Genomic DNA, 114,919 nt, shown 5'->3' on the forward strand with positions numbered 1-114,919 from the left:
CGTCGACCGTGGCCTTGACCGAATTGCGGATGTAGCTGACTTCCTTGCGCGGCAGCGTGCGACCGGTGTTCTGGTCGATGCTGTCCTCGACCACGCCTTCCAGCGAGGTGCGTTGGGCGTAGGGGAAGTTGTCCAGCGTGGTATAGGCGTCGACGATCCACAGGATGCGCCCGTTCACCACCGCCGGATACATATCGCCGTCGGTGGTCAGCCACGGTGCCACCTGCTGCACGCGGCTGCGCGGATCGCGGTTGTAGATGATCTTCGAATCCGAGCCGATGGCGCCGGAGAACAGGATGTTGCGTTCGGCGTACTTGGCGGCGAAGGCGAGCCGGTTGAACCAGTTGCCGATCGGCACACCGCCCTTGCCGGTGTAGGTGTACTGATCGGTGCCGGTGTCGTATTCGCGCGGCGGCTGGTTGTTCCCGCCCACGATCGCGTAGTCGGCATCGGATTTCGAGATCATCTCGCCGTAGTAGATGCGCGGCTGATCGACCGGGATGGCCTGCTTGTCCTTGGGCGTGAACAGATCGCTCACCGTCGACTTGTCGCCGACGTTGAAGACCGGATATCCGTACCCGCCGCTGGAGCTGCTGGTGCCGGCGCCGGTGGCGGCCTGCTGAGTTTCCTTGGGCGGGGCCACGTTCACCCGGTTCGCCGGGGACGCGACGAAGCCGTCACCGTGGGTGTAGACGGTGTGCTTGTTGATCCAGTCGGTCTGGTTACCGGACAGGTTCTGCGGCACCAGTTCGCGAGCCGCGACGATGTAGTCCTGTTTCTCGCCGTTGATGGTGTAGCGGTCGATGTCCAGCGGGTCCGGGAAGCCGTAGAAGTTCTGCAGCTGCTGACGCTGGATGAAGGTCTGGGTCAGCAGATTCGGATCCAGCAGCCGGATGTTGCCGATGGTCTGCTGATCGGCCGGAATCGATCCCGGATCCTTGGTCTGCGAACCCTTGTAGTCGACGTAGGAGACCTTGTCGTCGGTGAGCCCGTAGGCCTGCCGGGTCGCCGTGATGTTGCGTTCGATATAGGTCGCTTCCTTGGTGGCGGCGTTCGGGCGCACCTCGAACTGCTCGACCACCAGCGGCCACACCGCGCCGACCAGGATCGACGACAGCAACAGCAGGGCGGCCGCCATCGCGGGCACGCGCAGATCGCGCAGCACCACACCGGCGAAGAACGCGACGGCGCAGATGATCGCGATCGACATCAGGATCAGCTTGGCCGGCAGCACCGCGTTGATATCGGTGTAGGAACCACCGGTGAAGGTGGGCTCCTTGCGGGTGCTCGACAGCAGCGAGTACCGGTCGAACCAGTAGGCGACCGCCTTCAGCACCACGAACGTGCCCGCGATCAGCGCGAGCTGGATGCGGGCCGGGCGGGTCAGCGTGCCCTCACGACCGGACAGCCGCAGCCCGCCGAAGATGTAGTGCGTGACGAGATTCGCGAAGAACGCGATCACCACCGCCACGAACAGCCAGTTCAGCAGCAGCTTGTAGAACGGCAGATCGAAGGCGTAGAAACCGACGTCGATGTGGAACTGCGGATCCTTGATCCCGAACGAGCCGCCGTGCAGGAACAGCTGCACCGTGACCCAGCTCGACTGCGCGACCAGCCCCGACAGCAGGCCGACCAGCACCGGGATGCCGATGCCGAACAGCCGCAACCGGCCCATCACGGTGGTGCGATAGCGCGCGATCGGATCGCTGGGACCGGACACCGGGACGAAGACCGGGCGCGTTCGATAGGCGGCCAGCAGCGCCAGCCAGACCAGGGCCCCGACCGCGACCGCGACGATGAGGAACAACAGGAGCCGGGTGACGAGCACCGTGGTGAACACCTGGCGGAAGCCGACCTCGCCGAACCACAACCAGTTGGTGTACGCGTCGGTCAACCGCGGGCCGACCAGCAGTAACGCCGCAATCACGAGCGCGGTGATCAGCAATATCCGGCTGCGTCGAGACAGCGAAGGTAAGCCTGTCGGGGGGCGCATGCCCACGATGCCACTCTCCCAGATCCGGCGGCGTACCGAAGCGATTGTCGGCCGATACACCGCAGTCCGATGATGCGTATGGTCCCTGCGGACCGTCTCTCGCGCCCCACTCTACGTAAAACGGGTCGGCTTGGATCGCGATGGCTCCGGTATGCCGTGGCGGGGACGCGGGCGCTCGCGCTGGACGTACAGTGTCGGCCGTGACTGTGGACAATCCCTCCTCCGCCCTGTACCGCTGCATCCGGGACGTGGCCGAGTTCGCCGACACCGAGGGCTGGGATCAGCCACCGCAGTTGTTCGCGCTGGTGCCGACCGCCGACCTGGTGGCCGCCGAGCCGACGCTCGAGGATCAGCTCGACGACGGGGCCGCCTTGACTCCCATTGCCCAGGAACCGCTTCCCGACGATCTGAGCGGCGATTCGATGGCCCTCGACGAATTCCTCGCCACCACCAGCTGGCCGCCCGCCGTCGAGGGGGTGGTGCTGGTGCAGCAGATCGTGGTGCTGCCGCCGAACGCCGAACGCACGCTCGACGAGGCCATCGCACCGCTGCTGGCCGATCGCGACGCCGCAGACCGCGCCGGTCGCGACGCCGCGCAGACTCATCCCGAGCGCCGCGACGCGCGGCTCTACGCCGGTGTGCTGCGCGACGGAGTCTCGTTGTGCCTGTTGCAGTTACGCCCCGAAGAGGACGAGGCGTTCCCCGATCTGGATCTGCGCACCGCGCCGAACCTGGCCCCCAACCTGATCGACGCGCTGCGCCACACGCTCGAGAACGAGCCGGACTAACCGCAACTGGGGGCGGGACGCCCGGCGTTGACGTCGTCGAGCGACTGCACCGCGCTGGACAACGTGTCGACCTTCACCAGTTTGAGGCCGTCCGGGGTGCGCTGGCGAGCCTCGTTGCAGTTGTCGGCGGGGACCAGGAAGGTCTCCGCACCGGCGTCGCGGGCCGCGATCATCTTGTACTGGATACCGCCGATCGGGCCGACCTTGCCCTGCGGATCGATGGTTCCGGTGCCGGCGACGAACCGTCCGCCGTTGAGCTCGCCGGGGCTGAGCTTGTCGACCAGGGCCAGGCTGAACATCAGACCGGCCGACGGGCCGCCGATATCGGCGAGATTGAAATCGACCTGCAGCGGACCGGCGGGCACCTCCTGCGGGGTGACGCCGAGGTAGGCCTTGTTCGAATCGTCCGGGCGCGCACCGAGTTTCACCTCGACCGTCTGTTCCACGCCGCCGCGGCGGATCACCATCGGGATCGTCGTGCCCGGGGCGGCGCCCTGCACCGCGTCGATCACGTCCTTGGAGGTCGTGATCGGTTTCCCGTTCACGCTCACCAGTTCGTCACCCTTCTGCAGCACCGCTTTGGCCGGGCCGTCGTCGGCCACCACGCGCACCTGAACCTTGGTCGGATACTTCAGGAAGTTCAGCGCCGCCAGTTCGGCGTTGTCCTCGGATTCCTTGAAATCGGCCTGGTTGGACTTGTCCACCTGGTCGCGGGAAACGCCGGGCGGGTAGACCTCGGCCCGCGGCACCAGGCCGTAGCGGCCGTCCACCCATAAGCCCATCGCCTCGAATATATTCAGCCCGTCGCGAACGGACACCGTCGTCATGTTGAGGTGTCCGGAGGTCGGATCCACCGCGGCGCCCTGCACCGCGACGACCTGCTTGCCCTCCACCTCGCCGAGGGTATTGAAGGTGGGACCAGGGCCGAGAGCGACGAACGGCACCGTCACCGCACTGCCCACCACACCGAGGACGAGCACGGGCACCAGAGCCGCTATCAAGGTGATGATCCGACGATTCACCCGGCCCACAGTAGCGGCTCCACGATCACCATCCGCGTAGCCTTGGGGGCATGAGCGACGTGCCCTTCGGATTCTCGAACCGCGACGACGATCCCGACCGCGACAAGCGTGACGATCAGGCCGGTTCCGGAGCGAACAACCCCTTCGCCTTCGGCATGGGGTCTTCGGGCGCGGCCGGATTCGATCCCGCGGCCTTCGGGCAGATGCTGACCTCGCTCGGGCAGATGTTCTCCACCATGAGCCAGCCGGGCGGCCAGGCGAGTCCGGTCAACTACGACGTCGCCAAGCGGCTGGCCCGCCAGCAACTCGGATCGACGGTCGCGCCGATCACCGATGGTGCGCAGCGCGCCGTCAGCGATGCCGCGCACCTGGCCGAACTGTGGTTGGACGCGGCGACCACCCTGCCCGCCGGGGCCACCAGGACGGTCGCGTGGTCGCCTAACGATTGGATCGAGCAGACGCTGCCGACCTGGAAGCGGCTGTGTGATCCGGTCGCCGAGCAGGTCTCGGGTATGTGGAGTTCGACACTGCCGGAGGAGGCCAAGCAGTTCGCCGGGCCGATGCTCGGCATGCTCGGGCAGATGGGCGGTCTGGCCTTCGGCTCGCAACTCGGGCAGGCGCTGGGACAGCTCGCACAGGAGGTACTGACTTCCACCGATATCGGGCTGCCGCTGGGTCCGGCCGGAACCGCGGCGCTGCTGCCGAGCGCGATCAGCGAATTCAGCAAGGGCCTGGAGCTTCCCGAAAGCGAGATCCTGGTCTATCTGGCCGCTCGCGAGGCCGCCCACCAGCGGCTGTTCGCCCATGTGCCGTGGCTGCGGCAGCAGGTTCTGGGCGCGGTCGAGGATTACGCGCGTGGCATCCGGATGGACTTCTCCGCGATCGAGGAGGCCGCGCAGAACATCGATCCGATGTCGCTGACCGATCCGTCGAAACTCGAGGAACTGCTGTCGCAGGGCACCTTCGAACCGCAGACCACCCCCGAGCAGAAGGCCGCGCTGGAGCGGTTGGAAACGCTGCTGGCGCTGATCGAGGGCTGGGTTCAGGTCGTGGTGGCCGAGGCCGTCGGCGACCGGCTGCCCGGTGCGGGTGCGCTGGCCGAGACGCTGCGGCGCCGCCGCGCCACCGGAGGACCGGCCGAGCAGACCTTCGCCACCCTGGTCGGCTTGGAGTTGCGTCCGCGCAAGCTGCGGGAGGCCGCCACGCTGTGGCAGCGGCTGACCACCGACGCAGGGATGTCGGCCCGCGACGCGGTGTGGGCGCATCCGGACCTGCTGCCCAGTTCCGAGGATCTCGACAAGCCGAGCGGCTTCATCGACGGTGTGATCGGTGGCGGCGCCAACGTTTTCGACGATCCGCTGGCACAGCTGGCCGAGACCGAGGCGCGCGAACGCCGCGAAGGCGCTGCGGCGCAACAGGAACGGCCGAACGAGGACTCCGACGGCGACACCGATGACGAGCGCGGCGAGAACGAGGACCGCTAGCCGGCGGCGTCACCGAGTCCGGTCGGCGCGGTTCAGCCCAGTCGCGCCTCGGCGGTCGCGTAGCCGAACAGCTTGCGCCCCTTAGACAATGCGTCGACCACGACGGTCACCGTGCGGCGCCGCGAACTGAGCCAGCCGACCTGGCCACCGAACAGGATCGACGCCGGAGCGTCGGAGTCGACCGGCAGATAGTGCATCTTGGGCGCGTACTGCACCCGCAGTTTGGTCAGTGCGGTCGGATCGCCGAGCCAGCGGCCGAGGTAGCCGGCGACCAGGCCGAGCGTCAGCATGCCGGGTACCGCCCCCGTCGCGACGCCGGACCGCCGCGGATCCACGACGTCGGCGTGACGCAGCACATCGTCGGCCGCGACCGTGACGGTGTCGGCGGGCAGATCCGCGCCGACCGCCAGCGGGCCGAGATCGACGATCGGGCGCGGTAGCGGCGGTTGGATCCGGTCCCGCTGCGGCGTGCGCAGCCGCCGTTGCGCCGGGACCGGTTCCAGATCGTGCGGCCGCTGGGGCGCCCCGGATCGCGCACGCGCACAGGTTCCGGGCTGGGTGTGCACCAGCAGGGTGGAGGAGCCGCTCGTCACGACCTGACCGTCGTCGTCGCGCAACAGGGTGGTCACCGAGACCACGTCGTAGTCGCGGTAGTGGCGGAAGGATTCGAATCCGATATCGCAGCTGATGCGGTCGCCGGCCAACAGCGGGCGCACGATTTCCAGCGTGCGGTCGGCATGCACGACGCATCCGCTGTGAAAACCCGGTACGAGTGCGTCCAGCGTCCGTTCCTCGGCGCGCATCCACACCGTGGTGGCGAAGGTCGGCGGGGCCACCAGGGCATCGAATCCGCGTGCGGCGGCGGCGCGTTCGTCGCAGTGGATGGGGTCGGTGGCGCCTATCGCCCGGGCGTACTCGCGAATCGTGGCCGCGGCGATCGGCCGATCGCCGCGGGTTCGAAACCGATGTTCGCCGTGCGGCGACGCCACCGGTGGCACGTCGAGGGATGCGCTGACCATATTGCTCCTTTAACCGACCCGAATCGACCCGATTGTCGGCCGCCGGTGGCCGGGCGTTAGCACTCTCTGCGCCGGTCTGGAAAATTCACGGCGAGTCGTCGGCGAGTTTTGTGAAACGATGCGTTCACAGTGATGCTGCGACATCATCCGAAGCACCCTGTGGATAACACCGAACCTGTGGATAACCAGCAGTTTTCCCGCGGGTGTGTCTCGGCCCGCCGACAATACTGACCCCATGACGTTGTCACACGCACGTGGACCGATGTTGCATCCGCGGGTGGCGGTTCTGCGCCGGCCCTCGGGTGCGGTGCAATTGGGATGGGACCCCGAACGCGCGGTACTCCTGCACCCGCCCGCCGTCGACACCGATGCGGTCGTCGCGTTCGTCCGGCTGCTCGACGGTCTGCACAGCCATCCCCAGCTCCTGTGGGAGGCCGGGCAACTCGGCCTCGGTGGCGTGGCCTTGGAACTGTTACGAGATATCGACGCGGCCGGACTGCTGGTCCGGCCGCGGGCTCGCCGCACTCGGATACGGACGGTGCATGTACACGGCCGCGGCCCCCTGGCGGATTCGCTGCACAGCGGTATCCGGCAACTGGGCATCACCCCGACGAGGTCGAGCGAATATCGCAGCGGCGCAACGGATTCGCTGCCGGCCTCCGATCTGGTGATTCTCACCGACGCGCTGGTCCCGGCGCCGGAGCTGGTCAGCATGCTGCTGGTGCGCCGAATCCCGCACCTGCAGGTGCGCATCCGCGACGGGCACGGCGTGATCGGGCCGCTGGTACTGCCCGGCGGCACCAGCTGTCTGCGCTGCGCCGATCTGACCCGCACCGAATTCGACGCCGAATGGCCGCATCTGGCGGCGCAGCTGCTCGGCCGGACCGGCTACGCCTCCCCCGCCACCATTGCCGCCACCGCGGCCCTGACATTGCGCGAAATCGAATCGATCATCGAGGACGCCGCCGACGACCCGCCCCGAACCCTGGACACCACACTGGAATTGGATCCGCATACCAGGCGCATCGCCCGGCGTCGCTGGACCCCGCACGCGGACTGCGCCTGCCGCCGAATCGCAGCCACGGCGGCCGAAGCGCCGGACGAGGATCGCACGGCCTCCGTCGCCGGAGGACAGGTATGAGCGCGGCGAGGGTAGCGCGCGCGGTGACTCGGGCAGTGATGAGGCCGTACCTCGATGATGTGGTGGCTGTCGCGCACGAGGGCCGAGTCGTCGTCGCGGCCGCGAGGTGGGTGAGTGTCGTCGGCTCAGCGCTCGCCGGACGACGCGCCGGTGAAGGACCAGACGGCCGCGGGTCGTCCGGTGGCCTTGGTTCGCAGTCGTTCCCCGGTGCGGGTGAGTCCCGGGATCGCGGCCAGGGTGCGGTTGAGGTTGCCCGGGTCGGGACGAGTACCGGACAGCGCGGTGGCGAGGGTTACCGCGCGGGTCGCGGGGAAGTGCTCGCCGATCAGCGCCCGGGTGAAAGCGAGATCCTTCCACAGCATCTCGGCGAGTCGTTCCCGGGCGACCTCGACGATCATGGTGTGGTCGAAGGCCAGCGGCGGGACGTCGTCGAACGGAACCCACCGGACACCGAAAGGGCCTGCAGCGCTGCCGGTTCCACTATCGCCCGGTCCCTCGGCACCGCCGGAACCATCGCCGCTCGTCTGCTCGGCACCGGCGGAAGAATCGCCGCCGGCCCGCTCGACGATGCCGGACCCCCCGCCGTCCGATTGCTCGAAACCGGCCGGATCATCGGTTCTCGACTGCTCGGCATCGGTGGGTGCTGCCGGGTGCCCCAGAACCGCCCACATCGCGATCGAGAGCGTCGGACCGCGTGGATCGCGATTCGGCTCGTCGAAAGTGACCAGTTGCCCGACAGCGAGGATCGCATCGTCGGGCACACCCAGTTTGCCGTGTACCGCGCGACGGGCCGCCGCCGCGAGCCGCTCACCGCGGCCGAGCAGCACACCGGGCAGGGCGAGTTCGCCGGCGAACGGATCCCACTGCCGGGGCGCCACTGCGAAGGTGACGGTCGTGTCGTCGGCGCCGAATCGAAGCGCGACGACATCGAGCGATACGGCGGATTGCTGCTCCACGGCGAACCATCATGCCGCAGCCGCGACCCGGGCCACACGATCGGCACGATCGGGCCCGTGCCCGGCCAGCACCACGGGCGCGCCCAGCCGGCGTCCCAGGAATTCCGGAACATCCGCCGGCAGCGGTACGAGATCCGGGGTGCTGTGGGCGACGAGCCCGGTCAGCCACCGCTGATGGTCCAGATCCCGCCAGGGACCGCAGTCGAGCCGGTCCCGATATCCGTCCGGGGCGAAATACCCTGCGGCGGTGCGCATATCGTCGCGACCCGCCACGAGGTCCAGATGGTTGACGGCGAGCGCGTCGATTCCCCCGCACGCGTCCACGGCGTAGCGCAGCAGGATCGGATCCAGATGCCCGACACGGAAGACGCCCTGATACGGGCCGGTGACGTTGTGCGGCTCCGGGATCGACAGTTCCGCATCCTCGGTCGGAAAGGGGCCCGCGCCGTGGCGAGTCTGGTACGCGCGTGTCACTCCGAGTATTACGCCCGGTTCCCCGATACGCGCCAGCATGGCGCGGGCATGGCGGGGCTCCACCGTCGACCAGGTGGTATAGGGATGCAGGCCCCGCCATTCGTCGAGCAGCACGCCCTGGGCGCCCTCGAAGATCAGCCGGCCCGCGGCGGCGAACACCGCGAGTTGCTCACCCGGCACCAGCGCCACCGACCGCGCGAATTCCGTATAGGCCCCGACCAGGGCGTCGATCGGTTCGTAGCCGTGCCGCCCGCTTGCCAGCAGCGGTGCGAAGTGCTGCTCCAGCGCGATCAGCTTGCGGCGCAGGATATCCGGAGTGCGACAGTCCCGGACCCGGGGCGCATCGTGCTCGAGGGCGTAGCGCACGGTCTCCCCGATACCCATCCCGCAGGAACCGTGGCGGGCGGCACCCCGCGCATCCTCCCGGCAGCGGTTGGCGGCGCCGTGGATCGGAGTGGTCAGCAACGCCCGCTCGTCGACGAAGATCGATCCCAGCGGATCGGCCACACCCAGCGCGGTCAGCGCTTCGGCCTCGGCGGCCAGGGCGATCGGATCCACGAGCACATGCCGCGACAGCACTGTCGGCACGCCCGACAGCGTGCCCGATCCGAACTGCCGGAAGGTGTGCCGCCGGCCGTCGGCGAGTACGGTGTGCGCGGCCTGCGCGCCGCCGTTGAAACGTACGACGGCCGCGACGTCCAGGCCGGCCTGTGGCGAGCACAGCCAATCCACGGTGGCGCCCTTCCCGGCGTCGCCGAATCCCAGATCGACCACGATCACATGCCGGTCGCCGAACATGGTGATATCCCTTCGCTTTTCGGATCGGATTCGCGGTCAGAACCGGACATCGTCGTCGCCCGGCGTCGCCGCCGGCAGCGCGCCCGCGACGCGACGACCGGCGGGAGTACCGATCGGCGCCAGTGCCTTACCGACGACGTCGGCGGCGTCGGCGGACCCGATATCGCGCAGATCGGCCAGCCCGGTGCCCAGATCGACGCGGTCCTCGCCGATGCCGATGGTCAGCGCGATGAGTTCGCACACCGCTGCCGGATCGTCCAGGCGCAGGACCCGTTCCCCGAGCACTCCCCGCCAGTGCTCGGAGATCTCCGGGTCGGTGTAGTAATGGGATTGATTCGGCAGGATGTAGTACACATGCCACCGATCGGCCAGCTCGCGGTAGATCGAGGGGACCGAAATGTCGTGGGGCACATCGTCGCCGATCACCCGGCGCACGTGCCCGGCGGCGAGGCGCGGCTTGTTCAGCTCGTCGCCCACGATGAACAGATACCCCTTACGTCCGCGTTTGTCCCACGCATCGGTCGCCGTGTGCCGAGCCATGAAATACGCGGCCAGCTCATAGCTTTCGGATTTCTGTCCGCCACCGCCGCCTTCGAGCAGAATCAGCCGCAACTGTTCGTCCATGCGATTGTCGGATTCGAACTGTCCGATCTGCAGTGGCACCCGATCGCAGTCGGCATCGCCGATCCCGCCGAACAGAATCTGCGGATCCTCGGCGTACCCCTTGCGCTGCAGCAGCCCGTGCAGGGTAGCCAGCTTCTCCTGCATGATGCGCGGGACCCGCCCCATCGACCCGGTCACGTCGAACAGCACCGCGATCGGCAGCGAGGCCCCGTGCTCGGCGGAGTCGCGCGATTCACGCGCTCCGACGCCGAAGGGATCGAGCAGCGGATGCGCGACCCACTCCGTATAGGGCTTGGCCCGCATGTCGGCGGTGTAGCCGAAGTCGTCGAGTCCGCGGGCGGCGCGGAAGGTGCGGGCGGCGTCGTAGGCGCTGTCGTCCCACTGTCCGTATCCCATGGTGATCACTGTCCTTTCGGTAGTTCGAACGGCCGGAAGCGGCGGGCGCCGTACAGCCGGTCGAGCAGGTCGTCGAATTCGTCGAGCAGGCTGCGGGCGTCGGGCCGCAGCCTCGGCGCCGATTGCAGACATCCCTCGGCGAAGGCGCGCATGGGCGCGGGCGCGCGGTCGCCGAGCATGGTGAGCAGCAGCCGGTGGGCCAGATACACATCGGTGCGCGGGCAGACCCCGGTCCCGGTTTCGGGCGGATAGTCGATCGAGGCCGGTGTGGCCGCGGGCACCCGCCCGGGCCGGGTCGCGAACGACCAGCCGACCAGGACCACCCCGTGCAGCCGAGGATGGATGAGTACGTTCTCCGCCGAGACCGCGGTGTGCACCCAGTGCGCGGTCGCCGCACCGGCCAGGCAGCGCAGCAGCCGCCGGTGCATCCAGGCGTAGTCGCGCGGGTCGAGCCCTCCCGGAAAGGCGGCGCGCACCTGGGCCAGCGTCACGAACCCGTCGGTCAGCGCGTCGAGCACGTTGATCGAGCGAACCTCGCCGGAGTCGGTATCGGTGTGGTCGACGGTGTCGATCAGGCGCGGAAAGTACGGCGCCAGCCACTCGTGCTCCGCGGTGAGCGCGGCGATGTCCGTCAACGCGTTCCGCTCGTTCGCCAGCAGCGAATTCGCGACCGGACGCCGTGCGATCTTCACCACTGCGGCCGAATCGGTGCGGTACACATCCGCGACGGAACCGCGGGCGTGCATCGCGCCGAGGCGATACGGGCCCCGCACGCCACACACCTCGAAGGCCTGCCCGGACGCGAGCCAGCTCCGGTACAGCCCGCCGAGGCGGACGAAGGCCGCGGTGGCCCGCTCGGCCTCGGCGGCGGGCACCCGATCCGGGTGCAGCGCGGCGGCCAGCCGCAGATACGTCCGATGCGCGCTGCGGCGAGCGGCGGAATCCGTTGTCGCCGCGCCGAACAGATCTTCCGGGCGTCGCACCTCCCGGATGGCCGCCGCGGCCTCTCGCGTTGTGGTCATAGTTTTAGTCTATACGACTAAAATATGACGTACCAGATCCCACGGCCAACTTTTAGTGGAAACCACAAAAACTAGGGACGGAGGCCCGCCGACCACCACGGACGAGCCGTTTGCCATGCGTTCGCGCGCCCCCACCACCGCCCGGACCGACTCCACTGTGACCGATGACACGTCTCGATCCAGGGGTGGAGTTCACGCAATTCACATGGCACGCGGCACGGTGGGTCAGCCATGATGGGGGTGTGTCTGAGATTGTGCGCCGTAGCTCATCCCGCAACGCCAAGTTGGCGAAGATTCCACTCGGTATCGCGGGACGGGCCGCTGTGGGGTTCGGCCGCAAACTCGCCGGCGGCGACAAGGGCGAGATCAATGCCGAGTTGAATCAGAAGGCCGCCGAGCAGATCTTCTCCGTTCTCGGCGAACTCAAGGGCGGCGCAATGAAATTCGGGCAGGCGCTGTCGGTGATGGAGGCCGCCGTACCCGAGGAGTTCGGCGAGCACTATCGCGAGGCGCTGACCAAACTGCAGGCCGCGGCCCCGCCGCTGCCGGCCGCCGCGGTGCATCGCGTGCTGGATCAACAGCTGGGCACGGCGTGGCGCAAGCGCTTCCGCTCCTTCGACGACGCCCCCACCGCCTCGGCCAGTATCGGACAGGTCCACAAGGCCGAATGGTCCGACGGCCGCACGGTGGCGGTGAAGGTCCAGTACCCCGGCGCCGACGAGGCCCTGCGCGCGGACCTCAAGACGCTCAATCGGATGGCCGGCATGATCGGCGCCGTCATCCCGGGCGCCGACGTCAAACCCATTCTCGCCGAGATCACCGAACGCACCGAAGAAGAACTCGACTACCGGACCGAGGCCGCCAACCAGCGTCGTTTCGCCAAGGCCTTCGACGGCCATCCTCGGTTCCTGGTACCCAAAGTGGTGGCCGGGGCACCGAAGGTGATCGTCACCGAATGGCTCGACGGCACCGCGGTCTCCGGCATCATCAAGCGGGGCGAACAGGATCCGGCGGGCACCGTCGAACTGCGCAACCGCGTGGCAACCCTGATGGGTGAATTCCACTTCTCCTCCCCCGCTCTGGCCGGACTGCTGCATGCCGACCCGCATCCCGGCAATTTCATGATGCTCGACGACGGCCGGTTGGCGGTGCTGGATTTCGGCGCCTGCGCGCCGCTGCCCGACGGGTTCCCGCCGGTGCTCGGCCAGATGGTGGCGATGGCGGTCGAGGATCGGTTCGAGGAACTGACCGATCTGATGTACAGCAACGGCTGGGTGATTCCAGGCCGCACCGTCACGCACGCGGAGATCGCCGACTATCTGCGCCCGTTCACCGATCCCATCCGCGAGGATTCTTTCCACTTCACCCGCAAGTGGATGCAGCGCGTGGCGGGCAAGGCCACCGATGTGAGCCGCCCGGAGATGAAAACCGGTATGTCGCTGCAACTTCCGGCCGAACACATCATGGTGTTCCGGGTGCTGATGGGTTCGATCGGCATCTGCGCACAGCTCGACGCCGAGGTGCCCTTCATGAAGCTGATGCACGACTGGGTGCCCGGCTACGCCGAATACCGCAGCGCCAGTTGATCCTTCGCCCCGACGGGCGCCGAATAGGGGACAAGCCCCGCATCCGACATCGGATGCGGGGCTTGTTCGTGTTCCCAGAAGTGGCCGAGGCGGATCCGCGCTCGGCCCGAACCGGCGCCGATCACGCCAGTGCGACCTTCCGCGGGCGGCCGCGCGGCCGCTTGCGGGCGATCACGACGCCCTGTTCGAAGATTTCGCCACCCCAGACACCCCAGGGCTCACCGCGATCCAGGGCGGCGGCGAGGCAGCCCTTGCGGATCGGGCAGGAAGCGCACAGTGTCTTGGCCTCTTCCAGCTGGGTGGGGCTTTCGGCGAACCACAGGTCCGGGTCACCGACTCGGCAGGGCAGTGCGAGCGCGACACCGCGGGTGCGGGCCGGCCTCGAGGCCTGGGTCGATCGGCATGTCACGCGAGTAGCGGTCGCGGTGGACACGTCTTGCTCCTTCAGCTCGTGCAGCGGTCGTTTCGTTGTCTTCCGCGAAACCGGTGCCGGTGGCTGGAGGCCGAAAAAGAACTATGGCCACGGTTTCGCTTCGGGCGATCCGTGGCCAGGAGGCTGCGGTAGCTGGTGCTACCTGAACCGACTTCGGTGTCGGTTACTGATCACGGTCGCTGGGTGTGCGTTGCGGAGGCGGGCTGCCTGCAGATTCGCCGTCATACGATCGGCTTCCACTGCGAAGGCGTCGGCTGCGTCGGTGTGGAAACCGATGTGTGCCTGATGCCAACCCCACTCGGACTTGTCTGCGGCAATTGCATATGCGGGCGCTTGCGGTCGAGCACCGATAATGCTTGCGACAGACAGACCGGTCCCCTGCAAGGCGAGGACCCCCCGGGAGGCGGACACGACAGAAACCACCGGTGCCACAACGCTTCTCGAAGCGAGAGTCACGATGTTGTTCATTTTGTCTACCTCCCTCCTACTCGTTATCCGACTGATCACTGTGCGCGCCGGAATGCCCTCCCAGCGCGTGATCACCACCCTACGGGTGCGATACACAACCGCACAACCTATTTTTCACCTGCGGTTTTGTCCTTCGCGGCACCTTCGCCGAATCACCGGTTGCGCACCCGTGATCGCACGATCGCGAGCAGCTCCGGACCGAACTGCTGCGACTTCTGCTGTCCGATACCCGGAATCGCGGCCAGCGCGTCCTCGTCCATCGGCACCTGTTCCGCGATCGCGGTCAGCGTTTTGACGCTCACCACCGCGAACGGTTTGATCTGCAATTCCTCGGCCCGCTGCCGCCGCCATTCCTGCAGCGCGCCGAGCAGTTCGGTGTCCACCTCGGCCGGACAGCCCGAACACCGCCCGAGCAGCGTGTCGGTGGAATTGAGCAGCGAACGTCCGCACACCCGGCAGACCGGCAGCCGGCGGCCGCGACCACCCCGCGTCCCCGCCTGCTGAGCGACCATCGACGCCGGGGAATCCTCCGGCACCAACCCGGTGAGGAATCGGCTGCGCCGCCGGTTGCGCCGCCGGCCGTCGGCGCGCGACAGCGCCCAGGACAACCGCAGATGTTCGCGCGCGCGGGTCACGCCCACGTAGAGCAGCCGCCGCTCCTCCTCCAGCGCGGCCTCGTCGGTCACCGCGCCGCCCTCACCGAGCACATGGGCGATGGGCAGGGTGCCGTCGGCCAGACCGACCAGGAAGACCGCATCCCATTCCAGCCCCTTGGCCGCGTGCAGCGAGGCGAGGGTGACACCCTGCACGGTCGGTGGGTGGCGCGACTCGGCACGGACGGCCAATTCCCGTAGCAGCCCGACGAATTCGAGGGCGGGATCGTGGGCGGCGAGTTCCTCGGTGAGCTGCACCAGGGCCACCAGCGACGACCAGCGTTCGCGAGCCTGCGCACCGGCCGGCTCCTCGGCGGTGAGTCCCAGCCGGGCCAGGACCGCGCGCACGAGCGTCACGACCTCGGGACCACGGGCCGCGGGCAGATCGTCGCGGGCTCCGGCCTGGCGCAGTGCCTGCACCGCCTGCCGGACCTCGGCTCGCTGGAAGAACCCCTCGCCGCCGCGGACCTGGTAGGGAATGTCCGCCTCGGTCAGCGCCTGCTCATACACCTCGGACTGGGCGTTGATGCGATACAGCACGGCGATCTCAGCGGCCGGAACACCCCGCCCGAGCAGGCCGGCGATGCCCTTGGCGACGGCGGTGGCCTCGGCGACCTCGTCGTCGTACTCGGCGAAGGAGGGTTCCGGCCCGTCGGCGCGCTGCCCGACCAACTGCAGCCGGGTTCCCGCGATCCGGCCGCGGGCGGCGCCGATCACGCGATTGGCCAGCGACACCACCTGCGGCGTCGAACGGTAGTCCCGTTCCAGCCGGACGACGGTGGCGTCGGGGAACCGGCGGGAGAAGTCGAGCAGATAGGCCGGGCTGGCGCCGGTGAACGAGTAGATCGTCTGATTGGCGTCACCGACCACGGTCAGGTCGTCGCGATCGCCGAGCCACGCGTCGAGGACGCGCTGCTGCAGGGGGGTCACGTCCTGGTATTCGTCGACGACGAAGCACCGGTAGCGACCGCGGAACTCCTCGGCCACGGCCGGGTAGTCCTCGAGCGCGGCGGCGGTGTGCAGCAGCAGGTCGTCGAAATCGAGCAGCAGACCGTCCGGGGTGTTCTTCAACGTCTCGTAGCCGGTGTAGACGGCGGCGATCTTGTCCGCCTGATACGGAATGTCGCGATGGTGGCGCTGGGCGGCGCCGGCGTAGTCCTCCGGCGCGATGAGCGAGGCCTTCGCCCATTCGATCTCGCCCGCCAGATCACGCACATTCTCCGTCGCGGTCGGCAGCCCCACGCGCTGGGCGGCCTGGGCGACCACCGCGAATTTGGAGTCGATGAGCTTCCACGGCACATCGCCGACGATCTGTGGCCAGAAGTACTTCAGCTGTCGCAGCGCCGCGGCGTGGAACGTGCGCGCCTGAACCGTCTGCGCGTCACCCCCCAGGCCGAGCGCGCGCAACCGTGCCCGCAGTTCACCTGCCGCCCGGGCCGTGAAGGTCACCGCCAGCACCTGGTCGGCGCGCACATGCCCGGCCGAGACCAGATGCGCGATGCGGTGGGTGATGGTCCGGGTCTTGCCGGTGCCCGCGCCCGCGATCACACACACCGGCCCGCGCGGCGCCCGCACCGCGGCGGCCTGCTCGGGATCGAGCCCGTCGAGCCGCAGGCTGGTCGATGAGGTCGGGACAGGCACGCGCTCCATCATGACAGGCACCACCGACATCCGCGCCGCCGCGACGACGCCCCGCGGTTACCCGGCCTCACGGGTGCACAGCGCGTTGCCCTCGGCCGGCGCGAGCGTCGCTCAACTCCGCGCGTCGCGCAGCGTCCGCAGCGCTGCGGCGAAGTCGGCGGTCCGGCCCCGCAACGGCCCGAAGAAGGCCCGGTCGCAGTCCTCCACCGCGACGATCGCGCGATTCACCAGTGCCACACCGGCTTTCGTGGGGACCAAGGATTTCGCGCGCCGGTCGTGCGGATGATCGCGCCGTTGGATCAGGCCCTTCTGTTCGAGAGCGCGTAGTACCTGGGAGGTCATCATCGGGTCGGTGGCGGCATGGGCGGCCAGATCGCGCTGCGTGATCGGGGTGTCGGCATTCGATCCACCGAACCACGTCAGCGCGGCCAGGAGCACGAACTGCACGTGGGTGAGATCGAACGGGGCCAGCGCCGCGCGCACCGCCGCCTGCCACCGGTTGGTCACCTGCCACAACAACAGGCCCGGACTCTCATCGGCACTACCGAATTCCGTTCGCAGCGCGTGGGTTTCGTCGCTCACCGGTCCGCCCTCGACCACCCACCCGCGTCCTCTCCCAGCATGGCCTGCGAGATGACCGCGAAATCGTGCGCGCTCAGTTCCACCACACCGCGCCGCAGCACGATGCCCCAGTTGGGAACGCTGGTGAGATCGAGATCACCGCGCACGGCATCGATCGCGACATCGTGCGCGTCCGGGCGAAAGGTCACCGCGCGCCGCCACGGCCGGAAGCAGCCGCCCGGATCCTCCGCCTGCCACGCGGGCCGGTCGTCGACCGTGCCGATCGCGGTGAACGACTTGACCGGTTCCCCCTCGCGCATACCGGTTCTGGGCGAGTAGTAGACGAGTCCGTCACCCGGTCGCATCCGTTCGACCGCGGCACGCTTGCCGTGATTGGCCTGCGCGATGCCGAGCTCCACCCCGCGACGCACGTGATCGCGGGAGACGACGGCCAGCCAGTACGTGTTCATGATGTCCTCCTGAAACGATTCAACGGGCGAACGATTCAGCGGGTGCCCGGAACGGCGCGGCGCGCCTCGGCGGTCTCGACCAGCGCCGCGAGGTCGCGATGGACGGAGTCGGCCAGTCCGCGGCCCATCAGCGCCGACCACAGCCGGCGCAGCGGACCGGTCATCGAGATGGTCACCGCCACCTCGGTGCCCGCGGCCGTCCGCACCACGCGATGGGCGAAGGTCAGCCGAGCGCCGAACAGCCGCGAGACGTCGACGAACTCCTCATCGGTCAGCTTCTCGACCACGAACGCGACCTTCGGTCCCCCTTTCGGCTTCAAGGTCCCCGTGGCGCCCTCGACGAAGGGGCCGTCCAGCCGCACCCATTCGGTGTCGGCATTCCATTCCGGCCAGGCGACCATATCGGCCCAGACCGCGAAGAAGTCGGCGGGCGCGGCGGTGGATACGGCGTGAGCTGCGGCGATCTGTCTCATGCATTTAGTATGCGCGCTTACTATTTGCTTGGCAAGTCCCTCCGGCAGAGGTCACAACCAGCCGTGGGAACACGGAAAACCCATTCGATGTTCAATCAGGCGTGACTGCTACTGACCTGACCATGTACTCGACGACCTGGTGCGGATATTGCCGCCGCCTCAAGAAGCAACTCGACGAGGCGGGAATCACCTACACCGTCGTCGACATCGAACAGGACCCCGAAGCGGCCGAATTCGTCGGCAGCGTGAACGGCGGCAACCATGTGGTGCCGACCGTCAAGTACTCCGACGGATCCACTGCCACCAACCCGAGCCTCGCCCAGGTGAAGACCGCGCTCGCCGCGATCGGCTGACCGGCGGCGAGTCGCGGGCGAATCAGCCTGCGGCAGCCCAGGATTCGACGATGGTGCGGGCGATGGAAATGGAGCCCGGCAGCAGTAGCCGCTGCTGCTCGGCATTTCCGGTGTCGCCGGTGACCGAACCCCACGCACCCGCGGCCAGCGCCGTGCGCACCTCGTCGCGGGTGAACCAGTGGGCCTCGGCGATCTCGCCGTCGGAGAAGACCAGCGGCGCGGCGGGATCGGCGACCGCGGCGAACCCCAGCATGAGCGAACGGGGCAGCGGCCACGGCTGACTGCCGAGATAGCGGATATCGCGCACCGCGACACCGACCTCCTCGCGGACCTCGCGCTCGACGCAGCGTTCCAGCGACTCCCCCGCCTCCACGAATCCGGCCAGCAGCGAGAACATCTTCTCCGGCCAGTTCTGCTGACGGCCCAGCAGGACCCGGTCGCCGCCGTCGTGCACCAGGCAGATGATGGCCGGGTCGATGCGCGGGAATTCCTCGTGCCCGGAAGCGTTGACGCGCGACCAGCCGGCATTCGACACCGTGGTCGGGCTGCCATCGACGGCGCTGAACCGGGCGCGGTCGTGCCAGTTCAGCAGCGCCAACGCGGTGGACAGGACGCCGAGGATGACATCGTCGAGGTGCAGCGTGGTGCCCACCACCCGCAAGTCCATCAGCTGACCCTCGAGCTCGTTGTCCCGAACGGCCCACATGTGCGCGCCGTCGACCACACCCAGCAGGACCGCCTCGGGCATCGGCTCGGACGCATAGTCCAGCGCCGCTTCCAGCACGAGCTGATCACCGTCGATCCGAACCTGACCTCGCCGGTTCATCCGCACCAGTTTGGCCTCGGCCCAGCCTTGCTTCAGTGCCTGCTCGTCCGAGCGCAATATCTCGGCACGATCGAGAGCGGAACGCGACAGCAGGGGAAGACCATTCAGTTCGAATACCGACACGCTTCGAGCGTATCGCGGTGGCCGCGCGGGCCTGGAAGAGGCAGCTGCGCGACCCCGCCGGGTACCGCCGTCCGTGCTATTTGTGCACGCGACGGATGTAGAGCAGTTTGTCGCCGGTTTCCAGGGCATCCACCTCCGGCTCGTCGACCCGGATCAGCGTGCCCTCCCGGACCACGCCGAGCACGATATCGCGCAGATGCCGCGGCGAGCCGCCGACCTCGTCGGATTCCACGTCCCGCTCGGCGATGGCGAAACCGGCCTCGGGGGTGAGCAGGTCCTCGATCATGTCGACGACGCTGGGGGTGGTGGTCGCGATACCGAGCAGCCGGCCCGCCGTCTCCGAGGAGACCACGACCGAATCGGCACCGGACTGCCGCAACAGATGGGTGTTCTCGGCCTCGCGGATCGAGGCGACGATCTTGGCCTTGGCGTTGAGTTCGCGCGCGGTGAGCGTGACCAGCACCGCGGTGTCGTCACGGTTCGCGGCGATGACCAGCGAGGCCGCGTGCTGAGCTCCAGCCAGCCGCAGCACATCCGATTGCGTCGCCGAGCCGTGCACCGTCACCAGCCCGGCGTTGGCCGCGGCCTCCAGCACGGTCGCGTCGGTGTCGACCACCACGATCTCGGCCGGTTGCACCCCGTCGCCGAGCATCGCGTCGACCGCGGTCCGGCCCTTCGTGCCGTATCCGACGACCACGGTGTGATTACGCACCCTCTGCCTCCATCGCTGAATTTTGAACGCCTGTCGTGACCGCTCGGTGAGCACCTGCAGGGTGGTACCGACCAAGACGATCAGGAACAGCACGCGCAGCGGGGTGATGACGATCGTGTTGATCAGCCGCGCCTGCTCCGTGATCGGGGTGATGTCGCCGTAGCCGGTGGTCGACAGCGAGACCGTCGAGTAGTAGGCGGCGTCGAGCAGGGTCAGCTCCTCGCCGCGGTTGTCGTGATATCCCGCGCGGCCGAAATAGACCACCAATGTCGCCGCCACCAGCAGCAGCACCGCGAACGCGACCCGGCGGGTCAGCGAGACCCAGGGACTGGTCCGGATCTCCGGAATGCGCAGAATGCCGACCAGGGCGTAATCGGGGCGTTCCGTCAAACGGCCCAGACCTCGTGAGCTGTCACCGAACACGGCATCCCCCGGATATGTCGTTGCTCACCTGTGCCACAGATCCGCAGCGTACCGGCCGGATGCCGACTCCACGGACTGGGCACGCGAGTGGGAACTGCCCGGCGTGAGTGGGCAGGAGCGGAGGCGGCAGCGCAGCGTCACCACGGAGCGACCCCACTCACGCCGAAACAACACAGCGTGAGTGGGCAGGAGCGCAGGCGGCAGCGCAGCGTCACCACGAAGCGACCCCACTCACGCCGAAACAACACAGCGTGAGTGGGCAGGAGCGCAGGCGGCAGCGTAGCGTCACCACGGAACGGCCCCGCTCGCGACGGAGAGAGCGCGGCAGCCGGGGGCGAGGAAAGGACACAGCATGAGTGACGCCGGTCGGGCCTCACAGCGGCGAGCGGTGCTGATGAGTACCGCGCTGTTCGGCATGGGGACCCTGCATTTCGTGGCGCCCAAGCCCTTCGATTCGATCGTGCCGCCCGCTCTCCCGGGTCGGGCCCGGACCTACACCTACGCCTCGGGTGTGGCCGAAATCGGTGTGGCGGCCGCCCTGGCGGCTCCGCGCACCCGGCGGCTCGGCGGCCGGCTCGCGGTTCTGTTGTTCCTCGCGGTCTTCCCGGCCAACATCCAGTTCGCCGCCGATTCGGTGCGAAATCCGAAGGCGGCCAAGGCGATCAAGTGGGTGTCGGTGCTGCGGTTGCCGTTCCAGGTGCCGATGATCACCCAGGCCCTGCGCATCAGCCGCGAAGCGGCCTGAGCGGCAACGACTTTCACTCGGGCGGGTAGTCCGGGTCGAAATCGGCGTCGGACACCGGGTCGGGCGGCGGCTCGTCGCCGTACTCCTCGTCGGGCGGAAGGTCGCCGGCGAGTTCCGGGCCGGCCCCTGCCCGCGGGTCGGCGGGCGGCGCCCAGGCGGGCGCGACCTCGGCGATGAGATCGGCCAGTTCGGCCGGCCCCGGCAGTTCGGCGGGCGCGACCGTCCGGCCGCTGCGGACGTAGTGGAATGCGGCGCCGACCTTGTCGAGCACGAGCTCTTCGGCTTCCCCGGTCTGCGCGGCCATCATGCGGGCCCAGGCGACCCGGTAGACGGCCAGCTGCATCGCGACCGAGCGTTCTTCCGCGCGTGACGGTTCCGAGCCGGTCTTCCAGTCCACGACCAGCCAGCGGCCGCCGGGTTCGCTGAACACCGCGTCCATGCGGCCGCGAATGAGGGTGGCGCCGATGCTGGTCTCGAATCCCACTTCGACATCGATGGGGTTGCGGTCGGCCCAGGGCGAGGCCAGGAACGCCTCCTGCAACCGGATCAGGTCGGCGTCGCCCGCACCGCTGTCGGCGGCGCCGGGCAGTTCGTCGAAATCGAGCAACCCGACCGCACCGAACCAGCGCTGCAACCAGGCGTGAAATGCGGTGCCGCGCCGGGCCAGCGGGCTCGGCGGATACGGTAGCGGCCGCCGCAGCCGCGCCGCGAGCTTGGCCGGATCGGCCCGCATATCCACCAGCGCGGTGGCGGGCAGCTGCGCGGGCAACTCCACTTCGTGGATGCCCTCGACCGTCGCGAAATGCTCAGTGAGCAGGGCGTCCACATCGTCGGCCCAGCCTTCGGGATCCGGATCGTGGTCGGGCGCCGCGCCTTCGGCCGATCCGTTGCCGGAGACCGTGCCGTCCGTGCCGGAGGTCGCCGGGTCGTCCGTCAGGTCGGCGAACAGATCCAGCTGGCGCGCAGATTCGAGTTCGCTCGTGGCGTCGTGGGCACGGCGGGACGGAACCGGGGGGATCTCGGCCCGGGCGGGAGCGGTTCGGCCGCTCGTCGGCTGGGTGCGGTGCTCACGAGGTTCGGGCGGAAGGTGCGCGAGCGCGGTGCGGACCAGGTCCGCGCCCGCTTCGACCGCACGCCGCCGCACGCCGAGCGGATCGCGGGGCCAGTCGGCCACGGCGGGATTGTCGGTGAAGGGATTGGGTGCGTCGGGGGGTGGTGGGTCGGCCCACAGGTCGACACGCACGGTGCCGTGTCCGGGAGACTCCGGATGTTCGGTCCACCGTTTCAGTTCGAGTAGGAAATCCGAGGGCCCCTTCGGCGTGGAACCGGTCTCGGCCCAGTGGTGCGCCGAAACGAACAGTGCGCGTTCGGTTCTGGTGAGCGCGACGTAGAACAGGCGGCGTTCCTCGTCGAGGCGGCGGCGGGCCAGCGCCTCCTTGTGGTGTTTGATCGCCCGTTCCAGATCCGTGCGGTCGTACAGTTCGGTGAGGTCGAGGACCGGTACCCCGTCGCGCGCGGGCGCGGTATCCGTTGCGTCACCGTCGTTGTCACGTTGCCGGTCGCCCCGCAGCGAGGTGGGGAGTTCGGCGAGTGCGCCGAGCCAGGTCGCGGCGGCGTTCCCGGAGGGAAACAGGCTCCGCGATACGTGCGGGACGGCCACAACCTCCCATTCCAGCCCTTTGGCCGCGTGCACGGTGAGCACCTGGACGCGGTCGTGCGCCACCTCGACTTCGCCCGGCTCCAGACCGTTCTCGACCTCTTCGGCGGCGGCGAGGAAGCTCAGCAGACCGGGCAGGGTGGCACGGTGGTCACCGGCATATCCCGCGACCACGTCGGCGAAGGCGTCCAGATGTTCGCGCCCCGCACCGGCGCCGGCGGCCGCGCGACGGGTCTGGGTTTCCACACCGACCCCGATCGTGCGTTCCACATCGGCGACCAGTTCCGGCAGCGACTGCCCGCTGCGTTCACGCAGGGCCGCCAGCTCCCGCCCCAATGCGACGATGCGCGCGTATCCGAGCTCCGAATATCGTTGCGCCGAACCGGGATCGGCGATCGCATCCGCGATGCCGGCTTGTTCGGCGGGTTCGGGCGCCACGGCCCGCAGCGCATCCGACAGCCCGGCGGCGTCGGTGATCGGTTCCGCGCGGCCCGGCGTCCCGACGATCGACAGCTCCCGCGCCCGCGCCGACAACGCCTTCAGATCGCTCACGCCCAACCGCCAGCGCGCGCCGGTGAGGATGCGCATCGCGGCACTGCCGGCCGCCGGATCGGCGATCAAACGCAGGGTGGCGACGATATCGGCCACTTCCGGGGTGGCGAGCAGACCGCCCAGGCCGACGATCTCCACCGGCAGCCCCCGCGCGCGTAACGCCTCGGCCAGCGGCGCGGCGTCGGCGTTGCGGCGCACCAGGACCGCGGAGGTCGGGGGTGGCCGTCCGGCGTCGGCACACTGCTCCCATTCCGCGGCGATCCGCTCGGCAACCCACTTCCGTTCGTCGGCAACGGTGTCGGTGAGAGCCAGCGCGACGGTGCCGGCCGTCGCCTGAGGCCGGGGGCGCAGCGCGTCGACCGTGACCCCGCCCTCGGCGCCGCGCAGTGGTTCGGCGACCAGATTCGCCAGCTCCAGCGCCTCCGGCGGATTGCGCCAGCTCGTCAGCAGCGGCAACACCGGCGCGGCGACATTCGGGGCGGCCGGGAAATCGGTGGTGAAGCGGGGCAGGTTGGCCGCCGACGCACCGCGCCAGCCGTAGATGGACTGCATCGGATCGCCGACCGCGGTCACCGCCGGGCGGGTGGCGACGTCCGTCTGCGGCGCCTCGGCGCCGAGACCGACCGCGCCGCGGTCACCGAACAATGCGGCGAGCAGAATGCGCTGGGCGTGACCGGTGTCCTGATATTCGTCCAGCAGCACCAGGCGAAACCGCTCGCATTCCGCCGCACCGACCTCGGCGTGCGTGGCGGCCAGCCGCGCGGCCAGCGACATCTGCGAGCCGAAATCCAATGCGCCCCGGCGCCGTAACTCCTCGCCGAGCCGCGCGACCAGCGGCAGCAGCGCCACCCGATCCTGTTGGGCTTTGACGATCCCGCGCAGCTCCTGATTCGGACCGCCGCGCTGGCGCGGACCGGGAGGCAGCGTCTCCACCAGCCGTTCCAGCTCCCGATGCGCCACCGCCAACTGCTCGGGTTCCACCAGATGTTCGGCGAGCTGACCGGACAGCGCGAGCACCGCCTCGGTGACCGATACCGGGGTGCGCTCGGTATCGAGATCACCGTCCCAGCCGGTGACCACGCGATGGGCGAGCTGCCACAGCTGGGTTTCGGTGAGCAGTGTGGCCGAGGGCTCCACGGGCAGCAGCAGACCGTGTTCGGCCAGCAGCCGCCCGGCGTAGGAGTGGTAGGTGCTGATCTCCGGCTCGGATCCGACCAGGGTCGCGCGCAGGCGCCCGGTGCTGTCGATCTCGCGCAGCAGCGGCGATCCGGCCAGCCGCGCCAGGCGCGTGCGAATGCGAGTTGTCAACTGCTGCGCGGCTTTTCGGGTGAACGTCAGCCCCAGCACCGCGTCCGGCGCCACCAGCCGATTGGCGACCATCCAGACCACCCGCGCGGCCATCGTCTCGGTCTTGCCCGCGCCCGCACCGGCCACCACGAGGGTCGGGCCGAGCGGTGCGGCGATGACGGCGGACTGTTCGTCGGTGGGTGGCGGCAGGCCCAGTGCCTGCGCCAGCTGCTCCGGCGTGATCGTCATCGATCCGTCACCTGGCGGCCCGTGTCCTGCACGGGGCAACTGCCGGCGACCTGGCAGTGCCGGCAGCCGTCGTTGCGCATGGCCAGGAAGCCGGGCCCGCGGGTGGCGGCCGCCGCATCGTGAATCGCCTTGCGCCACTGGGCGATACCGTCGGAATCGAGTGCGGTCTGCAACCGCTCGGTGGCCCCGTCGCGGCTGGGTTTGGCCACGTAGACGAGCCGGGCGCCGCCCGGTTCGACGCGGTCGCCGTCCACCTCCGCGGCGAATCCGCCCGCCCCGGCGGCCACCTGGTAGGTCGCCAGCTGTGCGTGATCCTGAGCGGCCTGTTTGGAGATCGGGGTCTTGCCGGTCTTGACGTCGACGATGACGAAGCGGCCCAGCGCGTCACGCTCCACCCGGTCGACGCGGCCGCGGATGCGCACCGGCACCTCGTCCGGGTCGCGGGCCGGCAGCACACAGTCCACCGGCACCTCGACACCGACCTCGGCCAGCTCGGCCCGGGTGTTGCGCAACCAGGCGAGGAAGGTGTCGACCATGGCTTCGGTGCGGCGTAGTTCCAGCCGGGAGTGCCAACTGTGCGGGCCGTCCTCCCCGGAACTCGGGTCCACGGCCTTCCATGCCTTGACCAGCGCCGCCTTCACCTGTTCCTCGGTCACTCGCCCGGCCAGCGCCTGGACCAGGGTGTGCACGAGATTGCCCTTGACGGCATGCGGATTGTCCCCGTCGCTGCCGCCGTGTCGTTCCAGCGCCCAGCGCAGCGGACAGGTCTGCAACAGCTCGACCGTCGACGGGGACAACGCGACCGGCCCGTCACCGTCGTCCCACAGCGCCAGTTCCGAACTCGGATCCGCGATGCCGTACCACTCGTCCGGATGGGCGCCGCGCACACCGGCCGCGGCCAGACGGGCCAATTGAGCGGCGGCCCGGTCCCGGCGGGCGGGGTCGGCGCCGTCGTCGCAGACCACGCCGCGCAATTCGGCGATCAGCGCCTGCGCGACCAGCGCGCGCCCCGGATCGACCGGCGGCGGAATACGTCCCGGCTCCCCCGGTTCCGCCTCCGGATCGAGTTCGGCCAGGAATCGGGACGGCACCAGATCGCGCTCTCCGGTAACGGATTCGACCGCGGTCACCAGCAGGCTGTGGCGGGCCCGGCTGCACGCCAGCAACAGCAACCGGCGCTCCTCGGCGAGGATCGGCGCGGCCCGGCTGACCTGCTCGCCCGGATCGGCCACGCCCCCGATGAGGTCGACCAGTTCCTCGATGCCGAGCAAGGTCCCGCGCGGACGCAGGTTGGGCCAGATCCCCTCCTGCACTCCGGCGACGGCCACCACATCCCATTCCCGGCCGGCCGCGGCGTGCGCGCTCACGATCGCCACCGCGTCACCCGGTTCGGTCAGCGGAGCCGAATCCTGGTTGATCTCCTGCTGTTCCAGATATTCGACGAAACCTTCGACGGATGCGCCGGGCAGCCGGTCGACGTAGGCGGCAGCGGCATCGAAGAGACCGACGGCGGCATCCAGGTCGCGATCGGCCTGCACGGCACCGGCGCCGCCGCGCTCGGACTGCGCCACCCAGCGCTTCTCCAGCCGCGACGCGGTCCACAACGCCCACAACGCATCCTCGATCCCGGCCCCGCGCCGCAGCGCCCGCCGCGCCCGGTCGACTGCCCGCAGCACCCGCACCAGCGGCGCCACCTCGACCTCGGTGAGCCGATCGAGCAGGGTGCGATCGCCCACTCCGGTGATGAGGTCGCGCAGCACGACCGCCGAGGACCGGTCGAGTTCGGAGTAGGGGGCGAGGGCCGCCGGCGATTCCTCGACTGTCGATGAGCCAGGCGCCGGTGGCGCGGAATCGCCATTGCCGGGCAGACCCGGCTCGGGTTCGCCTGTCCGCGTAGGAGATTCGGCTCCCGGCTCACCGGCGCCGAGCTCCGCGTCGCCGTGGCCACCCGTGCTCGGCTCGGTCCGCGGATACCCGCGCTCGATCAGCGCGCGGCGAACGCCGCGGCGCAGGCGGCGCAGGCTGATCTGATCCGCGCCGCCGAGCGGGCCCAGTAACAGATCGAGCGCATCGTCCTCGGTGAACATCTCCGAGCGCCCGCGTTCGACCACCAGCAGGGCGCGCAGCGACTGCAGCATCCACGCGGCGCCGCGCCGCCGGGCCAGCGGGGTGTCCGGTTTCGGTTGCAGCACCGGCACTCCCGCGGCGGTGAGCGCGCGGCGCAGCGGCCCCAGCGACAGCGGCACCGAGCGCACGACGACCGCCATCCGCGACCACGGCACATCCGCGGTGAGATGCGCCCGCCGCAGGTGGTCGGCGATCAGCGCCGCCTCCTTGGCGGGGGTGGTGAGAACCCGCACCAGCACCTGCCCGTCGACGGCGGGATCGCCGAGCAGATGGGGTCCGCCGGTCCGCACGTCGAAGCGGTGCGCGGTCCGGCCCGGCATGCGGGCGGCGATCCGGGCCACCGCGTCGTGCACCGCCGGCGCGCAGCGATGATCGTCGTGCAGGACGATCCGGCGTTCGGGTGGGGCATCGGGTTCGGTGACGAAACGGGTGTCCGCACCACGGAAACTGAAGACCGCCTGATCCGGATCGCCGGCCACGACGGTGGTCGCCGGCCCGGACCCGATCGCGCGAATCAGTTGTGCGGCAAGCGGATCCACATGCTGGGCGTCGTCGACCAGGAGGGTGCGGATGCGTTCGCGCTCGGCGACGAGAAGTTCCTCGTCCTCGATCAGCACGTCCAGTGCGGCGCCGACCAGTTCGGCGGCGTCCAGGGCGGGGGCGCTGGCCTCGGGGGCTTGGACGCCGACCGACCAGCGCAACAGCATCGACTGCTCGTAGCGCTGCGCGAACGATCCGGCCGCCTCCCATTCCTCGCGTTCGTGCAGGCGCCCCAGTTCGATCAGATCCTCGGGTCCCAGATCGCGCTCGGTGGCGCGCAACATCAGGTCGCGCAGTTGCTCGGCGAAACCATTGGTGCCGAGTGCCGCGTGCAGGCGCGGTGGCCACAGCACCTCGGCGCCGGACGACATGTCGGCGAGTTCGCCGCGCAACATCTCGCGCAGGACCACGTCCTGCTCGGCGCCGGTCAGCAGCCGCGGCGGCGGATTGCCGCGCGCGGCCGCGTGCGTGCGCAGGATCGCGAAGGCGTAGGAGTGCACCGTGCGCACCATCGGCTCGCGCCCGGCGCCCGGCACCCCGCCGAGTTCGGGTGCGAGCGCGGTCAACTGCCGGGTGAGAGCGTTGCGGACCCGCAGCGCGGCCTGTTTGGAATGGGTGAGTACCAGCACCGAGTCCGGATCGGCGCCCGCGACGATGCGATCGGCGGCGAGATCGGTGAGCAGCGCGGTTTTCCCGGTGCCGGGACCGCCCAGCACCTGCCAGGGTCGCCAGCCCGGGTCCGCGCCCGACCCACCCGCGAACAGCGTTCGGACATCGGCACCCCACTCGCGTGGCCGGGGTGCGGTCTCACTGCGGCGCACCAGTCGCACCGAGCTATCCGATCGCATCACACGCGCTATTTCAACAGACACCCCCGACAGGATCGAATTCCGTGACAGCAAACGCACCCCGCGCATCCGATGTGTCCGTGTTGTGATCGGCGCCACGCCCGTCCGGGCGCTATTCACGACTTCACGCCGATCTCCGCCCGCGACCGATAATGCCTGGTAGACGGCGTGTACGCCGTGCCGCACCGCGGCGCGTCGAGGCCGCTGCGAATATCGGGCCGAAAATCCCACCGCCGCAGTCGTTCCCCGGCGGTTCACCGGCGCGGCCAGCACCCGGCAATCCCCGTGCCCGATTCTCGCGAACGGAACGCACCGGTCGCACCACCGCCGCGCCGACGGCACAATGATCGGGTGCCCGACGCCCCTATTCATCGATTCGGCCCCGCCGACGGCCCACTCGTCCTCGCCCTGCACGGCCTGACCGGACACGGGCGGCGGTGGAGCGCGCTGGCCGAAGGGCAGTTGCCCGAGGTACGCGTCCTCGCTCCCGACCTGCGCGGCCACGGGCGGGCGAGTTCCCTGCCGCCGTGGACCTTCGAGCAGATCGTCGACGATCTGGTTCCGCTGCTCACCGAACCGGCGGTCGTCGTGGCGCATTCGTTCGGAGCGGCGGTCGCCGTCCATCTGTCCCGCCACCGCCCCGACCTGGTCCGCGCACTGGTGCTGCTGGATCCCGCGATCGGCCTCGATCCGGTGCTGCTCCACGACATCGCCGAGGCGGGTCTGGCGCGGCCGGATTACGCCGACATCGCCGAGGCGCGCCACGACAAACTCGAGACGGCCTGGGCCGACGTGGACCCCGAACTGCTCGATGCCGAACTCGCCGAACACCTGGTCGAAACGCCCGAGGGCCGGGTGACGTGGCGGATGAGCGTGCCCGCCGTCACGTCCTACTGGAGTCAGCTGGCGCGCGAGCTGGTGCTGCCGCCGCCGCACATTCCGACCGTGCTGGTCCGCGCCGGTAAATCCCCGTTCGTCACCCCTGCGACCGTCGAGGCGTTCGCCACGCTGCCGGATTTCACGCTGCACGAATTCGACTGCGATCACATGGTCGCCCAGGCGCGTCCCGCCGAGACCGCGGCCGTCGTCCGGTCGGTGCTCTGATGCCCACCACGGACGCCGAGATCGAGCGGGTGCGGGAACTGGTCGCGGCCATTCCGCCCGGCCGGGTCGCCACCTACGGCGAAATCGCGGCGGCCGCCGGACTGTCGACGCCGCGAACCGTCGGCTGGATCATGCGCACCGACTCCGCCGATCTGCCCTGGCATCGCGTGCTGCGCGCCGATGGCACCCCGGCGAGCCATCTGGTGCAGCGCCAATTGCGCCGGCTGGCCGAGGAGGGCTGTCCGATCCGCGGCGACCGCGTGGACCTGGCCGCCGCCCGCCACCGATTCGACCACTGACGGCATCGCGGCAATCCGACACTGACGGCATCGCCGGATCCGGCTGTCGACCTCGGCATCGGCCCGTCGGTATCCGAATTCGCCCATTACTCCCGTTCGGCGGTTACCGTGGAGGAATGACCACCCGTCTGGCGTGCGTGGTGTTCGATGCGATAAGGCCACGGAACGTGGCGCGGTTCTGGGCGGAGTTGCTCGACTGGCAGATCACCGTGGACCGTCCGCACGCGGTCGAGGTGGCTGCTTCCGATCCGGATGCCGCCGATGTGTCGTTGATGTTCGTGCCGACGGCCGGACCCAAGTCCGGGAAGAACCGCATCCATCTCGATGTGGTCGGTCGTTCGCTGGATCATCAACGCGTGCAAGTGGATCGGGCGCTGGCGCTGGGCGCGCGGCCGATCGACATCGGCCAAGGCGCGGTGCCCTGGACGGTGCTCGCCGATCCCGAGGGCAACGAATTCTGCGTCCTCGAGCCGCGCGAGGAATATGTGGATACCGGCGCGGTCGCCGCGATCGTCGTCGACACTCCGCATCCCACCCGGCTGGCCCGGTTCTGGGAGACCGCCGCGGGGTGGCCGCTGACCCACGACGAATCGCGGATGTCCGGCATCCGCTCGGCCACCGGTCAGGGTCCGTGGCTGGAATTCCTGCGCACCCAGGTCGCGGCCCGCGAATGCGATCGCGTCCACCTCGATGTCGTCACCTACTCCACCGGCGATCCCGCGGACGAGGTCGCCCGGCTCACCGCTGCGGGTGCCGTCCCCTGCCAGGGCGCCGCGGTGCGTCCACCGGCTCAGGCGATGCTGACCGATCCGGAGACGAACCGCTTCCGGTTGTTGCGTGCGCCCTGCGATTGACGCGGCCGCGAGCCGACGACGAGCCTGCGCCCGTCCGCGTGCCGTTCGCCGTCCGATGTGGGCGGTTTACCATCGGTCCATGATCAACCTCCCGGGTGAGCCGCTGTGACCACTGTCGACGCGATCGTGCTGGCCGGTGGGCGGGCCACCCGGATGGGCGGGGTGGACAAACCCGCGATCGCGGTCGGCGGGCGGGCGATGCTCACCGTGGCGCTGGACGCGGTCGCCGACTGTGTGCGCACGGTGGTGGTCGGCCCGCATCGGCCCGAACTGGCGCCCGAGATCCGGCAGGTGCAGGAGGTACCGGCCGGAGCCGGGCCGGTCGCGGCCGTGGCCTGCGCGGTCCGTGCCCTCGAGGAATGTGACTTCCCGGCCGATCTGGTCGTGGTCCTGGCTGCCGACCTACCCTTTCTCACCGCCGCGGTGATCGGCGAATTGATCGGGCGCGCGACGACTTCCGATGCCGACGCGGTGTTCGCGACCGACGAGTCCGGCCGTCCGCAATATCTGGTCGGGGTGTGGCGGCGGACGGCGCTGTTGTCGGCCCTGCGGCAGCTGGATTCGGTGACCAATCAGCCGATGAAGGCGCTGGTCCCGGTCGACACCCTGATGGTGACGCTGCCCGGTATCACCGATTGCGACACCCCGGAACAAGTGCGCGCGGCCCAGGCCGCCGCCCCGGCGTTGCCCCTGGCGCGGGCACGCGACCTGTTGCGCACCGGCATCACCCGGCTGCCGGTGCACGAGGTCCGGCCGGCGGCGGTGCGGGGTGCGGCGTTGGCGGCCCCGCTGCGCGCGGCCTCGGCGCTGCCCCGCTTCGACGTGTCGGCGATGGACGGTTACGCGGTCTCGGGCGAGCAACCGTGGCGCCTGCGCCACGATGTCGGCTTCGCGGGTGGTGAGCGACCGGTGGGCCTGCTCGCCGGTGAAGCGGTTCGCATCGCCACCGGCGCCCACGTTCCGGAGGGTACCGACACCGTGGTACGCGACGAATTCGTCCGGCTGCACGACGGACTGTTGCGGCGGTTACCCGAGGCGCCGATCCGCGACGATGTGCGCCACCTCGGCGAGGATTGGCACAGCGGCGATATCGTCGCCGCCGAGGGCACCCCCGTCGACGCGGCACTGATCTCCGTCGCGACCGCCGCCGAGGTGGTCACCGCGCAGGTCCGCGGACCGGTGCGGGCACGAATCGTCATGACCGGCGACGAAATTCGCAGCGAAGGCCCGCTGCACAGCGGCCAGACCCGCGATTCGATCGGCCCTGTCTTCCCGGAGTTGTTGTCCTGGCACGGAATCGAATCGTCGGACCGGGTCCATCTGCGCGACACACCGAACGGCTTCGACGATGTGCTCTCCGCTACGACCGACGACCACCTGCTGGTCGTGGTCGGCGCGACCGGTGGTGGCGCGGCCGACCAACTGCGCGGCGCACTGGATCGGGCCGGGGCGCGAATTCTGGTGCACCGCTTGCGGATGCGGCCGGGCGGCTCCACCGTGGTCGCCGAATTGCCCGGCGGCCCTGTCGTTCTCGGACTACCGGGTAATCCCTACGCGGCGGTCGCGACGCTGTGGGCGCTGGCCCCGGCCATCGTCTCCGGTCTCACCGGCCGCATACCGGCGCGGGTGCGGACCGGCCCCCTCCTGAACGCCGGCGACGTCTCCGGTCCGGTGCCGCGCATCCTGCCCGCGCGGGCGGCCGAGGAGGGCGGCTGGATCGCCGACGGCCATATCCGCACCGCACATCTGGCCGGGCTGCTCGATCGCGACGCTCTGGTCGTCGTCCCCGCCGACGCCGTCGACGGTGCGCCGGTCGAATATCTGCCTCTGCCGGGCTGACGTCGCGACGACCGGACGACCTCGAATTCCGGCGACTTCCGTGCCCGGCTGATACCGGTTGCGCGCACAGTGCGCCGAACCCTGGTGGCAGCACGCCGCGGCGGGTTCCCTGGTCGTATGCCAGTGCCCGAGTATGCCCGCGGATACGACGCCTTCACCGGCGAGATCGGCCGTACCACCGCCGAATCCACCCCGGCGTGGGACCATCCGCCGAGCGCGCCCGCGGGAGCGCCGAACATCATCGTGGTGCTGGTCGACGATATGGGCTACAGCGATATCGGCCCGTTCGGCTCCGAAATCGAGACGCCGACCTTGGACCGGCTGGCCGAACGCGGGGTCCGGCTCACCAATTACCACACCACCCCGCTGTGCTCGCCCTCGCGCGCGGCTCTGCTGACCGGCCTCAATTCCCATCGCGCCGGATTCGGCTTCGTCGCCAACGCCGATCCCGGTTATCCGGGTCTGCGCCTGGAACTGGCCGACGATGTGCTGACCCTGCCGGAGATATTGCGGGCCGGCGGTTACGCCACCTACGCGGTCGGCAAATGGCATCTTGTGCGCGACGCCACGATGAACCCTGCGGCACACCGTGATTCGTGGCCGACACAGCGCGGCTTCGATCGATACTACGGTTCGCTGGAGGGTTTCAACTCGTTCTTCTACCCGAACCAGATCGTCTCCGACTCCTCCGTCGTGGATATCGAGGAGTATCCGCAGGACTACTACGTCACCGACGACCTGACCGACAAGGCGATCACCTACCTGAAGGATCTGCGCGCCCACGACGCGGACAAGCCGTTCTTCCTCTATTTCGCCCATGTCGCCATGCACGGCCCGCTGCAGGCCAAGGACGTCGACCTCGCGAAATATCGCGGGCGGTACGCGCAGGGCTGGGACGCGGTGCGGCAGAGTCGTTTCGCCTCCCAGCTGGCGCAGGGACTCTTCGCGCCGGGAACCGAGCAGCAACCACGCAACACCGAACCGGGTTACGAAGCGCGGGAATGGGATTCGCTGAGCGCCGAGCAGCAGCGCCGCTTTGCCCGGTACATGGAGGTGTACGCCGCGATGGTCGACAGCATCGACCAGAGCCTCGGGCGTGTCCTCGACACCGTCGAGCAATTCGGCGAACTGGACAACACGACCGTGGTGTTCACCTCCGACAACGGCGGCACCGCCGAGGGCGGCCCGGTCGGCACCCGCAGCTATCTGGCCGAATTCGCGCACGTCGACGATCCGGACTGGGTCGGCGATGTCCCGCACGACGAGGACCTGATCGGCACCGCCCGTCTCGGCGTGCACTATCCGCGAGGCTGGGGGCAGGCGTCGAACACGCCGTTCCGGTTCTACAAGGGACAGACCTTCGCCGGTGGGGTGCGGGTGCCGTTCATCATCTCCTGGCCGAAGGGTCTGCCGGACAACGTGATTCGTGACGAATACGTATATGTCACCGACTTGGCGCCGACCCTGCTGGAACTGTCCGGAGTCTCGCGGCCGTCGGTGCGAAACGGATTACCGGCCAAGGATTTCGACGGCGTGTCGGCGGCACAGGTGCTGCGGGACCTCGATGCTCGCTCCCGGCATGTCGAGCAGTATTCGGAAATGACCGGCCATCGCGGCTTCTACCGGGACGGCTGGAAACTGCTCGCATTGCACGAGCCGGGCGGCGATGTGGACGCGCCGCACTGGCAGCTGTTCGACGTGCGGACCGACCCGACCGAATTACACGATGTCGCAACCGAATTTCCCGGAAAGGTGCGTGAACTGGCCGCGGCCTGGGACGAGGCGGCCTGGCGCAATACCGTCTTCCCGCTGCTGACCCGCCGGGATCTGGCGCGCCGGCGCCCCGAGGAAGCCCGGCTGTCCGAGCCGGTGCGGATCCTGCCCGGGACGCCGACGCTCGAGCGGTATCGCTCGCAACGCCTCATCGCCTACCGCGATTTCACCGTCACCGCCGAACTCGCGGGTTATCAGGACGGTGACGAGGGGGTACTCGTCGCCCACGGCGATCCGCAGGGCGGTTATCTGCTCTACATCGAGAACGGCCGAATCGTGTTCGGTTTCAACTCGTTCGGCCGGTATACCGAGGTGTCGGCCCGCATCGCCCCCGGCGCCCGCGAGGTCACCCTGGCCGCGACGGTACGGCCGCGCCTGCGCTGGGACTTCACCCTCTCCCTCGACGGCACCTCCGTCGCCACCCTCACCGACCGGGTCCAGCTCGTCGGTATGGCCCCCTGGACCGGTATCTCGGTCGGCGTGGACGCCCGCGGCCCCGTCGCCTGGGATCTGCGACAGCGCCGCGGCCCGTTCCGCTACACCGGGTCACTGCGTGCCGTCACCTACACCCCGGGGCCGCTGCGGGTACCGGAGCCGGTGGTGCGGGCGGTGGAGTCGGAAGCAGAACTCGTGGCCGAATAGTGTGGGCAGCGCTCCTCGCGGAGGAGAACTACTCCGCGCGCACGTATCGAGCCGCGGCTGCCACCGCGTCCATATCGATGACCAGACCGGGATTCGCCTGCTGGACCTCGAGCATCTCCAACGCCACGTCGTGCACCGTCGTCCGGCGGGCCGAGGTGATCAGCTCCTGCCGGATGTAGGCGCTCAGCGGCATTCCGGCGGCGCCCGCGCGACGCGCGAGAACGCTCCAGGTCTGCGCCGGAAGGTCGTAGTCACGGATCACGGCCATGGCGTCGGCGTCGATGCCGGATTCGTGACGGCCGGGACGCTCGGCATCCAGAAATTCCACGACAGCGTCCAGCGGAACACGCCGACCAGCGAGCCCGATCAGTTCGCCGCGAATATGGGCGTTCATGGACAGACCGGCTGCGCGCGCCCGGCGCCGCAGGACGTTCGCCGTCGGGGTGGGCAGGTCATCGGTCGGAATCATCGCCATCGTGACACCGTAGGCCACGTGCCGGGCAGGTGGTGCGACCGTTCGGCAAACAGCGCCGAAAATCGGTAATCGCCGTCACTTTCAGCCGCGCGCCGCTATCCTTTCGACTCGATTCGACGCCGCGCGAATGTGTTAACAAATGTAAAACGCCCGCGAAGCGCCGGTTTCCAAAGCATCACCGAGCGCGTGGACGGCGGCTCTGCGCCAGCGGCTCGGCACCGTGAGAATCAGTATCGTCGCAGGTCGCACCGGAATCACCCCGGCCAATCGGCAATTGCCCAGTGACCGGGACGTTTCCCCCACCTCACAGCTCACCGGTGCCGCGCGCGCGGTGTGAGCGGATCGTTTTGCCGCCCCCGCGAGCGTCCTTACTCTCGGACTGGTCAGCCCGGTTCATGTGTCTCGATGGGGGCGTTGTGGTCATATCGCACAAAAAGGGTTCGGCCCCCTCATCAGAGTCGAACGGCGTACCCGCGGTGTCGAACGGCGTACCCGAGTCGGCGGCCGACGCTTTGCTGAAGGTGGGCCGTTACTTCCAGCGCGGGGAGGTGTCGGGTGATCTTCGCACCGTGCACAAGGTCGGCGGGCGCGAGGCCGACGAGTTCTACCGCGACCGCTGGGCCCACGACAAGGTGGTCCGGTCCACGCACGGCGTCAACTGCACCGGCTCCTGCTCCTGGAAGATCTACGTCTCCGACGGCGTGATCACCTGGGAGTCCCAGCAGACCGACTATCCCTCGGTCGGCGCCGACAAACCGGAGTACGAGCCGCGCGGCTGCCCGCGCGGCGCCTCGTTCTCCTGGTACACGTATTCCCCGGCGCGCGTGCGTTATCCGTATGTGCGCGGAGTCTTGCTCGAGATGTACCGCGAGGCGAAGGCCCGGTTGAAGGATCCGGTGCTCGCCTGGGAATCCATCGTCGAGGACCCCGAGCAGGCGACGACCTACAAATCCGCGCGCGGTAAGGGCGGATTCGTGCGGGCGGAATGGTGGGAGGCCGCCGAAATCGCCGCCGCGGCACACGTTTACACCATCAAACAGTACGGGCCGGACCGCATCGCGGGTTTCTCACCGATCCCCGCGATGTCGATGGTGTCGCATGCGGTCGGCGCCCGGTTCATCTCCCTGCTCGGCGGTTCGATGCTGTCGTTCTACGACTGGTACGCCGACCTGCCGGTCGCCTCGCCACAGGTGTTCGGCGACCAGACCGACGTTCCCGAATCCGCGGACTGGTTCGACGCCGGCTATCTGATCATGTGGGGGTCGAACGTCCCGGTCACCCGCACCCCGGACGCGCACTACATGACCGAGGCCCGCTATCGCGGTCAGAAGGTGGTGGTGGTCTCCCCCGACTACGCCGACAACACCAAATTCGCCGACGAATGGGTGCCCGCCCGCCCGGGTACCGACGCCGCCCTGGCGATGGCGATGGGCCACGTGGTGCTGCGCGAATTCTTCGTCGACAGGTCCACCGCGCGCTTCGACGACTACATCAAGCGTTACACCGATCTGCCGTTCCTGATCACGCTGGACGAGCGCGACGGCGGCCGGCACGGCGAGGGCGAATATCGCGGCCACACCTGGCTGCCCGGAAAGTTCCTCACCGCCGCCGATCTCGCCGCCGCGGGCCTTTCCGGTTTCGATGTGGACAACGCCGAGCACAAGACCGTCCTCCTGGACGGCGACGGAAATCCCGTGGTGCCCAACGGAACCCTCGGCGACCGGTTCTCCGAATCCGGCGCGGGGCGATGGAATCTGGACCTCGGCGACGTCGATCCGCTGATGACTCTGTACGGCCGCACCGACGATGCTGCGGCCGTACAGTTCCCCCGCTTCGACGGCGAGACCGGCACGGTCACCCGCTCGGTGCCGACCACCGTCCTCGCCGGACGCCGCGTGACGACCGTCTTCGACCTGCTGCTCGCGCAATACGGCGTCGGGCGCCCGGATCTGCCGGGCGACTGGCCCAGCGGTTACGACGACCCGAGTGCGCCCTACACTCCCGCGTGGCAGGAGTCGATCACGGGAGTGCCCGCGGCACAAGCCATTCGCATCGCCCGCGAATTCGCCGACAACGCCGATCGCTCCGGCGGCCGGTCGATGATCCTCATGGGCGCCGGGACCAATCACTGGTTCCACTCCGATCAGATCTATCGCGCCTTCTTCACCCTGACGCTGCTCACCGGCTGCCAGGGCGTCAACGGCGGCGGCTGGGCGCACTACGTGGGCCAGGAGAAGTGCCGCCCGGTCACCGGCTGGTCCACGCTGGCATTCGGCCTGGACTGGCAGCGGTCCCCGCGGCAGATGCAGGGCACGGTGTTCTGGTATCTGACCAACGACCAGTGGCGCTACGACCCCTTCACCTCCGAAACCTTCGCCTCCCCCCTGGGTTCCGGTGCTTTCGCGGGGCGCACGGCCGCCGACAATATCGCGCTGGCCTCGCGGCTCGGTTGGATGCCGACATATCCGACGTTCGACCGCAATCCGCTGGATCTGGTCGATGCCGCCGAGGCGGCCGGGCAGACGCCGCAGGACTATGTGGTCGGCAACCTGAAATCCGGTGATCTCGAGTTCGCCTGCGAGGATCCCGACGCACCACGGAACTTCCCGCGTGTGCTCACCGTGTGGCGGGCCAATCTGCTCGGCTCCTCGGGGAAGGGCAACGAATACTTCCATCGGCATCTGCTCGGCGCGGATTCCAATCTGCAGGCCGACGATTCGGCCGGGGTGCCACCGCAGGAGGTACGCCGGCCGGAACAGGCGCCGACCGGCAAACTGGATCTGCTGGTGTCGCTGGATTTCCGGATGACGTCGACGACGCTGTTCTCCGATATCGTCCTGCCCGCGGCCACCTGGTACGAGAAACACGATCTGTCCTCGACGGATATGCATCCGTTCGTACACGCCTTCTCCCCCGCCATCTCCCCGCCGTGGGAGGCGAAAACCGATTTCGAGGCCTTCCACCGCATCGCGCGCGGCTTCTCCTGGCTGGCCGAGAAACATCTCGGCGTCCGCAAGGATCTGGTCGCCGTTCCGCTGCAACATGATTCGGCCGACGCGCTGGCGCAGGCGCGTGGGCGGGTGCTGGACTGGAAAGCCGGTGAATGCGAACCCGTTCCGGGCCGCACCATGCCGAAGCTCGTCGTGGTGGAACGGGACTACCCGAAGCTGGCCGAGAAGATGGCGGCGCTGGGCCCGCTGATCGAAACGCTCGGGGTCACCACCAAGGGCGTCACGACCGTCCCCGACGCCGAGGTCGACTATCTGCGCGGGGTCAACGGCGCCGTGGTCTCCGGCGCCGCGCAGGGCCGCCCGTCGCTGGCCAAGGATGTGCACGCCGCGGAGGCAATCCTGGCGCTGTCCGGCACCACCAACGGGCGGTTGGCGGTGGAGGGCTTCCACGCGCTGGAGCGCCGCACCGGCACCCGGCTGGCGGACCTGGCGGCCGAGCACGAGGGCAAGCGGATCACCTTCGCCGATACGCAGGCGCGGCCGGTGCCGGTCATCACATCACCGGAATGGTCCGGGTCCGAAACCGGCGGCCGGCGGTACTCGCCGTTCACCATCAACACCGAACGACTCAAGCCCTGGCACACGCTCACCGGACGCCAGCACTTCTACCTCGATCACGACTGGATGATCGAACTGGGCGAACAACTTCCGATCTTCCGGCCGCCGCTCGACATGTCGGTGCTGTTCCGGGAACCCGATGTGGGGGCGGTCGGTGAGCGGGGCGTCACCGTCCGCTACCTCACTCCGCATTCGAAGTGGTCCATCCACTCCGCGTATCAGGACAACCTGCATATGCTCACCCTCTCGCGGGGCGGGCAGGCGATCTGGATGTCGGATCGCGACGCGGCGAAAATCGGTGTGGCCGACAATGATTGGATCGAGGCCGTCAACCGCAACGGTGTGGTCGTCGCCCGGGCGATCGTCAGCCACCGCATGCCCGAGGGCACCGTCTTCATGTATCACGCCCAGGACCGCGCGGTCGACGTACCGCGGATCGAGGGCACCCCGGACATGCGGGCGGGCCGAGGCAAACGCGGCGGCATCCACAACGCGCTCACCCGGATCATGATCAAGCCCACGCATCTGATCGGCGGATACGCCCAGCAGTCGTTCGCCCTGAACTACCACGGGCCCACCGGAAATCAGCGTGACGAGGTCACCACGATCCGGAGACGCTCACAGGAAGTGGAGTACTGACATGACGATGACGAGGTCACCACGCTGTGTCCGAACACGCTCACAGGAAGTGGAGTACTGATATGCGTGTCATGGCACAGCTGGCCATGGTGATGAACCTGGACAAGTGCATCGGCTGTCACACCTGCAGCGTCACCTGCAAACAGGCCTGGACCAACCGGGGCGGCACCGAGTACGTCTGGTTCAACAATGTGGAAACCCGGCCGGGACAGGGATATCCGCGGCAGTACCAGGACCAGGAGAAGTGGAAGGGCGGCTGGACGCTGGACCGCCGCGGCCGCCTCACGCTGAAGTCCGGGTCGCGAATGAAGCGCCTGCTCAACATCTTCGCCAATCCGGATCTGCCGACGGTGTCGGACTACTACGACCCGTGGAGCTACGACTACGACAATCTGCTCTCCGCACCGGCCATGGACACCACCCCGGTGGCACGGCCCAAATCGCTGATCACCGGCGAGGATACGAAGGTCACCTGGGGCGCGAACTGGGACGACGACCTCGGCTCCGGGCCGGATCAGGTCGGCCGGGACCCGTTGCTGGCGCGGCTGTCGGACCAGGTCAAACTCGAGTTCGAGCAGACCTTCATGTTCTATCTGCCGCGCATCTGCGAACACTGCCTCAACCCGTCCTGCGGCGCCTCCTGCCCCTCGGGGGCGATCTACAAGCGCGCCGAGGACGGCATCGTGCTGGTCGACCAGGACAAATGCCGCGGCTGGCGGCAGTGCATCACCGGCTGCCCGTACAAGAAGATCTATTTCAACCACAAGACCGGCAAGGCCGAGAAATGCACGTTCTGCTATCCGCGCGTGGAGGTCGGTATCCCGACCGTCTGCTCGGAGACGTGTGTGGGGCGCCTGCGCTACATCGGCGTGATGCTCTACGACGCCGACGCGGTACTGGAGGCGGCCTCGGTCACCGATCCGGAGCAGTTGTATCCGTCGCAGCTGGGCGTATTCCTCAATCCACACGATCCGCGGGTGATCACCGAGGCCGAACGCGCCGGGATCTCGCCGGAATGGATTGCCGCGGCGCAGGATTCGCCGGTCTACAAGCTGATCGTCGACTACAAGATCGCGTTGCCGCTGCATCCGGAATACCGGACCATGCCGATGGTCTGGTACGTGCCGCCGCTGTCGCCGGTGGTGGATGTGCTGGCCGAGACCGGACACGACGGTGAGGATGCCGGAAATCTGTTCGGCGCCATCGATTCACTGCGCATCCCGGTGGAATATCTGGCCGAACTGTTCACCGCCGGGGATATCGGGCCCGTACGCGCGGCGTTGCAGCGGCTGGCCGGGATGCGGTCGTTCATGCGCTCGATCAATCTCGGCCAGGAACCCGATCTGACGATTCCCGGCGCGGTGGGCCTGGAACCGGAGGAGATCGAGGCGATGTACCGGCTGCTGGCCATCGCCAAATACGAGCATCGGTACGTGATTCCGTCGGGCGCGACATCCCGGGCACACGAACTGGATTCGCTGGCGACGGGGTGCAGTCTGGACGGCGACGGCGGCCCGGGGATGACGGCCTTCGATGTGACGTCGGAGAAGTTCGCGCTCGTCGACGCCAATCACGCTGCGCCGGAGCAGAAGTCGTCGCGGATCAATCTGCTGAACTGGGACGGCGGGTCGACCGAGGGGCTGGTGCCGGAACGCAACGGCAACGGTGCCGCGAACGGGGATCCGGCGACGAACGGGCACGCGAGCGGTCCCGCGCACGAGGTGGCCGACGACACGCTGCACGAACCGACCGGAGCGAGCCGATGAGGATGTGCCCTCGCCCCGGTTCCGCACGACGAGAGGTGCGGGCATGGGACTGCTGACGTTGCGAAAGCGCCCCGCGCCGGTCGTCCGGATGTCCGAACGGGATCGCCGGCTGATCTGGCGGATCTCGGCGCTCCTGCTCGATTACCCCGGTCCGGACACGCTGGCGATGCTCGCCGACCTGTCCGACGCCGTGGCCTCGCTCCCGGAGCCGGTGCGCGCCGATCTCGATCGGCTGCTCACCCACCTGACCGGTACCGCACCGCTGACCCTGGCGCGCGACTACGTCGACACCTTCGACCTGCGCCGGCGCGCCAGCCTGCATCTGACCTATTACGCCTACGGCGACACCCGCAAGCGCGGTATGGCGCTGCTGCGGTTCAAGCACGCCTATCGGCACGCCGGGGCGGAGTTGTCGGATCGCGAACTGCCCGACCACCTTCCGGTGCTGCTGGAGTTCGCCGCCACCGTCGACCCGATCGGCGGTGAACGCCTGCTCGGCGAGCACGTACCGGTGCTGGAGATGTTGCGGTTGTCGCTCACCGACAGCGAATCGCCGTATGCCGGCGCCCTGGCCGCCGTCCTCGCCACCCTGCCCCCGCCCACCACGGCAGATCGCCGCCGGATCGCGGAACTCGCCGCACAGGGACCGCCGGACGAGGACGTCGGGCTGGAACCGTATTCGATGAACGGCGAGTCGATGCATCCCGCCATGAACCCCGACCTGTACTCGCCGCCCGCCGCCGGAACCTCCGCTACCGCAGGGCTTTTCGCCGGATCCGGAGATCGACGATGACATCCACCGTCTGGGCCACCCTGCCCTACATCGCCTTCACCTCGTTCGTGCTGGGCCACCTCTGGCGCTATCGCAACGACCAATTCGGCTGGACCACACGGTCTTCGCAGATCTACGAATCCCGGTTACTGCGCCTGGGCAGCCCGCTGTTCCACTTCGGCATGCTCGGTGTGATCGGCGGACATGTTCTGGGCGTGTTGATTCCGGAGTCGTGGACCGATGCCGTCGGCATCTCCGAACACCTCTATCACGTGATCGCCGTCTCCGCGGGCACGGTGGCGGGCGTCGCGGTGATCGCCGGTATCGCGATCCTCGCCTATCGCCGCGTGCGTGTCCCGGCCGTCCGCAAGGCCACCACCACCAACGACATGTTCATGTACGTGCTGCTCGCCGCCGCGCTGATCACCGGGCTGCTCAATACCGTCGGCAGCAATCTGCTGTGGGGCACGTACAACTATCGCGAGACCGTATCTCCGTGGTTCCGAAGCCTTTTCACGGCCCATCCGCAGCCGGACCTGATGGTCGGTACGCCCTGGACCTTTCAGGCGCACGGGCTCATCGTGCTGACGCTCATCGCCGTCTGGCCCTATACGCGGCTGGTCCACATGTTCAGCGCCCCCGTCGGCTATCTGGTGCGCCCGTACGTGGTCTATCGCAGCAAACCTGCCGATACGGCGAACAAGAAGAAGTACGCCCGGGCCTGGCAGAGCCCGGTGCTGCCGCCGTCGCGCTGATCCGGCCGTTCCGCGGCCCTTGACCTGGAGCGCACTCCACGGACTAGCTTCGCCGGTATGAGCGATTCCGTCGGACGCGCACCCAGTTTCGGCATCAAGACGACACCCGCACACGTCGGCTACGCGGACATCCTGCGGGTGTGGCTGGAGGCCGACGACATACCCGAGATCGAGCATGCCTGGTTGTACGACCATCTGCTGCCGCGGGCGGCGGTCGGGCTGCCCGGCCACGACGGAAGCGATTCGGCGGGGAGCCGGTCGGCGGGCCCGGTCCTCGAGGGCTGGACGTCGCTGGCGGCGCTGGCGGCGCGGACGCGGCGACTCCGGCTCGGATTGCTGGTGTCCAACAACCGGATTCGGCATCCGGCACTACTGGCGAAGATGGCGGCCACCGTCGACGTGATCTCGGGTGGGCGACTGGATTTCGGGATCGGCGTCGGCGGGTTCCCACGCAACGATCCCCGCTTCGAGACGATGGTGGCGCCCGAGTACGCGGCGTACGGCATTCCGGTCGGCACCTGGCGCGACGCGGTGAGCAGTTTGGCGGAGGCGTGCGTCCTGATCCGGCGAATGTGGACCGAGGAGGTGTTCGACTTCCCGGGCGAACGCTTCCCGCTCACCGGCGCCCAATGCGATCCGAAACCCGTCCAGCGGCCCCACCCGCCGATTCTGCTCGCCGGTGCGGGTGCGTCGACGCTGCCGATCGTGGCCGCCCACGCCGATCTCTGGAATGTGATCGGACCCCCGCTGACCGGCGTCGATACGCTCCGCCAACACAGCCGGGCACTGGACGAGCACTGCGCGGCGATCGGCCGCGATCCCGCACACATCACCCGTTCGGCGCAACTACCGATCTCCTACGACGCCCCCGGCCGCATACGCGAGACGCTGCTCGAGCTGATCGACGCCGGTTTCACCCACCTGGTCCTGAACCCGCCCGCCCCGTACCCGGACGGAGTCGCCCACTGGCTCGCCGACGAAATCATCCGCCCGACCCTGGACGCCGCCGCGCGCTGAGCGCCCCTCCTTTTCGAGGGCAGCTCCCTATCAGGGACTCTCACCGGCATGCAGGAATGTCGATGGCGGCGAGCGCGTTGTCTTCCCATTCGAGGGCCGAGTTGTCGAATCGGAAGGGAAATGTGCCGCATGTCACAGGGTTTGGGCGGCGAGCCGGGGATTCGCCTGGACGAATTGTTCGCCGAATTTCACGCCGGATCGTTGCGGTTGCGGAACCGGTTCGCGATGGCTCCGATGACGCGGGCGAAATCGCCCGACGGTGTTCCGGATGCGGAGAATATCGACTACTACCGCGAACATGCGGCCGGAGGCGTAGGCCTCGTCATCACCGAGGGGACCTACGTCCGAGGACCGGCGGCCGGGCCCATCCGGAAGGTGCCGCGGTTCTACGGCGACGAGAGTGCGGCCGGATGGCGGGCGGTGGTCGAGGCCGTACACGCCGAAGGAGCGGCCATCGTGCCGCAGCTGTGGCATACCGGCGTCGATCGCGGGAACGAACCCCACTTCGAGCCGGAAACCCCCACCGTGAGCCCCTCCGGAGTCGACTTCACCGGAGCACCGGTGGGACGTGCGCTGACGACCGGCGACCTGGACACACTCGTCGACTCGTATGTGGAGTCCGCGCTCCTGGCCCGGGAGCTGGGATTCGACGGCATCGAACTGCACGGCGCGCACGGCTATCTGCTCGATCAATTCTTCTGGGCCGCAACCAATCACCGTGATGACGACTACGGCGGCTCCCTCCGGCGGCGCGCCGCCTTCCCCGCTCGTGTGGTCGCCGCCGTCCGCGCGGCCGTCGGCCCGGATTTCCCGATCATCTACCGCTTCTCGCAGTGGAAGGGCGTCGACTACAGCGCGCGCATCGCCGAAAGCCCGGCGGAACTAGAAGAATTGCTGACCCCGCTCGTGGCGGCCGGTGTCGACATCTTCCACACCTCGCTGCGACGGCATTGGCTGCCCGAATTCACCGACGACGCCGAGGATCTCAGCCTGGCCGGCTGGACCAAGAAGATCACGGGGCTGCCGGTGATCACCGTCGGCTCGGTCGGCGTGGACAGCGTCTTCCGCGGCGACACCATCGACGAAACCCAGGCCCAGCGCTTCACCCTGCTGCGCGAGCAGTTCGAACGCGGTGAATTCGATGTCGTCGCGCTGGGCCGGGCACTGCTCGCCGACCCGGAATGGGTGAACAAGATGCGCGCCGGGCGACTCGCCGACATCACACCGTTCCGCTGACTCCGGCCGCTCCCGGCGACGCTCCCCGGACCGCTGCCGCTTCGATGGCTCGTTTCATCTCCGCGGCACCGTATTCGATCCGGATCCGGACTTCGGGGGCGCGTTCGTCCGGGAGCAGATCGGTGGTCCAGATCAGTCGCCCGGTGCGTGAATCCGTCTCGCGCACTTCGAAAGACGCGTGGTGATGGGTGAGGGCCGGACGCGCGCCCTCGATCACGCTGTAGGCCAGGCGGCGCAGGTCGTCGTCGACGCTGACGATGCGTTCGCGGATCACGTGGCCGTCGAGGAAGGTCAGGAGGCGGTGCTCACCGTCGAGCGCGGTATCGGCGACCCGGCCGGGTAGCAGGCGCTCGTGCACGGCGCCGATATCCCGCAGTACGTCCCAGATGTGTTGCGGCGGTGCGTCGATCGCGATCTCGTGGCGGATGGTGGCCATGGTTGCGACGCTACCCGCGGCCGGGCCCGGCGGAAACCGGACCCGTGGACGCTCGCGTATGGGAGCGAGCGTCCGGACCATGGGAACGCTCACCGTTTCCCGATGTACTGAGTGCATGACAGCGACCACCGCCACCGCCACCTCGACCACCTCCGGCTTCGCGACCGGCTCCCTGATCGGCGCGACCGTCACCACCGGCCTGCTGGCCGGCGTCTTCTACGCCTACGCCAGCTCGGTGATGCCGGCCCTGCGCCAACTCGACGACCGCACCTTCGTGGATGTGATGAATCGGATCAACACCGTCATCGTCAACCCGGTCTTCATGCTCAGCTTCCTCGGTTCGGTCGCCTTCACCGGCCTCGCCGCCGTGCTGTACTGGCGCACCGATCAGCGCACCGTGCTGTGGTGGGTCCTGCTCGCCCTGGCCCTCAACGTGATCAGTTTCCTCATCACCTCGGGCGGCAACGTCCCGCTGAACAACCAGCTCGCCGACACCTCCTCCGGCGATTTCACCACCCTCCGCCACCAATTCGAAGGCCCCTGGATCACCCTCAACATCCTGCGCGCCCTCGCCAACACCGGCGCCCTCGGCGTCCTCGCCTGGGCCCTGCGCACCACCAACAAGGGGTAGGGCCCCGTCAGCGGGCGGGTATGCCGAGTGTCTCTACACGGCACCTGATGATCCCGCTCGCTGCGACCGGCTCGAACTTCGTATCGGTAGTAACCAACGCGGCCCCGAGATCTTCGGCGAGTGCCGCGTACACCGCATCGAACGGATACATATTGTGGCGCAACTCCCAGATGCGGGGCAGCAGGTGGTCGAAGGTGCAGCGGACCAGGTCCATTGCGGCCAGCTCGTCGATGGCTTCGGTCGCACGATCTTCCGGAAGCACCTTGCGAGCAAGCCGCCGAAGAACTTTGGCCGCCTCCGCATCGATCAGGGCCGGCGCATAGGGTTTTTCGCCGGCGCGTTCCTCGGCGATGAGCCGAGCGGCAACCTGGCGACGCAAACCCCGTTCGTCGGTGAGAAGTTCGATGAGAGCACTCGTATCCAGGACGATCACTCGTCGTCCTCGCGCACTTCCCGAACAGCGTCGATGATCTGATCGTGGGTCAGACCGGTGTCGGCGCCGATTTCCGCCAGCCGCTCGACCGTTTCCGCGATCGTCTTACGCCCGGTGTCGCCGGGCAGGCGGGCCAGCAGGTACGCCAACGCTTCGATCGGCATGACCACCGCTACGTCGCGACCGCGTTTGGTGATGACCGTGGGAACTTTGGCGTATTCGGCGCGGCCGACGATCTCGGTGAACCGCGCCCGCGCCTCGGTGAAGGAAAGCGTGGGGACGTGGGCAGGGCGTTCGGACGCTAGCTCGGCCATGTACAAACTGTACATTCTGAGCAGATGGACGACAATCGGATAGTAGCTGAGCATCCACAGAATCACGTCTACCTGCGATAATGCGGGCGGGAAAAATCTTTCGGAAAATTTCGGTGGCTTTGTCGATCCACAGGGGTTGTCGTTCGACCTAGGGGTGAGAGGGTCCGGAGGGGATCCGCGAGACGAAGGAGACACACCATGAAGTACATGCTGATCATGCGCGCCACGGACGAGGCCTACGCGAGCATGGGCGAGGTCGATTTCGGCACCATGCTGGAGACGATGGGCAAGTTCAACGACGAGTTGATCCGGGCGGGCGTGCTGCTCGCCGCGGAGGGACTCGACCCTGCCGAGAGTGTGGTGGTCGATTACGACGGGGAAACCCCGGTCGTCACCGACGGTCCGTACGGGGAGACGAAGGAACTGTTCGGCGGGTTCTACCTTCTCAACGTGGCCTCGAAGGAGGAGGCGGTCGAGTGGGCGAAGCGGATGCCGGTCATCGTCAAGGGGTGCAAGACCGAGATCCGGCGGGTGCCCACGATCGACGAATTCCCGCAGGACAACGTCTGGATTCAGAAGGAGCGGGCGTGGCGCGAGGCCACCGGGCAGCTCTGAACGGAACGTCCGGATGACGGCCGATCCCACAGGACGCGAGGCGGTCGCCGCGGTGTGGCGGATCGAATCCGCCCGCATCGTCGGCGCGCTGGCCCGCTACACCGGCGATTTCGCCCTCGCCGAAGATCTGGCGCAGGAAGCACTGGCCGAGGCGCTGGTCACCTGGCCGCGGGAGGGGACGCCGCACAATCCGGCCGGTTGGTTGCTCACGGTAGGGCGGCGGCGCGCGATCGACACCTTCCGCCGCCGGTCGGCCCTCGACGATCGCTACGCCGCCCTCGCCCGCGACCTGGGTGAGGGCGGCGTGCTGACCGGCGGGCCCGGTGCGGATCCGGTGCGTTCGGGAGCGGAACCGCTGTGGGATCCCGATCGCATCGATGACGACGTGCTGGCTCTGATCTTCACGGCATGTCATCCGGTGCTCTCCCGGGAAGCGCGGGTGGCGCTGACGCTGCGCGTGGTCGGCGGTCTCACCAGCGACGAGATCGCCAGAGCATTTCTCGTTCCGGCGGCGACGGTTCAGGCCCGGATCACCCGGGCGAAGAAAACGCTTGCCGCGGAACATATTCCGTTCGAGGTACCGGAGACGGGTGCGCGTGCCGCCCGGCTCGGCTCGGTGCTCAGCGTGATCTATCTGATCTTCACCGAAGGTTCCTCGGCGAGCTCGGGCACCGAACTGATCCGCTTCGATCTGGCCGGGGAAGCGCAGCGGCTGGCCCGGGTGCTGTCGCACCTCGTGCCGGACGAACCGGAGGTGTACGGACTGCTGGCGCTGCTCGAGCTGACCGCGGCCCGCTTCCCGGCGCGGACGGGCCCCGACGGTGAGCCGGTGCTGCTGGAGCATCAGGACCGGCGGCGCTGGGACCGGGCGGCGATCCGGCGCGGCCGCGCCGCCCTCAGCCGCGCCGGACAGGTCGGCCGCGGGCTGGGCTATTACGGCGTGCAGGCCGCGATCGCCGAATGCCACGCCGTCGCCGGCTCGGTCGCCGACACCGACTGGGACCGCGTGGTGAACCTCTACGAAGCGCTGGGTCGTCTGGCCCCGTCACCGGTGGTCGAGCTGAACCGGGCGGTCGCGATCGCGATGGCGAAGGGCCCGGACGCCGGACTCGCGATCGTGGACGGTCTGCGCGCCGAGGGCGCGCTGCCGAATTCCCATCTGCTGCCGACCGTTCGGGGCGAACTGCTGGCCCGCCTGGGCCGCACGAGCGAGGCCCGCGAGGAGTGGGAGCTGGCGGCGAGCTTGTGCGGCAACGATCGCGAGCGAGCCGTCTTGCACCGCAAGCTCGACCACCTCGGATGAGCGCCGGCCCCCACCCGGGTCCGGGCGACATCCGACACGTCCGTCGCTCGTCTCACCGGCACAAACGCGACCGATACCGGTATCGCGGAAACGAACCCGGGCGGTCCGTCGGCCGACCGGGTCAGGCGGCGGCGAGAAAGCGCCCGCTGCGCTGCGACCCCAGCACCGGCGCGGCTACTCCGTTGCCGAAAACGTAACGGCCGCCGACGAATACGGCGTTCACCGTGTCGTCGTTGCGATTGACCATGCGCGACAGATTGCCGAAGTACGGCATCGTGTGTTCGGCGTAGCGCTCGAGTCCCGCATCCAGCCGGGCCGGATCGATCACCACCGCGTCGGCGCGGTCTCCGACGCGCAGATGTCCCGCGTCGAGCCCGTACCAGTCGGCCAATTCCCCGGTGAGCCGGTGCACCGCGTGTTCCACCGACATGAACGGGCGCCCCGCCAGATCGGCATCGCGCACGCGGCGCAGCAGCCGCAGTCCGAAGTTGTAGAAGGCCATATTGCGCAGGTGCGCACCGGCGTCGGAGAAACCCAGCTGCATGCCGGGATCGGCGGCGAAGCGATCCAGCACACGCGGCCGGTGGTTGGAGATCGTGGTGCGCCAGCGCACCTTGGGCCCGTACTCCACCACCAGATCGAGGAAAGCGTCGACCGGGTGCACTCCCCCGCGTTCCACGCCGACCTGACCGAAGGTCTTGCCGACGACCGAGCTGTCCGGACATTCCACGATCTCGGCGTCGAAGAAGTCGCGATGCCACACCCGCGGGCCGAACGTGCGATCGTAATCCTTGCGGAACTGGCGGCGATAGCTTTCGCTCTGCAACATCCGGCGGCGCTCGTCCAGCTGATTCGACAGATGCAATGCCGCCGCGCCGGAACCGAATTCCTCGAACACCACCAGATCGATACCGTCGGCGTACACCTCGAACGGCACCGGCAGATGCTGGAAGCGGAAGTCGCCGCCGAAGGCGTTGATCGCCCGCGCCAAGGCGGGAAACACGTGTGCCACCAGGGGAATCGCCTTGATGTCGGCCGCCGAGAGCAGACTCACCTTGAGCGGCGGCTGCCCGATTCCCAGACTCGACAGCGCCATCGCCACCAAACTCTGCGGTCGCGCCACATCCGGCCCGCCCTGCAGAGCGCGCCGCCGAGCCCGCAGGATCGCGTTGAGCTGGTGCCGTTCGCGCATCGTGGCGTAGGTGGAGGGCAGGGTGCGGGAGCGGCAGGTCTCGCCGTCGAGTTTGTCGAACATCAGTTGCTGCGAGGACATGCCGACGAAGCCGGCGTCGAGGGCCTCGTCCAGATGCCGGCGCATCGCGGTCAGCTCGCCGGCGGTCGGCTTCACCTCGGTGCGGGTGGCGCGGTCCAGGCCCATCTCCGCGGCGCGGATATCCGAATGTCCCAGGAACGCGGCCACATTCGGCCCCAGCGGCGAGGCGTCCAGCGCCGCGGCGTATTCGTGAGCGTCGCGCCAGGTCTTCACATCGCCGACGGCGTCGATCACATGTCCGCGCGGGATGGCCTCCACCCGGCCGAACAGGTCGCCGGCGGTTTCGGCGCCGACATGCACGGTGGACAGCGAGCAGGAGCCGAGCAGGACCGTCGTGACGCCGTGGCGCACCGATTCCGACAGCGACGGATCCAGCAGGACCTCCACGTCGTAATGGGTGTGGATGTCGAGCATCCCGGGGATCACCCATTTGCCGGTGGCGTCGACGACGGTCTCGCAGCCGGACTCGTCCAGGGGTTCGGCCGAGACGGCGGCCACCCGCCCGTCGCGGATGCCGACGTCGCGCACCGCCGACGGCGCGCCCGTGCCGTCGAACCAGGTACCGCCCTTGATGATGCTGTCGTACATGACAGTCCCTCTTTCAGCCACCCGCCCCGGCGGGGCGCGTCAGATCTCTATCTCGCGCCGCACGACCTTGCCGGTCGCGTTGCGCGGCAACGGTTGTGCCGTGATCACCCAGCGGGCCGGCACCTTGAAGTAGGCGAGCCGCTCGGCCGTGAAGGCCCGCAGCTGGTCCTCGGTCACGCCGGCGGGATCGGCGACGACCACGACGGCCGCCACCTCCTGCCCCAGATCCGCGTGCGGCACACCGAGCACCGCCGATTCCAGCACCGCGGGATGCTCGTCGAGCACGTTCTCGATTTCGGTCGGGTACACGTTCTCCCCGCCGCGCAGGATGAGATCCGACCGCCGTCCCGACAGGCGCAGCCGGCCCTCCTCGAGGACACCGAAATCGCCGGTGTGCAACCACCTTTCGGCATCGATAGCGGTCGCGGTGGCGGCCGGGTCGTTCCAGTAGCCGAGCATCACGTACGGGCTGCGCACACAGATCTCGCCCTCCTCGCCGTCGGGCAGCGTCCTGTTGTCCGGATCGCGAATCTCGATGCTCACTCCGATGATCGGCATTCCGACGGTGTCGGGGTGGGCGGCCAGTACCGGCGGCGTGGCAACCGTTGCCGCGGTGCCGCTTTCGGTGAGACCGTAGCTCGTGGTGAGCGCGACCTCGGCCATCGGGAGTTCCCGGCGCAGCCGTTGGTGGAAGGCCGGCGAGGACGGGGCGGCGTTGAGCGAGAACGCGACCAGACTCGACAGGTCGTAACGGGACAGGTCGTGTTCGAGCATGCGGCTGACCATCGTCGGCACCGCACCCCAGTTGGTCACCCGTTCCCGCTCCATCAGCGACAACACCCGCTCCGGATCGAAGCTGCCGGTGTTGATCACCACCGTCGCGCCCGTGGCCAGCCGCGGAATGATCAGATTGTGCAGGCTCGCGATATGAAACAGCGGTGAGGTCAACAGGAATCGGCGATCGCTGGGCCCGGGTCCGAGCTGTTGTCCGCGGAAGGCGGCGGCCATGGCATCGGTGAATCGGTGATAGTCGCAGACCGCCAGCAGGTTCCGCTGGGTGTGCACCACACCCTTGGGCCGCCCGCTGGTGCCGCTGGTGTACAGGATGACCGCCGGGTCGTCCTCCGCGATCGGCACTTCCGGCGCCGGGCCGGGATGGTCGGCGATCAGCCGCGGCAGATCGGATTCCATGGTGAGCACCGGAATGTCGCTGCCCACCTCGGCCAGCAGTGCGGCGCGCTTGGCGTCGGCGACGACCACCGTCGGGCGGGTGTGCTCCAGACCGTAGGCGATCTCGCGCGGCGCCCACCACGCGTTGTAGCCCACCGGAATCGCGCCGAGCAGTTGCGCCGCCCAGAACGTCGTCACCCATTCGGGCGTGTTCGCGGCGAGGATGCCCACCCGGTCGCCCTTGCCGACACCGTATCGATCGGCGAGTGCGCGCGCGAGAGCCGTTGCCTCGGCGCCGTGTTCGGCGAACGTGATCCGGCGGTCGGGGGTCACCAGATAGTCGTGGTCACCCCAGGCCGTGCCCGCGTGGAACAGCTCCGCCATACTGCGCCGCCGATCGCGCATCACCGGGATCGGCGCGCCCAGTACCTGTTCGACCACCATCTCGAACGGTCCGCCGGGACCGGTGAGGTCGGCGGTGATCCGGGCGGCGATGGCCTGCGGGTCGGCAGCTCGCGTCATAACCTTCACTTTCTGCTTACGGGATGAGCACGGCACGACCGCGGATCAGGCCCCGGTCGAGTCGTTCGAATGCGGCCGGGCCCTCGGCGAGGTCGAAACGTTCCACCGATACGCCGATGGCGCCGCGCTGGGCGAGCGCGACCGAGGCGTATAGGTCACTTCTCGTGCCGCCGTACGACTTTCGGACGGTGGCGCCCCACGGCAGGCCGGGTCCGCCGGCGGGTCCGGCGTCGATGCCCGGAATACCGCCGTCGAGTCCCACCATGCGATAGGCGCCGTTCGGCGCGACCGATTCGACGGCCAGTTTCGCGGTGGCGTCGTTGCCGACGAAGTCGAACACCGCCTCGGCGCCCCGGCCGTCGGTGAGGTCCAGAATGCGGGCGGCGGTCTTCTCGTCCGCCGGCAGGGTGAGGTCGGCGCCGCATGCCGTGGCGAGCTCCAGTTTCTCCGCGGAGATGTCGACCGCGACGATGCGGCAGGCCGTGGTGGCCTTCAGGATCTGCACCGCGACATGTCCGAGCCCGCCGATGCCGATCGCGACGGCGGTGGCGCCGGGCCGCAATTGGTCGGCGGCCCCGCGGATGGCGTGATACGGCGTGAGCGCCGCATCGGCCAGCGGCGCCGCCGTCGCGAAGTCCAGCTCGCCGATGGGCACGAACGAATTCGCCGGAATGCGAACGTATTCCGCCATCCCTCCGTCCGGCCCGAGTCCCGGGCACGGCGGCATCGCGGTGCGACCCGCCGCGAGGCAGACGTTCTCGTTACCGCTCACGCATTCTCGGCACACGCCACAGGACCAGCACAGATAGACCAGGCCCCGCTCCCCCGCGCGACGACCGTCGACCTCGGTGCCGACGGCCTCGATGGTGCCGGCGATCTCGTGGCCCATCGTCAGCGGATCGTCGCGCAGCGGGAACGGCAAGCCGAGCACGAACGAATCCGAATGGCAGATTCCGGCCGCCCCGACCTTCAGCAGCAGCTCGGTGGGTCCGATCTCGGGGATCGGGACCTCGCGAAGCTCCAGCGTGCCGGGCCCGGTCAATTGCAATGCGCGCATCTTCTGTTTCCTCACCGCGGCGTTCGGCGCAGCGCCGGACGTGACGTGGCACACACCGTAGCACTCACTGGACACGGCGTCCAGTGAGTGTGCGGGCGTCTATCATCAACGTCATGCCTTCGGAATCGACCGCCCGGCGCGGGTCGCTGCGCGATGAGCAGAAGCGCGCGACGCGGATGCGCATCGTCGAGGAGGCGCGGCAGTTGTTCGCGCGTGAGGGCTATCTGGGAGTGCGCGTCGACGACATCGCGGCCGCGGTCGGCTGCAGCCGGGCCACCTTCTACCTGCACTTCACCGGTAAGACCGAGGTGCTGCGGGCGATCGCCGAACAGGGCACACTCGCCAGCGTCCAGTTCTTCTACCGGGATCTGGACCGGGTCCTGGCCACCGGTTCCCGCGCGGAGTTCACCACGTGGATGCGCCGGGCCATCGAGTGGTTCTTCGACAACAAGGATCTGCTTCCCGCCTGGGACGAGGCGACCGCCCTGGAACCGGAATTCCGCGACCTCGCGCGGGAGGGCATCATGCAGCTCGCCGACGGGATGCCGGACTATCTGGCGCGCTGGCCCGAGGGCCGCCGCGACGAAGCGCGCCTGCGCATCGAACTACTCGTAGCGCAGCTGGAACGCTTCTTCACCCGATGGGCGATGCAGGGCACCATCGAGGTCACCGCGGCCGCCGCCGCCGAAGTCCTCACCGATATCTGGTTCCCCGCCCTGCAAGCGCCCGAATAACACAGCGGGACAACGTGTTCCGGTCATTTCGGCGGGAGCGTACGGGCGTATCCGAGCCCGCGATCCAGCCAGGTGTGCAGGACCTCGTCGTCGCCGAGGTATTCCGGCGCCACCCGCAACCAGTTCCGCATCTCCCGGCCGCCCATCACCATCGGCGCGACCGCGGAGCCGTCGATGAGCTCCTCGGCCTGCGCCGGATCGACCCGGACCAGCAGGCCGCCCTGGCCGCTGGCCGCCACCGCCATATTGCCGCCGACCAAGAAGGCCAGCCCGCCGAACATGCGCTTTTCGACCGTCTCGGTCACCGCCGGCCCGAGCAGGTCCCGGATCCGGTCCGCCAACTCTTCGTCATAGGCCATACGGCATTCTCACACCGGGCACCGACAGATCCGGACCGATCCCGCGGTGGCCGGTTCGAAGAATTCACCGAGAATTCGCGCCCTTGGGAACCCGCAGCGGTTGCTCCGGTGCGGTGGTTGGACCAGCATCCAACCTCATGCGGAATCGCTTGAATCCTGCCGGTGACGTCCCCGATACCGGAATCCCCGAGCAGCTGGCCGCCACCATGACGATGGCCGAACAGCACGAATGGCACCGGGGATATCTGCGGCGGCATGCGGTGTCGCGGCGGAACTTCCTGCGCGGTTCGGCCGCGGCCGCCGCGGTGGCCGCCGTCGGCACCTCACCGTTCGCGGGGCGGGCCTATGCCGATCAGGCGCAGCTCGCGGTGGGCGGCCGCCACGTCGGCTTCGGCCCGGACGCCGCCAGCCAGCTGCGCTTCGCCGCGCAGCTGTCGCGTAATCCCGGTGGCGCCAAGGTCTTTCTCGATCACGGACCGACCCCGGCGCTCGGCGCGAGTGTCGAGGCGGAGGTGCGCGATCTGGTGACCCAGATCCCCACCAGCGACAGCGGCGTACTCGCCGCCGAACAGTTCTATGTGCACGCGCCGGTCGACGGCCTGCCCGGACGGCTGCCGCATTTCTACCGCTGGCGCACCTCCGACGGATTCGTCGGCGACATCCGCGCCGCGTCGACCGCGATGCCGAGCGTGCGCAATGCGGTGCTGCCCTTCCGGTTCACCATGATGGGCGATCAGGGCACCGACGACACACCCGCCCAGCCGGCGGGCATCGCCCCCGGCGACTACGACGACAAGTACTACAAACCCGACAACGACCCGGCCGTCCCGCACGCGGACAACGTGATGCGCCAGATCGTGGCCTGCAAGCCGGATTTCCATGTGCTGGCGGGCGATATCGCCTACGCCGACCCCTCGGGTGCGGGGAAGAAGCCGCGCTACGTCGCCGCCGGCGACAAACTGCCCGACGGATTCGACAAGTTCAATCCGTATGTGTGGGACGTGTACTTCGGCGCCATCGAAGCCAGCGCGTCGACCACGCCGTGGATGTTCGCCACCGGCAACCATGACATGGAGGCCGCCTACGACACCCACGGGTACGGCGGACACCTCGCCCGCCTGGACCTTCCGGCCAACGGGCCCGCGGGCTGCCCGTCTGCGTACTCGTTCACCTACGGCAATGTGGCGGTGCTGTCACTGGACGCCAACGACGTCTCCTACGAGATCAAGGCCAACACCGGCTATTCGGGCGGCGCCCAGACCAGTTGGGTGGAGCGGACTCTCGCGGAGTACCGCGCGAATCCGGATATCGACTTCATCGTCTGCTTCTTTCACCACTGCGCGTACTCGACCACCGATTCCCATGCCAGCGACGGCGGTCTGCGTGATGCGTGGTGCGCGCTGTTCGACCGCTATCAGGTCGATCTGGTGCTGCAGGGGCACAACCACATCTTCGAGCGCACCGACCCGATCCGCGGCGGACGCCCGACCAAGGCGGCGGGCGACAATTCGATCGTCTACCCGGATGCGGACGGCACCGTCTACTACACGGTGGGCGGCGGCGGCCGTCCCCGCTACGGCTTCCAGCCCGGCTCCCCGGAGTCCTACCGCGGGCACGAGGTGCCCGACACCGCGGTGCCCAACAGCTATGTGTGGACACCGGCCGGCACCAAACAGGACGAGGCCGCACCTTGGTCGCGGGTTCGGTTCCGCAACTACTCCTTCATCCGGGTCGATGTGCGACCCGGATTCTTCGCCAGCGAGATGGATGTGGTGGCCGTGGACGAGTACGGCCGCGAATTCGACAAGGTGACCTATCGCCGGCAGGTGGGCCGCTGACCCGCGGTACGGGCCGGGTCAACCCGTCGGCCCACTGAGTCGTCCCGCCGAGCCGCTGAGCGGGCCGCCGGCCCACCACACCGCGACCGGCGGCCACCATGGCGGTCATGCGTTTCCATTTCGCCGAGGCGGGCGGTGACCCCGTGCATTGGGTGGACCTCGCGCGGGCCGCGGAGCGGGCCGGTTTCACCGGCATCTGCCTGGCGGACAGCCTGGCCTATCCGCGCGACGGTGACCCGCGCTACCCCTACACCGCTGACGGGCAACGAGAGTTCCTGCGCGGCAAGCCCTTTGCCGAGCCGATGATCGCCGCCACCGCGATCACCACGGCCACGACCACACTGCGGGTCACACCGTTCGTGCTGAAATTGCCGGTGCGCCCGCCCGTCCTGGTGGCCAAACAGGCCGCGACGCTGGCGGTGCTGAGCGGCAACCGGCTCTCCCTGGGCGTCGGAATCAGCCCGTGGCCACAGGATTTCACCATGATGGGCGTCCCGTTCGAGCGGCGCGGCGCACGGCTGGACGAAGGTATCGACATCGTGCGCGGCCTGTGCGGGGGCGGTGAATTCGCCCATCGCGGACAGATCTACGACCTGCCCGCCGTGGAGATCACTCCGGTCCCCACCACACCGATTCCGATCCTCGTCGGCGGGCACAGCGAGCCCGCGCTGCGGCGTGCGGTCCGGCGCGGCGACGGGTGGATGCACGCGGGCGGCGACCTCGGCGAACTGTCCGCACTCCTGGGTCGGCTGGCCGAATTACGTTCGGAATACGCCGCTTCCGGGTCGGCGCGAACCTCCGAATTCCAGATCCACGTGGTGGCGCGCGACCCCTTCGACACCGCGGGCATCGCGGATCTGGCCGCCTCGGGTGTCACCGATGTGATCGTCGGGTTCCGCAGCGTCTACGACGCCACGCCGGATACCCGCGACCTCGCCGAGAAGATCGAGGCGATCACCCGCTACGGCGACACCGTCATCGCCGCGCACCGATAGGAGAATGATGGCCGACCATCCGGCTCGCGCGGCGGGACTGGCATCCCAGCACGCCGTCCGCACCAAGGACCGCGCCACCTGGCTGAATCTGTTCGCCCCGGACGCGGTGGTGGAGGATCCCGTCGGCCGATCGCCGTACGACCCCGCCGGCAACGGCCACCGCGGCCGGGACGCGATCGCCGCGTTCTGGGACACCGCCATCGCCGACAGCGATATCGCCTTCCGGATGCGCGACTCCTACGCCTGCGGCGCCGAGGTCGCCTTCGTCGGCACCATCACCAGCGTCCGCAGGGAGATCACCGTCGAGGTCGACGGGGTGTTCACCTATCGGGTGGACGCCGACGGCCGCATCGCCGCCCTGCGCGCGTATTGGGAACTCGACCGGGCCCGCCGCACGACGTCCGAGCCGGGTACGGCCGGCTGATCGGAATCCGGCCTACACTCCCAGCGCCGGGGCGAAGACCGACCACGAGTCGTGCAGATCGTCCTGCCAGTACACCCACGCGTGAGTGCCGTTGCGGTGCACGACAGTCGCCGGAATGCCCAGGGCGGCAAGGCGACCGGTGAGCTGTCCGGTGCAGGAGTCGACGACGCTCTCCATCACGCCGCCGATCGCGACCCGGTTGGCCAGCGCGCCCGCGTTGCCGCCGATCGAGGGATCGGCGAGGGTGTCGTGCGCGCCGGGCACCCCGTTACCCGAGGAGATGTAGAGGGCGGTTCCGCGCAGCCGATCGGCGTTCACCACCGGATCGTGAGCGGCCCAGTCCGGATCACCCGGTCCTCCCCACATATTCCCGGCATTCGCCCCGAAGACGCCGAGCTGCGAATACACGTACGCCTGCGGAATCGGGCCGTTGGTCAGCGGACAACCGCTGTAGGCGCCGACCGCCTGGTACAGGCCCGGCGCCCCGATCGCCAGATCCAGTGACGAGGTCGCCGACATCGAGGTGCCCGCGACGGCATTGCGGCCCGTCATCTGGAACCGCGAGTTGAGCAGCGGCGGCAACTCCTGGGTCAAAAACGTCGTCCACTCGTTGCGGCCCAGCACCGGATCGTCGGACTTCCAGTCGGTGTAGTAACTGGCCCGCCCGCCCATCGGGACGATCACGTTCACCGGTTTGTCGGCGAAGAATTGCGCGACGTCGGTGCGGGTGGTCCACGGCCCGCCGTCCTCACCGCCGTCGACGGCGTTGAGCAGATACAGGGCCGGCGCCGCGAAATCCGGATGCGACATCCATACGGTGATCTGCTTGTTCATCGCCGCGGAATAGACCACCACCGAATATTGGCGACCGCCCAGCGGATGGACGTCGACGATGGCGGGCCCGCCGGGATCTGCCGAGGCTACCGCGGGCACAATCGCGGCAATCGAGGCGAAGGCGGCGAACAGGACAGCAAAACAGCGCGGAAGCCGGTGCATACGCGGAGTATTCCACCCTGTCGCGGTCCCCGCAGTACTCTCGGGAGGCGTGTCCACCGGGAAGCCGGGCCCGCAGGCGGCGGCTGCGGCGAGCCCGGCACCGGCGGCCCGCATCCTCCGGGCTATCCGTCTGCGCAGCTGCCACGGCCCTGCCACCACGACGTCACCACCGGAACGTCCGGTGGTGACGTCCACGGACGTGGCTCAGTGCGCGGCGATGGCGGCGCGGATCGCGGCGATATCGATCTTCGACATGGTCTGCAGCGCGGCGCCGGCCGCGGCCGCGTGCTCGCCGCCCATCAACGCCGGCAGCTCGGCCGGCACGACCTGCCAGGACAGGCCGTAGCGATCGGTCAGCCAGCCGCACGGCCCCGGCTTGCCACCCGCGGTCAGCGCCGCCCACAGCCGGTCCACCTCGTCCTGCCCATCGACCACCAGCTGAACGGAGGCGGCATCGGTGAACGGATGGCCGGGTCCGCCGTTCATCAACGTGAGCGCGTGTCCGGCCAGATCGACCTGCACGACGAAGGCCGAGCCGTCGGGATTACGAGTGATGCCCGTGATGCGGGCGCCGGGTATGTGCTCGGTGTAGAACCGGGCGGCGTCCTCGGCGGCACTGTCGAACCAGAGGAAGGTGCTGATGTCGGTCATGATCGCTCCTGGGGTGTGTTTCCGACTCGCTGTCACCCCTTGGTCGAGGCCGATCTCGCATATTCGACACAGTTCGCGAATTTTCTCGGGATTTTTTCGCCGGACCTATTCGGCGGCGAGACGATCCAGTGCCGCCCGGCTCGCGTCGTCGGCGGCGCGGTAGATGATCAGCCGCTGATCGGGGTCCTGCAGCGGCATCAGCGCTTCGTAGGCGACGGTGACCGCACCCACCCGCGGATGATGCATCGTCTTGTGCCCGCGGCCTTGCACGCGCACATCTCTGCGCTCCCACAGTTCGGCGAATTCGGCACTGCCCGTGCGGAATTCGTCGATCAGTTCGGTCAGGACCCGGTCGTCGGGATGGGCGGCCCAGGCGGCGCGCAGGCCGGCGATCCCCTCCCGCACGGTCCGTTCGCGGTCGGCGTAGAAGTTGCCCATCCCCGGATAGAGCAGGCACAGCCACATGGAGTTGCGATGCCTGGGCGGCAGCGTGTCGAAATCCAGCAGCAGGCGCGACATCTCGCGATTCCAGGCCAGGATGTCGTAGCGGTGGTTGAGCACCATCGCCGGTATCGGCGCCAGATCCGCGACCAGCCGGGCCAGCTCCGGTGAGGCCGTGGTCGCCGGTTTGCCGTCGTCCGGGGGCCGCTGCCGGGCCAGATCGAACAGATAGATGCGTTCATCCGGCGCGAGGCGCAGGGCCCGTGCGAGCGCGTCGAGCACCTCCGGCGAGGGCCGCAATCCACGCCCCTGTTCGAGTCGCACGATGTAGTCGGTGCTCACGCCGGCCAGCTCGGCGACCTCCTCACGGCGCAGTCCGGGGGTGCGGCGGGACCGGCGGCGCAGCGGCAAACCGAAATCACCCGGATCCAGTCGTTCGCGCCGGGTGCGCAGAAAGGCCCCCAGTTCCTGTGTCACTTCCACGGTGGCGGTCATCGCTGTCGATCCTACGACGAGGCTGGTACCGGCGATCCCAGGAAAAACCTTCCCTTACCGCGTGCGTCCCGGCCGCGCAGACTTGCCGTCGAGAATCGAATCCACACAGGAGGAAGATATGGCGCTCACTCTCGACACCTATCGGCTGCTCGGCCGGTCCGGACTGCGGGTCTCACCGCTCGCACTGGGCACCATGACCTTCGGCACCGACTGGGGCTGGGGCGCCGAACGGGACGAGGCGCGCAAACTGTTCGACGACTACGTCTCGCGCGGTGGCAATTTCATCGACACCGCCAGCGTCTACACCAACGGCAGTTCCGAGCGGCTGCTCGGCGAATTCACCCGCGACAATCGCGAAAGCCTGGTGCTGGCAACGAAGTACACGATGTTGCGGCGGCCCGGTGACCCGAATTCCGGCGGCAACAACCGCAAGTCGATGTTCGCTTCGGTGGAGGCCAGCCTGCGCAACCTGAACACCGATTACATCGATCTGCTGTATCTGCACGCCTGGGACTTCACCACGCCGGTCGAGGAGGTGCTGCGCGGCATGGACGATCTGGTCCGGCAGGGCAAGGTGCTCTACGTCGCCATCTCCGACACCCCGGCCTGGCAGGTGGCGCGCATGCAGACCATCGCCGACCTGCGCGGTTGGTCCCCGCTGGTGGCGCTGCAGGTGGAATACAGCCTGATCGAACGCACCGTGGAACACGACCTGTTCCCGATGGCGCGGGAACTCGGGCTCGGCGTGATTCCGTGGTCGCCGCTCGGCAGCGGCGTGCTGACCGGCAAATACACCACCGCCGATCTGGACGCCTCGGCCGCGGGATCGCCGGAGGGCAGTCGTAAGAACGTCGCGCTGGCCAACGGTTCGCTGACCGAACGGGGCCTCGCGATCGCCGAGGTGGTGAAGGAGGTCGCGGCGGAACTGGACCGGACACCGGCCCAGACCGCACTCGCGTGGACGCTGCGGAATCCGGCGGTGACCGCTCCCATCATCGGCGCCCGCACCCCGGCTCAGCTCGCCGACAACCTGGGCGCCCTGGATGTGGAATTCGATGCGGCGCAATTGGATCGGCTGGACGCGGCCAGTGCCGTCGAACCCGGATTCCCGCACAATATGCTCGCTCGCGAGCTGACCGATACGGTGATCAACGGGGACCTGACGGTCGTCCCGCGATCCTGAACGACTCGGACGACGCGCCCCTGCGACCGGTCACCACACCGGTCGCTCGGACGCCTCGTCGAGTACGCGGCGGAACTCACCGGTCTACGCCGACAGCAGCTTCTTCACCCTCGGCAGCGACGGCATCACCGCAGATCGCGGCACCGGGCGTATGCGAACCCGCATGGCTGCTGCGGACCCCTCGAGCTTCGGACGAATCAGGCTGCGGTGGTCAGGAATTCGGCTGCCGCACTGCGATAGCGGTCGGCCAGCAGGCGCACCACCGCCGTATGCACGCCGAGCGGTTCGGCGACTCCGTCTGCGCCCGACTCGTGCAGGCGCTGGTGGAACAGCCCTCGCGCCAGCAGGTAGGAGCCGACGAACACCCGCTCGGCACCGGATTCGCGCAGGGCCGCAACGACATCCGGCACCCGCGGCTCGCCGGTGGCGATATATGCCGTGCGGACCGTGACCCCCAGCTCCTCCGCCAGCATGGCGGTCGCCCGCCGGACATCGTGGCGCGCACGGGCGTCGGAGGATCCGGCCGCCGCGAAGACCACCGCGTCGCCGGGACGCATCCCGGCCTCGTGCAACCGCATCCGCATCACCCGGGCCAGCATCGGGTCCGGGCCCATCGCGGGAGTCACCACCACATCCGAATGCCCACTGTCGCGGACTTCGCGCGGGACATCCTGGTAGACGTGGTAACCGGAGGCCAGGAAGGCCGGAACCACCACGGCCGGAACACCGTTCAGCTCGCGCAGCACCTCGGCGGGCGTCGGGCCGAGCACGTCGACGAAGGCGGTTCGTACCGGCGCTTCCGCGCCGGTACGTCCCATCTCCGCACGTACCGCATCGGCCAATGCGGCAATCATCCGCACACCTTCGGCACTCCGGGTGCCGTGCGCCACCAGCACCAGCGCGGGGGCGCTCACCAGACCCCTGCCATGGGCGCGGGTCGCTGTGGCCGCAGCGACGGGGCGTACCCGCCCGGCGGGCGGGTGTTGTTGTCCACGCATTCGGCGGGGTCGAGAGCGAGCCGATAGCCGCGCTTGACCACCGTCTGAATCGCCTTCGGTGTACCGAGACCCGCACGCAGCCGGGCGATTCCGGTCTCCACGGCATGGGTGTCGTCACCACCGCCGGGCAGCGCCGCGAGCAGATCCTCCCGGGACACCACCCGGCCGGGCTGACGGGCCAGCGCCCGCATCAACGCCATCGGCGCGGGAGCGAGCTGACGCACCGAACCGTCCACCACGACACAGCCGCCGCGGACGCTCAATTCGTGCCCGGCGGCGTGAATCCGGTTGGCGCGGCGGGGAAGTTCCTCGGCGACGTGGCGGGCCAGCGCCCCGAGTCGCGCGCGGCCCGGCATGGACGTCGGCACCCCGAGTTCCTCCAGCGGCGCGGCGGTGATCGGGCCGACGCACGCCGGCAGCACCCGGGAACGCATCGCCTGCAGGACGCCCTCGAGCAGCCCGGTTTCCTTCGCCCGCATCAACATCGAGGCCACCGCGGGTGCGCTGGTGAACGTGACACAGTCCAGCGCGGAGGTGACCACGCCCTCGATCAGGCGGTCCATCGGCACACGATCGTCCGGTGGCACCCAGCGGTACACCGGCACCGGCACGACATCGGCGCCGGCGCAGCGCAACACCTCGCAGAAGTCGGGTACCGGCTCCCATTCGGTGGTCGCACCGTGCAATTGCACCGCGATGCGCACACCTTCGACACCCGCCGCCAGCAGGTGATCGAGCACCTCGGCGGACGATTCGGAGGCCGGCGACCATTCCTCGCGTAGTTCGGCGGCCCGGATAGCGCCCTTGGCCTTGGGGCCACGGGCCAGCATACGCGTGGCAGCCAACGTGTCCCGGAGGTTTTCGGCCAAGCCCCACCCCTCGGCCGCTTCCATCCAGCCGCGGAAGCCGATGCCGGTGGTGGCGACGGCGATCTGCGGCGGATCGGCGACCAACTGCCGCGTCACCCGCTCCAGCTCGGTGTCATCGGACAGGGGGATGATGCGAATCGCCGGGGCGGAAACGATATTCGCGCCTCGGCGACTCAACAGCGTGGCCAGTTCGTCGGCCCGGCGGGCGGCTGTCACACCGATGGTGAAGCCGTCCAAAGGTTTCAATTCGGTGGGTCGCGCTTCGTTCACGGCGTACCGCCGTATTGGACCGGTTCGTTGGTCACCGCGACGACCCCGTCGACGACGCGCACGCCGTAGACGGGCAGTGCGACCGAGTCGTCGTCCAGGCAGCGGCCGTCCAGCAGCGAGAACGACTGCTTCAGCAGCGGCGAGGCGACGACCGGCACACCGGCGCGGTCGCCGACGATGCCGCGCGACATGACCGCCGCCCGCCCGAACGGATCGATATTGCCGACGGCGTAGAGCGTGCCGTCGGGCAGCAGGAAGAGCGCGGCCTGCCGTCCGCCCCTGAGCAGTACCGCCACGCCGCGGCCGGGAATCAGATAATCGAGCCGGCAGGCCGAGGTCCAGCCGGTGGTGGTTGCCGGTGCGAAGCCGGGTGTGTCGATAACGGTCATCGGTAATCTCCTCCGAACGCCTTACCTAATAAGTACCGGCGTCCTGTTTCCGCACGATTACGTGGCTATTTCCCGGGCGTGGCAATCGCGGTCGGCACATCGGGCAGGCCGAGCAGAACCGGCGTCTTGCGCTCCCCGCTCTCGTCGAAGGCGATCGTCGGATCGGCCTCCTCCGGCGCGTTGACGAAGGTGACGAAGCGCGAAAGCTTCGCGGGATCCTCCAGCACCGCGGCCCATTCGTCCTTGTAGCCGGCGACGTGGCGGGCCATGCTCTCCTCCAGATCGGCGGCGATGCCGAGGGAGTCCTCGCAGACGACCTGCTTGAGGTGCTCGATACCACCCTCGAGCGCTTCCTGCCACGGCGCGGTGCGCTGCAGCCGGTCGGCGGTGCGGATGTAGAACATCAGGTAGCGGTCGATGTAGCGGATCAACGTCTCGTCGTCGAGGTCACCGGCCAGCAGCACCGCATGCTTCGGGCTGAGGCCGCCGTTGCCGCCGACATAGAGGTTCCAGCCGTTCTCGGTGGCGATGACGCCGACGTCCTTACCGCGCGCCTCGGCGCATTCGCGGGCACAGCCCGAGACACCGATCTTCAGCTTGTGCGGCGAGCGCAGGCCGCGGTAGCGCTTCTCCAGCAGCACCGCCATGCCGACCGAATCCTGCTGGCCGTAGCGGCACCAGGTGGAGCCCACGCAGCTCTTCACGGTGCGCAGCGATTTGCCGTAGGCGTGACCGGATTCCATCCCCTTGTCGACAAGTCGCTGCCAGATCAGCGGCAACTGCTCGACCCGCGCGCCGAACAGGTCGATGCGCTGACCGCCGGTGACCTTCACATAGAGGCCGAAATCCTTGGCGATCTGACCGATTTCGATCAGCTGTTCGGGCGTCACCTCGCCGCCCGGCATTCGCGGCACCACCGAATAGGTGCCGTTCTTCTGCAGATTGGCCAGGAAGTGATCGTTGGTGTCCTGCAGTGCGGACTGCTCACCGTCGAGGATGTGGTCGCTCGAGGTCGAGGCGAGGATGGAGGCGACGGTCGGCTTGCAGATATCGCAACCGAGTCCGGTGCCGTGTTTGGCGATCAGTTCCGTGAAGGTGCGAATTCCGGTGACCTGCACGATCTCGAACAATTCGGACCGGGACTGGGTGAAGTGCTCGCACAGCGCCTTCGACATCTCCACGCCGGACTGCTCGAGCAGCTTCTTGATCATGGGAACACAACCGCCGCACGAGGTTCCGGCGGAGGTGCAGCTCTTGACGCCGGCGATATCGCAGGCGCCCTCCGCGATGGCACCGCAGATCGCACCCTTGCTCACGTTGTTGCAGGAGCAGATCTGCGCCTCGTCGGGCAGGGCGTCCGCACCCAGTTCGGCGCCCGCGGGCGAGATCAGCGCGGCCGGTTCGGCGGGCAGTTCGCTGCCGACCAGCGGGCGCAGCGCAGCGTACTGCGAGGCGTCGCCGACCAGGATGCCGCCCAGCAGCGTCTTCGCGTCGTCGGAGATCACCAGCTTGGCGTAGGTGCCCTTGGCGGCGTCGTGCAGGACTACCGACAGCGCGCCCTCGGTGGTGGCATGGGCGTCGCCGAAGCTGGCCACGTCCACACCGAGCAGTTTCAGCTTGGTCGACAGGTCGGCGCCCGGGAATTCGCCGGCGCCGCCGACCAGCCGGTCCGCGACGATCTCGGCGGTGGTGTAGCCGGGGGCGACCAGGCCGTAGCAGGTGCCCTCCACGGCCGCGACCTCACCGACGGCGTAGATGTGCGGATCGGAGGTGACCATGCCGAGGTCGGTGAGCGCACCACCGCGCGGCCCGATCTCGAGTCCGGCGTCGCGGGCGATCTGATCGCGCGGGCGTACACCGGCGGAGAACACCACCAGCGAGGCATCGATCACCGACTCGTCGGACAGCGAAACCCGCAGACCCGCACCGTCTTCGGCGGGCTCGATGGCCGAGGTGCCGACACCGGTGTGCACGTGCAGGCCCAGATCGGTGACCAGCTTCTCCAGGATCGCGCCGCCACCCTCGTCGACCTGTACCGGCATCAGCCGCGGCGCGAACTCGACGACATGCGGCGTCATTCCCAGGAGCCGCAGGGCATTCGCCGCTTCCAGACCGAGGAGTCCACCGCCGACGACCACACCGACCGCACCGGGACCCGCCTTCTGCGCGGCGGCCCGGATGCCGTCGAGGTCCTCGAGGGTGCGGTAGACGAAGCATTCCGGACGGTCGTGGCCCGGCACCGGCGGCACGAAGGCATACGATCCGGTCGCGAGAACCAGTGCGTCGTAACCGATCACGTCGCCGGAGGAGGTGGTCACCTTGCGGGCGGCGCGGTCGATCTCGTCGGCGCGCACGCCGAGGCGCAGATCCACCAGCGCGTCACCGGCGTACTCGTTACCGGGCAGGGCGAGCGCGCTCTTGTCCCAGGCGCCGACGTAGGACGACAGGCCGACGCGGTCGTAGGCGGCCTGGTCCTCTTCGCTCAGCACGACGACCTGCCATTGCCCGGCCTCGTCGCGGGAGCGCAGCGCCTCCACGAACCGGTGCCCGACCATGCCGTGGCCGACGACCACCACGGTCTTGCGCTGCGTGGGTTCGACTGTCGTGTTCATGACTGTCCTCCGATGCTTTCCGATGGTCAGGCGCGAGCCGAGGTGGTGGACTGGGTGGAATCGGATTCGGGCGACCGTTCGGCCTCGAGCACCAGGGCTTCCGCCTGGGCGACGACACCGGATTCGGTACGCGCCGAACGCATTCCGGGCCGCCGCAGGAAGACCGACCAGACGACGATCGCGCAGACGACGTAGAAGCCGAGGAACACCCAGAACGCGGTGGTCGCGGAATTGGTGGAGGCGTAGGAGGAGCGCAGCACCAGGTTGATGGCCACACCACCCAGGGCGCCGATCGCACCGACGAAGCCGATCAGCGCGCCCGAGGTGTTACGCGACCAGGCGGCCTGCTCCCCGGCGCTCACTGGAAGGCTCTTGGACTTCGCGTCGAAGACCGACGGGATGATCTTGGTGACGGACCCGTTGCCGATTCCCGAGAGCACGAACAGCGCGATGAATCCGCAGACCAGGGCGACCATGGTCGCACCCGAGGCCACGCCGCCGTTGTGGTCGGCGGCCACACTGGCCACCGCGACCACGACCGCCGCCACCATCATTCCGGCGAACCCGGCCAGCGTGACCCGGCTGCCGCCGAAGCGGTCGGCCATCTTGCCGCCGTAAGGGCGGGCCAGCGAACCCAGCAGCGGGCCGATGAAGGCGATCTGCGCGGCGTGCAGACTCGCCTGGGCGGCCGAATCACCGCCGGCCTTGAAGCCGATCTGCAGAATCTGGCCGAAGGCGAAGCTGAAGCCGATGAACGAGCCGAACGTACCGATGTAGAGGAAGGCGATCGCCCAGGACTGCGGAACCTTCAGCGACTCCAGCATGTAGGACAGATCGGCCTTCTGGTTGCGCAGATTGTCCATGTAGAGCGCGGCGCCGAGACCGGCGACCGCGATGAACGCCAGATACACCAGGCAGACGACCGATGCGTAGGAGTTGCCGAGCGTGGCGATCACCAGCAGGCCGATCAGCTGGATCACCGGGACGCCGATATTGCCGCCGCCGGCGTTCATGCCCAGCGCCCAGCCCTTGAGCCGCTGTGGGTAGAAGGCGTTGATATTGGTCATCGAGGAGGCGAAGTTGCCGCCGCCCAGGCCCGCGAACGCCGCCACCACCATGAACGTGGTGTAGGAGGTGCCCGGCTGGTTGATGAAGTACAGCGTCAGCAGCGTCGGGATCAGCAGCATCAGGGCGCTTAAGATCGTCCAGTTGCGACCGCCGAAGCGCGCGGTGGCGACGGTGTAGGGGATGCGCAGGATGCCGCCGACCAGGGTCGGCATGGCGACCAGGAAGAACTTCCCGGCGGCGTCGATGCCGAACTTGTCGGTCGGCATGAACAGCACCATCACCGACCAGATCGACCACACCGAGAATCCGACATGTTCGGCGACGACCGACCAGATCAGATTGCGACGGGCGATCTTCTTGCCGCCGGCCTCCCAGGCCGCGACATCCTCGGCATCCCATTGCTCGATGTCGTGGTTACGCGTCAGCGTGCTCAACAGGGCCTCCTGAAATCCGGTTGGCCCCAAGGTAGAAAACGGGTATTGCCGCGATGCTGCGCCACATGACGCACAAATCAACGGTTGCTCACGAATTCGGCGATTTCCCGGTGAGAACCGGGACTTTGTTTCGCCCATATGACACAACGGTTTCCGTGCGTCACAAAGTGCCGACGCTCACACGAGGAGCCGGTGAGATCGATGGCGGCGAGTGGTCCGGGCCACATTGCGCGGCCGTCGGCTCACATCATGGCCACAAGCTCACCGCGGCGCAACCCGAGCGGTGAAACAGCCCAGCGGTCGCGCCGCGGAAGCCGGTCAGTGCCAGGTGTCCTCGAGCATGCGCGGCTTGCACGCCTGCCAGGCGCCGGCCACCAGCACCAGGACGGCAACCGCCAGCAGGGCGAAGGGCGCGCCCCAGCCGCCGGCCACGCTGTGCAGCACACCGAACAGCAGGGGGCCGACGCAGGCGACGGTGTAACCGACGCCCTGCGTGAAGCCCGACAGTGCCGCCGAACCGGCCTGGGTGCGGGTACGCAGATTGATCAGCGTGAGCGCCATCGGGAAGGTGCTCGGCCCGAGACCCAGCAGCAGTACCCACAGCCACGGTGCGCTCATCGGGGCGATCAGCAGGCCGGCGAACGCCGCGAAAAACGCTATTGCGCAGGCGATCACGACGGGGAACGGATTGCGGATGCGGGCGGTGAACGACGGTGCGGTCAACGCGGCCGCCAAGCCCATGAAGGAGAAGAAGGCGACCATCGTGCCGCCGAAGCTCGCGTCGGCGCCCGCGTCGGCGAAGAGTTTGGGCAGCCAGGTGAACATCGAGTAGGTGACCAGCGAGGTCATGCCGAACATGGCGGCCATCCCCCACGCCAGCGGCGACCGCCGGATATTGCCGGCGCGCGCGGGCTGTTCGCCCGGCACCTCGGACACCGCGGTGGTGTCGGCGCGGTCGTGACCGCGCCGCCCCCGCAGCACACCCAGCCACGGCACCGCGGCCGCGAATCCGAGCAGCGCCCACAGCCCGAGCGAGACCCGCCAGCCGGCCGCGTCGGCGACCGGGACGGCGATCAGCGCCGGCACCACGGTGCCGATCTGCACCATCGTGATGTACACCGAGCTCAGCACCGCCAGTCGATCCGCGAAATACCGCTTGACCAGCGGCGGAATCACGACATTGCCGATGCCCATACCGGCCAGCGCCAGCGCGGACAGGCTCAGCAGCTCCCAGGTGTCGGGCACCAGCGCCCGGGTGAGCTGCCCGGCCCCGGCCATGCACATGGCGACCAGTGCCGTCCGTTCCAGGCCCAGCCGCCGCACGAAGATCGGGGTGATCAGCCCGGCCAGCGCGAACATGGCGGTCGGGATCATGCCGAAGACACCGACGATGGCGGTGGAATAGCCGATATCGAGGCCGATCCGCTCGGCGAGCGGAGTAAAGGCGGTGACCGCCACCCGCAGGGTGAGCGCCGAGACGACGATCGCGACGAGGACGAGGATCCGGCCCTCGGCCAGACCGCGGCGCCGGATGTCGGTGGTCGACTGCAGATTGGTAACCGTCACCGCGAAATCATAGGATGATTGGATGAAAGCGGGCAACAAATGTGAGGAGGGGTACTCTATTGGCCGTGCAACCAGTCCGGCGCACCAGCCTCATCGCTCAGGTCACCGAACAGCTGCGCGCTGAAATCCGTTCGGGGCGTTGGCCGATCGGCTCCCGCATCCCGACCGAACCGGAACTCACCGAATTGACCGGCACCGGCCGCAATACCGTGCGCGAAGCGGTGCAGGCGCTCGTGCACGCCGGCATGCTCGAACGCCGGCAGGGTTCGGGCACCTACGTCATCGCCGCCTCCGATCTCGGCGGCACCCTCACCAAATACTTCGCCGACGCCGTCGAACGCGATGTGCTCGAACTGCGCCAAGCCCTCGACGTGCAGGCCGCCCGGCTGGCCGCGCTGCGTCGCGACGACAACGACGTGCAGACCCTGCTGCGACTGCTCGACCGGCGCAGCCAGGTCTGGGATACCGACAGCACCGCCGCGATCGACGCCGACGTGGCGCTGCACCGCGCCATCGTCGCCGCCAGCCACAACACCGTCTACCTCGAGTTCTACGATTCGCTGCTGCCCGTGATCGAGGACGTGATTCGTTCTCGCACAACCAAATACGGCAACCAGTATCACGACGAACACGCCGAGCTGGTCCACGCCGTGATCGACGGCGACTCCGACCGCGCCGCGCGCGCCGCCAACTGCTTCCTCGGCTCGCTCATCGCCGAATACCCCGAACGGTGAAGGTTTCCGCCGACAGGTAAACGATTCGTCACCGTGGTGCCGGAAGCGGGGTGAGCGAGTGTTGCTGCGAACGTCACGGAGCGTGAATCGGACGTAATTTCGCGTTCCTACCGTGGATACGACCGCCGGACCCCGACCTCCGGGTCCCCGAGATGAGGGCGGTCGCATCCCTTCGAGAGGAACGCGCCGATGACTACCACCGACGCCGCGATATCGGCCACCGCCGCTCCCGACTTCCACCATCAGGCCCGCGGCCGCTGGCTCGAGCACTGGGAGCCGGACAACGAAACCTTCTGGGAGAACGGCGGAAAGCGCACCGCCCGTAAGAATCTCGCCTTCTCGGTCTTCTCCGAAAACCTGGGATTCAGTATCTGGGTGCTGTGGGCCAGCGTGGTCACCGCCATGGGCTCGGCGGGCTTTCATTATCTGAGCGGCCCGGACGCCGTGGCCAATTCACTGCTGCTCACCTCCACTCCCACCCTCGTCGGCGCCGCATTGCGCGTGCCCTACACCTTCGCCATTCCGAAATTCGGCGGCCGCGCGTTCACCGTCTTCAGCGCGGGCATGTTGCTGCTGCCGACCCTGGGGCTGGCCTATTTCGTCAATCAGCCCGGCACGCCGTTCTGGGTGTTCATGTTGCTGGCCGCGCTCGCCGGCGTGGGCGGCGGCAATTTCTCTTCGTCGATGGCGAATATCAATTTCTTCTTTCCCGAGGGTAAGAAGGGCGCCGCACTGGGAATCAACGCGGCGGGCGGCAATATGGGGGTCGCGCAGACTCAGCTGCTGGTGCCGCTGATCATCACCCTCGGCACCCATCTCATGGCGAAGGATCCCGCCGGTTACCGGTTCGGCATCACCCTCGCGGTGCTGGTGTGGATTCCGTTCATCCTCGTCGCCATGTTCGGTGCGCTGCGGTACATGGACTCGATCACCGGCGCGAAATCCGACGGCAGTTCCTATCGGCTGGCACTGACCAACCGGCACACCTGGATCATGGCGGTGCTCTACATCGGCACCTTCGGATCGTTCATCGGCTTCTCGTTCGCCTTCCCCACCCTGCTCAAATCCACGTTCCCGGAGCTGGCGAAGATCGGCTGGATGTCCACGATCGGCAACCTCGCCTTCCTCGGCGCCTTCGTCGGATCGCTGAGCCGGCCCTTCGGCGGGTGGATCGCCGACCGATTCACCGGCGCCCGGATCACCGTCTACGTCTTCGCCGGTATGGCCGGGGCCACCGCGCTGATCGTGGCCGCGCTCTCGATGAAGAACTTTCCGCTGTACCTGATCTCGTTCCTGCTGCTGTTCGTGCTGTCGGGCATCGGCAACGGTTCCACCTACCGGATGATCCCCTCGATCTTCGGCGCCGAGGCCAAGCGCCGCGCCGCCGAGTACGGCCAGGACCCGGCGACCGCTCTGGCCGCGGCCAAACGGCAGGCGGGTGCCGCGATCGGGGTCGTCGGCGCGGTGGGCGCGGCCGGCGGGTGGGTGCTGCAGCAGGCGCTGCGGGAATCCAATATCCACTTCGGCGGGATGGCACCGGCCTTCTGGGCCTACGCCGTCGCCTTCCTGGTGATGGGCGGACTCACCTGGTGGTTCTATCTGCGCTCGTCGTTCGCCGTCGAGCGGGTGCCGTCACTGGCCCACGCGGGCGTCTGAGGGCTGGACTCACGACAATGCGGGCTCGCCGGTCGATTCGATCGGCGGGCCCGCTACAGCATCAACCGAATCATGTCGGCGGTGTGCGCCAGGCCGGGAAACGCCTCCGGTGTCGAACGCGGATGCAGCGCGTGCACCGCGAGCCGGAACATGACCGCGCGCAACAACATCTGCGGCCACTCCGGCAGATCCGACCACCGCTCGAGCAGGCCCGGATCCGCACCGCCCCAGGACAGCGCGTCCACCACGATCACCCCGGCCGCCCAGGACGCGGGCCGCCAGTACGGGGTGATGTCGGTCAGCCCCGGAGCCTGGCCGTTCGTGAACAGCACCGTGCCGAACAGATCACCGTGCACGAGCTGCGACGGTATCTGCACCGGTTTCCGCAGCGTCGCCAGTTGCGCCAGCATATCGATGCTGTGGCGGCCGTCGGGCGTGGTCACCGGCAGCATGCCACCGGCTTTCAGGCTGCGCAGCGGCACCGTCTCCCAGGCGGCCCGGTCCGCGGCGACGAAGACATCGACATCGACCCACGGCGCGATCGGCTGCTGGGCCAGGAAGCGCGGGCGCTCCAGCCGGGCGGTGGCGTAGTGCAAGCGCAACGACACCGACACCACCTCGTCGTGGCGCGGTTCCGGAGTGCCGTCCATATAGGTATCGGCACGCCAGCCGGACACCACGTAGCGACCGTCGGTGGCGCGCACCGGCCGCGCCAGCCGCACCCCGTCCACCCGCAGCGTTTCCCGAACCTTCGCCGACCACGCCGCCCGGGCGTGATCGGCCACCGGGCTGAGCACCACCTCTCCGCACCGCCACCCACCGTCCCAGTCGCCCAGCGCGACCGGGGACACTTCGCGCAGCCCGAAAGTGGCCCGCACATGCTCCGGAGGTTCGACAGATGTCACGGCCGTACCGTAACCCCGCCGGCCCGCCTCCCCGCGTATTCAGGCCATACAAGTCGCGAGCCGCATGCGTCGGTCACAGGTCCTGCGTCGGAAAGCTATCCGGTTCGGGCGTGCCCGACGAGTTACCCATGTAGTCGCGAAATCAGTCGTCTCTGCGCGGAGACCTTCTCTCAGTAAACCGGCAGGCTCGGGTCTACTTGGTTGGCCCAGGCGACGATTCCGCCTTGGAGGTGTGTCGCGTCCGAGAATCCGGCGCGCTTGAGGGCCGCCAGTGCCTCCGCGGAGCGGATGCCGGTCTTGCAGTGCAGGACGATCGGGGTGTTCTGCGGGAGTTCGGCGAGGGCCTCGCCGGACAGGATGCGGTCCTTGGGGATCAGGGTCGCGCCGTCGATGCGGACGATGTCCCATTCCACCGGTTCGCGGACGTCGATGATGGCGACGTCCTTGCCCGCGTCGAGCATGTCCTTGAGTTCGCGGGCGGTCACCGTGGAACCGACCGCGGCCGCCTGGCCCTCCTCGGAGACCACACCGCAGAACGCCTCGTAGTCGATGAGCTCGGTGATGGGCTGACGCTCCGGATCGCGCCGCAGCTTGATCGTGCGGTAGTTCATATCCAGTGCGTCGTAGACCATCAGCCGGCCGAGCAGGGTCTCCCCGATGCCGGTGATCAGCTTGATGGCCTCGGTGACCATGATCGAACCGATCGACGCGCACAGCACACCCAGCACACCGCCCTCGGCGCAGGACGGGACCATGCCCGGCGGCGGCGCCTCGGGGTACAGATCGCGGTAGTTGATGCCGCGCTTCTCACCGTTCGGACCGTCGGGGGCGTCCTCCCAGAACACCGACACCTGGCCCTCGAACCGATAGATCGACCCCCACACATAGGGCTTGCCGGCCAGCACGGCGGCGTCGTTGACCAGATAGCGGGTGGCGAAGTTGTCGGTGCCGTCGACGATCAGGTCGTACTGCGTGAACAGGTCGACCGCGTTCTCCGGCTCCAGCCGGATCTTGTGCAGCACCACCTCGACGCCGGAATTGATCTCCAGAATCGAATCGCGCGCACTGTCGGCCTTGCTGCGGCCGATATCGGATTCACCGTGAATGATCTGCCGCTGCAGATTCGACGCGTCCACCTCGTCGAACTCCACGATGCCGAGCGTGCCGACACCGGCGGCGGCCAGATACAGCAGCGCCGGCGAGCCGAGACCACCGGCACCGATCACCAGCACCTTGGCATTCTTCAGACGTTTCTGCCCGTCCATCCCGACATCGGGAATGATCAGATGCCGGCTGTAGCGGGCGACCTCATCCCTGGTCAGCTCCGCGGCCGGTTCGACCAGTGGCGGCAGGGACTGTGGTGATGACACGTCGCAGACTCCTCGAATCGAATTCGCCGATAGGGCTGATGGGTGCAACGCGGCGAATCGGGCCGTTCTTCCCAGTGCCGCCTCTCCGCAACTTTAACGTGCCGCCTACTGCCGCGAGACTTGCGTGTCGGGCCGGCGGTTGGCTGCCCACTCGGGGTAGCCCGTCCCCGGTGAGTTACCCATGTACTCCCGAGATCAGCTGTGGCGTTGACATGCCGTCGTCATCCGCGGGGATACGGCCAGGGGTTGAAGCGGCACTTCTTGCCGTCCATCGGCACCACGCCCTGCGGGTCCAGAGTCGCGATGTCGTTGTTACGGGTGCCGAAGGTCTGCTGCATCATGACCGGCGCCAAACCGCCGTCGATCTCGCACGGCTGGTGTTCGTGGTAGCCGATGGCGTGGCCGACCTCGTGATTGATCTGGTACTGGCGATAGGAGCCGATATCGCCCTCGAAGGCGGTGGCGCCGCGCACCCAGCGCACCTCCGAGAGCACCACTCGGCCGAGATCGGAGTTGTAGCAGGAGGAATCGATCGGAATCTCGAAACCACAGGCCGATTTGGTGGTCTGCCGGGAGGTCAGCGACACCCGGAAATCCGGTTCGCCGGTGTCGATGCGGCGGAAACCGAAACGCGGGTCGTGGGTCCAGCTCTTGGGATTGGCCAGGGTCGCCTCCACCATCTTGGCGACCGAATCGTCCCCGCCGAGCGAGGTGGTGTCGACACCGTTCTCGACCTCGACGGTGTAGCTGAACTGATGCTCCTGACCGGCCCCGACCTGCGCCGACGTTCCGGGAACGATATGCCAGGTGCCCGCCGCGGTCTCGGTGAACGCACCGCCCGCGGGGAGTGCGCCGGAGGGCGGATCGCCGGCGAATTTACCGTCGCCCTTCGGCGGGGCGCCGATGATGCCGGCCTTGCTGGTGTGCTGGCTGAGCCGGCCCAGGGCGGGAGTGGAACCGCCGGAGGTGTCGGTACCCCCCTTGACGGCGTCCACGACGACCAGCATGGTGATGATCACCAGGACCGGCAGTGCGTAGGCTCGCCATCCGTAGGTGGAGACGAACCGGCCCAGCGCGCTCTGCTTCTTCGTATCCCGTTCCGGCCGTGGCCGATTCGCCGCATCGTGGGCACCGGTCGGATCCCATTTCGCGCGCAGCGGCTGATGGGAACGATCGCCGTGGCCATTGCCGGAATAGAGGCCGAGCGGATCGTAGAATTCGGGGATTTCCGTAGGTTGCTGCCGGTCACGCCGGCCGGCGCCGACCGGTTCCGCGCGCGCGGCCAGCACGCCTGCGGGGCGAGGCGAATCGGGCCCGCCGGTCGGTCTGCCCCCTTGATCGCTCACCCGAACAGATTCTCACAGGCCGTTCTGTGGCATCTACATACCTGCCGTTGACCGGCCGGGGTTGCGAGAAATCTCACGACTGTGCGAGATTTCTCACGGCGGCCAGTTACTGACAAATTGCCAATAGGTGTGGAAGGTTATTCGAATACCACAACGGCAGGAACGGGATCGGCTTCCCAGCCAGTGCACCCGACCCGCAGCGGGCTGCATCACGAACGAGTATCGTTCGTTGAATACCGTGCACATCCACGTTCCCGCTGGGAATCGACTGGGAGAACCGAAATGACTGACCTCGTGGACCGGATGACGTCCTCGCGACTGTCGTCCGAGGCCATGGCACCGAGCAAGCGCGGAACCCGCCTACCCCGGGAGGCCCGCCGTGCCCAGCTGCTCGCCGCGGCCAGCGAGGTTTTCGTGCTCCGCGGCTACCACGCCGCCGGCATGGACGAGATCTCGCAATGCGCCGGCGTCTCCAAACCCGTTCTGTACCAGCACTTTTCGAGTAAGCTCGAACTGTATCTGGCGGTCCTGCAGAACTATATCGATGCCCTGGTGTCGAGCGTCCGCCAGGCGCTGCGGTCGACCACCGACAACCGGCAGCGCGTCCGTGCCGCCGTCGCGGCGTACTTCGACTTCGTCGATCACGAAACCCAGGGTTTCCGACTGGTTTTCGAGTCCGACCTGACCAGCGAGCCGCAGGTGCAGCGGCGCGTCGAACAGGCCACCGAGGCCTGTGTGGACGCCGTCTTCGACCTCGTCGCCCACGATTCCGGACTGGACCCCTACCGCGCCCGCATCCTGGCCGTGGGACTCGTGGGCGCCAGCCAGATCACCGCGCGCTACTGGCTCGAAGCGGACCGGCCGATCCCGAAGGAAGAGGCCGTCGACACCACCGTTCAGCTCTGCTGGGGTGGCCTGTCCCGCGTGCCGCTCTCCCAGCGATAAGAAGGCACAGGCACTGAGCCGACGACAAGGCCCGGATCTGCTATCGCGGATCCGGGCCTTTCGAGTTCGATACAGCGGCGACGAGTTCTTCGCCGCAGGAGGATCACACCGCGGCGAAACCCACGCGGCCGCTGGTGGAGGTGCCGATTTCGACGTAGGCCACCTTCGAAGCCTGGATCAGGTACTTGCGACCCTTCTCGTCCTCGAGGGTCAGCACACCACCCGAACCGCTCAGCGCGCCGGATACCAGCGCCTCGACCTCCTCGGGGGTCTGCGAGCTGGCGATCACCAGTTCCCGCGGGCTATCCGAAATGCCGATCTTGACCTCCACGGCCAACCTCCTAGAGTCCAGATGGTGTCGCTGCCCAGGCTAGTGCAGCGAGGGGGCCGGCGACGATGCGCCTGCCTGTGCTGTCAGCGAACAGCCGCCGGTCCCGGCGGCCGTCGCGGGCGGCTCATCCCAGGCTCAGTACCCGCATCCGCTCGGCATGCGAGTTCTGCATCCGCTCGAACAGCGCCGCCACCCCGTTGAGGTCGCCGGTCGCGGTGAGGACCAGTTCGGTCAGCTCGTCGCGCTGAGCCATGACGTACTGCGCCTGGGTGATGGCCTCACCGAGCAGCCGGCGGCCCCACAGCGTGAGCCGGTCGCGCTCGGAGCGGCTGACGGTGACCGCCCGGCGCACCTCCTCGATGACGAATTCCGAATGGTGGGTTTCGGCCAGCACGTCGCGGACGACCGCGGCCACGTCCGGCGCGAGCGCATCGGCGAGCACCGCGTAGAAGTCGGCGGCGATACCGTCGCCGACGTAGAACTTGACCATCGACTCGAGCCAGTTCGAGGGATCGGTCGAGGCGTGATAGTCGTCCAGGGCCCGCACGAACGGCGCCATCGCGTCGAAGACGTCGACGCCGCGGCCCTGTAGCGCGCGCTCGAGCGTGTCGAAATGCTCCATCTCGGCGGCGGCCATCTTCGCCACCGCGACCTTGCCCCGCAGCGTGGGCGATAATTTCGCCTCTTCCGCCAAGCGGTAGAACGCGGAGATCTCACCGTAGGCGAGCACCGCGAACAGGTCGGTGACACCGAGATGGCCGGCGGGGATTCGATGATCGGATTCGGTCGAAACACCCAGCGCGCCAGATGTGTTTGCACCCATGAAGACCACCCTAACGGGTCGGTGCCCGGAGGGGGCGGCGGCGCGACGCCGAAAAGAGTTCCCCTTCCGGCCGCGCGTCACACCGGCATGTCCGAGCCGACGAGTAGCTGCTTTCCCTCCACGGCCGGTTCATGCCTGGTCGCCCAGAAATTTCTCCAGGTAGCTCCAGGTGGTGTCGCGGGCGATCAGGATGCCCAGATGACTGCCGGGCGAGGTCTCGTAGCGCACCTCGCGGGCGCCGGTCAGCGTCCGCTGCCCGTGCGCCACCGCCGCCGCGGGGGTGATGACGTCGTCGGTCCCGCCCACGAGCAGGACCGGCGCGGTGATCTCCGCCAGCGCGATCGGCCGGTCGCCGACGTGCACCACGCCCTTGCCGATGTCGTTGGCCAGCATGAACCGACTCCACAGCTGGTTGTAGAAGCGGCCCGGGTAGCCGGGCAGCTGCGACTGGAACCGGTCGATGGTCTCCATCCGGGCCAGCGTCGCCGCATCGGTCAGATTGCTCGCCAGGAACATCGGCCGGCGCAATTCCCGATCCCAGGCCGCGGCCCGGTAGGCGATGCGGGTCAGCGGCGCCGGGACCCCGCCGGCCGCGCGGATCAGCGTCGAGACGGCGCGACCGCCGTCGATCCGGGCCAGCGCGCGGACCTGCGGCACACCGTTGACGCGGTTGTAGTCCAGCGGTGCGCCGACGGCGGTGACCGAGCGGATCGGCAGGGCGGCGTCGGCCGCGGCGGTGAGCAGCGACAGCACGCCGCCGAGCGACCAGCCGACCAGATCGACCGAAGCTCCGTCGCGATCGGCCGAGACGCGCCGCACCGCCTCGGGCAGGATGTCGTCGACCCAGTCCTCGAATCCCATGCGGCGGTCGGCGAAGCCGATCTCGCCGTAGTCGACGAGGTAGGGGCGGCGGCCGATCTCGAGCAGGAAGCGGGCCATACTCTGGTCCGGGCGCAGATCGAAGCACACCGCCGGGGCCGCCAGCGGCGGAACCATCAGCACTGCCGTGTCGTCGGCGGGCGGCGGTCCGGCGGGATCGCCGTCGAAGCGGCGCAGCAGCCGATGCGGTTCGTCCCAGAGCACCGTCGAGGGAGTGGGGACGGGCGCTTCGATGCCGTCGCCGAAGGTCAGCGCCCATGCGTTGCGGGCCGCGACGCCCACGGTCTCTGCCAAGCTCACAGCGACCAATTTATCGTGTGACACACCGTCTCACATATGTGGGCTGGACCACGCCGCGCCGGACCGCTCGCGGAAACCCGGCGGACCGAAGCAGACATATCGACCGCCCGACATCCGTCCGCATACTGCGCGAAATCACCGTGCCGGTCGACCGCGCAATTTCGCGGGTCACGATGAATTACCGTGTGCCGCATACGGACCGGACACCGAGCGGCGGCAGACGATAGCGGGAGCGAGGCGAAGAAAGCTATCACGCTACAATCTCTATGGGCAACGGAAATTTTCGCTCGCACCGCCATATCCCGGCCGGCTGATCGAGACCGGTGGTCGAGGCAGTGCGACAAGGGGTAACCGGGGCCCACCGAAAATGTGCGCGCACCAGATCCGCGACCCCCTTTGCGCCGCGCTCGGACAGCGATCCGGGTGGCGAGAGTGCAGGTGGAAACCGCCGGAAATGTGGTGGCCCGGAAATCCGGTCCCAATCCACCCTCGTGCGCGCTGGATGCGATCAACACGAGGAAGGCACGAATCCTGAGCAAGATCACCGTCGAACAAGAACCGGGGTTGGCGGACACGCTGCTGACAGCGGAACTCGACTCAACCCACACCACTCCGACATTCGCCGAATTGGGCGTTCGCCCCGAAATCGTGCGCGCTCTCGGCGAGATCGGAATCGAACACACTTTCGCCATCCAGGAGCTGACCCTCCCCCTCGCGCTGGCCGGCGACGATCTGATCGGCCAGGCCCGCACCGGTATGGGCAAGACCTTCGGATTCGGCGTACCGCTGCTGCACCGAATTTCCACCGCCGATTCCGGCACCACGGCATTGGACGGCACTCCCCGCGCTTTGGTCATCGTGCCGACGCGGGAACTGTGCGTCCAGGTCACCCAGGATCTGGAGAATGCCGGTAAATATCTGAGCAATCAGCAGGGACGCCTGCGCGTCACCTCGATCTACGGCGGCCGCCCCTACGACGCGCAGATCGCCGCGCTGCGCGAGGGCGTCGACGTGGTCGTCGGCACCCCGGGCCGCCTGCTGGATCTGGCCGAACAGCAGCATCTGATTCTCGGCAAGGTCGGTGTCCTCGTGCTCGACGAGGCCGACGAAATGCTCGACCTCGGCTTCCTGCCCGATATCGAGCGCATTCTGTCGATGGTTCCCGAACAGCGTCAGACCATGCTGTTCTCGGCGACCATGCCGGGCCCGATCATCACGCTGGCCCGTACATTCCTGCACAAGCCCACCCATATCCGGGCCGAGGAACCCTCCGATTCCGCGGTGCACGATCGCACCGCGCAATTCGTCTACCGCGCGCACGCGCTGGACAAGAGCGAATTGATCGCGCGGATCCTGCAGGCCGAGAGCCGCGGCGCGACCATGATCTTCACCCGCACCAAACGCACCGCGCAGAAGGTCGCCGACGATCTGGCCGACCGCGGTTTCGCCGTCGGCGCGGTCCACGGCGATCTCGGTCAGATCGCGCGGGAGAAGGCGCTGGAGAAATTCCGCAAGGGCAAGATCGACGTGCTGGTCGCGACCGACGTCGCCGCCCGCGGTATCGATATCGACGACGTCACCCACGTCGTGAACTATCAGTGCCCCGAGGACGAGAAGACCTACGTGCACCGCATCGGCCGCACCGGCCGGGCCGGGCGTACGGGTGTCGCGGTCACACTGGTCGACTGGGACGAGCTGCACCGCTGGGAGAGCATCAATTCCGCACTGGGCCTGGGCATTCCCGAGCCGGTGGAAACCTACTCGCGCTCCGAGCATCTGCGCAGCGATCTCGGTATTCCGGAGAACGCGACCGGCACCGTGCGGCGCGCCCCCGCCCGCGAACCGGATGCGGTCGTGGAAGAGCGGGAGGCACGCCAGCCGCGCAAGCGCAACCGCCGCCGCACCCGTGGCGGCAAGGCCGTCGACACGGCCGAGGGCACCACGGGCGAGTCGGCCGACTCGGCGACGGACACCGCGGAAAGTGCTGCGGCGCAGTCGGTTCCGGACGATCAGCCCGCGAGCGACGCGACCGAGGGTGACAAGCCGGCGCGGCGCCGCCGCCGCCGGCGTCGTAAGCCCGCCGCGGAGGCCGGCGACACCACCGGCGGTGCCGACTCGGCAGCCGAGTCCGGTAGTGCGGCAACGGGTGGCGATCACACTGCCGCATCGGCCTAGTCGCCGGATCGGTTAGTCTCGCTGACGTGCTCGCACCCGAGCGGCGGACGCGCGCCGACCTCTATGCCGCAGTCGCGATCGCCGTTGTCGTGGCGATCGCGGGGGTTGTCGTGTGGTCGACGAGCGACGCCCGCGGCACCGAATCCGATCCGGCGGCACATCCGGCCTCGGTGGCGCCGGTGGCCGATCGGCTGCCGGACACCCTCACCGAACGATGGCACGCCCCGGACGGCGTCGCCGCGCGGGCATTGACCTCGAGCGGCGTCGCCATCACCGGTGACGGCGGCACCGTGCGCGGCCTCGACGCCGCCACCGGGCGCGAGCTCTGGAAGTATCAGCGCGATCTGCCGCTGTGCGCGCTGGAGAGCCAATTCGCCACGGTGATCGCCACGTATCGCGATCCGCGCGGTTGCAGCCAGACGACGATGCTCGGCGCGGAGGACGGGCGCCGGCGCACCGCGCGCAGCAGCTATATGGATTCCCAGGTCCGGCTGTCCACCGACGGCACCTACGTGCTGGCCCAGGGTCCGCGCCGGCTGGAGGTGTGGCGGTCGGATCTGGTCCGCACGCTCGAATACGGCTACGTCGACGCGCAGGTGAACCCGCACACCCAGCCCCGGCACGACTGCACGCTGCTGTCGGCGGCCTCGGGCGGCAGCCGCCTGGCCGTGCTCGAACGCTGCCCCGACGACGCCGCGAACCGGCTGACGGTGCTGAATCCGGCGCCGAAGGACGCCTCCGCTCCGGAGGAGTACGGCTCGCACGTCCTGACCGAACCCGGCGCCGCGGCCGCCGACGCCCGCGTCGTCGCGGTCTCGGACAACCGGATCGCGCTGTATCTTCCCGGAACCGACGCCGCGCCACCGGAATTCGCGATCTACGATGCCAGCGCGAATTCGCTTGCGGTACATCGTCTCACCGCGCCGATCGCGGACAACAGCACGGTCACCCGGCTCGGTTCCGCATATTTCGTCTTCACCGGCAACAGCGTGATCGCGTTGAGCGCGAGCACCTTCGAGCCGCTGTGGACCGCACCGGACGCCCTGGGCGCACCGGCGATGATGGCGGGCAACGTCCTGGTTCCGGTCGCCGACGGTATCGCGGCGCTCGATCCGGGCAGCGGCGCCCAGCAGAAGCGGATCCCGTTGCGGCGCAGCGACTATCACGGGGAGCCGATTTCGCTGGCCGTGAGCGGTCCGATGGTGCTGGAGTTGCGGGGCGGCCGGCTCTACGGAACCAGCTGAGCCCACGCCTCGGTCCGTCCGCCGGGCCGCCCGCGCGGTGCGGCATGATCGAAATCATGAGTGCATCGGACAGGGACTATCGGCTGGTGCTGCTGCGGCACGGCGAGACCGCGTGGTCGGCGGCGCGCAAACACACCGGGCGCACCGATATCGCGCTCACCGAACGCGGCGAAGCGCAGGCCCGCGCCGCCGGGAAGGTCGTGGCGGGACTCGGCCTGAGCGATCCGCTGGTACTGACCAGCCCGAAGCAGCGCGCCGTGCGCAGCGCCGAACTGGCCGGGCTGCCCGATCCGCGCATCGACGACGACCTGGTCGAATGGGATTACGGCGACTACGAGGGCCTGACCACCCCGCAGATCCGCGAAACCGCGCCGGGCTGGACGGTCTTCACCGGCGACGTCCCGGGCGGTGAATCCGCCGATGCGGTCGGCGCGCGGGCCGATCGGGTGCTGGAATCGGTGGCGCCCGCGCTGCGGATACGCGATGTGGTGCTGGTCGGGCACGGACATTTCTCCCGGGTGCTGATCGCGCGCTGGGCGGGGTTCCCGGCCCGGGAGGGACGGCGATTCTTCCTGTCCACCGCCGCGATCAGCGTGCTCGGTCACGATCACCAGGCCGCGACGATTCTGGCGCACAATATCGTGGCGCCCGAGGCGAGCCGAGAATCAGACACCGAGGCGAGCCGATGATCCGCCGCGCCACGCCCGAGGATGTGCCCGACCTCGTCGAACTCGTCTACGACCTCGCCGACTACGAGAAGGCGCGCGAACAGTGTGCCTTGACCGCCGCCGACCTGCACACCGCCCTGTTCGGTCCGGCGCCGGCGCTGTTCGCCCATGTCGCGACCGTCGATGGGCGGGTCGCCGGATGCGCGATCTGGTTTCTCAATTATTCGACCTGGACCGGTAAGCACGGCATCTACCTGGAAGATCTGTACGTCCGGCCGGAGGCGCGCGGTCGCGGCCTGGGCAAAGCGCTGCTCGCCGAACTGGCCCGCGAGGCCGTGGCCAACGGGTACACCCGGGTGGATTGGTCGGTGCTGGACTGGAACACGCCCTCGATCGAGTTCTACCGTGGGCTGGGCGCGGCGGCCCAGGACGAGTGGACCGGGTTCCGGCTCGCGGGTGACGCGCTGGCGCGGCTCGCCGATTCCGGAAAATCCTGAGAATTCTGCGCGCCGGTGTCGATTCCGCGGCGGGGTGCGCGTCGAAGAGTTGAATGGCTCGAAAGGCGGGCCACCCACTCGGAGGACGAAACCATGTCGCAATATCTGATCCTCATCTACCAGGACGAGCGTGCCGTGGCCGAACCGGAGTCCGGCGGCGCGATGGCGGACAGTCACCGGCAGTTCGGCGAGGCCCACGCGGCGGCGCTGCGCGGCGGAAACGCCTTGCACCACAGTCACACCGCCACCACTGTGCGGCCGGACGGCGCCGGTGACTTCGTGATCACCGACGGCCCGTTCGCCGAGACCAAGGAGCAGCTCGGCGGCTACTACCTGATCGAGGCCGAGGATCTCGACGCCGCGATCGCCATCGCCCGCCGCGTGCCGATGGGCTCCGGGGGCGTGGAAGTGCGCCCGGTCCTCGAATTGAGCTGAGCCGCACCGTGCTCGACGACCACTCCCCCGACCCGATCGACCGCTCCGCCGATCGGGTCGCCGCGGCGGTGGCCGACGCCCATCGACGGGAGTGGGCGTTCGTGCTCGCGTCGACCGTACGGGTGACCCACGACCTCGAGCTCGCCGAGGAATGCGTCCAGGACGCGTACGCGCAGGCGCTGGTGCGATGGGCCGCGGACGGAATTCCGTCCCGGCCCGCGGCCTGGCTGACCACGGTGGCGCGCAATCGCGCACTGGATCTGCTGCGCCGGCAGTCCACCGCGCGCCGGGCGCTGCCACTGCTGATCGCGGACGAGACAACCACCGGGACAACAGATTTCGATGCCATCGATCCATACGATCCGCAGTTCCCCGACGATCGCCTGCGACTGATCTGCACCTGCTGTCATCCGGCGCTGGCCCCGCAGACCCAGGTCGCGCTCACCCTGCGACTGGTCTGCGGGCTCACCACGGCCGAGGTCGCGCGCGCCTTCCTGGTGGCCGAGCCCACGATGGCCGCGCGGATCACCCGCGCCAAGAAGAAGATCGCCGCGGCCCGGATTCCCTATCGAGTACCGGCGCCGGCCGAACTGCCCGAGCGCATCGAGGCCGTGCTGGCGGTGGTGCATCTGCTGTTCACCACCGGGCACACCGCACCGTCGGGCGACGACCTCATCCGCCGCGATCTGACCGAACGCGCCCTCGATCTGGCGCGGATGCTGCACGGTCTGCTGCCCGAGGACCCGGAGATCGCGGGCCTGCTCGCCCTGCTGCTGCTCACCGACGCCCGCCGCGCGGCGCGGGTGACGTCCGGGGGCGCCATGGTCGCGCTGGCCAATCAGGATCGCGCGCGCTGGGATCGGGCGGAGATCACCCAGGGCATCGCACTGGTGCGCTTCGCGCTGGAACGGCGGCCGGGCCGCTATGCGCTGCAGGCCGCGATCGCCGCCGTGCATGCCGAGGCGCCCAGCTACGCCGCCACCGACTGGCAGGAGATCCGCGGGCTCTACGACGTGCTGATCCGGATCTGGCCCTCGCCGGTGGTGGCGCTCAATCGAGCCGTCGCGATCGGGATGACGGGCGGTCCGGCCGCCGGGTATGTCGAGCTCGACGCCCTCGCCGCCGAACCGCAGCTGGCCGGATACAGCTACCTGCCCGCCGCACGAGCCCACTTCCTCACCGAACTCGGGCGGTTCGACGAGGCCCGGCTCGCCTACTCCGAGGCTCTGCTGCTGACCGAGAACGCCGCCGAGCGCGATTTTCTCGACCGTCGCCTGGCCGAGGTCGACCGGCGCGCGTCCGGCCGCCACAATGGCCGCTGAGGCGGCGTTTCGCGCGGTCGCGGGCATAGGGTGGACCGATGGATGTGACCGTTCGTCCCGTGACGGAATCGGAAGTGCCCGAACTGGCCCGCGTGCTCGGTCTGGCGTTCGACGACGATCCGATCATGCGGTGGTGCATACCCGCCGAACGCTCCCGGCCCGTCCGCGCGGCGACCATGTTCGGCGTGCTGATCCGGCATCTGTACCTGCGGCACGGGACGGTCGACGCGGCCTTCGACGCATCGGGCCGGATCGTCGGGGGTGCGGTGTGGTCGCCGCCCGGGCAGTGGAATTCCTCCGACGCCGATCAACTGCGAATGCTGCCCGCGCTGGCGCGTGCGTTCCGGCTGCGGCTGCTCTCCGTGGGGCGGATGTCGGATCGGATGAGCAAGGCGCATCCGCACGAACCGCACTGGTATCTCGCCATCGTCGGCACCGATCCCGCGGTCCGCGGCAAGGGGTACGGGCACGCGCTGCTGGCGCCGCGGCTGGCGCACTGTGACGAAACCGGCGCGCCCGCATACCTGGAATCCAGCAAGTTCGCCAATATCGCCTATTACGAGCGCTACGGCTTCGATCTGCGCGGCGAACTCGACGTCACCGGCGGCGGACCGCCGCTGTGGCCGATGTGGCGTCAGTCCGCGGCGTCGTAGGCCTGGGCCATCCAGCGCACCGACGGCGGCGAGAAGATCAGGCCGAGGGTGACGAGAGCGAGCAGCCCGACCGGAATGCCCAGTTCGAACCGATGCGAGCTGAGCATGTACCAGGCGGCGGGCAGCAGCAGCACCTGCGCGATCACCACGATGGCCCGGCCCCAGCGCTTTCCGCGCAGTAGGCCGAGGCCGGCGGCCAGCACCGCGCCGGCCAGGATGACGAACCAGGCGGCGGTGCCGTAGGCCGATTTCGCGGAGGTGTCGGCCGACGTGATGCCCTGCACCACGAGCACGATCGCGATGATCACCCCGATCAGGCCCTCGAGCGTGGCCAGCGCTCCGGCCGCGCGCACCGTGCCCGGAGTCGGGTCGGTCGCGCCGCCGGTGGTGCCGCCGGTGCTCTCACTGTCCGCGTTCTGCTTCGCCACCCGCCCAGCGTAGAACCGCGCGAACCGGGCCTCGCACCCGTGGTCACCTCCGCGGCGGGATTCGCCGGCGATCGCTCAGTAGGCTGCTCAGGGTGCGGACGCTGTTGATCGTGAATCCGAATGCCACCTCGACCACTCCGGCCACGCGGGATCTGCTCGCCCACGCGCTGGAGAGCCGCACCCAGCTCATCGTGGCCCACACCCAGCATCGCGGCCACGCCGCCGAATTGGCGCAGTGGGCGACCGATGCCGAGATGGACCTGATCGTGGTGCACGGCGGCGACGGCACGGTCAACGAGACCGTCAACGGATTCCTCCCGCTGCCGCGACCGAGCGCGTCCGCATCGGACGCCGTCGGCGCCGCGGAATCGGCCGCCGCGCAACGAGCGGGCACCTGGATCCCGCGGTTGGGCGTGATCCCGGGCGGTTCGGCGAACGTGTTCGCGCGTTCGCTGGGTATCGAGGCGGATCCGGTGGCCGCGACCAATCAGCTCATCGACCTGCTCTCACTCGACGGCGGCGACGCCCACGCCGGCGATCGCCGGATCGGCCTGATGGTCGCCGACGGCCGCTGGTGCGCGTTCAGCGCGGGCGTCGGGTTGGACGCCGACGTGTGCGAGGCGATCGATCGCAGCCGCGCCGCGGGCCATGCCGCGACGCCGGCCCGGTACCTGCGCACCACGGTCCGGCAATTCTTCCGGGCCAAGCGGCGCGAGCCCGCGATCACCGTGCGTGTTCCCGGCCACGATCCGGTGCCGGGCGTGCATTACGCCTTCGTCACGAACACCAGTCCGTGGACCTATCTGGACAGCACTCCCGTGCGCACCAATCCCGGGACGACCTTCGAACGCGGACTCGGTGTGTTTGCGATGCGGACGATGGGGGTATTGCCGACACTGTCGGTCGCCAGGCAACTCCTGGCGTCCGACGGAGATCCGAAGGCCCGCAATTTGTTTCGCGTCGACGATGTATCTTCGGTGCGAATCGAAGCCGACGACGAGGTCGGCCTGCAAATCGATGGCGACTTCATCGGCCGCCGCAACGTGGTGGATTTCACCTCGGTGCCGGAAGTGCTCGAAGTGGTCGCTCCCGAGCCGGATTCCGCCCGACACAACTGAGAAACCTCGCAGTTGCGCTGCGGAAACCCGCACAAGCGAGTACAAAGGACTCCGCAGGCCCGGCTTTTCAGGGCTTTAGAGCGTGAGCTTCCCCACGGTGCACCCGAAGGCTATTGACATCTACGGTGTTCGTGAAAGCATTCACAAGCAACCGTGCGGAAACATTCGAGACGCACAAGTGAACGGACCACAAACCAGCGGCGCCTTACGGCGCCCATGCAAAGGAGCAGAGGAATGGACTGGCGCCACAAGGCCATCTGTCGCGACGAGGACCCCGAGCTGTTCTTCCCGGTGGGTAACAGTGGTCCGGCGCTCGCGCAGATTGCCGATGCCAAGCTGGTCTGCGCCCGCTGCCCCGTGACCGCCGACTGCCTGTCCTGGGCCTTGTCCTCCGGACAGGATGCCGGCGTGTGGGGTGGTATGAGCGAAGACGAGCGCCGGGCGCTGAAGCGGCGCAACGCCCGCACCCGCACTCGCAGCGTCGTCTGAGACGCGCGGCGTTACCGGCCTGTAGTAACCGCACAGCCCGACCGGTAACGCATTTCGGCCCGGCACCGGAAAGGTGCCGGGCTTCACTGTTTTTGTTGCCGGATTGTTTTCCCGCGCCATTTCACATAACCGTTCGACAGCGATTCGGACTTATCCGATTTCCGCGACTCGCGTGTGCGTGAGGCGCCGTTTCAGCGCGCGTTGCGGCGACCCAGCGGCACCCGCAGCACGGCGTCGGTGCCGATATCGGCGCCGGGATGCAAACCGATCGAGCCCCCGAGTTCCGCGGTCACCAGAGTGCGCACGATCTGCAATCCCAGCCGATCGGAACCCTCGAGGCTGAATCCCTCCGGCAACCCGCGTCCGTCGTCGCTGATGATGACATCCAGCCACCGCGCCGAACGCTCGGAACGTATTGTGACAGTGCCGTTTTCGCCCGCGTCGAAGGCATGCTCGATGGCGTTCTGCACCAATTCGGTCAGCACCATCACCAACGGGGTCGCGCGTTCGGCCGAGAAAACTCCCAGCGAACCGTCGCGGCGGACCTTGATGCGCGCGGTGTGGACGGTCGCCACATCGGCCATGATCGGCAGCAGGCGATCGACCACCTCGTCGAGGTCGACCTCCTCGTCCACCGACATCGACAGCATTTCGTGCACGGAAGCGATGGAGGTGACGCGGCGCACCGATTCGGTGAGCGCCACCCGGGCCTCTTCGTTCTCGGTGCGGCGGGCCTGCAGGCGCAGCAGGGCGGCGACGGTCTGCAGGTTGTTCTTCACCCGATGATGGATCTCGCGGATGGTGGCGTCCTTGGACAGCAGCGCCCGGTCGCGGCGCTTGACCTCCGTGACGTCGCGGACCAGCACCGCGGCCCCCGCCAGTTCACCGTGCGGGCGCAGCACCAGCGTGCGCAGCAGCACCGTCGCGCCGCGCGCCTCGACCTCCATCCGGCGGCCCGATTTGCCGGCCAGCGCGGCCTGGATGTCGCTGACGACCTCCTGCGCGTCGAACGGATCGGTGATCAGCGAGCGGGTCGACTGGGCCAGATCCTGGCCGGCCAGCTCGCTCTGCAGGCCCATGCGGTGATACGCCGACAGCGCGTTCGGGCTGGCGTAGACGACCAGGCCGGCGGTGTCGAGGCGGATGAAGCCGTCCCCGGCGCGCGGGCTGGAATGTGAGCCGGTGCGGTCCTCGAGGGTGGGGAAGGTGCCGTCGGCGATCATCTGACACAGATCGTCGGCGCAGCTCATATAGGCGTGCTCGAGGCTGCCGCGGATCTTCGAGCGCTGCATATCGGTATCGCGGCCGAGCACGGCGATGACGTCGGTGCCGCAGCGCACCGGAATTCCCTCGCGGATGACCCGCGCGGGGGTGGGGTGGTAGACGCCGGTGGATTCGCCGTCACCCTCGACCCGCACGATCTCCCCCGAACTCAGGGCCTGGAAGATCTGCGGATGTTCCTGGCGCGACGCCAGCGATCCGACCAGATCGTCGGGCTGGACCGTCTGGGCGGTGGTGGGCCGGCATTGGGCGACGCAGACCACGTCGGCCCCGTCGGTCACCGGGCCGATGCCGACCCACAGTTGCAGATCGGCGAACGACAGGTCGGCCAAGAGCTGCCAATCCCCCACCACGCGCTGCAGATGATCCACCGCCGCACCGGGGAGATCGGTGTGTTCGGCGAGCAGATCACTAAGAGTGGACACGGGAACAAAGGCTACGGCACCCGCCCGTGAGCCGAAGTGGTGTCGTGGCGAAGCTAGGAAATGACGGCGATCAGATCGCCCTTCTGCAGGACGTCGCCGGGCTTCACATTGATCGAGGCGACGGTGCCGTCCGCCTCGGCCACCACCGGGATCTCCATCTTCATCGATTCCAGCAGCACCAGGGTGTCACCTTCGCGCACCGCCGCGCCCTCGTGCGCGACGATCTGGAAGACGGTGGACACCATCTCCGCGAGCACTTCCTCAGCCATGACACCCTTCCGGTCGATCGGCCCGTATCCGCTGACGGTACAGCCAACCACATCCGTACCGAGAGCGTTCGATCGCTCGAAAGATACCGGGCCGTAGGCGCTGTCGCGCCGGTTATGCGGTGGTGCTCACCTTGACCCAGGTGTTGTTGACGGCAGCCGTGCCGGACAGCGGGTCGACCAGTGCCGGGTCGTGGAGGAGGTTGACGTTGGCGCCCGGGAGGGAGGCGGCGACCCGCCAGCCGACGCCGGGTTCGCGGTGGCCCCAGCCGTGCGGGATCGCGACCGTGCCGGGGCGGATATCGTCGCCGACCTCCAGGGTCACCACGATCGAACCGCTCGACGAGGTGACGGTGACCGGTTCGCCGTCGGCCAGCCCGCGCGCGCCGGCGTCGGCCGGATGCATGAGGACGGTGCAGCGATCGCGGCCCTTCACCATGGCCGGGACGTTGTGCAGCCACGAGTTGTTGCTGCGCAGATGGCGACGGCCGATCAGGCGCAGATCGAATCCGTCGGCTCCGGCGGACGGAGTCGCCGGCAGGTCGGCGAGCAGCTTCGCCACCTCGGCACGGAAATCCTGCGGCGCCAACCGGACCTTGCGGTCGCGGGTGCCGATCAGCGTGCGCAGGCGGGGGCGCAGCGGCCCGAGATCGATGCCGCCCGCGGAGGCGCGCAGCTTGGTGACGGTCAGGCCCGCCCGGCCGCGGCGCAGCACGCCGTACGGGCCGGCCGCGATGCCCAGCGCGGCCAGCCGCACCGGCGAGAGGCGTTCGAACACCGCGTTCAGCATCCGGCCGGTGAGGCGTCGCGCCGGCAGCGGCACCACCTCGGTGACCAGCCGCGCCATGATCTCCCAGTCCTCGAGGCCGTCGGCCGGCGGCTCGAACACCTTGGCGTCGTAGCGCAGATTGTTGCGCACGCTGAACACCGGGAACAGCAGGTTGACGTCCTCGCGCTCGAGCTGGGACACCGGCGGCAGGATGATGTCGGCGTGCCGGGTGGTCTCGGTGACATACATGTCCACGGCCACAAAGAAATCCAGCGATTCCAGCGCCGCGTCCAGGCGCCCGCGCTGCGGCGTCGACAGCACCGGATTGCCGGCGTAGGTGACCATCGCCCGGATCTGCCCGGGGCCCTCGGTGAGAATCTCGTCGGCCAGCGCCGCCACCGGCAGTTCGGACCGGAAGGACTTGTAGCGGCCCGAGCGGTCGGTCCACGCGCCGTGGCCCATCGACAGATATTTGCCGTACCGGGCGGCGTCGACCGGCGCGGTCGCGAACATCTGCCCGCCCGCCCGGTCCAGATTGCCGGTCACCGCGTTGATCGTGTTCACCAGCCAGTGCGTGAGTGTGCCGGTCACCTGCTGGCATACGCCGATCCGCGCGTAGAGCACGGCCGAGCGGGCCGCGGCATGGTCGCGGGCGAATCCGCGGATGGTCTCGGCGTCGACACCGGCATGCGGGGCCGCCAGTTCGGGCGTGCACTGCGCGACGGTCTCGCGCAGTTCGTCCCAGCCCGAACAGCGCGCACGCACGGCCCGCTCGTCGCACAACTTCTCGTCGATCAGCACATTGAGCACGGCCAGCAGCAAATAGACGTCACCACCCGGGACGACCGCGATGTGCCGGTCGGCCAGTCGCGCGGTCTCGGTGCGGCGCGGATCGATCACCACGACCGTGCCGCCGCGCTCACGCACCCGCTTGATGCGCTGCTTGGCATTCGGCATGGTCGTCACCGACCCGTTCGACACCGCCGGATTCGCGCCCAGGATCACCAGCCGGTCGGTGCGGTCGATATCGGCGACCGGCATCAGGACATTGGATCCGAACATCCGCCAGGCCGCGAACTCCTGCGGGAGTTGATCGATCGAGGAAGCGGAGAAGAAGTTGCGGGTCGCCAGCGCGACCCGCAGCAGCACGCCGTACAACACCGAAGAACTGTGTGCCGCAGGGTTTCCCAGATACATGCCGATCGCGCTCGGACCGTGCTCCGCGCGGATCCGGCGCAGCCGCTGGCCGATCTCGCGGAACGCTTCGTCCCAGCCGATAGGCTCGAACCGATCGCCGACGCGGCGTACCGGCGTGCGGAGCCGATCCGGGTCGTGGTGCAGCGCTCCCATTGCCGTGGCCTTGGGACAGATATATCCCTCGGACAGCACATCGTCGGGATTTCCCTCGATCCGGACGACGCGGTCGCCTTCGACGGTGACCCGGATTCCGCAGTGCGCCTCACACAGGGTGCACTGTCGAGAAACAATGCGAGTATCCATGGCACATCCTCTCACGCGCGGGGCATCTCGCAGCGTACCGGCGCCCGCGGCATCGGTACAGCCCCGCCGGATCGGCGTTACCGCCCGCGGATTTCATAGAGCAGGGTGCGGCCGTCACGGATGACCGTACGCACGGACTGCTGGTAGGTCGTGTGGCCGCCGTCGGGCCGATGCTCCTCGATATCCACATCGAACAGATCCGGCTCGCGCGTGGTGATGTGAACGCAGTACGTGGTCCCGGGCGGGATCACGGTGTCGATCGCCTGCTGCAGACCGTCGGCGGCGGCGACGTTGACGGTATCCGGGGCGACGAAGGCCTGAGCCCGCACACCGCTGCGCTCGGTGTAATACGAATACTCGAATCCCAGAATGGAATTCGGCCCGTCGGTGACGCCACCGGCACCGTTGCCGACGACGATGCCGTCGTGCGACTCGGCCGGGCACGCCGGAGTCTGCGGCGCGGTGGCCGGGGCGGATGTTTCGGCGGATCCGGCCGGGGCCGAGCTCGTCGCGGTCGCGACCGCGGCGGCGGTACCAGGTTCCTCGCGCGTGGCCGTCACCGCCAGCGCGATTCCGCCACCGGCGAGCGCGACCACGGCGGCCGCGGCGGCGATCCACGGCTTGCGCCGGCGGGGCCGGCGCGGCGGCCGGGTGGACGGACCCAGTGCGAGCTGGATGGCATCGGGATCGATCGCCCATTCCGGGGACTCCGGCGGCCGCCGGACTATGCGCGGTGGCGAGGCCGCGGGACGCGAATCGCGCAGCGGGGGCGGCTGCGGTGGACGGGGCGGCGTGAACCAATCGGCCGAGCCGACCGGCGGGCCGAACGGTTGCGGCACGGGTCCGGGCGGCCGGTTGGATTCAGAACTCATCACATCCCTCACGCCCGCTGCTGTCCCGCCGGGAAGACGATGCCAGTACTTGCCCCACCGCACAACCGGAAGCCGCCCCCAGCGCTGGGAGGTACTCCTTGCCATCGACGCGCAACCTTGGCTACGGACAGTCGCCTGAGGCGCTGACGGCAATCATGCGGAGAACGTGTCGACCGCAACCAAAGTAATGCGCAATAGCTATTACTATCTGGAATCGATGCTCTGCTGACGCCGCCCCGGCGTGACCGCTCCGGACCACCCCGTCTCCCGCGCGCTCCGAAATTCCTCCATTCATCGCATCGGATTCATACATTTTTCGACCGTCGCGCATTTCCGCACCGGATTTCCCTACCGCCATCGCCGCATCGGTCGCCGCGACTGTAGACTCCGCCGCGGAAGAAATTGTGCGGACATATTCTCGCCCGCCGCACAATGGCCGGTCAGGAGTAATCATGACGACGACAACGGTCCGCGCTGCGAGCAGCGGTCTCCACCTCACTGCCGAACAGCTGACGCCGCGCGATGCGGTATTCGTCTACGACGAGTTCGAGCGGCACCCGTCGAATATCGTCGCCGCCTATGTCTTCGCCGGTGCGGCGGAACCGGAAGGCCGGTCGGTGAGCCGGGCCCAGGTGCGGGCCTGGATGCGGGAGCGGCTCGGTTACGCATCGCTGTTCCACCGCCGCGTGGAACGTGTACCGGGTGACGTCGACCTGCCGTACTGGGTTCCCGACCCCGGCTTCGACATCGATCATCACGTGACGATCGAGGAGCGCGCGTCGTGGTCCTGGGCCGAGGCGCGCGCTCGCCTGGCCGACATCGCCGCGGCGCGGATGGATCTCACCCGCCCGCCGTGGCAGCTGTACCTCTTCGACGGTGTGCGCGGATTTCCCGGGACCGCCGATCCGGTGACGATCGTGGTGCTGAAGTTCCATCACAGCGTCGGCGACGGTGTGGCCACCCGCGAACTCGAACGGAAACTGTTCGGCACCACGGACACTCATCCTCCGCTCCCTACGACCGATCGTCGCTGGTCGCAGCCGGGCGCGCTGATGCGCGCCGCCGCCGTCACACCGTATCGATTCACACGTTTCGTCTCCGGCGTGGCCCGCACGCGCGCGGCGGCACGCACGGTAGCAGCCAAGGCCGCGGAAAACCTGCTCCGCGAACCGATTCCGCTGCGGCCCGCCACGCGCTTCAATCGCCGCATCGGCACGGCACCCGTCTTCGATCTGGTCACCCTGCCGCTCGCACAGGTCAAGGCGGCGACAGCTGCCTCCGCCGAGCGGGTCACGGTCAACGACCTGCTGCTGTCGGTCGTCTCGGGCGCTCTGTCGGCCTATCTTGCCGAGCAGGGCGAGACGCCGTCCGCATCGCTGGGCGCGATGGTGCCGATCTCGATGCGCGAACTCACGCAGTGGAATTCGGCGAATCAGCTGTGCCAGATGTCGGTGGACCTGCACACCGATCTCGCCGATCTGCTGGAACGCCTGTACGCCATCCGGAACTCCGCCCGGGAGGAGAAGCAGCGCTGGGCCGATCCGGCGGTCATCGCCCGCGAGAGCCGTATGCAGACCTCACCCGCCTGGCTGTTGCGCCTGGCCGGATGGGCTCGCGCGCAGCGGGTTTTCGATGAGGTCGACACGGTGCCGCTGTCCAACACCACCGTCAGCAATGTGCCTCCGGTCGCGGACCGTCTGGAATTTCTCGGGGCACCGGTGATCAGCGTCTTCGGCGTACTCCCGATCATGGACGGCGACGGGCTGCGGCATCTGATCACTTCTCAGGGCGATCAGGTGGTGATCGCGGTCAGCTCCGACGCCGACATGCTCCCGGACCCGGCGCGGTACGGCGAACTGCTGCTGCGCTCGTTCCGGGAGCTGAGTGAACGGCTCGCCACACACGGGTGACGGACCGCGCGGCGGCGGAGCGGCTCAGTTCGCGCCGATCGCCGCCGCCATCATCGGCCAGGATTTGTGCAGGTCGTCCTGCCAGTAGCCCCACGAGTGGGTGCCCGCAGGATGGAAGGTGTAGGTGATGTCCGTGCGTCCGAGTTCCCGGGTGCGCTCGGCGAGTTTGGTCGTGCAGTAGTTCGCCGCCGATTCGATCCCGCCGCCGAGCAGGACCTGATTGGCCAGTACCCCGGTGTTCGCGCGCACGCTCGGGTCGGCGAGACTGTCGTGCCGGCCGGGGAGTCCGCTCGCGCTGGAGATGTACATCGGAATCCGCGGCAGCCGGTCGGCGTGCAGATACGGATCGTGTGCCTTCCAGCCCTCACCTCCGACCGGTCCCCACATATTCGTCGCATCGCCCTTGCCCAGGCTGATCACCAGGCTGACGAACGACTGGCCGAGCGGATCGCTGGTCATCGCGCAACCGCTGTAGGCGGAGACGCTTCGATAGAGCGCCGGGGCCTCGATCGCCAGATCCAGCACCGAAGTACCGGCCATCGAGATGCCGGCCAGCGCATTGGCGCCGGTGGTGCCGAAGGCCGAATCGATCACGGGCGGAAGCTCGTCGGTGAGGAAGGTGGCCCACTTGTTCCGGCCGTTGTTCTTCAGTTTCTTCGCCAGGCCCGGGTCGTCGCGCTCCCAGTCGGTGTAGTAACTGAACGCGCCCTCCATCGGGATCACCACGTTGACGTGTTTGTCGGCGAAGAAGTCCGCGGCATCGGTCTGCGCCAGCCAGGTCGCGGCGTCCTCGCCACCGCCGGCGCCGTTGAGCAGATACAGCGTGGGCGCCGGGGTACGGGAGTCCTTCGCGGGCAACACTTGCAGCGGGATGTCGCGATCCATCGCCGGCGAATGGACGCTGATCCGGAGTACACGCCCGGGGCCCGGGGTTTCACCGACGATATGCGCCGCGGGAGCGGCCGAACCGATCGGCGCGACCGACGTCCACAGCAGGGCGGCCGCACCGAGATATGCCACCAGCCAGGCGATCCCGCGCACCGCGCCGGCCCTTTTACCGCTCGACACCACAACCACCTCTACACAGCACTGTGGGGGCGCACCCGGTTCGAGTGAGCCCCCACCATCGACGACTGGATTATTTTCCGGCGGCCGGGGTGCCACCACTGAGGGTGATGAGCGCATTCACGATGGTGGTTCCGACCGAACCGGCGCTCTGCGTGCCCATTCCCAGAATATCGATGAGCGATCCCATACTTTTCTCCTAAATATCCGTGCACCGAGTTACCGCGCGCAACTCGATGAATACGAGCGTTTTCGTCGAATTACTTGACGATGCTTCCGAGCGAACCGAGGAAGGTTTCCCACAGCCCGTCACCCGCAACTGCGGAACCCAGGGCCGGAATCAACGCGGTAAGCAAGTCGCCCATCGAACCCATCGATGAATCTCCTTTGTGAGCGTGTTCAATCGCCTCTCAGTCGCCGGAATCACGCCTGAGAGTTATCGGTCACGGCCGGTACCGGTTAGTGACCGAGGCAACATATCAAGCGTCCACTTTTCAAGCAAGCACCTCCTCTAAAACCGGAAGCCGCTTCACTACCGCTTTGTAGCTATTTTCCAGCAACTTCCAGACAGAATCGGTTACCTCGAACCGGAACCGAGTCCGCCGCGCACACCGCACGCCAGTCGGCGAGTTGCCTTGCTCGACAACACGTTTCAATTCCGATCGGAAGTTTCAGCTTTCGCGGAACCGAGTACAGGGTGCACCCGCGACATCGCTCGCCGGCCTCGACCGGTCCGCGAGACACTTCGTTTTGCTAGGAAATTTTTTTCGGAACCCGCCGGAGACACGACACACCCCGGGAATCGGGCGCACAACGCCGCTCGAGACCGGTGATCCCGGCCGCGCCATCCGCGAACCGGAACTGGAACTGGAGTTCTCGGGGGTGTGATCGACGACTGTCACCGGGCGGCCGGTCGGCCGCCCGGTGGGCATCTCACCGCCGGCGCACCACGATCACCGGGCATTCGGACGACTGCAACAGGGCATGACCGGTCGACCCGAGCAGCATGCCGGTGAACCCGCCCCGTCCGTGACTGCCGACCACCACCAGCTGGGAATGTTCGGATTCGGCGAGCAGCGCACGGGCCGGTCGATCGGCCCACACCACCGGCCGCACGTCGACATCCGGGTACTGTTCCCGCCATCCGGCCAGACTCTCCGAGAGCGCGGCGCGCTCGGATTCGCGCAGCGTGTCCCAGCCGGCCACCGCGACCTCGGGCAGGCTGATATCGCTCCACGTGTGCACAGCGATCAGCGGCACCTTCCGCCGCGAGGCTTCGTCGAAGGCGACCCCGATCGCGGGTTCGCTGTTCTCGGTGCCGTCGACGCCGACCACCACCGGCTTCGCCGCGGTCACCATGTCGGTCGCGGAATTACCGGGAATCACCGCGACCGGGCAGTGCGCCCGCTGCACCACCGCCGAACTCACCGATCCGAGCAGCGCCCGCCGGACGGCGCCGCGCCCGCGACTGCCGACGACCAGGCGGTGCGCCCGTTCCGAACGTTTGATCAAGGTCGGGATGATCGGGTCGAACACCAACTCGGCATTGATCTCCAGCGGCCCCTCGACCAACCCGGCAATCCGGCGCGCTTCGGCGACGATGCGCTCACCGTCCTCACGCACCCAATCCGCGCCGCCCGTCCACACTTCGGAGCCGAAACCAGTCGGCAGGGTGGCCGAGGTGATGATGTCCAGACGCCGCCCGTGCAGGACGGCGTCGACCGCGGCCCAGGCCACCGCCTGATAGGAGATTTCCGAGCCGTCGACGCCGACCACGATGGGCCGGTCGGGTTCGTCCGCGAGGTACGCCTCGGCTGATTCGGTCACAGTCGGCTCCACTTCGTTTCGGCGAGCGGTCTCCGCGCCGAGGTTACCGGGGGAAGCGGGAGGCGGCATCGGAGGCACCGAGTATCGCCACATCAGCAATCTGTCAGCGCACAGGGTTGTGATGGCGCGCGCGGACGTCGAATCGGCTGGTTGCGCGGAGGTATCGATATGCAGACAAGTTGAGCCCCAATGATTCCAGCGCGATGGCCGGGCTTCACCCGGCCTGGTTATGTTGGATTCATGTCTCGCGTGTCGACACCGACCAAGATCGCCCGCAATCGCCGGGCACGACGTGGTCGGCTGGTCGTCGCGGCATTGGTCTCGCTCGCGGCCACGACGGCCACCGCGGCGGCGGATCCCACCGGCAGCACGACCGTCCCGGAGGGTCAGGCCTTCTACGACGCCCCCGCCGAGGCGATCGCCGGACCACACGGCTCGGTGATCCGGGCCCGCAGTATCACCGGCGATCCGGGGCTGCCCGGGGCGCGGAATCTGCTCGTCCTGTACCGCTCGGTGGATCTGCAGGGGCATCCGGTGGCGGTCTCGGGAACATTGGCGGTACCCGACGGCACGCCGCCGCCGGACGGCTGGCCGCTCATCTCGTGGGCACACGGCACCACCGGTGTGGCCGATATCTGCGCGCCCTCGCGTGATACCGGCCCCGACTATCCCGCCCACGACTACACCGCACAGGTGCGCGAGGTGCAACAGCGCTGGCTCGCGGCCGGATACGCGGTGGCGCAGAGCGATTACCAGGGCCTCGGCACGCCGGGCCCGCACGGATACCTGATCGGCGCCACCGAGGCGCGGGCCGTCGCCGATATGGCACTCGCCGCGCGGGAACTCGACGCATCGATCGGCACGCGATGGGCGGCGATCGGCCACTCGCAGGGCGGCCAGGCGGCGATCTTCACCGATGCGCAGGCCCGCGCCTGGGCACCCGGACTGGACCTGCGCGCCGTGGTGGCACTCGCACCGGCATCGCAGGTGGAATTCGGCATCGGAGCGCAGCGCGTGGCGAGTACGGTCGGAGCCGGCGAGGCCCTGGCCGACACGCTCGGCAACTCGAATGCGTTCCTGCCGTTGCTGATTCGTGGTGCGCAGACCGCCGAGAATATCGATCCGGCCCGCTTCCTGACGCCGCGCGCACTGAGCCTGCTGCCCGAGGCCGACACCGGGTGCATCGGCGCCCTGCGCGCGCCGGACAGCTGGGGTGGCCTTCCCGCCGATGCCGCGTTCAGCCCACTGGGTGACGCCGCGCCTTTCCTCCGAGTACTGACCGACAACGATCCCAGCACGCTGCGCATCGACGCGCCGCTCCTGGTGTTGCAGGGCAGCGCCGACACGACGGTGCCCCCGCGGGCGACCGACGCGATGGTCGCCCGTCTGCGCCTGACCGACCAGCAGGTCACCTACCGCACCTACCCCGGCGCCGACCATCGCGGCGTCCTGCAGGCCTCGCTCCCCGACGCCCTCGCCTGGGTCGGCGAGCGCTTCACCTCATAACCGACCTGATGCGAATTCGGCTCGGCTCCAGCGCATTCGGACGCCAATCGCGCCGACGTTCTACTCCCCCGCGTACATCTCGCGCATGCTCTTGCCCATGAGGGCGACGGCCTTCTTGCGGGGCAGTATTCGCGACAGCAGCGTGCCGTTGAATCGGTTGGCCCGGCCGGGGATCACCGAGGGTTGTCTGCCGAGTGCGGCCAGGCCGGCGGCGACCACCGGGGCTACCGGCATCACCTTCGGGGAATTGCGGATCGTGCGCGGTCGGTCGGCGCGGTAGCCGGGAGTGTCGGTGGGCCCGGGCACGACCGCGACGACGTCGACGCCGTGCGGACGCCATTCGTCCCACAGCGATTCGGCCAGATTCAGTGTCAGTGCCTTGGTGCCCGCGTAGGAGGCGTACATGGGGGTGCCGAGCAGACCGGACATGGAGCTGAGCAGGATCACGCCGCCGCGGCCGCGGTCGATCATCGGCGGGACGAAGCGGTGCAGCACGGTCATCATCGTGGTCACGTTGATGTCGATCGTCTTCAGATGCCGTTCCAGCGGTGTGTCCAGCCACATACCGCAGACCGAGAGCCCGGCGTTGTAGACGACCAGGCCCAGTTCGACGTCGTCGACCAGCAGCGCTACCGATTCCAGCACCTCCGGCGCGGTGATGTCTCCGGTCACCGTCCGGGTGCGGATGCCGTAGCGGTCGGCCAGATCCGTTGCCAGCGTGTCGAGTTCGTCCTTCTCCAGCGCCACCATGACGAGGTTCAGGCCGCGCTCGGCGAGCTGACGGCAGAATTCGGCCCCCAGTCCCAGCGCGGCACCGACCACCAACGCCCACGGCCCGTACCGCTGCGGAAAGCTCATCTGCTGTCTCCTCGACTCCGATCAGAAACGCATGCGAGTCCGATCATTGCATCCAGGAGACGAACACGCCTCCGGCCAGGGCCGGCCGGCCTTCGCGATCCGCTTTGCGCGACAACGGGATCAGGTGCCGGCGGGCAGACTTTCCCAGCCACGCACCGTCGAGGTCGGCGACAGTCGCGCCTGCGACATATCGACCTCCCACTCCGGGAATCGTGTCAGGATCTCCTCGAGTGCGATGCGTCCCTCCAGCCGCGCCAGCGCCGAACCCAGGCAGAAGTGGGTGCCGACACTGAACGCCAGATGCGGCTGCGGCGCGCGCAGGATGTCGAAAACGTCTCCGTCCGGCGCGAACTGGCGATGGTCGCGGTTCGCCGCGCCGATCAGGAACATCAGCACCGACCCCTCGGGCACCTTCTGCCCGTGGTACTCGATCTCGCGGGTCACGTAGCGGCACGTGTGCGGGGCGGGCGATTCGAAGCGCAGCAGTTCCTCGATCGCCTGCGGGATCAGAGCCGGATTCTCGACCAGCAGCCGGCGCTGTTCGGGATGGTCGGCGAGCACCTTTCCGGCCCAGCCGATCAGCCGCGTCGTGGTCTCGTTCCCGGCGCCGGACACCACATTCACGTACATGAGCAGTTCGTCGCGGGTGAGGCGGCGCTCGGTGCCCGTCTCGTCGACGAATTCGACGTTGAGCAGTTCGGTCATGATGTCGTCGGAGGGATGTTCGGCGCGCCAGTCGATATAGGGGCCGAAGATGTCGCCGGACACCATGCCCTCGGAGGCGGCCTTCATCGGCTTGCCCTCCTCGGTGCGCATCTGCTCGTTGGCGAAATCGCGGATCGCCTCCTGATCCTCTTCCGGGATGCCGAGCAGCATGCCGATGGTCCGCATCGGCATCCGGGCGCCGATGTCTGCGATGAAGTCCAGGCGCCCGGTACCGACCAGCGGATCGAGACTTTCGGCGCAGAAGTCCCGGACCTTCGATTCCAGCGCCTTGATCTTGCGTGGAGTGAACATCCGCGACAGCAGTTTGCGGTGGATCGTGTGCACCGGCGGGTCCTCGAAAAGCAGGACGCCGGAGGGGATCTCGATATTCGCCTTGATGAGCTCCAGGATGGCGCCGCGGCCGGAGATGAAGGTGTCCTTGTCGATCAGGCCCGCGTTGACGTCCTCGAATCGGCTCAGCGCGTAGAAGTCGTGCTGCGCGTTGTAGTAGAGCGGCAGCTCGTCGCGCAGGCGCTGGAACATGGGATAGGGATCGGCGTTGAGTTCGACGTCGTACGGGTCGTAGTGGACGTCGCTGGCCGCGCTGATGGTCACTGGTTCACCCCTTGCGGAAATCTCCGGAATGCGGCTCGGCCGCGGACAGGCACAGGGGCAGGCGCCGCCGACCTCGCGTCATGGCGCCTCCCGCCACCATGAGAGAAGGATATTCTCTAGAATTGACAATGACAATCCCTGAGGTCACATGCAAATCCCGCAATAACTACAGCCTTCATCCGTCAACGCAGGTAGAGTACAGTTCTCGTTGCGCGAAAATATTGTTCTCGCCGATCTGCCCGGCGCCGCCCGACGAACGGAGCACGCAGTGACGTCCGGAAAACACCCCACGCCGCCGGATACCGGGGACATCACCGATCGTGATCTGCTGCTGGCCGCAGCGGTTGCCGAGGCGGAGGCCGAAGCCGCGGAGGCGGTGGCGGCCGCTGCCCGCGCCCGAGCCCGCGCGGCCACCCTGCGCCGCCGCGCCGGGGCCGCCGCACAGTCGAGCGAACCCTCGTACGCGAACGACACGCCGGCCAGCGATGCCCCTACGCCCGGCACAAAAGACAACATTGCCGCTCCAGGTCGGGACGTCGCGTCGACCCGGCAGCCCGCCCCGAGTGCCGAGCGAAAGCTGGCCGATGAAGCCTCCGCCCCGGAAAGGTCTGCGGTCCAATCGCTTTCCCGACAACCGCCCTCGAGGGGTGGTGACGCGGCTACCGATGCCGCCCCCGGATCCGACGCCGACGCGGAGCCCGACGCCGACGCAAAGGCTGATTCTGGCGTAGAGGCAGATTCCGACGCGAAGACCGAGAAGAGCCGTCGCCGCATACGACCGCGACTGGGCGGCGTTCGGCGTATCCGGCGGCGCACGGCGGGCGTGGCGGTCGCGGCAGTCGTCTTGTGCGCCGGCTTGGGCAGCAGCGGATACATGATGTGGCGCCATCACGAGGTGACCGCGAAACAGCATCGCGAGGCGGAGTTCGTGGCGGCGGCGCGGCAGGGCGTGACCACGCTGACCTCACTGGATTTCAATCATGCCGCCGACGACGTGAAGCGCGTGCTCGACGATTCCACGGGTAGTTTCCGCAACGATTTCCAGTCGCGCGCCGACGATTTCGCCAAGGTGATCCAGCAGTCCAAAGTCGCCACCCAGGGCAGGGTCAACGCCGCCGCGGTGCAGTCGATGACCGACGACTCCGCCGTGGTCCTCGTCGCGGCGACCTCGGAGGTCACCAATTCCGCGGGCGCCAAACAGGAACCGCGCGCCTGGCGGTTGAGCGTCACCGTGGAGCGCGTCGACGGCCGACTCAAGATGTCGAAAGTGGAGTTCGTCCCATGAGCACAGCATCCGATTCCGGGCCCCGGAGCGCCGCGGTCGCAGACACCGGTGCCGACGGCGTCGACGCCGAAAAACCTTCTCCCCCTGCGCCTTCCGAAACTCCGCCGCAAAAATCTATGCGCACGCACGCAGCGCTGTCATGGATACGCACCCACCGTGCCGGCGTGGGGACGGGACTGCTCGGCGGGCTCGCGGTGGCCTCCGTGGTCGCCGCGACCAGCCTGTATTTCACGCAGTACCGCCCCGACCGGCAGACCGACGACGCTGCCCAACGGGCGGCCACGGCGGCCGCCACCAACGGCTCGGTCGCCATTCTCTCCTACGCCCCCGATACCCTGGACCACGATCTCACCACCGCGAAATCCTTCCTGACCGGAGATTTCCTCACCTACTACGGGCAGTTCACCCAGCAGGTGGTGGCGCCGGCCGCGAAGCAGAAGTCGGTGAAAACCGCCGCGGCGGTGGTTCGTTCGGCGGTCGAGCAGATCCATCCGGATTCGGCCGCGGTGCTGGTGTTCATCAACCAGACCACCACCACCTCCGACAAACCCGATCCGTCGATGACCTCGAGCAGCGTCAAGGTGTCGCTGGCACACGTCGACGGGAAGTGGTTGATCTCCTCGTTCGATCCGGTCTGATCGGCAGCGCACGCGACATCAGCGCCTCGATATCAGTGCGCCACCATATCTTTCCAGCTCGCCGGCCGGGCGCCGACCAGATCATCCTGCCGATACATCCTTCCGTCCGGCGCCAGATAGTTCCCGGTGTGCGGGTCGTAGTGCGCGAAACCCACCGACGGTTCGGTCCCGGTGCGCGATGCCGCGGGCGCGTTCAGTCCGGGAATCCTGGGAAGCTCGATCTGCGGTAGCTGCGGCAACGGCGCCGCCGGCGCCGGGGCGGGGGGATTCCAGCGCGAATCCGGCGGGATGCCTTGCGATTCCAGATTCGGATCGCGCGGATACGGCCCCACCACCGGCTGATCCGGCGCCACCGGTTCGTACTCCTGGTCGCTGTTGCAGATCTCCGCCGTCGGCGCCCGCTTCCCCGGTTTGCCGGCACACGGGAAGTTGCGCGCACCGCGGACCGCGACGGGCGAATCCTGCGGCAGCTTGCAATACAGCCCGTCCGGGGTGTCGATCGTGGTGGTGTCCGAGGGCGGTCGCCATGCCGACGGCGGCAGGAAGCCGACCGTACAGGCCGGCGGATCCGAGATCCCGCTGATGCGGAAGTCGCCGGGCCCCAACCCCTGTGCGTTCTTGGTGGGTTGCACCGCCTGCACGATCGAGACCTCGGGCGGCAGCAACACCAGCACCTGTTCCAGCCCGGCGTGATAGGTCACGCCCAGCTGCGCGACCGAGGTCAGATTCGACAACAGCACCGGCAGCGTGAGTTTCACCGAATCCAGTAGTTTCGTCGCCTCCTGAACCGCACCGGGCCCGGTGTTCAGCAGCGTCCGCACCTGCTCGTCGTCGGTGGCGATCTGTCCCGACACCCCGGCCAGGCCGCGCGCCCAGATCCGGATCGCATCGGCCGAGCGGTCCTGCGAGTCCATCAGCGGCTCGGCCTTCGCCAGCAGGTCACGGGTGGTGTCGCCGGTCCGGTTCGCATCGGCGGCCACGGTCGCGGCCGAATTCAGCAGCGACTGCAGGTCGTAGCGCGCGCCGTTCACACCGGTGAACACCTCGTCGAGCATGTCGTGCAGCCTGTCTTTCGGAATGCTGCCGACGAGACTGTCGAGTTCGTCGAGCATCGGTCCCACCGGCTGCGGAACGGTGCTGTCACGCACGTCGATCACGGATCCGTCGTGCAGATACGGCGGCGCGTCGGTGCGCGGTTGCAAGTCGACGTACTGCTCACCCACCGCCGACACACTGCGCACCTGCGCGCGCAATTCGGCGGGAATCTTGTGCCCGCCGTCGATCGACAGGGTCGCCAACACCCCGTCGTCGGTCAGATCGACGGAGGTGACCTTGCCGATCTGGACCCCGCGATAGGTGACGTTGCCGAATCGGTACAGCCCGCCGGAGGTCGGGAGTTCCAGCGTCACCTTCATGGTGCCGATGCCGGCGAGGGTCGGCAGCCGCATGTACTGCACGGCCATCGACACCATGCCGATCACGGCCAGGATCGAGAAGATCACCAGCTGCGCTCGGACGAATCGGGTGAGAATCATCGGCCGCCTCCGTTCGGATCGGGCGGGTTCACCGGTGCACCCAGCGGGTCGTTGGTCTGCTTGCCGTAGCCGGGGTCGCCGACCATGGCCTGCAGCACGGCATTCGGATCTCCCAGTGGCGTGCCGAGCAGCAGTTCGCGCCGCAACCGCGGCACGGTGAGGTCGATGGTGGCGAACAGATTGACGTAGTCGCCGCGGATACCGTGGTCGATGCCGTACTGCCCGTACGGGAACACGGTGAGGAAGGCGACCGCGCCGTCGATCTTCGACCCCACGTCGGCCAATTCCCGCAGGGTCGGTTCGAGGTTGTGCAGATTCGTCAGCAGATCCGCCTGCACCTGCGAGATCACCCCGGTCGCGGTGTCGCTGAACGTGCGCAGTTTGTCCAGTGCGGTGGTGATGGTGGGCCGCTCGGTGAGCAGCACCTGGAGCGCGGGCCCGATCTGACGCAACGTGTCGCTGACCGTATCCCGTTGCTGGGCGAAGGTTTCCGCCATCCGGTTCAACCCCGTCAGCGTGGCGAGCAGATTGTCGCGCTGCTGATCCAGCACGGTCATGAACGCGTCCAAGCGCGGAATCAGGTCGTGGATGGCGCCCTCGCGACCGGAGAACGCGGCGTCGAGATTATGGATGATGTCGTTGATCTGGCCCATCCCGCCGCCGTTGAGCACCACCGACAGCGACGCGAGGGTCTGTTCGGTCGACGGATAGGTCGAGGTCCGATTCAGCGGCACGGTCGCCCCGGGTTGCAGGCGCCCGCTCGGCGCCTGTCCGGCCGGCGGATTCAACGCCAGATGGGTCGAGCCGAGCAGACTGGTCTGGCCGATGGTCGCCGCCACATTCGCGGGCACGACCACATCCGGTTTCACCGAGACGTCCACGACGGCGTGCCAGCCGCGCACGGTGATCGACCCGACGCTGCCCACCACCACGTCGTCGATCATGACCGGCGAATTCGACACCAGCGTACCGATATTCGCCATTTCGACGTGGTAGATCGCGGCGTCGGCACCGCGTCCGGGGGCACCGGGCAACGGCAGCGAATCCACTCCGCGCCAGCCACATCCGGTGACGGTGACCAGTGCGCACGCGCACAGAACCAACAGCCGCGCGATCATGACGGTGGCCTCCCCCAGGGCTGGAGCAGTTCGGTGACCGACGTCGGCGCCGGCGGGCCGGGTTGCTGTCCCACGATCTTCGGCACCAGATCGGGTTCGCTGTAGATCACGTTGTTCGGATCCGGTGCCGGCCCGGTCGCCGGGCTCACCGGGAACGGCAGATAGTTGAAGCTGAGCAGGGGCAGGATCGGGCCCAGATACTGGCGGCACTTCTCCCCCGATTCCGCGGCCGTGGCGTTCTCGATACTGGCCACACCGGCGCAGATGAACTGCATCGGGTTGGAGAAGTTGTTGAGTTCGAAAACCCCTGCCTCCGTGCCGGTGTCGGGGTTGTAGATGTGATAGAAGTTGGCGATGCTGTTCGGCGCGATATGCAGCAGATTCTCCAGATCCGCGCGATGATCCACCAGATTCTGGGTCACGTTCGCCAGCCGCTGCACCTGTTCGCCGGCCTTCGCGCGGTTCTCGGAGACGAAGCGCTGGACCTCACCCACCGCGACCGACAGTTCGCGCACCGCGGCGTCCAGATCGGATGTGCTGTCGTCGACCACACTGGACAGCGTCGCGAGCCGATTCTCGAACTGGACGATCTCGGTACCGCTGCCCTTCAACGCGTCCACGAAGGTCTGCAGATTCTGCAGGATGTCGACGATATCGCCGCTGCCGTCGGCGAGGATGCGCCCCACCGCGGACAGCTGAGCCAGCATCTGCCGCAACTTCTCCCCGTTGCCGTCGCTCAGCGCGGCGGCGGTGCTGTCGACGAACCGGCCCATCGAACTGCCGGCCGCGTCACCGTTGGGTCCCAAACCCGTTGCCAGCTTGGTCAATTGCGTCTTGATCTCGTCCCATTCCACCGGCACCGCGGTGCGTGCGACCGGGATCACCGCACCGTCGGCGAGCGTCGGGCCGCTGGTCCGATACGCGGGCGTCAACTGGACGTAGCGGGCCGCGACCAGGCTCTGCGCCACGATCACCGCCCGCGCGTCGGCGGGTACGCGGATATCACGGTCGACGGCGAGCACCATCTCGGTGGTCGTCCCTCGCGGGGTGATCGATCGGATATGCCCCACCTTCACCCCGGCGACACGCACGTCGTCGCCGGGATAGATGGCGGTCGCGGTGGTGAATATCGCCGTGAAGTGTTTGGGCCCGAACAGTTCTCGATAGCCGATCACGCCCCCGGTCATCACGACCGCGACGATCACCACGGCACCGACGATCCGGACGATCCATCTCGTACTCATCGCGGCGGCTCCGGATGCGGTAGCGGGAACTGGGCCGGGGGGTTCATACCGAACGCCCGGTCGATGAAGGGCTGAATATCCTGGCCGTCGATGAGATTGGCGACGTAGGCGTTGTAGAAGCGGCCGCCGGAGACGGCCTCACCCTGTGTCAGTGCGACTTTCGCGTATCCGGGTATGGCCTTGCCGATATTGTCGCGATTCTTCTCGAGCATCGCGGCGATCGAGTTCAGCCGGTCCAGCGTCGGGCCGAGCACGGCTTCGTTGTCGGCGACCAGGCCCGATAGTTGCTTCGCCACCGCCGAGGTGTTGGCGAGCAAATCGACGATTTCCTGCCGGCGTTGCGCGAGCACGTCGACCAGCGCATTCGCGTTGAGGATCAGCGTATTCACCTGCTGACCGCGCTGGGCGAGCACCGAGGTGACCGTACCCGCGCCGGCCAGCAACTGCCGCAGCGATTCGTTGCGGCTGTTGATCGTCTTCGACAACTGGGTGAGCCCGTCGAATGCCGGGCCCACCTGCGGTGCGATGTGGTTCAACGTCGAGGACAGCATGTCGAGGGAGCGGTTGAGCGAATCGATGTCGATCGCCGAGGTCTTGGTGCTCAGATCGCCGACGGCGTCGGTCAGCGAATACGGCGAGGAGGTCCGGGACGACGGAATGGTGTCGAGGGAGCGCATCCGGCCGGATCCCGCGGAGACGACGGTGAGATCGCGCTTGCCCAGCAACGAACTGGTCTTGATATGGGCCGAACTGTCGACGCCGAGCCGGATGGTCGAGTTCACCGAGAACACCACCAGCGCATCCCCGTTGTGCAGCACCACCTTCTGCACCGTGCCGACCCGCACGCCCGAGACGATCACGTCGTCGCCGACCGCGAGCCCGGCCGCCTCGCCGAACAGCGCCTGGTAACGCACGGTGGTGCCCCATGCCATGAACTTCTGCGACTGCAGGCCGATCAGGATGACGCACACCATCATCACGATCCCGACCAGTCCGGGGCGTAACAGATGAGCGCCGCGGTAATGCAGCATTACGGTGCACACCTCCCCGTCTCGGTTTTGATCCAGGGCAGCTGGACCACCTGCCCGGACTGATCGCTGACCCGAATGGTCAACGCGCACACGAAGTATTGGATGAAGTTGCCATAGGAACCGGTTCGCACCATCTTCCGGAAGTTCTCCGGCGCCCGCTGCAACGCGTAGTCGACCTTGTCCTTGCCGTCGTCCACGGCCGGAGCCAGCCGCGCGAGCTGGTCCACGGTGTCGGCCAAGGGAGCCCGGCTCTGCGTGAGCAGGTCGGCGACCGACGCGGTTCCGCGGTCGAGCGCGTCGATCGCGGAACCGATCGGATCGCGGTCCTGCGACAGCTGGGTCACCAGTTGCTCGAGGCGGTCGATGGCGTCGGAGAACTTGGTGCCGTTGCTCGCGAGAGTCTCCATGACCTGGTTCAGGTTGTCGATCACCTTGCCCACCACATCGCTGGTGTCGGCGAGCCGGGAGGTGAAGGAGGCGGTCTTGGTCAGCAGCGAATCGACCGTGCCCTCCTGGCCCTGCACGATCTGCACCAGCGACCAGGTGAGCGAGTTGACCTCCTGGGCGTTCAGGCCCTGCAGCACCGGTTTGAGGCCGCCGAGCAGGAGGTCGAGATCCAGTGCGGGCGTGGTCCGTTCGAGCGGAATACGCGCCCCGGGTCGCAGGGTCGCGGTCGATCCCGGGCCGTCGGTCAATTCCAGATAGCGGTCGCCGACCAGATTCAGAAAGCGGATGGCGGCCTTGGTGCCTCCGGTGAGCACGATGTCGCGGTCGGCGTCGAAGGTCACCACCACCCGCTGATCCGGACGCAGCGTCACCCCCTGCACCCGTCCCACCTCGACACCGGCCACCCGCACACTGTCTCCGGAACGCAGTCCCGACGAGTCGGTGAATTCCGCCGAATAGCCGTTGGTGGAACCGGTGCGGTACTGGCCGAAGACCAGGACCAGGAATCCGGAGAGAACCACCATCACCAGCGCGAAGGCGCCGAATTTCAGCAGCGGTGTATCCCGTTGTCTCATCGCGGACCTCCGGCGGTGGGATCGACGGCGCCGAACAGCACGCTCTGCAGCAGATCCGGATTCACGCGCAGGGTGCGGTTGGTATTCGGGAACGGCACGGCGCCGTCGTCGACCACCACGAACTTGGGCTTGCCGTTGTAGGGCACCGGCAGCACCGAACACTGCGGACCACCGGACGCCGCGACCTTCGGCAGATCACGCGGATACCGATACGGTTCCGCGCCCCACAGGAAGTTGACCGTCAGGCCCATACCCGGAACCTGCACCGGTTTCACATTGTCCATATAGTCCAGGCCCTCGATCGAACACTTCAGCGCGGGTGCGTATTCGGCGGCCAGATCGGTGGTGGGCACCAGCAGGTGCAGCATCGAGGCCAGCGGCGCGCCGTTGTCGCCGAGCACCTGATTGCCGACATCGGCCAGGCCGATCGCATTGACCAGCAGCGCGTCGAGATTCGCCTGCTCATCCACCACAGTCCGGCTGATCGTGGTGGCATTGTGCGCGGTGGACAGCAGATCCGGCGCGGCGTCGCCGTAGGAAGCGGCCACATTCGGTCCGGCGGCGATCTCGCGGCTCAGGGCGGGCAGGGCCGGCTGGATCTTCGCCAGGAACGAGTCGAGATCGGTGAGCATCTGCCCGACCTGCTCGCCGCGGCCGTTGGTCGCACCCGCGATCGCCCCCAGCGTCTCGTTCAACTTCTCCGGTTCGATCTGCCCCAGCACCGCGGTCAATCGCTCGAAGATGGTGTTGATCTCGACCGTCACATGTCCGGAGTCGAAGATCTGGCCGGCGTGGATCGAGGTCGCGGATTTCTCTGCGGGCGGCAGGAATTCGACGAATTTGGCGCCGAACACCGTGGTGGAGGCGATATCCACGGTCACATTCGACGGGATCCGTCGCACCTGGTCGGCGTCGATGGCCAGCTGGATCGCGGCGAGTCCGTCGGGCCGCTCGTCCACCACGGCCACCCTGCCCACGGTCACCCCGCGCATCTTCACCTTCGCGTCGGGATACATGACCAGGCCCGCGCGCGGCGACAGGACGGTGACTCGCACGGTATCGGCGAATCCGCCGCGGAACATGACCACCGCCAGGGCGACCACCCCGGCGATCGCGGCGATCGACAGCAGTCCCACTATCGGACGTAAAATCTTGCGCACCAAGGCTTCTCCCCTAGCCCGACAGGTTGAAGTTGCCGTTGGAGCCGTAGATGGCCAGTGAGACCAGCAGGGTGACCGAGACGACCGCGATCAGCGAGGTCCGCACCGCGTTGCCGACCGCGATACCCACGCCGGACGGCCCACCGGCGGCGAAGAACCCGAAATAGCTGTGTATCAACAGAATCGTCAGCGCCATGAGGATCGCCTGCACGAACGACCACACCAGATCGAGCGGGTTGAGAAAGGTGGTGAAGTAGTGGTCGTACAGCCCCGAGGACTGGCCGAGCAGGAAGACGGTGGTGACCCGGCTGGCGAGGAAGGACGCCACCACCGCCAGTGAGTACAGCGGGGTGATCGCGATCATTCCGGCCACGATGCGGGTACCCACCAGATAGGCGATCGGTTCGATGGCAATGGATTCCAGCGCGTCGATCTCCTCGTTGATCCGCATGGCACCCAACTGCGCGGTGGCTCCCGCGCCGAACGTCGCCGCCAGTCCGATGCCGGCCACCACCGGCGCCGAGATGCGCACATTGATGAATGCCGACAGAAATCCGGTCAACGCCTCGATCCCGATATTGCCCAGCGAGCTGTAACCCTGCACGGCCAGGGTGCCTCCGGTGGCCAGGGTGAGGAATCCGACGATCACCACGGTTCCGCCGAAAACGGCCAATGTGCCCGAGCCCATGCTGAATTCGGCGATGAGCCGGATGGTCTCCTTCTTGTAGCGCCAGGCGGCGACCGGAGCGCCGAACAGCGCCCGCACATAGAAGAGGGTGTGATCGCCGATGTTGCCGAGGCTTTTCACCGGCCGGCGTGCCCGCCGCACGGCACGCGGATATCTCGCTTCCAGTACCACAGCCGTTCCCCCTCATCTGGCCGTCATCTGGATGCCGATCGCGGTCACGACGACATTGATCACGAACAGCGCCATGAAGGCGTAGACCACGGTTTCGTTCACCGCGTTGCCCACGGCTTTGGCGCCACCGGAGACGATCAGCCCGCGATAACACGCGATGAGGCCGGCGACGAGGCCGAACAGCAGCGCTTTGACCGCCGAGATCACGACTTCGTTCAGCCCGGTCAGCAAGGTGATGCCGTTGGCGAAGGCACCGGGGTTGACGTTCTGCACATAGACCGAGAAGACGTAACCACCGGCGATACCGATGATGCAGACCAGACTGTTCAGCAGCAGCGCCACCAGTCCCGAAGCGAGCATGCGTGGGGTGACGAGTCGCTGTACCGGATTGATGCCGAGGACCTCCATGGCGTCGATCTCCTCGCGGATGGTCCGCGAGCCCAGATCCGCGCACATCGCGGTGGCGCCGGATCCGGCGACGATCAGCACGGTCACCATGGGACCCACCTGGGTGACCGCGCCGAATGCCGCGCCCGCGCCGCTGAGATCGGCCGCACCCAGCTCGCGCAGCAGAATGTTGAGGGTGAAGCTCACCAGCACGGTGAACGGAATCGCCACGAGCAGGGTCGGAATCAGCGACACCCGTGCCACGAACCAGGATTGCTCCAGGAATTCGCGGGTTTGGAAGGGCCGGCGGAAGGCGAATTTCACCGCATCGGCCGACATGGCGAACAACCCGCCGACGGTCTGCAGCCCGCCCGCCGAACGGCGGGACATACTCCGGGACCACCCCGGCAGAGTTATCGCCATGCCGCCACCTCCCGGAGCCCCGCTGCGTCGCGACAACTTCGCTCGCGGAAATCGCATTCTCGGTTTCGATAATGCTACATCCGCGAGACAAGAACGCAATAGCTATTGCGAGTAGGTAGCGTTTCGGATCACCAGCGGTTACGCGCCTCTTCCGCCCAGCCGGTGAGGCCGTCGAACTCCACCCAGTCCCCCTCGTCGGTGCGGGCGCGCCCGGTGAAGTGCCCGAAGCACTGATGAGTGTCGTTGGCCAGCACACCCAGCGCGGTCCGGGATTCGCGCACATGGAAGGGAGTGAACTCCACCGCGACACGTGGACCACGAATCTGCCACGGCCGCAACCAATCCCGGCGGTCGTACACCCATTCCAGCTCGTCACCGATCTTGTGCAGCCGGCCATGCACGAACAGCGCGTTCTCGGTCGAACCGGTGCCGTCGGTCCACTTGCCGCCGAGCTGGATCGCCGTCTCCGGGCCGCAGCCGGCAGCCCAGTTCCACGCGATCGAGTACGGCCACTTCCCGCGTCCGTGATCGAGGACGGCGAACCCGTCGGCGACCACGTAGGCGACGCCGTCCACGGTGAGGGTGCCCGACACCGGACGGCCGAGATCCTTGACCGTGTACTGGAAACGCTTCGCACTCCACGGCACCACGACCGCCAGCGATTCGTGTCCCGCCGGCAGCCCGGCCGTCAGATCGATGTCGATGCGCGGGGTGGCGGCGTGAATCCTGGTGCCGGCCGGATCGTTTCGCAATTCGATCACCAGATCGCCGCCATATCCGGTCGCGGTGGCGACACCGCTGCGATCGGGAAGGTACACACCGCGGGCGAACGGCGTCACCACATCCTTGACGATCTCGGTGCCGTTCGCCCGGTCGAGCAGGTAGATCCCCTGCAGCCCGGCGTAATCCAGCGACGTCAGCACGATTCCGATGATGTGATCGGGAGTGACGATGCCCCAGTACTCCCATCGCTTGGTGCGACCCCAGCCGCGCAGATTCGCCCGATGCAGCGGCCGACGCGTCCAGCCCACCGCGTCGGAATTCAGCCGGCCCCGCGGCGTGCACAGATCGACGCTCGCGGTGATCTCACGCTCCGTGGTCACCCATTCGGCCATCGTGGCCCTCCTTCGCTGCCGCGGTCGCCGCGACCGCGGTCGATCCATTGTCGCGGCCGGGCCGGTCGTCACGAACGGGCCACGCCTGCGGCGAGGCCATCACCGGCGGGCATGTCCGAGGTCATGCTGGACGTGTTGCGCTGCCGGTAGCTCCGAGTATGCTCATTAATGAGCGCACTCATTAATGCAGGCCGATGGGAGGTGTCGAGTGACGGACACCCAGCAGAACCAGCAGGTCGGGCGGCGGGTCCGCAATATGCGTGCGAAGCAGAGCCGGATCTTCGAGGTGGCGGCGCAGTTGTTTGCCGAACGCGGGTTCGCCGCGGTCACCACCCAGCAGATCTCCGATCGGGCCGATATCGCCGCGGGCACCCTCTTCCGCTACGCCTCGTCCAAGGGGCAGTTGCTGCTCATGGTCTACAACGAGGACTTCCGGTCGGCACTCGAGACGGGCGCTCGCCGCGCCCGCGCCATCGCCGATCCGGTCGGCGCGATCACGGCACTGCTGCGGCCGATTCTGCTCGTGGCCGCGCGCAATACCGAGAACACCATCGCCTACCAGCGCGAATTGCTGTTCGGGCCACCGGAGGAGACGTATCGGGAACAGGGCCTGGCGCTGGTGGCGCAGCTCGAGTCGGTGCTCGCCGAGATCCTGCTGACCGCGGTCGCGGACTCCGGCGGGCCCACGGCCGCCCAGCGGGAAGCGGCGCGCGTGGCGGGCCGCAGTCTCTTCGCGGTCCTGCACATGGCGCTGGTGCGCCCGTCCACCGGCGTGCATCCCCACCATGATCCGATCGCCGATCTGCACGCCCAGATCGCTCAACTCGTCGCCGGTTTCCGCAGCGCCGCGGTCTCCGGCATCTGAAAAACACCAGCGCGGGCCACGGTCCGCAGAACGGAGTCGACATGTCCGCGACGATTCGCAAGGTGAGCGTCCTCGGGACCGGAGTCCTGGGATCCCAGATCGCCTTCCAGACCGCCTTCCACGGTTTCGAGGTGACCGCCTACGACATCGACGACGAGGCGCTGACCGCCGCGCACGAGCGCTTCGACAAACTCGCGGCCACCTACCGTGAGCAGGTGCAGGGCGCGGGCGACGGCAAGGCCGAGACCATCGCGGCGGGCATCACGCTCACCAGCGATCTCGCCGAGGCCGCCCGGGACGCGGATCTGATCATCGAGGCGGTGCCGGAGGTGCTGTCGATCAAGCAGGACACCTATCGCCGGCTCGGCGAACTCGCGCCCGAGCGCACCATCTTCGCCACCAACTCCTCGACGCTGCTGCCCAGCGATATGAAGGACGCCACCGGCCGCCCGGACCGCTTCCTGGCCCTGCA

100 protein-coding genes (1 of these 100 running past the window's edge) are annotated in these 114,919 nt (G+C 68.2%); 43 read left to right on the forward strand and 57 right to left on the reverse strand.

Translation table 11 applies throughout. The features are described 5' to 3' along the window. A protein-coding gene (locus tag IRT45_RS10795) for a UPF0182 family protein (protein WP_194805727.1) crosses the window boundary here: on the reverse strand, window positions 1-1,999 show its 5' portion. It extends 1,016 nt beyond the left edge of the window; only the first 1,999 of its 3,015 coding nucleotides appear in the window; it begins with the start codon at window positions 1,997-1,999; its stop codon lies off the left edge, out of view. Between the two features lie 134 nt (window positions 2,000-2,133). On the opposite strand from IRT45_RS10795, the gene IRT45_RS10800 reads away from it, so the two are divergent. Further along, entirely contained in the window at window positions 2,134-2,781 is a 648-nt protein-coding gene (locus tag IRT45_RS10800; RefSeq protein ID WP_228534147.1) for a PPA1309 family protein, read from the forward strand. Here IRT45_RS10800 and IRT45_RS10805 read toward each other — a convergent pair. After that, a complete protein-coding gene (locus IRT45_RS10805; RefSeq protein ID WP_194805729.1) occupies window positions 2,778-3,803 on the reverse strand; it encodes a PDZ domain-containing protein in 1,026 nt (341 codons plus the stop codon). The genes IRT45_RS10800 and IRT45_RS10805 overlap by 4 nt on opposite strands. Before the next feature lie 50 nt (window positions 3,804-3,853). Between IRT45_RS10805 and IRT45_RS10810 the strand changes: the two genes are divergently transcribed. After that, window positions 3,854-5,287 (forward strand): zinc-dependent metalloprotease, encoded by a 1,434-nt coding sequence (locus tag IRT45_RS10810; protein WP_194805730.1) that lies wholly within the window; start codon window positions 3,854-3,856, stop codon window positions 5,285-5,287. 32 nt (window positions 5,288-5,319) lie between these two features. On the opposite strand, the gene IRT45_RS10815 is transcribed toward IRT45_RS10810, so the two are convergent. Continuing rightward, window positions 5,320-6,306, reverse strand: a complete 987-nt coding sequence (locus IRT45_RS10815; protein WP_194805731.1) for a MaoC family dehydratase N-terminal domain-containing protein — start codon at window positions 6,304-6,306, stop codon at window positions 5,320-5,322. A 235-nt stretch (window positions 6,307-6,541) separates the two neighbouring features. Here IRT45_RS10815 and IRT45_RS10820 point away from each other — a divergent pair, with 235 nt between their 5' ends. After that, window positions 6,542-7,447, forward strand: a complete 906-nt coding sequence (locus IRT45_RS10820) for a TOMM precursor leader peptide-binding protein (protein WP_194805732.1) — start codon at window positions 6,542-6,544, stop codon at window positions 7,445-7,447. A gap of 125 nt (window positions 7,448-7,572) precedes the next feature. Here IRT45_RS10820 and IRT45_RS36765 read toward each other — a convergent pair whose 3' ends face one another. From IRT45_RS36765 to IRT45_RS10845, 4 genes are read right to left on the reverse strand one after another with little or no spacing between them, the layout of a single operon-like run. Further along, window positions 7,573-8,403 carry an NUDIX hydrolase gene (locus IRT45_RS36765; RefSeq protein WP_309240890.1) on the reverse strand — a complete coding sequence of 277 codons (831 nt, stop codon included), beginning with the start codon at window positions 8,401-8,403 and terminating at the stop codon, window positions 7,573-7,575. A gap of 9 nt (window positions 8,404-8,412) precedes the next feature. Further along, complete coding sequence (locus tag IRT45_RS10835; protein WP_194805733.1) at window positions 8,413-9,675, reverse strand: adenylosuccinate synthetase; 1,263 nt, start codon at window positions 9,673-9,675, stop codon at window positions 8,413-8,415. 36 nt (window positions 9,676-9,711) lie between these two features. Further along, window positions 9,712-10,695, reverse strand: coding sequence for a hypothetical protein (locus IRT45_RS10840; protein WP_228534148.1), 984 nt, complete (start codon window positions 10,693-10,695; stop codon window positions 9,712-9,714). Window positions 10,696-10,700: 5 nt separating this feature from the next. Further along, window positions 10,701-11,717 (reverse strand): hypothetical protein, encoded by a 1,017-nt coding sequence (locus tag IRT45_RS10845; protein WP_194805734.1) that lies wholly within the window; start codon window positions 11,715-11,717, stop codon window positions 10,701-10,703. Window positions 11,718-11,959: 242 nt separating this feature from the next. On the opposite strand from IRT45_RS10845, the gene IRT45_RS10850 reads away from it, so the two are divergent. Then, window positions 11,960-13,303 carry an AarF/UbiB family protein gene (locus IRT45_RS10850; RefSeq protein WP_309240891.1) on the forward strand — a complete coding sequence of 448 codons (1,344 nt, stop codon included), beginning with the start codon at window positions 11,960-11,962 and terminating at the stop codon, window positions 13,301-13,303. A gap of 121 nt (window positions 13,304-13,424) precedes the next feature. On the opposite strand, the gene IRT45_RS10855 is transcribed toward IRT45_RS10850, so the two are convergent. From IRT45_RS10855 to IRT45_RS10875, 5 genes are all read right to left on the reverse strand, one after another. Beyond that, window positions 13,425-13,712 carry a WhiB family transcriptional regulator gene (locus tag IRT45_RS10855; RefSeq protein WP_051042974.1) on the reverse strand — a complete coding sequence of 96 codons (288 nt, stop codon included), beginning with the start codon at window positions 13,710-13,712 and terminating at the stop codon, window positions 13,425-13,427. Window positions 13,713-14,356: 644 nt separating this feature from the next. After that, complete coding sequence (locus tag IRT45_RS10860; RefSeq protein WP_228534160.1) at window positions 14,357-16,507, reverse strand: ATP-dependent DNA helicase UvrD2; 2,151 nt, start codon at window positions 16,505-16,507, stop codon at window positions 14,357-14,359. A 102-nt stretch (window positions 16,508-16,609) separates the two neighbouring features. Next, window positions 16,610-17,080 (reverse strand): MarR family transcriptional regulator, encoded by a 471-nt coding sequence (locus tag IRT45_RS10865; RefSeq protein ID WP_309240892.1) that lies wholly within the window; start codon window positions 17,078-17,080, stop codon window positions 16,610-16,612. Further along, entirely contained in the window at window positions 17,077-17,529 is a 453-nt protein-coding gene (locus IRT45_RS10870) for an EVE domain-containing protein (protein WP_194805737.1), read from the reverse strand. Before IRT45_RS10870 ends, IRT45_RS10865 begins: the two co-directional genes overlap by 4 nt. 35 nt (window positions 17,530-17,564) lie before the next feature. Continuing rightward, on the reverse strand, window positions 17,565-18,002 hold the full coding sequence (locus IRT45_RS10875) for a hypothetical protein (RefSeq protein ID WP_194805738.1): 438 nt from the start codon (window positions 18,000-18,002) through the stop codon (window positions 17,565-17,567). 101 nt (window positions 18,003-18,103) lie between these two features. Between IRT45_RS10875 and IRT45_RS10880 the strand changes: the two genes are divergently transcribed. Continuing rightward, the gene (locus IRT45_RS10880; protein WP_269750196.1) at window positions 18,104-18,355 is read left to right on the forward strand and encodes a mycoredoxin; all 252 of its coding nucleotides are present in this window, start codon (window positions 18,104-18,106) and stop codon (window positions 18,353-18,355) included. Window positions 18,356-18,377: 22 nt separating this feature from the next. Here the strand turns inward: IRT45_RS10880 and nudC are convergent, their stop codons facing one another. Together nudC and IRT45_RS10890 are read right to left on the reverse strand one after the other, a co-directional pair. Further along, entirely contained in the window at window positions 18,378-19,304 is a 927-nt protein-coding gene (nudC, locus tag IRT45_RS10885; RefSeq protein ID WP_194805739.1) for an NAD(+) diphosphatase, read from the reverse strand. Window positions 19,305-19,380: 76 nt separating this feature from the next. Continuing rightward, window positions 19,381-20,439 (reverse strand): TrkA family potassium uptake protein, encoded by a 1,059-nt coding sequence (locus tag IRT45_RS10890; RefSeq protein ID WP_039780170.1) that lies wholly within the window; start codon window positions 20,437-20,439, stop codon window positions 19,381-19,383. A gap of 352 nt (window positions 20,440-20,791) precedes the next feature. Here IRT45_RS10890 and IRT45_RS10895 point away from each other — a divergent pair, with 352 nt between their 5' ends. Continuing rightward, the gene (locus IRT45_RS10895; RefSeq protein WP_194805740.1) at window positions 20,792-21,184 is read left to right on the forward strand and encodes a hypothetical protein; all 393 of its coding nucleotides are present in this window, start codon (window positions 20,792-20,794) and stop codon (window positions 21,182-21,184) included. Window positions 21,185-21,197: 13 nt separating this feature from the next. Here the strand turns inward: IRT45_RS10895 and IRT45_RS10900 are convergent, their stop codons facing one another. Together IRT45_RS10900 and IRT45_RS10905 are read right to left on the reverse strand one after the other, a co-directional pair. Continuing rightward, the gene (locus IRT45_RS10900; protein ID WP_194805741.1) at window positions 21,198-24,929 is read right to left on the reverse strand and encodes an ATP-dependent helicase; all 3,732 of its coding nucleotides are present in this window, start codon (window positions 24,927-24,929) and stop codon (window positions 21,198-21,200) included. Further along, on the reverse strand, window positions 24,926-28,444 hold the full coding sequence (locus IRT45_RS10905; RefSeq protein ID WP_194805809.1) for an ATP-dependent DNA helicase: 3,519 nt from the start codon (window positions 28,442-28,444) through the stop codon (window positions 24,926-24,928). Before IRT45_RS10905 ends, IRT45_RS10900 begins: the two co-directional genes overlap by 4 nt. A gap of 351 nt (window positions 28,445-28,795) precedes the next feature. Between IRT45_RS10905 and IRT45_RS10910 the strand changes: the two genes are divergently transcribed. The 5 genes from IRT45_RS10910 to IRT45_RS10930 all read left to right on the forward strand — a co-directional run bounded on the left by IRT45_RS10910 (window position 28,796) and on the right by IRT45_RS10930 (window position 34,955). Further along, window positions 28,796-29,548, forward strand: a complete 753-nt coding sequence (locus IRT45_RS10910; RefSeq protein WP_194805742.1) for an alpha/beta fold hydrolase — start codon at window positions 28,796-28,798, stop codon at window positions 29,546-29,548. Next, window positions 29,548-29,847 (forward strand): MGMT family protein, encoded by a 300-nt coding sequence (locus IRT45_RS10915; RefSeq protein ID WP_194805743.1) that lies wholly within the window; start codon window positions 29,548-29,550, stop codon window positions 29,845-29,847. Before IRT45_RS10910 ends, IRT45_RS10915 begins: the two co-directional genes overlap by 1 nt. 116 nt (window positions 29,848-29,963) lie before the next feature. Beyond that, complete coding sequence (locus IRT45_RS10920) at window positions 29,964-30,701, forward strand: VOC family protein (RefSeq protein ID WP_194805744.1); 738 nt, start codon at window positions 29,964-29,966, stop codon at window positions 30,699-30,701. 105 nt (window positions 30,702-30,806) lie between these two features. After that, a complete protein-coding gene (locus IRT45_RS10925) occupies window positions 30,807-32,540 on the forward strand; it encodes an NTP transferase domain-containing protein (protein ID WP_194805745.1) in 1,734 nt (577 codons plus the stop codon). A gap of 117 nt (window positions 32,541-32,657) precedes the next feature. Further along, window positions 32,658-34,955, forward strand: coding sequence for an arylsulfatase (locus tag IRT45_RS10930; protein ID WP_194805746.1), 2,298 nt, complete (start codon window positions 32,658-32,660; stop codon window positions 34,953-34,955). 28 nt (window positions 34,956-34,983) lie between these two features. Here the strand turns inward: IRT45_RS10930 and IRT45_RS10935 are convergent, their stop codons facing one another. Beyond that, on the reverse strand, window positions 34,984-35,430 hold the full coding sequence (locus IRT45_RS10935) for a hypothetical protein (protein ID WP_194805747.1): 447 nt from the start codon (window positions 35,428-35,430) through the stop codon (window positions 34,984-34,986). Between the two features lie 395 nt (window positions 35,431-35,825). Between IRT45_RS10935 and IRT45_RS10940 the strand changes: the two genes are divergently transcribed. From IRT45_RS10940 to IRT45_RS10965, 6 genes are all read left to right on the forward strand, one after another. Then, on the forward strand, window positions 35,826-39,638 hold the full coding sequence (locus IRT45_RS10940) for a nitrate reductase subunit alpha (RefSeq protein ID WP_194805748.1): 3,813 nt from the start codon (window positions 35,826-35,828) through the stop codon (window positions 39,636-39,638). 62 nt (window positions 39,639-39,700) lie between these two features. Next, window positions 39,701-41,404, forward strand: a complete 1,704-nt coding sequence (gene narH / locus IRT45_RS10945) for a nitrate reductase subunit beta (protein ID WP_194805749.1) — start codon at window positions 39,701-39,703, stop codon at window positions 41,402-41,404. Window positions 41,405-41,447: 43 nt separating this feature from the next. After that, window positions 41,448-42,197 carry a nitrate reductase molybdenum cofactor assembly chaperone gene (narJ, locus tag IRT45_RS10950; RefSeq protein ID WP_194805750.1) on the forward strand — a complete coding sequence of 250 codons (750 nt, stop codon included), beginning with the start codon at window positions 41,448-41,450 and terminating at the stop codon, window positions 42,195-42,197. Then, complete coding sequence (narI, locus tag IRT45_RS10955) at window positions 42,194-42,931, forward strand: respiratory nitrate reductase subunit gamma (RefSeq protein ID WP_194805751.1); 738 nt, start codon at window positions 42,194-42,196, stop codon at window positions 42,929-42,931. The genes narJ and narI overlap by 4 nt, the downstream gene beginning before the upstream one ends. 57 nt (window positions 42,932-42,988) lie before the next feature. After that, window positions 42,989-43,948 carry an LLM class flavin-dependent oxidoreductase gene (locus IRT45_RS10960; protein WP_194805752.1) on the forward strand — a complete coding sequence of 320 codons (960 nt, stop codon included), beginning with the start codon at window positions 42,989-42,991 and terminating at the stop codon, window positions 43,946-43,948. A 129-nt stretch (window positions 43,949-44,077) separates the two neighbouring features. Continuing rightward, window positions 44,078-45,184 (forward strand): NADH:flavin oxidoreductase, encoded by a 1,107-nt coding sequence (locus IRT45_RS10965; RefSeq protein WP_194805753.1) that lies wholly within the window; start codon window positions 44,078-44,080, stop codon window positions 45,182-45,184. Here IRT45_RS10965 and IRT45_RS10970 read toward each other — a convergent pair. Further along, a complete protein-coding gene (locus IRT45_RS10970) occupies window positions 45,168-45,620 on the reverse strand; it encodes an SRPBCC family protein (protein WP_194805754.1) in 453 nt (150 codons plus the stop codon). The two genes, IRT45_RS10965 and IRT45_RS10970, sit on opposite strands and share 17 nt — an antisense overlap. A gap of 115 nt (window positions 45,621-45,735) precedes the next feature. Here IRT45_RS10970 and IRT45_RS10975 point away from each other — a divergent pair, with 115 nt between their 5' ends. Continuing rightward, window positions 45,736-46,251, forward strand: a complete 516-nt coding sequence (locus IRT45_RS10975; RefSeq protein ID WP_194805755.1) for a DUF1772 domain-containing protein — start codon at window positions 45,736-45,738, stop codon at window positions 46,249-46,251. A gap of 7 nt (window positions 46,252-46,258) precedes the next feature. Here the strand turns inward: IRT45_RS10975 and IRT45_RS10980 are convergent, their stop codons facing one another. Then, complete coding sequence (locus tag IRT45_RS10980; RefSeq protein ID WP_194805756.1) at window positions 46,259-46,684, reverse strand: type II toxin-antitoxin system VapC family toxin; 426 nt, start codon at window positions 46,682-46,684, stop codon at window positions 46,259-46,261. Beyond that, entirely contained in the window at window positions 46,681-46,998 is a 318-nt protein-coding gene (locus tag IRT45_RS10985) for a type II toxin-antitoxin system Phd/YefM family antitoxin (protein ID WP_194805757.1), read from the reverse strand. The genes IRT45_RS10980 and IRT45_RS10985 overlap by 4 nt, the downstream gene beginning before the upstream one ends. 198 nt (window positions 46,999-47,196) lie before the next feature. Here IRT45_RS10985 and IRT45_RS10990 point away from each other — a divergent pair, with 198 nt between their 5' ends. Together IRT45_RS10990 and IRT45_RS10995 are read left to right on the forward strand one after the other, a co-directional pair. Further along, window positions 47,197-47,613, forward strand: a complete 417-nt coding sequence (locus tag IRT45_RS10990) for a YciI family protein (RefSeq protein WP_036504404.1) — start codon at window positions 47,197-47,199, stop codon at window positions 47,611-47,613. A gap of 13 nt (window positions 47,614-47,626) precedes the next feature. Beyond that, entirely contained in the window at window positions 47,627-48,916 is a 1,290-nt protein-coding gene (locus IRT45_RS10995; RefSeq protein ID WP_194805758.1) for an RNA polymerase sigma factor, read from the forward strand. A 121-nt stretch (window positions 48,917-49,037) separates the two neighbouring features. On the opposite strand, the gene IRT45_RS11000 is transcribed toward IRT45_RS10995, so the two are convergent. From IRT45_RS11000 to IRT45_RS11010, 3 genes are read right to left on the reverse strand one after another with little or no spacing between them, the layout of a single operon-like run. After that, window positions 49,038-50,777, reverse strand: a complete 1,740-nt coding sequence (locus IRT45_RS11000) for an amidohydrolase family protein (protein WP_194805759.1) — start codon at window positions 50,775-50,777, stop codon at window positions 49,038-49,040. Window positions 50,778-50,816: 39 nt separating this feature from the next. Next, window positions 50,817-52,469 carry a class I adenylate-forming enzyme family protein gene (locus tag IRT45_RS11005; protein ID WP_194805760.1) on the reverse strand — a complete coding sequence of 551 codons (1,653 nt, stop codon included), beginning with the start codon at window positions 52,467-52,469 and terminating at the stop codon, window positions 50,817-50,819. Between the two features lie 16 nt (window positions 52,470-52,485). Continuing rightward, entirely contained in the window at window positions 52,486-53,526 is a 1,041-nt protein-coding gene (locus tag IRT45_RS11010) for an NAD(P)-dependent alcohol dehydrogenase (protein WP_194805761.1), read from the reverse strand. A 113-nt stretch (window positions 53,527-53,639) separates the two neighbouring features. Between IRT45_RS11010 and IRT45_RS11015 the strand changes: the two genes are divergently transcribed. Continuing rightward, window positions 53,640-54,260, forward strand: a complete 621-nt coding sequence (locus IRT45_RS11015; RefSeq protein ID WP_063001431.1) for a TetR/AcrR family transcriptional regulator — start codon at window positions 53,640-53,642, stop codon at window positions 54,258-54,260. Window positions 54,261-54,283: 23 nt separating this feature from the next. Here IRT45_RS11015 and IRT45_RS11020 read toward each other — a convergent pair whose 3' ends face one another. Next, window positions 54,284-54,619, reverse strand: a complete 336-nt coding sequence (locus tag IRT45_RS11020; RefSeq protein ID WP_194805762.1) for a TfoX/Sxy family protein — start codon at window positions 54,617-54,619, stop codon at window positions 54,284-54,286. A 137-nt stretch (window positions 54,620-54,756) separates the two neighbouring features. Here IRT45_RS11020 and IRT45_RS11025 point away from each other — a divergent pair, with 137 nt between their 5' ends. From IRT45_RS11025 to IRT45_RS11035, 3 genes are all read left to right on the forward strand, one after another. Further along, window positions 54,757-56,457 carry a metallophosphoesterase gene (locus tag IRT45_RS11025; protein WP_194805763.1) on the forward strand — a complete coding sequence of 567 codons (1,701 nt, stop codon included), beginning with the start codon at window positions 54,757-54,759 and terminating at the stop codon, window positions 56,455-56,457. Between the two features lie 107 nt (window positions 56,458-56,564). After that, window positions 56,565-57,452, forward strand: coding sequence for a TIGR03619 family F420-dependent LLM class oxidoreductase (locus tag IRT45_RS11030; protein ID WP_194805764.1), 888 nt, complete (start codon window positions 56,565-56,567; stop codon window positions 57,450-57,452). 7 nt (window positions 57,453-57,459) lie between these two features. Next, on the forward strand, window positions 57,460-57,876 hold the full coding sequence (locus IRT45_RS11035) for a nuclear transport factor 2 family protein (RefSeq protein ID WP_194805765.1): 417 nt from the start codon (window positions 57,460-57,462) through the stop codon (window positions 57,874-57,876). A gap of 12 nt (window positions 57,877-57,888) precedes the next feature. On the opposite strand, the gene IRT45_RS11040 is transcribed toward IRT45_RS11035, so the two are convergent. The 3 genes from IRT45_RS11040 to IRT45_RS11050 form a co-directional block, all read right to left on the reverse strand. Beyond that, entirely contained in the window at window positions 57,889-58,872 is a 984-nt protein-coding gene (locus IRT45_RS11040) for an alpha/beta hydrolase family protein (RefSeq protein WP_194805766.1), read from the reverse strand. Window positions 58,873-59,076: 204 nt separating this feature from the next. After that, complete coding sequence (locus tag IRT45_RS11045) at window positions 59,077-59,523, reverse strand: VOC family protein (RefSeq protein ID WP_194805767.1); 447 nt, start codon at window positions 59,521-59,523, stop codon at window positions 59,077-59,079. 105 nt (window positions 59,524-59,628) lie between these two features. Continuing rightward, window positions 59,629-60,459, reverse strand: coding sequence for a helix-turn-helix transcriptional regulator (locus tag IRT45_RS11050; RefSeq protein ID WP_194805768.1), 831 nt, complete (start codon window positions 60,457-60,459; stop codon window positions 59,629-59,631). A gap of 118 nt (window positions 60,460-60,577) precedes the next feature. Between IRT45_RS11050 and IRT45_RS11055 the strand changes: the two genes are divergently transcribed. Further along, window positions 60,578-61,642, forward strand: coding sequence for an aldo/keto reductase (locus tag IRT45_RS11055; protein ID WP_194805769.1), 1,065 nt, complete (start codon window positions 60,578-60,580; stop codon window positions 61,640-61,642). A gap of 197 nt (window positions 61,643-61,839) precedes the next feature. Here the strand turns inward: IRT45_RS11055 and IRT45_RS11060 are convergent, their stop codons facing one another. The 6 genes from IRT45_RS11060 to IRT45_RS11085 all read right to left on the reverse strand — a co-directional run bounded on the left by IRT45_RS11060 (window position 61,840) and on the right by IRT45_RS11085 (window position 69,848). Further along, entirely contained in the window at window positions 61,840-62,556 is a 717-nt protein-coding gene (locus tag IRT45_RS11060) for a sirohydrochlorin chelatase (RefSeq protein WP_194805770.1), read from the reverse strand. Further along, a complete protein-coding gene (locus IRT45_RS11065) occupies window positions 62,553-63,779 on the reverse strand; it encodes a uroporphyrinogen-III synthase (RefSeq protein WP_309240893.1) in 1,227 nt (408 codons plus the stop codon). Before IRT45_RS11065 ends, IRT45_RS11060 begins: the two co-directional genes overlap by 4 nt. After that, window positions 63,776-64,168 carry a nitrite reductase small subunit NirD gene (nirD, locus tag IRT45_RS11070; protein ID WP_036504441.1) on the reverse strand — a complete coding sequence of 131 codons (393 nt, stop codon included), beginning with the start codon at window positions 64,166-64,168 and terminating at the stop codon, window positions 63,776-63,778. The genes IRT45_RS11065 and nirD overlap by 4 nt, the downstream gene beginning before the upstream one ends. 65 nt (window positions 64,169-64,233) lie before the next feature. After that, window positions 64,234-66,780 carry a nitrite reductase large subunit NirB gene (nirB, locus tag IRT45_RS11075; protein ID WP_194805771.1) on the reverse strand — a complete coding sequence of 849 codons (2,547 nt, stop codon included), beginning with the start codon at window positions 66,778-66,780 and terminating at the stop codon, window positions 64,234-64,236. Between the two features lie 26 nt (window positions 66,781-66,806). Further along, window positions 66,807-68,285, reverse strand: coding sequence for a NarK/NasA family nitrate transporter (locus IRT45_RS11080; protein ID WP_228534167.1), 1,479 nt, complete (start codon window positions 68,283-68,285; stop codon window positions 66,807-66,809). A gap of 315 nt (window positions 68,286-68,600) precedes the next feature. Beyond that, a complete protein-coding gene (locus tag IRT45_RS11085; RefSeq protein ID WP_309240894.1) occupies window positions 68,601-69,848 on the reverse strand; it encodes an MFS transporter in 1,248 nt (415 codons plus the stop codon). A gap of 65 nt (window positions 69,849-69,913) precedes the next feature. Between IRT45_RS11085 and IRT45_RS11090 the strand changes: the two genes are divergently transcribed. Together IRT45_RS11090 and IRT45_RS11095 are read left to right on the forward strand one after the other, a co-directional pair. Beyond that, on the forward strand, window positions 69,914-70,582 hold the full coding sequence (locus IRT45_RS11090) for a FadR/GntR family transcriptional regulator (protein ID WP_194805773.1): 669 nt from the start codon (window positions 69,914-69,916) through the stop codon (window positions 70,580-70,582). A 189-nt stretch (window positions 70,583-70,771) separates the two neighbouring features. After that, complete coding sequence (locus IRT45_RS11095; protein ID WP_194805774.1) at window positions 70,772-72,238, forward strand: MFS transporter; 1,467 nt, start codon at window positions 70,772-70,774, stop codon at window positions 72,236-72,238. Window positions 72,239-72,291: 53 nt separating this feature from the next. Here the strand turns inward: IRT45_RS11095 and IRT45_RS11100 are convergent, their stop codons facing one another. The 3 genes from IRT45_RS11100 to IRT45_RS11110 form a co-directional block, all read right to left on the reverse strand. Next, window positions 72,292-73,143 carry a TIGR02569 family protein gene (locus IRT45_RS11100; protein WP_039780215.1) on the reverse strand — a complete coding sequence of 284 codons (852 nt, stop codon included), beginning with the start codon at window positions 73,141-73,143 and terminating at the stop codon, window positions 72,292-72,294. Window positions 73,144-73,313: 170 nt separating this feature from the next. Further along, the gene (gene moeZ, locus IRT45_RS11105) at window positions 73,314-74,513 is read right to left on the reverse strand and encodes an adenylyltransferase/sulfurtransferase MoeZ (protein WP_194805775.1); all 1,200 of its coding nucleotides are present in this window, start codon (window positions 74,511-74,513) and stop codon (window positions 73,314-73,316) included. A 221-nt stretch (window positions 74,514-74,734) separates the two neighbouring features. Next, window positions 74,735-75,739: a DUF3152 domain-containing protein gene (locus IRT45_RS11110; RefSeq protein ID WP_309240901.1), complete on the reverse strand. Its 1,005-nt coding sequence runs from the start codon at window positions 75,737-75,739 to the stop codon at window positions 74,735-74,737. A gap of 402 nt (window positions 75,740-76,141) precedes the next feature. Between IRT45_RS11110 and IRT45_RS11115 the strand changes: the two genes are divergently transcribed. Beyond that, a complete protein-coding gene (locus tag IRT45_RS11115) occupies window positions 76,142-76,804 on the forward strand; it encodes a TetR/AcrR family transcriptional regulator (RefSeq protein ID WP_030515992.1) in 663 nt (220 codons plus the stop codon). A 103-nt stretch (window positions 76,805-76,907) separates the two neighbouring features. On the opposite strand, the gene IRT45_RS11120 is transcribed toward IRT45_RS11115, so the two are convergent. The 3 genes from IRT45_RS11120 to IRT45_RS11130 form a co-directional block, all read right to left on the reverse strand. Then, window positions 76,908-77,135 carry a DUF3107 domain-containing protein gene (locus tag IRT45_RS11120; RefSeq protein WP_036504454.1) on the reverse strand — a complete coding sequence of 76 codons (228 nt, stop codon included), beginning with the start codon at window positions 77,133-77,135 and terminating at the stop codon, window positions 76,908-76,910. 124 nt (window positions 77,136-77,259) lie between these two features. Beyond that, complete coding sequence (locus IRT45_RS11125; protein WP_194805777.1) at window positions 77,260-77,958, reverse strand: ferritin-like fold-containing protein; 699 nt, start codon at window positions 77,956-77,958, stop codon at window positions 77,260-77,262. Between the two features lie 129 nt (window positions 77,959-78,087). Continuing rightward, window positions 78,088-79,137, reverse strand: coding sequence for an alpha/beta fold hydrolase (locus IRT45_RS11130; RefSeq protein ID WP_194805778.1), 1,050 nt, complete (start codon window positions 79,135-79,137; stop codon window positions 78,088-78,090). Between the two features lie 564 nt (window positions 79,138-79,701). Between IRT45_RS11130 and IRT45_RS11135 the strand changes: the two genes are divergently transcribed. From IRT45_RS11135 to IRT45_RS11165, 7 genes are all read left to right on the forward strand, one after another. After that, window positions 79,702-81,312, forward strand: coding sequence for a DEAD/DEAH box helicase (locus tag IRT45_RS11135; RefSeq protein ID WP_194805812.1), 1,611 nt, complete (start codon window positions 79,702-79,704; stop codon window positions 81,310-81,312). Window positions 81,313-81,338: 26 nt separating this feature from the next. Further along, entirely contained in the window at window positions 81,339-82,556 is a 1,218-nt protein-coding gene (locus tag IRT45_RS11140; RefSeq protein WP_194805779.1) for a PQQ-binding-like beta-propeller repeat protein, read from the forward strand. 56 nt (window positions 82,557-82,612) lie between these two features. Further along, window positions 82,613-83,245 (forward strand): acid phosphatase, encoded by a 633-nt coding sequence (locus IRT45_RS11145; protein ID WP_228534150.1) that lies wholly within the window; start codon window positions 82,613-82,615, stop codon window positions 83,243-83,245. Next, complete coding sequence (locus tag IRT45_RS11150; protein ID WP_194805781.1) at window positions 83,242-83,721, forward strand: GNAT family N-acetyltransferase; 480 nt, start codon at window positions 83,242-83,244, stop codon at window positions 83,719-83,721. The genes IRT45_RS11145 and IRT45_RS11150 overlap by 4 nt, the downstream gene beginning before the upstream one ends. Before the next feature lie 93 nt (window positions 83,722-83,814). Then, entirely contained in the window at window positions 83,815-84,156 is a 342-nt protein-coding gene (locus tag IRT45_RS11155; protein ID WP_194805782.1) for a YciI family protein, read from the forward strand. A gap of 8 nt (window positions 84,157-84,164) precedes the next feature. Further along, on the forward strand, window positions 84,165-85,478 hold the full coding sequence (locus IRT45_RS11160) for a sigma-70 family RNA polymerase sigma factor (RefSeq protein WP_309240895.1): 1,314 nt from the start codon (window positions 84,165-84,167) through the stop codon (window positions 85,476-85,478). A 59-nt stretch (window positions 85,479-85,537) separates the two neighbouring features. Beyond that, the gene (locus IRT45_RS11165) at window positions 85,538-86,131 is read left to right on the forward strand and encodes a GNAT family N-acetyltransferase (RefSeq protein ID WP_309240896.1); all 594 of its coding nucleotides are present in this window, start codon (window positions 85,538-85,540) and stop codon (window positions 86,129-86,131) included. Here the strand turns inward: IRT45_RS11165 and IRT45_RS11170 are convergent. Next, the gene (locus tag IRT45_RS11170; protein WP_375540086.1) at window positions 86,113-86,559 is read right to left on the reverse strand and encodes a hypothetical protein; all 447 of its coding nucleotides are present in this window, start codon (window positions 86,557-86,559) and stop codon (window positions 86,113-86,115) included. The genes IRT45_RS11165 and IRT45_RS11170 overlap by 19 nt on opposite strands. Before the next feature lie 92 nt (window positions 86,560-86,651). Between IRT45_RS11170 and IRT45_RS11175 the strand changes: the two genes are divergently transcribed. Both IRT45_RS11175 and IRT45_RS11180 read left to right on the forward strand, forming a co-directional pair. Further along, on the forward strand, window positions 86,652-87,677 hold the full coding sequence (locus IRT45_RS11175) for a diacylglycerol kinase family protein (RefSeq protein ID WP_194805784.1): 1,026 nt from the start codon (window positions 86,652-86,654) through the stop codon (window positions 87,675-87,677). A 234-nt stretch (window positions 87,678-87,911) separates the two neighbouring features. After that, window positions 87,912-88,166: a WhiB family transcriptional regulator gene (locus tag IRT45_RS11180; protein WP_030516005.1), complete on the forward strand. Its 255-nt coding sequence runs from the start codon at window positions 87,912-87,914 to the stop codon at window positions 88,164-88,166. 191 nt (window positions 88,167-88,357) lie between these two features. Here IRT45_RS11180 and IRT45_RS11185 read toward each other — a convergent pair whose 3' ends face one another. From IRT45_RS11185 to IRT45_RS11200, 4 genes are all read right to left on the reverse strand, one after another. Then, the gene (locus IRT45_RS11185) at window positions 88,358-89,872 is read right to left on the reverse strand and encodes a sensor histidine kinase (protein ID WP_194805785.1); all 1,515 of its coding nucleotides are present in this window, start codon (window positions 89,870-89,872) and stop codon (window positions 88,358-88,360) included. Between the two features lie 53 nt (window positions 89,873-89,925). Continuing rightward, window positions 89,926-90,141 carry a biotin/lipoyl-binding carrier protein gene (locus IRT45_RS11190; protein WP_036504493.1) on the reverse strand — a complete coding sequence of 72 codons (216 nt, stop codon included), beginning with the start codon at window positions 90,139-90,141 and terminating at the stop codon, window positions 89,926-89,928. Window positions 90,142-90,253: 112 nt separating this feature from the next. Continuing rightward, a complete protein-coding gene (locus tag IRT45_RS11195; protein ID WP_194805786.1) occupies window positions 90,254-92,407 on the reverse strand; it encodes a molybdopterin oxidoreductase family protein in 2,154 nt (717 codons plus the stop codon). Window positions 92,408-92,484: 77 nt separating this feature from the next. Then, window positions 92,485-93,279 carry a hypothetical protein gene (locus IRT45_RS11200; protein ID WP_194805787.1) on the reverse strand — a complete coding sequence of 265 codons (795 nt, stop codon included), beginning with the start codon at window positions 93,277-93,279 and terminating at the stop codon, window positions 92,485-92,487. 452 nt (window positions 93,280-93,731) lie between these two features. On the opposite strand from IRT45_RS11200, the gene IRT45_RS11205 reads away from it, so the two are divergent. Then, window positions 93,732-95,189 (forward strand): wax ester/triacylglycerol synthase family O-acyltransferase, encoded by a 1,458-nt coding sequence (locus IRT45_RS11205; protein WP_194805788.1) that lies wholly within the window; start codon window positions 93,732-93,734, stop codon window positions 95,187-95,189. Window positions 95,190-95,213: 24 nt separating this feature from the next. On the opposite strand, the gene IRT45_RS11210 is transcribed toward IRT45_RS11205, so the two are convergent. Both IRT45_RS11210 and IRT45_RS11215 read right to left on the reverse strand, forming a co-directional pair. Next, the gene (locus tag IRT45_RS11210; RefSeq protein WP_309240902.1) at window positions 95,214-96,161 is read right to left on the reverse strand and encodes an alpha/beta hydrolase family protein; all 948 of its coding nucleotides are present in this window, start codon (window positions 96,159-96,161) and stop codon (window positions 95,214-95,216) included. A gap of 1,026 nt (window positions 96,162-97,187) precedes the next feature. Further along, window positions 97,188-98,081: a universal stress protein gene (locus IRT45_RS11215; protein WP_309240897.1), complete on the reverse strand. Its 894-nt coding sequence runs from the start codon at window positions 98,079-98,081 to the stop codon at window positions 97,188-97,190. Window positions 98,082-98,321: 240 nt separating this feature from the next. On the opposite strand from IRT45_RS11215, the gene IRT45_RS11220 reads away from it, so the two are divergent. After that, window positions 98,322-99,587 carry a S9 family peptidase gene (locus tag IRT45_RS11220; protein WP_194805791.1) on the forward strand — a complete coding sequence of 422 codons (1,266 nt, stop codon included), beginning with the start codon at window positions 98,322-98,324 and terminating at the stop codon, window positions 99,585-99,587. 60 nt (window positions 99,588-99,647) lie between these two features. Here IRT45_RS11220 and IRT45_RS11225 read toward each other — a convergent pair whose 3' ends face one another. Together IRT45_RS11225 and IRT45_RS11230 are read right to left on the reverse strand one after the other, a co-directional pair. After that, window positions 99,648-100,445, reverse strand: a complete 798-nt coding sequence (locus tag IRT45_RS11225) for an SDR family oxidoreductase (RefSeq protein ID WP_194805792.1) — start codon at window positions 100,443-100,445, stop codon at window positions 99,648-99,650. 120 nt (window positions 100,446-100,565) lie between these two features. Continuing rightward, window positions 100,566-101,765 carry a cytochrome P450 gene (locus IRT45_RS11230; RefSeq protein ID WP_194805793.1) on the reverse strand — a complete coding sequence of 400 codons (1,200 nt, stop codon included), beginning with the start codon at window positions 101,763-101,765 and terminating at the stop codon, window positions 100,566-100,568. A gap of 268 nt (window positions 101,766-102,033) precedes the next feature. Here IRT45_RS11230 and IRT45_RS11235 point away from each other — a divergent pair, with 268 nt between their 5' ends. Both IRT45_RS11235 and IRT45_RS37995 read left to right on the forward strand, forming a co-directional pair. Next, window positions 102,034-103,050 (forward strand): hypothetical protein, encoded by a 1,017-nt coding sequence (locus tag IRT45_RS11235; protein ID WP_194805794.1) that lies wholly within the window; start codon window positions 102,034-102,036, stop codon window positions 103,048-103,050. Then, window positions 103,047-103,688, forward strand: coding sequence for a twin-arginine translocation pathway signal (locus IRT45_RS37995; protein ID WP_375540087.1), 642 nt, complete (start codon window positions 103,047-103,049; stop codon window positions 103,686-103,688). Before IRT45_RS11235 ends, IRT45_RS37995 begins: the two co-directional genes overlap by 4 nt. A gap of 32 nt (window positions 103,689-103,720) precedes the next feature. On the opposite strand, the gene IRT45_RS11245 is transcribed toward IRT45_RS37995, so the two are convergent. The 9 genes from IRT45_RS11245 to IRT45_RS11285 form a co-directional block, all read right to left on the reverse strand. Next, window positions 103,721-105,220: an MCE family protein gene (locus tag IRT45_RS11245; RefSeq protein WP_194805815.1), complete on the reverse strand. Its 1,500-nt coding sequence runs from the start codon at window positions 105,218-105,220 to the stop codon at window positions 103,721-103,723. Next, complete coding sequence (locus IRT45_RS11250) at window positions 105,220-106,341, reverse strand: MCE family protein (RefSeq protein ID WP_194805796.1); 1,122 nt, start codon at window positions 106,339-106,341, stop codon at window positions 105,220-105,222. The genes IRT45_RS11245 and IRT45_RS11250 overlap by 1 nt, the downstream gene beginning before the upstream one ends. Further along, window positions 106,338-107,585 carry an MCE family protein gene (locus IRT45_RS11255; RefSeq protein WP_194805797.1) on the reverse strand — a complete coding sequence of 416 codons (1,248 nt, stop codon included), beginning with the start codon at window positions 107,583-107,585 and terminating at the stop codon, window positions 106,338-106,340. Before IRT45_RS11255 ends, IRT45_RS11250 begins: the two co-directional genes overlap by 4 nt. Continuing rightward, window positions 107,582-108,616, reverse strand: coding sequence for an MCE family protein (locus IRT45_RS11260; RefSeq protein WP_194805798.1), 1,035 nt, complete (start codon window positions 108,614-108,616; stop codon window positions 107,582-107,584). The genes IRT45_RS11255 and IRT45_RS11260 overlap by 4 nt, the downstream gene beginning before the upstream one ends. After that, entirely contained in the window at window positions 108,616-109,638 is a 1,023-nt protein-coding gene (locus IRT45_RS11265) for an MCE family protein (RefSeq protein ID WP_194805799.1), read from the reverse strand. Before IRT45_RS11265 ends, IRT45_RS11260 begins: the two co-directional genes overlap by 1 nt. After that, entirely contained in the window at window positions 109,635-110,801 is a 1,167-nt protein-coding gene (locus tag IRT45_RS11270) for an MCE family protein (protein WP_375540088.1), read from the reverse strand. Before IRT45_RS11270 ends, IRT45_RS11265 begins: the two co-directional genes overlap by 4 nt. Before the next feature lie 10 nt (window positions 110,802-110,811). Next, window positions 110,812-111,657 carry an ABC transporter permease gene (locus tag IRT45_RS11275; protein ID WP_194805800.1) on the reverse strand — a complete coding sequence of 282 codons (846 nt, stop codon included), beginning with the start codon at window positions 111,655-111,657 and terminating at the stop codon, window positions 110,812-110,814. A gap of 12 nt (window positions 111,658-111,669) precedes the next feature. Continuing rightward, window positions 111,670-112,467 (reverse strand): ABC transporter permease, encoded by a 798-nt coding sequence (locus tag IRT45_RS11280; RefSeq protein WP_194805801.1) that lies wholly within the window; start codon window positions 112,465-112,467, stop codon window positions 111,670-111,672. Window positions 112,468-112,595: 128 nt separating this feature from the next. Continuing rightward, window positions 112,596-113,582 (reverse strand): DUF2804 domain-containing protein, encoded by a 987-nt coding sequence (locus IRT45_RS11285; protein WP_228534152.1) that lies wholly within the window; start codon window positions 113,580-113,582, stop codon window positions 112,596-112,598. 208 nt (window positions 113,583-113,790) lie between these two features. Between IRT45_RS11285 and IRT45_RS11290 the strand changes: the two genes are divergently transcribed. Next, window positions 113,791-114,447 (forward strand): helix-turn-helix domain-containing protein, encoded by a 657-nt coding sequence (locus tag IRT45_RS11290; protein WP_309240899.1) that lies wholly within the window; start codon window positions 113,791-113,793, stop codon window positions 114,445-114,447. 41 nt (window positions 114,448-114,488) lie between these two features. Further along, the coding region (locus IRT45_RS11295) for a 3-hydroxyacyl-CoA dehydrogenase NAD-binding domain-containing protein (protein WP_228534153.1) at window positions 114,489-114,919 on the forward strand (431 nt) is incomplete at its 3' end.

Source organism: Nocardia sp. BSTN01, from assembly GCF_015354405.1.
In the GTDB taxonomy this organism is placed as follows: domain Bacteria; phylum Actinomycetota; class Actinomycetes; order Mycobacteriales; family Mycobacteriaceae; genus Nocardia.

Coding starts and splice junctions, on each gene's coding strand:
- IRT45_RS10800 (WP_228534147.1), top strand. CDS start 2,134: ATGGCTCCGGTATGCCGTGGCGGGGACGCGGGCGCTCGCGCTGGACGT.
- IRT45_RS10810 (WP_194805730.1), top strand. CDS start 3,854: ATGAGCGACGTGCCCTTCGGATTCTCGAACCGCGACGACGATCCCGAC.
- IRT45_RS10815 (WP_194805731.1), bottom strand. CDS start 6,306: ATGGTCAGCGCATCCCTCGACGTGCCACCGGTGGCGTCGCCGCACGGC.
- IRT45_RS10820 (WP_194805732.1), top strand. CDS start 6,542: ATGACGTTGTCACACGCACGTGGACCGATGTTGCATCCGCGGGTGGCG.
- IRT45_RS10835 (WP_194805733.1), bottom strand. CDS start 9,675: ATGTTCGGCGACCGGCATGTGATCGTGGTCGATCTGGGATTCGGCGAC.
- IRT45_RS10840 (WP_228534148.1), bottom strand. CDS start 10,695: ATGGGATACGGACAGTGGGACGACAGCGCCTACGACGCCGCCCGCACC.
- IRT45_RS10845 (WP_194805734.1), bottom strand. CDS start 11,717: ATGACCACAACGCGAGAGGCCGCGGCGGCCATCCGGGAGGTGCGACGC.
- IRT45_RS10860 (WP_228534160.1), bottom strand. CDS start 16,507: ATGGAGCGCGTGCCTGTCCCGACCTCATCGACCAGCCTGCGGCTCGAC.
- IRT45_RS10870 (WP_194805737.1), bottom strand. CDS start 17,529: ATGAACACGTACTGGCTGGCCGTCGTCTCCCGCGATCACGTGCGTCGC.
- IRT45_RS10875 (WP_194805738.1), bottom strand. CDS start 18,002: ATGAGACAGATCGCCGCAGCTCACGCCGTATCCACCGCCGCGCCCGCC.
- IRT45_RS10895 (WP_194805740.1), top strand. CDS start 20,792: ATGAGTGACGCCGGTCGGGCCTCACAGCGGCGAGCGGTGCTGATGAGT.
- IRT45_RS10900 (WP_194805741.1), bottom strand. CDS start 24,929: ATGACGATCACGCCGGAGCAGCTGGCGCAGGCACTGGGCCTGCCGCCA.
- IRT45_RS10905 (WP_194805809.1), bottom strand. CDS start 28,444: ATGCGATCGGATAGCTCGGTGCGACTGGTGCGCCGCAGTGAGACCGCA.
- IRT45_RS10915 (WP_194805743.1), top strand. CDS start 29,548: ATGCCCACCACGGACGCCGAGATCGAGCGGGTGCGGGAACTGGTCGCG.
- IRT45_RS10920 (WP_194805744.1), top strand. CDS start 29,964: ATGACCACCCGTCTGGCGTGCGTGGTGTTCGATGCGATAAGGCCACGG.
- IRT45_RS10930 (WP_194805746.1), top strand. CDS start 32,658: ATGCCAGTGCCCGAGTATGCCCGCGGATACGACGCCTTCACCGGCGAG.
- IRT45_RS10935 (WP_194805747.1), bottom strand. CDS start 35,430: ATGGCGATGATTCCGACCGATGACCTGCCCACCCCGACGGCGAACGTC.
- IRT45_RS10940 (WP_194805748.1), top strand. CDS start 35,826: ATGTGTCTCGATGGGGGCGTTGTGGTCATATCGCACAAAAAGGGTTCG.
- narH (WP_194805749.1), top strand. CDS start 39,701: ATGCGTGTCATGGCACAGCTGGCCATGGTGATGAACCTGGACAAGTGC.
- narJ (WP_194805750.1), top strand. CDS start 41,448: ATGGGACTGCTGACGTTGCGAAAGCGCCCCGCGCCGGTCGTCCGGATG.
- narI (WP_194805751.1), top strand. CDS start 42,194: ATGACATCCACCGTCTGGGCCACCCTGCCCTACATCGCCTTCACCTCG.
- IRT45_RS10960 (WP_194805752.1), top strand. CDS start 42,989: ATGAGCGATTCCGTCGGACGCGCACCCAGTTTCGGCATCAAGACGACA.
- IRT45_RS10965 (WP_194805753.1), top strand. CDS start 44,078: ATGTCACAGGGTTTGGGCGGCGAGCCGGGGATTCGCCTGGACGAATTG.
- IRT45_RS10970 (WP_194805754.1), bottom strand. CDS start 45,620: ATGGCCACCATCCGCCACGAGATCGCGATCGACGCACCGCCGCAACAC.
- IRT45_RS10975 (WP_194805755.1), top strand. CDS start 45,736: ATGACAGCGACCACCGCCACCGCCACCTCGACCACCTCCGGCTTCGCG.
- IRT45_RS10985 (WP_194805757.1), bottom strand. CDS start 46,998: ATGGCCGAGCTAGCGTCCGAACGCCCTGCCCACGTCCCCACGCTTTCC.
- IRT45_RS10990 (WP_036504404.1), top strand. CDS start 47,197: ATGAAGTACATGCTGATCATGCGCGCCACGGACGAGGCCTACGCGAGC.
- IRT45_RS10995 (WP_194805758.1), top strand. CDS start 47,627: ATGACGGCCGATCCCACAGGACGCGAGGCGGTCGCCGCGGTGTGGCGG.
- IRT45_RS11000 (WP_194805759.1), bottom strand. CDS start 50,777: ATGTACGACAGCATCATCAAGGGCGGTACCTGGTTCGACGGCACGGGC.
- IRT45_RS11005 (WP_194805760.1), bottom strand. CDS start 52,469: ATGACGCGAGCTGCCGACCCGCAGGCCATCGCCGCCCGGATCACCGCC.
- IRT45_RS11010 (WP_194805761.1), bottom strand. CDS start 53,526: ATGCGCGCATTGCAATTGACCGGGCCCGGCACGCTGGAGCTTCGCGAG.
- IRT45_RS11015 (WP_063001431.1), top strand. CDS start 53,640: ATGCCTTCGGAATCGACCGCCCGGCGCGGGTCGCTGCGCGATGAGCAG.
- IRT45_RS11020 (WP_194805762.1), bottom strand. CDS start 54,619: ATGGCCTATGACGAAGAGTTGGCGGACCGGATCCGGGACCTGCTCGGG.
- IRT45_RS11025 (WP_194805763.1), top strand. CDS start 54,757: ATGCGGAATCGCTTGAATCCTGCCGGTGACGTCCCCGATACCGGAATC.
- IRT45_RS11030 (WP_194805764.1), top strand. CDS start 56,565: ATGCGTTTCCATTTCGCCGAGGCGGGCGGTGACCCCGTGCATTGGGTG.
- IRT45_RS11035 (WP_194805765.1), top strand. CDS start 57,460: ATGGCCGACCATCCGGCTCGCGCGGCGGGACTGGCATCCCAGCACGCC.
- IRT45_RS11040 (WP_194805766.1), bottom strand. CDS start 58,872: ATGCACCGGCTTCCGCGCTGTTTTGCTGTCCTGTTCGCCGCCTTCGCC.
- IRT45_RS11045 (WP_194805767.1), bottom strand. CDS start 59,523: ATGACCGACATCAGCACCTTCCTCTGGTTCGACAGTGCCGCCGAGGAC.
- IRT45_RS11050 (WP_194805768.1), bottom strand. CDS start 60,459: ATGACCGCCACCGTGGAAGTGACACAGGAACTGGGGGCCTTTCTGCGC.
- IRT45_RS11055 (WP_194805769.1), top strand. CDS start 60,578: ATGGCGCTCACTCTCGACACCTATCGGCTGCTCGGCCGGTCCGGACTG.
- nirD (WP_036504441.1), bottom strand. CDS start 64,168: ATGACCGTTATCGACACACCCGGCTTCGCACCGGCAACCACCACCGGC.
- nirB (WP_194805771.1), bottom strand. CDS start 66,780: ATGAACACGACAGTCGAACCCACGCAGCGCAAGACCGTGGTGGTCGTC.
- IRT45_RS11095 (WP_194805774.1), top strand. CDS start 70,772: ATGACTACCACCGACGCCGCGATATCGGCCACCGCCGCTCCCGACTTC.
- IRT45_RS11115 (WP_030515992.1), top strand. CDS start 76,142: ATGACTGACCTCGTGGACCGGATGACGTCCTCGCGACTGTCGTCCGAG.
- IRT45_RS11125 (WP_194805777.1), bottom strand. CDS start 77,958: ATGGGTGCAAACACATCTGGCGCGCTGGGTGTTTCGACCGAATCCGAT.
- IRT45_RS11145 (WP_228534150.1), top strand. CDS start 82,613: ATGAGTGCATCGGACAGGGACTATCGGCTGGTGCTGCTGCGGCACGGC.
- IRT45_RS11150 (WP_194805781.1), top strand. CDS start 83,242: ATGATCCGCCGCGCCACGCCCGAGGATGTGCCCGACCTCGTCGAACTC.
- IRT45_RS11155 (WP_194805782.1), top strand. CDS start 83,815: ATGTCGCAATATCTGATCCTCATCTACCAGGACGAGCGTGCCGTGGCC.
- IRT45_RS11180 (WP_030516005.1), top strand. CDS start 87,912: ATGGACTGGCGCCACAAGGCCATCTGTCGCGACGAGGACCCCGAGCTG.
- IRT45_RS11190 (WP_036504493.1), bottom strand. CDS start 90,141: ATGGCTGAGGAAGTGCTCGCGGAGATGGTGTCCACCGTCTTCCAGATC.
- IRT45_RS11195 (WP_194805786.1), bottom strand. CDS start 92,407: ATGGATACTCGCATTGTTTCTCGACAGTGCACCCTGTGTGAGGCGCAC.
- IRT45_RS11200 (WP_194805787.1), bottom strand. CDS start 93,279: ATGAGTTCTGAATCCAACCGGCCGCCCGGACCCGTGCCGCAACCGTTC.
- IRT45_RS11205 (WP_194805788.1), top strand. CDS start 93,732: ATGACGACGACAACGGTCCGCGCTGCGAGCAGCGGTCTCCACCTCACT.
- IRT45_RS11220 (WP_194805791.1), top strand. CDS start 98,322: ATGTCTCGCGTGTCGACACCGACCAAGATCGCCCGCAATCGCCGGGCA.
- IRT45_RS11225 (WP_194805792.1), bottom strand. CDS start 100,445: ATGAGCTTTCCGCAGCGGTACGGGCCGTGGGCGTTGGTGGTCGGTGCC.
- IRT45_RS37995 (WP_375540087.1), top strand. CDS start 103,047: ATGAGCACAGCATCCGATTCCGGGCCCCGGAGCGCCGCGGTCGCAGAC.
- IRT45_RS11250 (WP_194805796.1), bottom strand. CDS start 106,341: ATGATCGCGCGGCTGTTGGTTCTGTGCGCGTGCGCACTGGTCACCGTC.
- IRT45_RS11255 (WP_194805797.1), bottom strand. CDS start 107,585: ATGAGTACGAGATGGATCGTCCGGATCGTCGGTGCCGTGGTGATCGTC.
- IRT45_RS11260 (WP_194805798.1), bottom strand. CDS start 108,616: ATGCTGCATTACCGCGGCGCTCATCTGTTACGCCCCGGACTGGTCGGG.
- IRT45_RS11265 (WP_194805799.1), bottom strand. CDS start 109,638: ATGAGACAACGGGATACACCGCTGCTGAAATTCGGCGCCTTCGCGCTG.
- IRT45_RS11280 (WP_194805801.1), bottom strand. CDS start 112,467: ATGGCGATAACTCTGCCGGGGTGGTCCCGGAGTATGTCCCGCCGTTCG.
- IRT45_RS11285 (WP_228534152.1), bottom strand. CDS start 113,582: ATGGCCGAATGGGTGACCACGGAGCGTGAGATCACCGCGAGCGTCGAT.